We start from the raw sequence: 113,359 nt of genomic DNA on the forward strand, positions 1-113,359 counted from the left end.
GCGAATTGGCCCGCCATCCGCCCGACCTTCACCACCGGCAGCTTCGACGCGAAGGTGAGCACCACCGCCATCTGCAGGATGACGCGGAACGTGTCGCGGATGTTGTTGGCGTGGAACTCGGCGAAACTCTCGGCACAGTCGCCGCCTTGGAGCAGGAAGGCCTTGCCCTCCGCCACCTTGGCGAGATCGGCGGTGAGGTTGCGCGCCTCACCCGCGAAGACGAGCGGCGGGAAGGTGGCGAGCCGATGCGTCGCGGCGGCGAGCGCGCCGGTGTCGGGATAGTCAGGCAGCTGGCGCGCCTCGGCCTTGGTCCAGCTGTCGGGGGCCCATGACATGGCCATCGGTAATCTTCCTTCCGTTTCGCCGCGCGCCTTGAACGAAACGTGCGCGACTCGCAACGTTCATCGGTATCGATCCGGCCTCATAGGATACCAGGATAGGCGCCCCCGTCGATCAAGAGGCTCTGCCCCGTGATATAGCCCGCCTTGGCGGAGCAGAGGAAGGCGCAGGCGGCGCCGAACTCCGCGGGATCGCCGTAGCGGTGTGCGGGGATCCGCTCGGCCCCGCGGCGCGCCGCCTCGGCGACGTCGACGCCTTGCTTCTCCGCCGCCGCGGTGTGGACGCTCTCGAGGCGGCGCGTTGCGAACTGGCCGGGCAGGAGGAAGTTGATCGTGACATCGGCGTGCGCCACCTGCCGCGCGACGCCGGCGAGGAAGCCGGTCAGCCCGGCGCGTGCCCCGCTCGACAGGTCGAGCCCGGCGAGCGGCGCCTTCACCGAGGCGGAGGTGATGCAGACGATCCGCCCGAAGCCGCGTTCGACCATGCCGTCGACCACGCGCTGGGTGAGGCGGATCGGCGTGATCATGTTCGCCTCGACCCCGGCGCGCAGCGCGTCGCGGTCGATCACGCGGAAGTCGCGCAGCGGCGGGCCGCCATTGTTGTTGACGAGGATGTCGGGCGCGCCGCCCGCGGCGTCGACCAGCGCGGCCTGGACCTGCTCGTCGGCGACGTCACCGGCGACCGTCTCGACCGCGACGCCGTGCGCGGCACGGATCGCGGCGGCGGCGGCGGCGAGCGCGTCGGCGTCGCGCCCGTTGAGCACCAGCGCGCAGCCCGCGGCGGCGAGCGCCTCGGCGCAGGCGCGGCCGAGCCCCTGGCTTGACGCGCAGACGATGGCGCGACGTCCCTCGATCCCGAGCTTCATGAGCGATTCCTCCTAACGTGGCGGGTGAGGTGCCTTCGCCCCTCCTGCTGCGTCCCGGCGAAGGCCGGGGCCCAGTTGGGAAAGCCGTTGTGGGAGCTACCACCGTTCCCCAGCTGGGCACCGGCCTGCGCGGGGGGCACAGGAAACGGACAAAGACCTATATCGTGATCTTCCAGTCCCATCCCAGCGGATCCCCGTCCATCACCTCGACTCCCGCCGCGGCGAGTTCGTCGCGGATCGAGTCCGAGCGAGCGAAGTCCTTCCCGGCGCGCGCGGCGCGACGCTGCTCCAGGGCGGCGGCGATCTCGGTCTCGTCGATCGTCGCGCTCGCCGGGCGGACGCGCAGCGCCTCGCGCGTCAGTGTCGCCAGCCCGAGACCGAGCAGCCCGTCGACCTCGTCGAGCAGCGCCAGCCGGTCCACCGCCGAGACCCGCTTGTCAGCGAGCAGCGCGTCCACCACCGGTAGCGTGCGCGGCGTGTTGAGGTCGTCGCTCAGCGCGGCGTCGAGCTGGTCGCGATACGCCGTGGGCGCGCCCGTGGAGACGCCGGGCTCGCGCGCGCGCAGCGCCGCGACGGCGTGGACCAGCCGCTTGAGCCGGACCTGCGCCGCTGCCAAATTCTCCCAGGAGAAGTCGAGCTCGCTGCGATAATGCGCCTGGAGGCACATCAGCCGATAGGCGAGCGGGTGGAAGCCGCGCTCGACCAGCCGGTCGAGCGTCATGAACTCGCCGGACGACTTGCTCATCTTGCCGCCGCGGTCGACGACGAAATTGTTGTGCATCCAGATCTGCGCGCCGGTGTCGGCGCAGTCGCAATAGGCCTGGTTCTGCGCGATCTCGTTGGGATGGTGGATCTCGCGATGATCGATCCCGCCGGTGTGGATGTCGAAGGCGGCGCCAAGATAGCGCCGGCTCATCACCGAGCATTCGAGGTGCCAGCCCGGCGCGCCGCGGCCCCACGGCGAGTCCCATTCCATCTGGCGCGTCTCGCCCGCCGGGGTACGGCGCCAGATCGCGAAGTCCTGCGGGTGGCGCTTGCCCGCCACCGCCTCGATGCGCGCGTGCGCGGCATCGTCCTGCCCGCCGGCGAGCCGGCCGTAATCGGGCACCGTGCTGGTGTCGAAGTAGAGCCCGTCGTCGAGCAGGTAGCAGTGACGCTCCGCGATCGCCTCGCCCCAGGCGATCATCTCGGCGACGTGATCCGTCGCGCGCGGCAGATGGGTCGGCGGCACGATATTGAGCTCGGCAAGGTTGCGCTCGAACGCCTCGGTATAATGGCGCGCGATCGCCCAGATGTCGCGCCCGGAGGCACGCGCCGCGGCCTCCATCTTGTCGTCGCCAGCGTCCGCGTCGGAGGTGAGATGGCCGACGTCGGTAATGTTGATGACGTGGGTGAGCGGCCACCCCTTCCACCGGATGACGCGCGCGAGCGTGTCGGTGAAGACATAGGCGCGCAGGTTGCCGATGTGCGCGTAGTGATAGACCGTCGGCCCGCACGAGTAGACGCGCACGTTCGACGGGTCGATCGGGCGGAAGGTCTCCGGCTCGCGGGTCAGGCTGTTGTACAGGATCAGGGGCGCGCCGGTCATGGCGCGCCTCTTAGCTATCCTGCCTCAGCGCGCCAAGCCGATCACCGCGGTGGCGGCATAGCCGGCGGTCGGCGTGCCGGTGAAGGTCGGGGTCATCTGCGTGTTCTGCGCGGTGGTGTTGTCGCCGAAGACATTGTCGCTCGATAGCGCCACGCGCGCGAAGTTGCTCGCGCTCGACGGGTAGGTGGCGGTATCGGCGTAGACGGTCGCGCAGGTCGAGGACGGCAAGGCCAGCTGTGACGTGAGCGCCGCGTAGCGGCCGCCCAGCGCGTTGGCGAGGCTGGAGAAGACCTCGAAGTGGATGTGCGGCCAGCGCCCGTCGTAGCAGCCGGGAAAGATTGTGGTGAAGGTCACCTGACCGTTGCTGTCGGTCACCTGCACGCCGCGCAGATAGCTCTCCGCCGCGGCGGTGTAGAGCGAGTAATGCCCCTCGCGATCGCAATGCCACAGGTAGATGGCGTAGCCCGCGAGCGGCGCGCAGGACTGGTTGACGTCGACGAGCGTGAGCGTGAGCGTCACCTGCACCCCCGCGGCGACGGTGCTGGTGCTGAGGAAGCTGGCGCGGATGTCGCTGCGCACGATTCCAGTGGCGGTGAGCACGTTCGAGGTCGATCCGCTCGACGAGTTCGTGCCGTCGGCGGGGTAGGGACCAGCGGTCTCGCTCGCGTTGAGGACGCAGCCTGCGGTCGTGCTGCTGCTGCTCGCCGTCGGGCTGGGGGTCGGCGTGGGCGAGGGAGTCGGCGTCGCGGTGGCCGTGGTCGCGATGTCGGTCTCGGCCTCGCCCGAGCCGCTGCCGCAGCCGGCCACGAGCGCGAGTGTGCCCGCGCCCGCGACCCATTTGAGCGCACGGCGGCGCTGCACCAATCGCTCCATGACCTGGAGGTCGTGCGCGAGGCCGAGGTCGTGATCGTGATCGTCGTAATGCATCGGGGTCCCTTTCGCTGTCGAGCCCCTGGCTGACGCTCCCTCCTCATCGTCATCCCGGACCCGGTCCGGGATCCACCGAGCCGCATGATCCGCGGCCGCAAGGCGCGTCGGGGGCTAGACTCCGGAACAAGTCCGAGGTGACGGAAGGGAGAAAGCGACAAGGGGCGTGTTGCCTGCCCCTCGTGCCGTCCGCGCCGTACGCCATGATGTCGGCGCGCTTCCGCGACGTTGCCGATTGTGTCAGCGCGCCAGCGGCAGTGTCACGGTCGCGACCGCGCCCGCCGCTTCCTCCCGGTTGGCAAGTACGGCGGTGCCGCCATGCCGCGCGGCGATCGAGCGGACGATCGCCAGCCCCAGCCCGGTGCCGCCGGTCGAGCGGTTGCGCGAGGGGTCGCCGCGCACGAACGGCTCGAACAGCCTTTCCGCCTGCGCCGGATCGATGCCGGGGCCGCGGTCGGCGACCGTGACGGTGACGCGCCCGTCCTCGATCCGCCAGGCGAGCGCCGCGGAATCGCCGTAGCGCAGCGCGTTGCCGATCAGATTGGCGAACAGGCGGCGCAGTCCGCTCGGGTCGCCGCTCACCACCGCGCGCGGCCCCGCCGCGACCGTCACCGCGGCGCCGCCGACTGCCATGTCCTCAGCCAGGCTATCGAGTAGGCTCGACAGCTCGACCAGCGTCTCTTCGCGCCGGCCGACGTCGTGGCGCGCGAAGCGGAGCACCTCGGCGATCATCGCGCGCATCTCGTCGATGTCGGCGACGGCGCGGTCGCGCGCGCCGTCGGGCAGCTGCTCCACCCAGAACGCCAGGCGCGACAGCGGCGTGCCGAGGTCGTGCGCGATCGCGGCCAGCATGGCGGTGCGCGACTCGGCGTGGCTGGCGAGCCGCGCGTGCATGGTCGAGACCGCGTGCGCCAGTTCGCGCACCTCGCGCCCGCCCTCCGGCAGCGGCGGCAGCGGCGCGCCGGTGCCGGCGCGGTCGGCCGCGGCGGCGAGCCGGGCGAGCGGGCGCGAGATCGCGCGCGACAGCATCCACGCCGGGATCGACAGGGCCACGATCGCGACCAGCATGGCGATCAGCGTGTTGAGGTGCCAGCGCGTGAACAGCGGCAGCGCCGGGCTTCGTACCACACGCCAGCCCTGCGGCAGGTGCCAGGCGATGGTGAAGGAGCCGAACAACTCGCGCCCGCCGCCGCGTGGGCTCAGCTCGGTGAAAGCGAGCACGTCGCCCGGTGCGACGTGGAGCAGCACGGCGATGCGCGCCTGGGTCAACGCGTCGGGCTTCTCGCGCCAGCGTGGGGTCGGCGCGGCGGCAGCCGTGAGCGTCTCCAGCGGCTCGATCCGCCATGCACGAAAGCGACCGCCGGGCGGGCGGAAGCGGAGGAACTCGGGCGGCAGCGGCGGCGGCGGCAGGCCGCGCAGCGCCGCGGTGATCGCCTCGAGCGGGCGCGGCGGCACGCGCGGCGGCGGCCCGCTGAAGGTGACGAAGAACAGGATCGCGGTGGCGGCGACCACCGAGGCGATCACCAGCGCGAAGATCGGCTGGGCGATCGAATGGGCTCGCCGGACCGGGCGCGTCATCGCCGGCGCCTCAGCGCCGCTCGACGTCGCTGGTGAACATATAGCCCTCGTTGCGCACGGTGCGGATCAGCTCGTCGCCCCCTGGCGCGTCGTCGCGGGTGAGCTTGCGCCGCAGGCGGCTGACCTGGACGTCGATCGCGCGGTCGAAATGCTCGGCGTTGAGCCCGCGCGACAGGTCGAGCAGCTGGTCGCGGGTGAGCACGCGGCGCGGGTGCTCGGCAAAGGCGAGCAGCAGGCGGAACTCGCCGTCCGAGAGGTTGATGACGACCTGGTCGGGGTCGAACAGCTGGCGCCCGACCGGATCGAGCCGCCATCCCGCGAAGCGAAGATAGGGCCGCCCCGAGCTCGGCGCCGCGCTGGCCGCGGCCTGATTGCGCCGCAGGACCGAGCGGATCCGCGCCAGCAGCTCGCGCGGGTTGGCGGGCTTGGCGACATAATCGTCGGCGCCCATCTCGAGCCCGACGATACGATCCACCTCCTCGCTGATCACCGACATGATGATCACTGCCGGGCTGGTCGAGCGGTCGAGCGCGCGCAGGATCGAGAGACCGTCCTCACCGGGCATCATCACGTCGAGTACGATCAGCGCGTAGCTCTCCTGCTCGAGCCGCGCGCGCATCTCGACGCCGTCCGCTGCGACGTCGACGACATAGCCGTGGCCGGCGAGGAAGGCGGCGGTGAGCTCGCGGATGCCGGGATCGTCGTCGACGATGAGGATGCGGGTGGCGAGGTCCACGGCGGGGTCCGGGGCGAGAGCGAGCGAGGCGTCGGGCATGGCGACCCGACTGGTGACCACGCGTATCGCGCGGATGACGCCGCTGCAACAAAGCGCGTTCACCCGCTCCCTGTGTCGCGCGTGCAACACTTGCGCGGCGAACCGCGTTGCTCTTGGAGAGCGGGCGAGGAGTAAGGTTTGACCAGGATCGCGGTTGTCCAGACCACCAGCGGGATCGACCCCGCGCGCAACGCGGCGGCGCTGGCCGCGGCGATCGAGGAGGCGGGCGCGAAGGGCGCGGAGATGGTGTTCACGCCCGAGATGTCAGGCGTGCTCGACCGCGATCGCGCGCGTGCGGCGCAGTCGATCGTGCGCGAGGGTGAGGACCAGGTGCTGGTCGCGGTGCGCGAGGCAGCGACGCGCGCGGGGGTGTGGGTGCAACTCGGCTCACTCGCGCTGCGCCGCCACGACGCCCGCTACGCCAACCGCAGCTTCGTCATCGATTCGCAGGGCAACATCCGCGCCCGTTACGACAAGATGCACCTCTTCGACGTCGATCTGCCCAGCGGTGAGAGCTGGCGCGAATCAGCGACCTATGCGGCCGGCGACCGGCCGGTACTGGCGGCGACGCCGCTGGGACGGATGGGCCTGTCGATCTGCTACGACATGCGCTTCCCCGACCTGTACCGCGCCCTGTCGGACAATGGCGCCGCGATCTTGTCGGTGCCCGCCTCGTTCACGCGGCCGACCGGCGAAGCACACTGGCATGTGCTGCTGCGCGCGCGCGCGATCGAGGCGGCGTGCTATGTCGTCGCCGCGGCGCAGAGCGGGATTCACGAGGACGGGCGCGCCACCTTCGGCCACTCGCTGGTGGTCGATCCCTGGGGCGAGGTGCTGCTCGACATGGGCGAGGCCGCCGGGATCGGCTATGCCGAGATCGATCCCGAGATCCAGCGCGAGGTGCGCGCGCGCGTGCCCGCGCTGCAGCATCGCCGCGTCATCCCCGCGCCGATGGTGATTGGCTGAGTAGCGGCGCTTGCGGGCGCGCACCCATGCTGCTAGAGGCGGCGTGTTCGGCGCGGACCTCGTCCGCTGCCGCTTTAGCCGTTTGATCCGGAGTTTATCGGTTTTATGCAGATCATCGTTCGCGACAACAACGTCGACCAGGCCCTCCGCGCGCTCAAGAAGAAGCTGCAGCGCGAGGGTGTGTATCGCGAGATGAAGCTGCGTCGCCACTATGAGAAGCCGTCGGAGAAGCGCGCGCGCGAGCGCGCCGCGGCGGTTCGTCGTGCGCGCAAGCTGGAGCGCAAGCGCGCCGAGCGCGACGGCGCACGGTAAGCGGCAGCCCCCGCGTTCTCGGGCGCGGGGATCAGTGATGGGCGCTCGTCGTCCGCCCGATGCTGACGTATCTGCCTGCCGTACGTGATCGCCGCCGGTGGCGGCGCAACCGGGGTGTCCTGAACCGATGTCAACCGTCACCGCCGTCCCGCTTCAGCCGGTCAAGCGCGCCTATGTGCTGTGGCTGGTCGCCGGCCTGCTGATCGCGCTCGTCGCCGGCGTCGCGCTGGCGCGCGCGGGCGATACCGGGATCATTACGACCCCCTCGGGGCTGCGCTACAAGGTGCTCAAGGCTGGCGACGCCAAGGGGCCGAGCCCGACCAACGCCGACGTGACGCTGGTGAACTACGAGGGCCGGTTGCTCGACGGCACGGTCTTCGACAAGTCGCAGCAGCCGACGCCGCTGCCGGTCTCGGGCGTGGTGCCGGGCTTCTCCGAGGGGCTCAAGCTGATGCACAAGGGCGGCAAGTATCGCCTGTGGATCAAGCCGGAGCTGGGCTATGGCGAGCGCTCCACGGGACCGATCCCGCCAAACTCGACGCTGGTCTTCGACGTCGAACTGCAGGACTTCATTCCCGAGGCGACGCTGCGTCAGCTGCAGATGCAGCAGCAGATGATGGGCGGCATGCCTGGCGGCGGCATGCCCGGCATGCCGGGCGGGGCACCCGGCGGTCGCTGAGCGCGTCGACGGTCACGAGAAGAGACGGGTAGGGGGCGGCCGAGAGGTCGCCCTTTCTCGTTCGACCTCCGGAGTGGCGCTCGGTCGGTTATGTGGTGGGGCGCTCAGCCCTTTGCCCGGTACAAGCGCGAGATCACGGCCGGCAAGGCTGCGCATCCCGCTGCGCACCGATCATCTTAACCGCCCGCATCGGCGTGATCTCTAGGCGCGCCAGTATGTACCTGATCGCGGCCGAGTCATGGCAGGACGGCGGGGAAGCATGTGGAAAGCAGGCAAAAAAATAGCGGCCCAAAGGCCGCTATCTCTTACTCCCGAGGGAGCTGGGTCAGCTCAGTTGCTGTCCGCGCTGTCGTCCTCGTCAGCGACGACGACGATGCCCGCGACAACCGCAGCGGCCGCCAGGACCGCGACGATGATGCCGCCGCCAGCGACGTCGCTCTTCTTCGCCGAGGCCGAGCCGGCGCGCGCCGACTTGGCGACCGACAGGCTCGCTGCCGGGTTGGCCGGAGCGGCAACCGCCGGAGCAACCGCCATCGTGGCGGCGGCAGCGGCGAGCATGTACTTGGCAAGACGCATGTCAAACTCCCTTTGCATTCCGCCTGTCACTTACCGAGGCGAAGACGAAAAGCAAGGGGGGAGGTGCGCGTTTATGGCGATCCTATGGTATATCCGCCACGCTGGAGATCAGGTTTGCAGTGTCCACGTGTCTGTGCCGTCGAGCCCCAGCGCGCTGAGCTTCCCGCTGGCATAGGCGCCGGTGTCGATGCCGATGCGATTGGGGCGCCGGTCGATGTCGTCGGTGATGGTGTGGCCGTGGACGATCATCTTGGGATGCGGGCGGCGGTAGTCGAGGAAACTGCCGCGGATCCAGCGCAGGTCGGCGGGCACCTGCTCCTCGATCGGGACCTCGGGCCGGATCCCGGCGTGGACGAAGGCGTAATCGCCGGAGATCACGAGATCCTCGAAGGAGTCGAGGAAGTCGCGATGCGCCGCCGGCACCAGGTCGGGCAGCCGCTCCATCAATTCGTCATAGTCGAGCGCGTCGTAATCCTCCCGCGACAGGCCGTAGCTCATCAGCGTCTCGCGGCCGCCGACGCGGCAGAACAGTCGCAACGCCTCGCGATCACCGCCCAGCGCGAGCAGGAACACTTCCTCGTGGTTGCCCTTGAGGAAACGCGTGGCCGGGCGCTCCCGCGCGAGCTCGAGCAGCCGTGCTACCACCCCGGCGGAATCAGGTCCGCGGTCGACCAGATCGCCGAGGAAGATCAGCGACGTCTCGGCCGGACCCTGGGCGGCGTCATCGGCGTCGATCAGCGCCAGCAGCCGTTCCAGCTCGTCGCGGCAGCCGTGAACGTCGCCGATGGCATACAGCCGCTCTCCGGACGCAGCGGAGAAACTCGCGGCCGGGGCCGGGCGGGGGGAACGAAGAAATTTGGACAGCATGGTCGCGGGCAGCCGGCACGGGATGCGGAAGCGCGTCGCCATAAGCGCGGCGCCGGCACGGAGCAACCGCGCTTGAGCGTCCCATAGGGCCCGGATTTGGTGCAGCGCAACACGAATCGGCTCGCGGCGTCGTTACACGCGCGCTAACGGTTTGCCGCGAACCAAGGCGGCCGGTAAACAGCCGGCGCCATCAGGAGGACCGAATGACCATCAAGCCCGTGCGTAAGGCCATCTTCCCCGTCGCCGGACTGGGGACGCGCTTCCTCCCCGCGACCAAGGCGATGCCGAAGGAGATGCTGACGGTCGTCGACAAGCCGCTGATCCAATATGCCGTCGAGGAAGCGCTCGAGGCCGGCATCGAGCAGCTGATCTTCGTCACCGGGCGCGGCAAGGGCGCGCTGGAGGACCATTTCGACGTCTCGTTTGAGCTCGAGACGACGATGCGCGCCCGCGGCAAGAGCCTCGCGGTGATCGAGACGATCCGCCAGCAGCCGGGTTCGCCGGTTTATGTTCGCCAGCAGGAGCCGCTCGGGCTCGGCCACGCGGTGTGGTGCGCGCGCGAGATCGTCGGCGACGAGCCGTTCGCGGTGCTGCTCCCGGACGAGCTGATGGTGGGCTCGCCCAACTTCCTCAAGCAGATGGTCGACGCCTATCAGCAGGTCGGCGGCAACGTCATCGGCGCGCTCGAGGTCGCCCCGGAGGAGACCAACAAATACGGCATCATCTCGCCGGGCCAGCGCGACGGCGCGCTGACCGAGGTGAGCGCGCTGGTCGAGAAGCCGGCCGCGGGCTCGGCCCCGTCCAACCTGATGATCCCGGGCCGCTACATCCTCCAGCCCGAGGTCATGCAGATCCTCGACGCCAAGGAGACGGGCGCCGGCGGCGAGATTCAGCTGACCGACGCCATGGCCAAGCTGATCGGCCGCCAGCCGTTCCACGGCTTCACCTTCAACGGCGAGCGCTTCGACTGCGGCGACAAGACCGGCTTCATCATGGCGAACCTCGCGCTGGCGCTCGCCCGCGACGACATCGGCCCGGCGGTGCGCGCCTTCGCGCAGCAGCGTTTGGGGTAACTAATGCTTCGGCGGTGAAGCGCGGTACAGCGGCGGGCTCATGTTCGCTGCACCGCGCTTCACCGTCACGGACGTCGCTCGCTCAGCCGGCGCCCGCTCCACAGGAGGGGCAGCCCGGGTCCTTGGGCAGTGACAAGGTGCGGAAGCGCAGGGCGAGCAGGTCGATCAGCACCAGCTTGCCGGCGCTGTCGTCGCCGAACGGCGCCAGCTGGCGGATCACCTCGAGCGCGGCGAGGCTGCCCACGACCCCGGTCACCGGTCCCAGCACGCCTTCCTCGGCGCAGGTGAGACCGTCGCGCTGCGGCGCACCGCCGACGAAGCAGCGATAGCAGGGCCGGTCGGGCTCCCAGCCGCGGAACACGCCGATCTGTCCCTCGAACCGGCCGACCGCGGCGGAGATCAAGGGAACGCGCAGCGCCAGCGCCGCGTCGGCGACGGCGAGCCGCGTGTCGAAATTGTCGCTTCCGTCGATCACCGCGTCGGCACCGTCGAGCAGCGTCGCGGCGTTGGCGATGTCGATGCGCGACACCAGCGGCCGCACGGCCACGTGCGGGTTGAGCCGCGCCACCGCCGCCGCGGCCGCCTCGGCTTTGGCCTGGCCCAGATCGGCGGTGGTGTAGAGCGTCTGGCGCTGGAGGTTGCTGGCGTCGACGCGGTCGTCGTCGATCACGTCGAGTCCCCCCACGCCCGCGGCGCCGAGATAGTGGAGCACCGGCGAGCCGATCCCGCCGGCGCCGATGACGACCACGCGCGCGCGCCGCAGCCGCAGCTGCCCGGCGCCGCCGACCTCGGGCAACACGATATGGCGCGCGTAGCGCGCGAGTTCGTCGGCGCTGAGCATCACGGCCACTCGAAGGTGATCGAACTGCGGTACCAACCGGCGGCGGGCACCTCGGCGACGTTGCCGCGCATCGCGCGCAGCGTCAGCCCGGAGGCATATTGCTCCACCGTCGGGCAGTCGATCGCGCGCGGCACGATTCGGCGAACCTCGCCCTCGGCACCCAGGAAGACGACGAGATCGACCGTGATCCGCCTGGTGTCAGGCGTCGCGCAGCGCCCCGCGCGCACCTCGTCGCGGACAAAAGCGGTGACCTGCTCGCCCGGCTCCCAGCGGCGCAGCAGCGGCACCTGCTGGAGCGCGCTCCAGTCGGTCGGCGGCGCGAGCGGAGAGCCCTGGAGCAGCAGCGCGAGCGCGACGATCACCGGTCGGTCATTTCACAGTGCGGCGGAGCCACGATCGTGAGGCCGCTCGGCCGGACGAGGTCGCGAGCGCGGCGCTGGCACGAGTCGCCATCGATCATCGACAAGTCCGTCCGGTCTCCCTTCACTTGCTCGCGGGCGACCGCGTGGCGGCGCTACCGTAACCGGTCGAGCCGAATCCGCCAAGGCCACGGCCCGTCTCGGACGAGAAGGCTTCCACCACGCGCAGCGCTGGCCGGAGGATCGGCACGAAGACGAGCTGAGCGACCCGGTCGCCCGGCTCGATCACCAGCGGGGCGGAGCCCGGCGGGGTGCGCAGCCACGCGCTGATGTAGATCTGGTCGGCGTAATCGGCGTCGATCAACCCCACCGATTGGCCGAGGATCAGGCCCTTCTTATGGCCCAGACCGGATCGGGCGAGCAGCACCGCCGCCATATAGGGGTCGTTCATCAGCAGCGCGATGCCCGAGGGGATCAGCACCGCGGGCGCCTGCGGCTGGAGCGTCAGCGGCGTGTCGATGCAGGCGTGCAGGTCGATCCCCGCCGCCATCTCCGTCTGGTAGCGCGGCAGTCCCCATTCGTGCAGCCGCTCGTCGATGACGCGCAGCTCGACCGCGCGCGTCGCATCCCGTTCCGTCATCGGCCCTGTCATCCTTCGTCCGTCGCACCGGGCCTTAGCGCGTCGGCCGCGGTGCTGCCACCACGGCCGAGTCGTTGACGGGTCAGAAGCGGACGTGGCCGCCGACGATGAAGCGGCGCCCATAATCGAACACGTCGAGCAGCTGGTTGCTGAAGCGGCCGTGCGTGCTCTGCTGGTTGTTGTTCAGGTTCTCCGCCGCGGCGAAGACGCTGAAGGTCTTGCTGATGTCATAGCTGGTCGAGAGATCGAGCTGGAGGCTCGAGTTGACGAACGTCGGCTCGGCGCCGAACTGGCTGGTATTCTGGTTCTGCCCGAATTGCAGCAGATACTCGTCGCGCCAGTTGAGCGCGGCGCGGAACTGGAAGCCGTTCTTGTCATAGAAGCCGACGAAATTGGCGGAGTTCGCCAGGCCGGTCACCGCGAAGCCGGTCTGCGAGATGTCGGTCTGATCGTACGGCTTGTTGGTGTCGACCAGCGTGGCGTTGGCCTGGAAGCCGAAGCCGGTGTCGCCGAACACCTGCTGCCATGCCAGCTCGACGCCGCGCACGGTTGCGTCAGGGCCGTTGACCTGCTGCGAGACCGCGAAGTTGGCGGCGTTGCCGGTGGTCGGGTCGACCACGCCGTTGATCGCCTGGCGCGTCACGCCCTGCACGATGAAGTTGCTGACGTTCTTCAGGAAGAAGTCGACCGAAAGATAGGAGTTGCGCTTGTAATACCATTCCGCGGCGACGTCGAAATTGTCCGCGAGATAGGGTTGCAGCGCGGGGTTGCCGCCGCTGGCGGTGAGCGCGCCGACGCGCTGCCCGATGCCGACCGCGAGCACCGGGTTGAGCGTGGAGAGCCCCGGTCGGGTGAGCGTGCGCGACGCGTCGAAGCGCAGCTGGAGCTCGGGCGTGACCTCGAGCCGCATGTCGACGGTGGGGAGCAGGTACGAATAGTTGCTTTTCGCGCTGATCGGCGAGACCTCGCCGAACGCCACGCTCAGCAGCGTCGGATCGGCGGCGCTGGTCGAGATCGAGACGGGGAGGCGCCCCTGGCCAGTCGAGGTCAGGTGCGTGTTCTCGTTACGCACGCCGGCCGCGAAGTGGAACGGCATGCCGGCGATGTCCGCGGTGTAGGCGACGTTGAGGTAGAGCGACCAGGTCTTCTCATTGATGTTCTGGAGGCTGTTGGGATCGACCAGCTGATCGAAGCTGCCGGTGAAGCCGCTCAGTCCGGTGGTGCTAGCCGCTGCATAGTTGAAGCCGGGGATGTTCTGCATCTGCGGGTTGCCGAGGCCGCTGAGGAACTGCTGATAGGCGGCCGGGCTGAACACGATCAGCGACGGCGGGAGCGAGCCCTTGAAGCCCGGGATGAAGTTGCGCCCGAGCGAGACGCTGCCCTGGTAGAGCGAGGCCGGCAGCGGCGCGATCCCGCTGCCCTGGCCCGATGGCGTGCCGTACCCCGAATAGGCCTGCCAGAAATTGTTGGTGAAGGTGCTCTTGTTCGACAGGCGGAACTGATCGTCGACGTACTGACCGCCGGCGCGGATGGTCAGGTCGTCCTGCTTCCACGTCGCGGTGAAGCGCGCCTGCTTGAGCTCGTCGGTGTTCTGCTGGGTCTGGTTGACCGTGACATGCGAGCCGATCAGCGTCGGATCGGCGAACGCCGCGGCATTGCCGTTCGGCCCGACAACCGTGAGCGACGGGAAGCTGTTGGTGCTCTTGCCGTTGATCTGGAGTCCGGTGTTGTTGGCGAGATTGCCGCCGTAGCCGATGTCGCCGTTCTGGCTGCCGATCGTGTCGTCGTCGGGGTTGAGCCAGCTCTTTGCGTAGGAAAGGTCACCCTCCAGCGTGAAATTCTCGCTGACGTCCCATTTGACGTTGCCGCCGATCTGGTTGGTGCGCAGGACCTGCGTATTGAGCGCGGCGGTGAAGTCGGTCGGCGACCCCGCTTGGGTAAAGTCGATCGCGGTGCCGTTGTCGTCGAGCTCGACGTTGCGCAGCGCGCCCTGGTTGAACCAGACACCCAGCGCCGAGGAGCGCGTGACGATCTCCTGGCGCGAGAAATTGTCGTCGAGCGTGACCATCACGTCCTCGGACGGATGCCATTGCAGCGCCAGGCGGGCGTCGACGCGCTCGTCCTTGGTGTTCTGCTGGTCGATGACATATTGCTGCGGGAACCAGCCCACCACGGTCTGGCGCTGCGCCGCGTCGGCGCCCGCGTTGCTCGTCGGCGCGCAGCTCGCGGCGGTGCTGCCCTGCAGCTGGCACGGCGCGTAGAAGCCGCCGGCCCAACCCGAGACCGAGACGCGGTTGGTCTTGGTGTCGCGCCGCGTGTAGATCACGTCGGCCAGCACGCCCAGCGTGTCACCGGCGAAGGTGTTGCTGACGAGCACGCCCGCGGTCGGGACGATCTTGCCCGAACGGTCCTGGAGCGATCCCGCCGCGCTCGCCGCGACGCGCAGGCCGGGGTGGTCGAACGGCTTGGGAAACTGGATGTCGACGGTGGCGCCGATCGAGCTCGACGCCAGCGTGACGTCGGGCGTCTTCAGCACGCTGAGCTGGCCGATGAAGTCCGAGCCGACGGTCGAGAAGTCGATCTGGCGGTTGCCGGTGCCGGTCGAGATGCGGCGGCCGTCGTACAGCGTAGTGTTGAAGTCGCCGCCGAAGCCGCGGACGGTGATGCCGGTCGCCTCGCCGCGCGTGCCCGAGCGCTGGATCGACACGCCGGGCAGGCGCTGGAGCGACGCCGCGACGTTGGTGTCGGGAAATTTGCCGATGTCCTCGGCCGAGATCGCGTCGACCACGCCGGTGGCGGTGCGCTTGATGTCGAGGTTGCGCTGGAGCGAGCCGCGCAGGCCGGTGACGATGATGTCGCGGGTCGTGTCGCCGTCCAGCCCAGCCTGGTCGCCGGCGGTGTTGGCACCGTTGGTGTCGGGCGCGGTGGCCTCGTCCTGCGGGCGGCCTGCCTCGCTGGCGCTGGTGGTGTTGGCGGTGGAGGGGACCGCCGGCTGCACGCCCGCGGAGGGCTGCGCCTGGCTGTTCTGCACGCTGCCGGAGTCGGCCTGCTGCGCCATCGCGGGCGCCGGCGCGATCAGCGCGGCGGTGAGCGCGGCACCGCTGCACGCGGCGATCAGGGTGCGACGGGTGGTGGCGCGTCCGCCGCGACCGACAGGACGTACGCTCTCAGGCTCTCTCATGGCCCCTCTCCTCCTCTGTACCGGCGGCACCGGCGTGATCGATCATCGCGTGCGCCCGACTCGACTGGCCCGGCTGTCACTTCGATGTAGCGCTAACATATCCGCCCAATCTGATCTGGCAAGTGATCATATAGGATCAGTTTAGCGCTAACGACTTGACGCTGGTCGTGCGCCCGCTGATCCTTCGCGCGAGCCGAGGCGAGCGCCCGGCGAGGAGGAGGGGGCATGGCGGTGTGGGAGCTGTTGGCGAGCGAGCGACATGCCGCGCTCGCGATGCGCCGAGCCAGCGCCGCGGGACGTCATTTCGTCCAGGTCGTGCCGAGCGAGTTCGCCAAGGTGGCGACGCGCTGCCCGATCGTGCTCACCAAACATCCCGAGACCGGCCGTTTCTACGCCGGCGCGCTGCTCGGCCTGGTGCCGGGCGAGAACCTCGTCACGGACGCCGGCGGCGCGATGGACGGCATCATGCCGCTCGATCTCGAACGTGAGGGGTTCTTCACCGTCGAGCAGGACATCGCGATCGACCTCGACCATGCCCGCTTCGCCGCGGAGGAGGGAGAGCTGGCGCTGTTCGACGCGGAGAGGGCGCCCTCCGCGCATCTTCGCCGCGTCCAGCGCGCGCTCGGGCTGCTCCATACCGGGTTGGCCGAGAGCGAGGCGCTGATGGCGGCGTTGCTCGGCGCGCGCTTAATCGAGCCGATCGACGTCTCGCTCTCGTTCGATGATGGCGAGCGGCTGCACCTCGATGGTCTGTACACCGTCAGTCGCGACGCGCTGGCGGAGCTCGACGACGCGACGGTGCTGGTTCTGTTTCGCGCCGGCCATCTTCATCACGCTTGCACGCTCGTCAACTCGCTCGCGCAGATCGCGCTGCTCGCGCACCGGCGCAACGAGCGGCTGGTGGGCGCGTGAGCGCTACCGTCGCGAATTACAGGTCCGCCGAGGTCGGCGCGCCGGACCGCTTCGGTGAGCTTGTCGCGGCGTGCGAGCCGTTCGTGGTGCGCGGGCTGTGCGCCGACTGGCCGGTCAGACGGGCGGCGGGCCGGTCGCCCGCGGCGCTGCTCGACTATGTGGTCGCGCTGGACGCGGGAAAGTCGGCGGAGGCCTTCGTTGGCGCGCCTGCGATCGGCGGTCGCTATTACTACGAGGACGCACTCGACGGCTTCAACTTCGCGCGCGAGACGATCGGCGTGGGTGCGGCGCTGCGGCGCATGATCGACACCGCGGGCGTCGACGGCGCGGCGACGCTCTATCTCGGATCGCTCCCCACCGCCGCTTACCTGCCAGGGTTCGCGGAAGACAATGCCATGCCGCTGCTCCCGGCTGCCGCGCGCCCCCGCATCTGGCTCGGCCACGCCTCAACCGTGGCGTGCCACCACGACAATTCGGACAATCTCGCCTGCGTCGTCGCGGGGCGGCGCCGGTTCACGCTGTTCCCGCCCGACGCGATCGGTGACCTCTACGTCGGCCCGATCGATCACAATATGGCGGGGCAGCCGGTTGGGCTCGCCGTCGGCGCGGCGCCGGGCGACCCGCGCTACCCGCGCTTCGCCGCCACGCGGACGCGCGCGGCCACGGTCGAGCTCGAACCCGGCGACGCGCTCTACCTTCCCAAGCTGTGGTGGCACCAGGTCGAGGCGCTCAGCCCGGTCAACGTGCTGGTGAACTATTGGTGGGACGCGGTCGGGGCCGGCCCCGACGCGCCCTACACCGCGATGTTGCTCGCGGTCGCGGCTATCGCCGAGCGGCCCGAGCGCGAGCGCGCGGCATGGCGCGCCTTCTTCGACCATTATGTGTTCCGCCCCGACGGCCACCCGCTCGCGCATCTGCCCGAGGCGCAGCACGGGCTGCTCGCGCGCGGGCAGGGCGGGCGGATCCGCGCCATGGTGATGCGGCTGTTGCGCGGCTGAGCGGGGGAGGGCGATCATGACTCAGCGGGACGGGGTGACGCGGCGGGACGCGCTCGGCGCAGCAGCGGGAACGGCGGCGCTCGCGGCGCTGCCCGCGCGCGGCGAGGAAGGAGGGGCCGACCGGCAGCGACTCTGGTACCGGCAGCCCGCGACGGTGTGGACCGAGGCACTGCCAGTGGGCAACGGCCGGCTCGGGGCGATGGTGTTCGGCGGCACCGCGCGCGAGCGACTCCAGCTTAACGAGAGCAGCCTGTGGGGCGGGGGGCCGTATGATCCGGTGAATCCGGCGGCGGGTGCGGCGCTGCCCGAGGTGCGCCGGCTGATCGCCGCGGGGCGCTATGCCGAGGCGCAGGCGCTCGCCAACGCCAAGGTGATGGCGCAGCCGCTCAGCCAGATGTCGTATCAGCCGATCGGCGACCTGATCCTGGAGCTGCCGGGCCTCGGCGCGACGAGCGACTATCACCGCGAGCTCGATCTCGACGCGGCGCTGGCCACCACCACTTTCACCGCCGGCGGGGTGCGATACCGCCGACGCGTGCTGGCCTCACCGGTCGATCAGGTGATCGCGATCGAGCTCAGCGCCGATCGCGCCGGCGCGATCGACCTCGACGTCGCGCTCACCACGCCACAGCGCGGCGCGGTGACCGCCGCCGGTGACACGCTCGCGCTCGACGCGCGTGCGCCCGACGAGCATGGCGTGGCGGGCGCCACGCGGCTGGCGGCGCGCTTAGGGGTATCGGCGCATGGTGGCTCCGTGAGCGCGGGCGACGCGCGTCTGATGGTGCGCGGCGCCGCCGCGGTGATCATCCTGGTCGCGCTGGCGACGAGTTACCGCCGCTTCGACGATGTCGGCGGCGACGCCGGTGCGATCGCCGCGGCGCAGCTCGCGCGCGCGGCGACGAAACCGTTCGCGCGTATCGCTGACGACGCCGCGCGCGATCACCGCCTACTGTTTCGTCGCGTCACGCTCGACCTCGGCCGCACCGCCGCGGCCGACCGACCGACCGACGAGCGCGTGCGCGCCAGCCAGCAGGGCGACGACCCCGAACTGGCGCAGCTCTACTTCGACTATGGCCGCTATCTGCTGATCTGCTCGTCGCGCCCCGGCGGCCAGCCCGCCAATCTGCAGGGCTTGTGGAACGAGAGCGTCAAGCCGCCGTGGGGCTCGAAGTACACGATCAACATTAACACTGAGATGAACTATTGGCCGGCGGAGGCGACCGCGCTGGCCGAGTGCACCGCGCCGCTGGTGCAGATGGTGCGCGAGCTGGCGGTGACGGGCGAGCGTACCGCACGCGCGATGTACGGTGCGCGCGGCTGGGTGGCGCACCACAATACCGACGGCTGGCGCGCCACCGCCCCGATCGACGGCGCGCAATATGGCCTGTGGCCGACCGGCGGCGCGTGGCTCTGCACGCATCTGTGGGACCGCTACGACTACGGCCGCGACCTCGACTATCTGCGCTCGGTCTACCCGCTGATGCAGGGCGCGGCGCTGTTCTTCCTCGACACGCTCCAGGTCGACGCGGCGAGCGGGCGGCTGGTGACCAGCCCGTCGCTCTCGCCGGAGAACGTCCACCCGCGCGGCGCCGCGATCTGCGCCGGGCCGGCCATGGACCAGCAGATCCTGCGCGACCTGTTCGACCAGACCGCGCGCGCCGCGGCGCTGCTCGGCAAGGACGCCGCCTTCGCGGGCGAGCTCGCCACGGCGCGCACTCGGCTCGCGCCGGACAAGATCGGCGCGCAGGGCCAATTGCAGGAGTGGCAGGAAGACTGGGACGCCGCCGCGCCCGAGCCGCACCACCGTCACGTCTCGCACCTGTACGGCCTGTTCCCGAGTACCCAGATCGACGTCGAGCGCACCCCCTCGCTCGCCGCGGCGGCGCGGCGCTCGCTCGAAATGCGCGGCGACGAGTCGACCGGCTGGGCGACCGCGTGGCGCGCCAATTTGTGGGCGCGGCTGCGCGACGGCGAGCATGCGCACCGCATCCTCGCCTATCTGCTCGGCCCCGAGCGGACCTATCCCAACCTGTTCGACTCGCACCCGCCGTTCCAGATCGACGGCAATTTCGGCGGCGCGCGCGCGATCGCCGAGATGCTGATGCAGAGCCGCGGCGACGAGATCCTGCTGCTGCCAGCGCTGCCGCGCGCCTGGCCGAGCGGGACGGTGCGCGGGCTGCGCGCGCGCGGCGCACGGCAGGTCGATCTGACCTGGCGCGCGGGGGCGGTCGAGCGTGTCGCGGTCACCTCGGAGGCGGCGGGGTCGGTGACGGTGCGAGTCGGGGCGGGCCACGTCACCGCACGACTGGGCGCGGGCGAGGTGCTGCGGCTGCGCGGTCCGGAGTTGCGACGCGGATAGGGCGGTGCGGCGCGGCCAGGAGGCACCACTTTCCTTCGGGGGAGTGGCCGGGGAGCGCCTCTGCGAGCGGAGCGCCGCCGGTGCGGCCTCACTCCAAACCCTCCCTTTAAGGGGAGGAGCTCGATCGGCTCTCGTTCGACGTGTCGCCGCCGCGTACGCAATTAGCGCTTCCGCGGGAGCACTGCGCGACATGCCGTCACCAGCTCTCTCTCACGGCGCCTCGACGAACGGGCCGACCACGGTGCCGACGAAGCCGCCGGCACGCTGCGTGCTCAGGAAGGTCGTGTCGAGCCGCTCGGTCAGCGTTCGTCGCGCGCCGCCGGTCGCATAGTCGAACGCCATCGTCCCGCCGTCGGCGCGGATCGTCAGCGTCACCGCACCGGCGGCGTCGACCGGCGCGGAGGCGATCAAAGTGTCGCTGTCGGCCAAGTCACGCGTGTACAGCGCCACCACCGTCTTGCCGCCGAGGCGCGTAACCGCGAACTCGAGCAACGAGCGGTCGTTCTGCACCGCCGCCAGCCCCGCGCGCGCGCCGTCGCGCTCGGGGGTGAAGCGCAGCACCGTCGATACCGTGGCGACATGGTGCTGCTGGCGCCGGCCGAGGAAGGCGGGCGTCCCGCTCAGGTCGCCGAATCGGGCGGCGGCGCTCAGCTCGAGCGCACCCCCGGCGACCCGGTAGAAAGGCAGACGCGGCGTGCGGATGCCGATCCACTGCATGCCGAGTGTGCCGCCGTCGAACTCGTCGACATAGCCGAAGTCGCCGCTGGTCGGCAGCGCGGGAGCGGGGCCGGCGGGAAGCCGGGGCCGCGCCGCGGTGAAGGGGATCGCGCGGCCGCGCTCCAGGATGTGCGGCCAGCCGGCACGCCACGTCACCGGCAGCAGGAAGGTCTCGCGGCCGATGTTGTAATGACCGTCGGCGTAGGGGCGCGTCGCCAGGAAGGTCGCCCACCAGTCGCCGTTCTGCGTCTGCACCAGCTTGGCGTGTCCCGCCGAGGTGACCGGATGCGCGCGGTCGGCGGGCAGGTCGCGCTGGGTCAGGATCGGATTGCCGGCATAGGGTATGAACGGTCCGCGCAGCGCGTTCGAGCGGAACACCACCTGCGAGTGGTTGTCGCCGGTGCCGCCCTCCGCCGCGGTGATATAATAGAGGCCGTCCTTCTTCAGCAGGTGCGGCCCTTCGATCCACACCGGCTTGGTGGCGAGGTCGACCCCGCCGTTGACGAGCTGCGTGCTCTCCCCGACCATCTTGCCGGCGCGCCAGTCATACTCCTGCACCCACAGCGCGCGGTGGCCGTCGTAGCGTGGCGGCTCGTTCGGTGCGCGATTGTTGATGATGTAGGCGCGATCGCCCTCCCAGAAGATCGACGGGTCGATGCCCTCGAACGGCAGCCAGATCGGCTTGGACCAGGGGCCGGCGGGATCGCGCGCGGTGATGATGAAGTTGCCGCCGCAGGCAACGCAGGTGTTGGCGATGTAGAAGACGCCGGCATGGTAGGAGATGTCCGGCGCGAACACCGCCTCCGAGACGCGCCGACCGGTGAAGTCGAGCTGGTCCGGCCGGTCGATCGCGTTGCCGATCTGAGTCCAGTCCACCAGGTTCTTCGAGTGGAACACGGGCAATCCGGGAAAGTGCGCGAACGACGAGTTGACGAGGTAGTAATCGTCCCCGACGCGCGTGACCGACGGGTCTGGATAGTAGCCGCTGACGATGGGGTTACGGTACTGGCCGGCGGACAGCGGCGCGTGCTCCTGCGAGCGTCCCTGGTAGGTGAACCGCTCGAAGCGGGCGACCTGCGCCGAGGCGGTGACACCGGTGATCGCCAGCAGCGCGGCGGCAGCTGTGCCCAGCCGCCCAATGACTCGCCGCATCTCGCCTCTCCCTTTTTGTTCAAGTGCATCGTACGAGTTACCGCTACCATAACAAGGAGCGCGTCCTCCTCCGGCAGCGGATGAAGAAGCGGGGCGCCGTATGCGTCGCCGGCCAATCTCGCGACCGCTTGCACCCCTTCCGGAATGCTGTAGAACATATCAGATAGGATTCGTCGAGCCGTGTAGAGCATCGCGAACCGGGAGAGGAGAGGGGCGATGAGACTAGCTCGTGCCACCATGATCGCGTGCCTCATCGCCGCCGCGCCGGCGCGCGCGCAGACGACACCGCCAGCACCTTCCGCGGCGATCGCCGAGGATTTCAAACCGTCATCGCTCAACCAGCCCGGCCAGGCCTATCCGCAGGTCAACTCGCAAGGCTACGTCCGCTTCCGCGTCACCGCGCCCGACGCGAAGGCGGTGCGAGTCAGTCTCGGCCTCGGCGGGCGCGGCGGCACCGTCCTGACGAAGGCGGCGGACGGCAGCTGGACGGGCACATCGGAGGGGCCGCTCGACGAGGGCTTCCATTACTACCACCTCACCGTCGACGGCGGCACCTTCAACGATCCCGGCACGCTCAACTTCTATGGCTCGACCCGCTGGGAGAGCGGGATCGAGATCCCGGCGCGCGACGCCGACTTCTACGCGGTGAAGGACGTGCCGCACGGCCGCGTCGAGCAGATCCTGTTCGCCTCGCCGAGCACGCGCACGCATCGCCGCGCCTTCGTCTACACGCCGCCCGGCTATGACGCCGCGGATGGCAAGCGCTATCCGGTGCTGTATCTCCAGCACGGCTGGGGCGAGGACGAGACCGCCTGGTCCAACCAGGGCCACGCCAACCTCATCATGGACAATCTGATCGCCGCGGGCAAAGCGCGACCGTTCCTGATCGTCATGACCTATGGCATGACCAACGATGTCCGGCCGGGCAGCCCGGGCGGACTCGCCAGCTTCGACATCACGCCGTTCCGCAGCGTGCTGATCGACGAGCTGATCCCCTATGTCGACCGTCACTATCGCACGCAGGCCGATGCGCCGCATCGCGCGATGGCGGGACTGTCGATGGGCGGGTTCGAGACCAAGCTGATCGCGCCCAAGAACCTCGACACGTTCGGCGCGATCGGGTTGCTGAGCGGCGGGACCATCGCGCCCGAGGACGTCGCCGCGGCGCCGGGCTACAAGGACAAGGTGCGGCTCACCTTCGTCAGCTACGGCAGCCGCGAGCTCGAGGACGGGCGCACCCGCGGCGGGCCGGGACGGCCGAGCACCGACCCGCGCGCCAACGCCGAGGCGCTGAAGCGGGCAGGGCTCAACAGCGTCTTCTACGTGTCGCCCGATACCGGACACGAATTCCTGTCCTGGCGCCGCAGCCTGTACCAGATGGCGCCATTGCTGTTCCGCGATCGGTAGTGGCAGACCCGATCTTACCTGTTGATTCTTGAGCCCTAATCTGTTCGCGGCGAAGGGTCGCCGGCGCTGAGCAACCGAATAGCCGCTGACAGTTTTTATTCACGAGAGAGTGTTGACACGAAAGGAAGCATGATTACGCTTCGATGGTAACGTTACCGTCCAAGGCTAGTGGCCGACTCGATCCGCCGATCGAAGAGGTATGTTCGCCAACGACGGGAGAGCGTGTGAGAGGAGGAGGGTGACGCACCATCGCCGCAGCGATGTGAGAAGTTTCTGGTACGAAGCGCGGGCGAGCGCCGGACCGGGGTCATCGATGATCGCTGGAACGATGACTTGTCACAAGCGCCGACTTTCATCACGGCGAAGCGAAGGAGTGCGGCTCATGGCGGAGCCGGCTGCCGCACATTGCTGCCGATCACAGATCAACGATACAAACTCTTGGAGGAGGGGACGATGATGAGAGCCACCATTAGCGCACGCCGCGCCGGTATGCGGGGCGGCGTGGCCTTCGCCGCGCTGGTCACCGCGATCGCGCTGCCGGCGGCCGCCTGGGCGCAGTCGGCACCCGCCGGGCAGGAAGCGGGCGCCGCGATGACGCCGCCCGAGGTGCCCCCGCAGCTCGACACCACCGCCGGCTCCACCGCGCGATCCGAGCAGGACGGCGCGGGCGCGCGCGATGCCGCCGCGCAGGACATCATCGTCACCGGATCGCGCATCACCACGGGCGGCTTCACCGCGCCGACGCCGACGACGGTGATCGATTCCGGTGCGATCGCGGCCAACGCGCAGCCCAACGTCTTCACCACCATCGCGCAGCTGCCGTCGCTACAGGGCTCGAGCGGCACCAGCGTCAACACCTTCAGCACCTCGAGCGGCGCGCAGGGGCTGAGCTCCTTCTCGCTGCGCGGCGTGGGCGCGATCCGCACGCTGACGCTGATCGACGGCCAGCGCGTCGTCGGCGCCAACGTCACCGGCGTGCCCGACGTCAGCCAGTTCCCACAGCTCCTGATCAAGCGAGTCGACGTGGTCAACGGCGGCGCCTCCGCGTCCTACGGTTCGGACGCGGTCGGCGGCGTGGTCAACTTCATCACCGACACACGCTTCAAGGGCGTGAAGGGCAACGTCCAAGGCGGCATCACCGACTATGGCGACAACGAGCAGGTGCTCGTCCAACTCGCCGCGGGCACCAGCCTGCTCGATGATCGGCTCCACATCGTCGGCAGCACCGAATATGCGCGCGACGAGGGTGTCGGCGGCGGCGAGTTCGGCATCGGGCTGGCCGGCGGGCGCGACTGGTTCAAGCAGACGACGCTGGTCAACCGCAACGTCACCAACGATGGCTCGCCGCAGTACGTGTTGCGCGACTATGCCCAGTCGATCACCTTCGCCAAATACGGCCTGATCACCGCTGGGCCGCTGCAGGGCATCGCCTTCGACCAGTCGGGCAGCCCGTTCCAGTTCCAGTACGGCTCGAACGGCGTGCCGTCGCGGACATCGTCGGGAGCAGTAATCGGCTGTTTCGCCGGTTTCTGCCAGGGCGGTGATCTGTCGGGCAACGTCGACGCGGGGCGCTCGCTGCTGTCGGGGCTGGAGCGCATCAACAGCTACGGTCGGATCGGCTTCGACTTCGCGCCCGACAACGAGATCTACGTCACCTCGAACATCGCGCAGGTGAAGACCAACAACCAGCCGGTGGGCGGACAGAACCGCCCGGCGCTGACGATCCAGTGCGCCAATCCCTATGTTCCCGCGCAGGTCAAGGCGGCCTGCGCCACCGCGGGGATCACGAGCTTCCAGTTCGGCACCAGCAACGCCGCGCTCGGCAACACCCAGGTCCATACCGATCGGCGCCAGTACCGCTTCGTGGTCGGCGCCAAGGGGCGCCAGCCGGTGTTCGGATCGGACTGGAGCTACGACATCTACGTCGAGCACGGCACCAACCGTACCAAGATCGACGTCGACAACATCCTGCTCACCAACCGCTACAACAACGCGATCAACGCCACGACGCTCGACGGCGCGATCGTCTGCGCCAACCCGGTTGCGCGCGCCGCGGGCTGTCAGCCGCTCAACGTCTTCGGCGGCAACCCGTCGCAGCAGGCGCTCGACTACGTCATGCCCGCCAACGGCCCGCGCCAGCGCACGCGCCAGACGCAGGATGTCGCCAGCCTCAACTTCTCGGGGTCGCCGTTCAGTTCCTGGGCGGGGCCGGTGTCGGTCGCGTTCGGCGGCGAGTTCCGCCACGAGTTCTACAAGGTGACCGCGGATCCTTATGGCGCGGGTATCGAGAACCAGCCGTACGACTCGATCTACCCGTTCGATCCGGTCCAATTGCCCGCGGGCAACAACTGGTATGCCGGCAATTACAAGAACGGCACCGGCGCCTATAGCGTGAAGGAGGCGTTCGTCGAGGTCGACGTACCGCTGCTCAACGGCGACTCGGTAGGTCGCGCCAGCGTCAACGGCGCGGCGCGAGTCACCGACTACAGCACCTCGGGCACGGTCTGGGCGTGGAAGGTCGGCGGTACCTGGGACCTGCCGATCGACGGCTTCCGCTTGCGCGGCGTGACCTCGCGCGACGTGCGCGCCCCGAATCTGTCGGAGCTGTTTGCCGCGCCGGTGACGACGACGCAGCCGAACTTCTTCGACCCGTTCCGCAACGTCAACGTGCTCGCGATCCAGAACACGATTGGCAACCCTGCCCTGACGCCGGAGATCGCGCGCAACACCACCGCGGGCATCTCCTTCTCCGGGTCGAGCTGGGCGCCGGGCCTGAGCCTGTCGTTCGACTGGTACAAGCTCAAGATCACCGACGTCATCTCGAGCCTGGGGGCGGGCGACATCGTCGATCTGTGCTATCGCAACATCCTCCCCGAGACGTGCAGCGCCTTCAATCTCAACAACCAGGCGGGGCCGAACTTCATCAACGTTCAGGCCTTCAACCTGGCGTCGATCGACACCTCGGGCTTCGACATCGAGGCGAGCTACCGCTGGCAGCGGCCGTTGGGCCTGCCCGGGCGGCTCACCGTGCGCGCGCTGGCGACGCACATCAGCAAGTTCGTCACCGACACCGGGCTTGCCGGCCAGATCCCCAACGACACCGCGGGCGTGAACAACGGCAACACGCCCGATTGGAAGTGGCTGGCGGTGCAGACCTACGAGGGTGACGACTTCTCGCTGCTGGTGCAGGAGCGCTGGTTTAGCGACGGCACGCTCGGCAACCAATATGTCGTCTGCGCGCCCGGCACTTGCCCGGAGTCGACCAGGCAACATCCCACCATCGACCAGAACTTCATGCCCGGCGCCTTCTACATGGACGTCGGCGGGACGTACAACATCACCGAGGCAGTCACCGCCTATGCCAAGGTGGACAACCTCTTCAACCGCGATCCCGCCAAGTCGCCGTCTTTCGTCAATCCGGCGCTGTACGACGTCCTCGGGCGGACCTACCGGCTGGGCGTCCGCTTCAGCTTCTGACCTGACCGGCGGCCCGCGTGCCTCAGGCGCGCGGGTCGCCGTCCGCCGCTACTTACCTTCATCGTATAAAACCTATAGGATTGAGGCCGTTTCCCTCTCGGACCGGCGTACCTCACTTGCGGCAGATCGACACGAAGAGCTCCGTTCCCATCCCATCCCGCGCCGCGCGGCCTGCGCCCGGGCCGACGATGGTGGAACGCGCGTATGACCATCTGCTCGACATGCTGATGAGCCTCAGGATTGCGCCGGGCGAGCGGATCGCGATCGACACCGTCGCGCGTCAGCTCGGCATCTCGCAGACGCCGGTGCGCGAGGCGATGAGCCAGCTCGAGGCGGAGAAGTTGGTCTACAAGATGCCGAACGTCGGCTACCGCGCCAGCCCGCAAATGACGCGGCAAGAGGTGCGCGATCTCTACACGCTGCGCCAGCTGATCGAGCCCTACGCCGCCGCCCGTGCCGCCGAGGCGATGACCGACGCAGCGATCGCGACCTTGCGCGCGATCGATCGCGACATGTCGGGCGTGGCGGACGGGGACGCGCGCGCCTATTCGCGCTTCGCCGAGGCCGATGCCGCGCTCCATCGGCTGATCGCGACCGCCAGCGGCAACCGCCTGATCGCGGACACGATCGAGCGGCTGCACGCGCACCTCCACATCTTCCGCGCGCTCTACGCCACCAACGCGCCGCACGAGGCCGCGCGCGAGCATCGCGCCATCATCGACGCGTTGGTGGCGCACGATCCCGCCGCGGCCGAGCAGGCGGTGCGCCACCATCTCCTATGCTCGCAGCAGCGGATGGATGACGTGCTCGCGGAGGGTACGCCAAACACCTGACAACATTCGACTGGCGGTACGTCCCGACGCTTGACAGTCCCCCAGCCCCTACCTAGTCAGATCATATAGGATATGACATGGAGGGGAGTGCGATGCGGCGGTTTCGCCCAGGTCGCGCGCGGGCGATGATCCGCGTCGGTGCCGCGTTGGCGGCGCTGTGTCTCGGCGGCGGGGCCGCAGCGGAGACGGTGGTACTCGACCATGTCACGCTGTTCGACGGCACCGGCAGCGCGGCGCGCCCTGACCAGGCCCTGGTGATGACCGACGGCCGCATCACCTGGGTCGGCGCCTCCGCCGCACGGCCCAGGCTGAGCGATGCTACGGTCGAGGACCTGCGCGGCAAGTTCCTGATGCCGGGCCTGATCGACAGCCACGTCCATCTCGGCCTGGTCGACGGCGTCGATCAGAGCTTCCCCAAATATTACGACCGCGCCAACGTCGAGGCGCAGCTCAAACTGTACGCGGCCTACGGCGTCACCTCGGTCTACACGCTCGGCACCGACGGCGACCTGATCCACCAGGTTATCGCCGACCAGCGCCGCGCCGGCCGGATCGACCGGGCGCGCGCCTACACGGCGGGTCGCGGTGTGGTCTACAAGGGCAGCTACGGCGGTGTGCCGGGGCTCGAGCAGTCGGTCGCCACCCCGGCCGAGGCGACCGCGATGGTCCAGCGCGAGACCGCCAAGGGCGACGATTTCGTCAAATTGTGGATGGACGACGAGTTCGGCACCGTCGCCAAGCGCATGCCGTACGAGGTGAGCAAAGCGGTGATCGACGCCGCCCACGCCGCGGACAAGAAGGCGGCGGCGCACATCTTCTACTACGACAACGCCGCGGAGCTGACGCGCGAGGGCGTCGACGTCTTCATGCACCAGGTGCGCGACCGAGTGGCCGACCCGGCGCTGACGGCCGCGATGAAGCGGCGCGGCACGTGGCAGCTCGCCTCGACGCTCAGCCGCGAGGCGAGCTTCACCTACACGCTGCTCCCCTTCGTCGACGAGCCCTTCTTCTCGCGCGGGGTCGCGCCATCGACGATCGCCACGCTGAAGAGCCAGGAGCGCCAGCGGAAGCTCGCCGCCTCGCCGCTGTTCCCGAAATATCCGCCCGTGCTGCGCAACGCGATGGCGAGCCTCGCCGCCGAAGTGAAAGCCGGAGTGCGCTACGGCATGGGGACCGACAGCGGGCCGACCGCTCGCTTCCCCGGCTATTTCGCGCATTGGGAGCTGGAGCTGATGGTCAAGGCGGGGCTCACCCCGCTCCAGGCGCTCACCGCCGCGACCGGCACCAACGCCAGCTTCCTGCGCGAGAACGAGAGCGGCCTGTTGGAGCCGGGCAAATGGGCCGACCTGCTCGTGCTCGATCGCGACCCGACGCGCGACATCCGTAACACGCGCTCGATCAACGCGGTCTATGTCGCCGGGCGCAAGGTGCCGACGATCTGGCAGACCTGCGTTGGCCGCGCCGCCGACGCCTGCGGCACGGCCAAGCCGTGACCCCCGCGAGCGCGCTGGCGGAGCCCGTACCGGCAGTGGGCGAGGGCACGCTGCGCCCGACGCGGGTGCGCCACGCGGTGTTGTGGCTCACCGTGCTGGCCTATCTGATCACCTACATGGACCGCGTGGTGATCGCGACCGCGGCGCCGTCGATCCAGAAGGAATATGGCTTCTCGCTCGTCACGATGGGCTGGATCTTCGCCGCCTTCCAGTTCGCCTACGCGCTGTTCCAGATCCCCGGCGGCTGGCTTGGCGACCGCTTCGGGCCGCGACGCGCGCTTACCGGGGTGGTGGTGTGGTGGTCGACCTTCACCGCCGCGACCGCGCTGACCTGGTCGGCGGGCTCGATGATGGTATGCCGCTTTCTGTTCGGCCTCGGCGAGGCGGGGGCCTTCCCGATTGCAACGCGCTCGCTGTCGCGCTGGATGCTGCCCGCCGAGCGCGGCTGGGCGCAGGGGCTCACTCACGCCGGTGCGCGGCTGGGCGGCGCGGTGACCCCGGTGTTCGTGGCGCTGCTGATCGTCGATTTCGGCTGGCGCATGCCGTTCCTGCTGTTCGCCGGCGTCGGGCTGATCTGGGCGTTCTGCTGGTTCGTCTATTACCGCGACACGCCGCGCGAGCATCGCCGCGTCAACGCGACCGAGCGCGCGTTGATCGAGGGCGCGCTCGGCACTGGCCCGGCGCGCGCCAAGGTGCCGTGGCGTCGGCTGCTGCGCCAACCACAGCTGTGGACGCTGTCGGCGATGTATTTCTGCTATGCCTACTGCATCAACATCTTCCTGACCTGGTTCCCGAAATACCTGCACGACGCGCGCGGCTACGATCTCGCGGTAATGGGGCTCTTCGCGAGCCTGCCGCTGATGGCGGGTGTGGTGGGCGATCTCGCCGGCGGCTGGACCTCGGACCTGCTGGTCAAGCGCGGTGCCGGGCTCAAGATGGCGCGGCGCGTCGTCGCGGTGATTGGCTTCGTCACCGCCGCGGTCATGATGCCGCTCGCCGCCGCGATCGATGCGCCGATCGCGAGCATCATTTGCTTCTGCGTCGCCGTATTCGGGCTCGAGCTGACCGTCGGCGTGTCCTGGGCGGTGACGCTCGACATCGGCGGCGAGTTCGCCGGCTCGGTCTCCGCGGTAATGAACACGCTCGGCAACCTCGGCGCGGCGATCGCCGCCGCGGTGACCGGCTATATCGTCACCGTCAGCGGCTGGTTCCCCGCCTTCATGGTGCTCGCGGTGCTGTGCGCGATCGCGGCTCTTCTCTTCCTGCGGATCGACGCGTCGCGGCGGCTCGCCACCGCCGACGAGGTCGCCGCGGCATGACTTCTGGAGACACTTCGATGACGTCCGACCCGACCGCGCCCGCCCTGTTCGGTGCGGCGCGCCTGCCGCGCTCCATCCTGTTCGGGCGCGGGCAGCGTGCCGCGCTCGGCTCGGCGACCGCGCGGCTCGGCACCCGCGCGTTGCTCTGCACCGACGAGCGCCAGGCCGCACAGCCTGAGTTCGCCGCGATGCTCGCCGACCTCGCCGCGCACGGGGTGGAGACGCGCGTGTTTGACGGCACCGTGCCCGACTTGCCGCTGCGCTCGATCGACGCGTGCGTCTCCGTCGCCAGCGGCTTCGACCCCGACGTCGTAATCGGCGTCGGCGGCGGCAGCTCGCTCGACCTCGCCAAGGTGGCGGCGGTGCTGCTCACCCATGGCGGCAGCGTGCGCGATTACTACGGCGAGTTCGCGGTGCCCGGCCCGGTGATGCCGCTGGTGGCGGTGCCGACCACCTCCGGCACCGGCTCGGAGGCGACCCCGGTAGCGGTGGTCGCGGACGAGGAGCGCGGCGCCAAGGTCGGCATCGCCAGCCCGCACCTGATCGCGCAGGTGGCGATCTGCGACCCCGAGCTGACCGTTACCTGTCCGCCCGCGCTCACCGCTTTCTCGGGAGCGGACGCGCTGACCCACGCGGTGGAGGCCTATACCACGCTGGCGCGCCCGATCGACGCAATGCTGACCGAGCAGCACGTCTTCGTCGGCAAGAACGTGCTTTCCGACCATTTCGCCAAGCTCGCGGTGACCAACGTGTTCCGCTACCTCGAGCGCGCCGTCGTCGATGGCAGCGACATCGAGGCGCGCGAGGGCGTCATGCTCGCCGCGCTTGCGGCGGGCTGCGCCTTCGGCACCGCGGGGACCGCCGCGGCGCACGCGCTGCAATATCCGGTCGGCAACCTCACGCACACCGCGCACGGGCAGGGCGTGGCGACGCTGCTGCCCTATGTCATGCAGTTCAACCGTCCCGCCTGCGCCGACGGCTTCGCCGAGCTCGCCGAACTCGTCGGGATCGCGGGTGCGACGCCGGGGGAGCGCGCGCAGGCGTTCATCGACGCGGTGGACGCGCTGTTCCAGCGGATCGCCATCCCGCGCTCGCTCGCCGATCTGGGATTGCGCGCCGACCAGCAGGACCATGTCGCGGAATATTCGCTCAACGCGGCGCGGCTGATCAAGAACAACCCGCGGCCCCTCGATCTTGCCGCGATGCAGACCATCACGCGTGCCGCCTTCGCCGGCGACCGCGCCACGCTCCTCCACGCCTGATGCACGGGACGCCTCCGATGACCAGCTACACTCCGCCGGGCGACGGCCCGTTCGCTATCCCCACCGGCCTGCTGATCGGCGAGCGCTGGACCGCTGCCGCGAGCGGCGCGACCATTGCGGTCGACGATCCCGCCACCGGCGCGACCCTCACCGAGGTGGCCGACGCCGCGGTGGAGGAGGGGATCGCCGCGGTGGACGCCGCCGCTGCCGCTGCGGCGGACTGGGCCGCGACAGCGCCGCGCAAGCGCGCCGACGTGCTGCTCGCCTGTTTCCACGCGATGATGGCGCAGCAGGAGTGGCTGGCGCAGCTGATCTCGCGCGAGAACGGCAAGGCACTGACTGACGCGCGCGGCGAGGTGGCCTATGCCGCCGAATTCTTCCGCTGGTACGCCGAGGAGGCGGTGCGGATCCCCGGTGAGCTGGGGACCTCGCCCGCGGGCGGGAACCGCATCATGGTGCAGTACCAGCCGATCGGCATCGCGCTGCTGATCACGCCGTGGAATTTTCCCGCGGCGATGGCGACGCGCAAGATCGCGCCCGCGCTGGCGGCGGGCTGTACCTGCATCCTCAAGCCGGCCGCCGAGACGCCGCTGACCGCGTTCGCGGTGGCCGAGATCATGCGCCGCGCGGGCGTCCCCGCGGGCGTGGTCAACGTCGTCACCACCAGCCAGCCCGGCCCGGTATGCAGCGCCATCCTGCACGACCCGCGCGTGCGCAAGCTCTCCTTCACCGGCTCCACCCAGGTCGGCCGCGTGCTGCTGCGCGAGGCGGCGGACCAGGTGATCAGCTCGTCGATGGAGCTCGGCGGCAACGCGCCCTTCGTGGTGTTCGACGACGCCGACCTCGACGCCGCGATCGAGGGCGCAATGGTCGCCAAGATGCGCAACGCCGGCGAGGCCTGCACCGCGGCGAACCGCTTTTACGTCCAGCGCGGCATCCACGACGCCTTCGTGGCCAAACTGGTCGAGCGCATGGGCGCGCTGAAGGTCGGCGCCGGGACCGATCCCGCCACGCAGTGCGGCGCGATGATCAACCGCAAGGCGGTCGACAAGATCGAGCGGCTCGTCTCCGACGCGGTCGCCAAGGGCGCACGCGTCGAGTTGGGCGGTGAGACCCCCGCCGGCGACGGCTATTTCTACCCGCCCTCGGTAATCGCGGACATCAAGCCAGGCTCCGAGATCCTGCGTGAGGAGGTGTTCGGCCCCGTCGCAGCGGTGACCGCGTTCGACACCGCCGACGAGGCGGTCGCGCTCGCCAACGATACCGAATACGGGCTCGCCGCCTATGTATACTCGGCCGATCTCAAGCGCGCGCTCGCGGTGGCCGAGCGGATCGAGTGCGGCATGGTCGCGGTCAACCGCGGGCTGGTGTCGGACGCCGCGGCGCCGTTCGGCGGCATGAAGCAGAGCGGGCTCGGGCGCGAAGGCTCGCACCACGGCCTGCTCGAATATTGCGAGGCGAAATATATCGCGGTGACGTGGTGAGCATTCCCGGTCTCACCCGCCGCCACCTGCTGGCGGGCACCGCCGCCTCGGCGCTGATCCTGGCGATCGACCCGGCGGCGCTAGCGGCGCCGATGCAGGACGCGGACGCGCCGCCGCCCGACACCGAGTGGCGCAGCTACGCCGCGGACAAGGCGAACACGCGTTACTCGCCGCTCGACCAGATCAACGCCGAGAATTTCAATGACCTCGAGATCGCCTGGAGCGTCAAGACCGACGTCTTCGGCGCGCGCAAGGAGTATCAGTTCGAGCCGACCCCGCTGCTGGTGAAGGGCCGGCTGTTCCTTCCCGCCGGCTCGCGCCGCGACTGCGTCGCGCTCGACGCCGCGACCGGCGAGCTGCTGTGGATGCACCGCCTTGACGAGGGCCAGCGCGCGCTCAACTCGCCGCGCCAGCTCTCCGGCCACGGCGTATCCTACTGGACCGACGGGAAGATCGAGCGGATTCTCTACGTTACGATCGGCTACCAGCTGGTCTCGCTCGACGCGAACACGGGCATCCCCGATCCGAACTTCGGCACCAACGGCATTGTCGACTTGAAGAAGGATTTCGACCAGGAGCTCGACGTCGACACCGCCGACGTCGGCCTCCACGCCACGCCCATGGTGGCGCGCGACACGGTGGTGGTCGGCGCGGCGCATACCGCGGGCGACGTGCCGGCGGTGCGCAAGAACGTGAAGGGCTATATCCGCGGCTTCGACGTGCGCACCGGCAAGCGCAAGTGGATCTTCCACACGATTCCGAAGAAGGGCGAGTTCGGCTACGACACCTGGCTCAACGGCGACGCCGACGAGGCGGGTAACGGCGGTGCCTGGGCCGAGATGTCCGCCGACGAGGAGCTCGGGCTGATCTATGTCCCGGTCGAGCTGCCGACCGGTGACGAGATGGGCATGTTCCGCCGCGGCAACGCGCTGTTCGGTGAGTCGCTGGTGGCGCTCGACCTCGAGACCGGACAGCGCCATTGGCACTATCAGTTCGTCCACCACGGCCTGTGGGACCGCGACGTGCCCTGCGCGCCGATCCTGTGCGACATCCCGGTGGGGGGACGTACCGTCAAGGCGCTCGCGCAGCCGACCAAGCAGGCGTTCCTTTATGTGCTCGACCGCGAGACGGGCAAGCCGATCTGGCCGATCGTCGAGCGCAAGGTGGAGCGCGGCGACGTGCCCGGCGAATGGTACAGCCCGACCCAGCCGGTCCCGACCAAGCCGCCCGCCTATGACGTGCAGGGCGTGAGCGAGAACGACCTGATCGACTTCACCCCGGCGCTCCGCGCCAAGGCCGTCGAGTTCGTGAAGTCTTACAAGATCGGCCCGCTCTTCACGCCGCCGACGGTGAGCAAGCCGGGGCGCTGGGGCACGATCTCGGCGCCCGGCGTCCAGGGCGGGACCAACTGGCCGGGCGGCTGCTACGACCCGGAGACGCACATGGTCTACGTCTATTCCAAGACGCAGCCCTCGCTGATGGGGATCGTGCCCAATGCCGATCCCAAGGTGTCCGAGTTCCCGCAGGTCCACGGCGTCGCCGGGCGCGAGGCGCGCGCGATGCCGGCGATGGGCGCCGGCGGCCCGAGGATGCGCAACCTGGAGGCGCCCCCGGCGGGCGCCCCGGCGGGCGGCAAGCCCGCGGGCACGTCCAAGGGCCCGCCGCCCGGCTTCCTCGCCGTCGACGGCCTGCCGCTGCTCAAGCCGCCCTACGGCCGGATCACCGCGATCGACCTCAGCAAGGGCGACCTCGCCTGGCAGGTCGCGCACGGCGAGACGCCCGACAACGTGCGCAACCATCCAGCGCTAAAGGGGCTCAAGATCCCGCGCACGGGCCGGGCCGGCAATCTCGGGCCGCTCGTCACCAAGACGCTGGTGATCTGCGGCGAGGCGGGCTTCTACACCAACGAATATGGCCTGCGCGGCGCGATGCTGCGGGCCTATGACAAGGCCACCGGCGAGGAGAAGGGTGCGGTGTACATGACCGCGCCGCAGAGCGGCTCGCCGATGACCTATCGTCTCAAGGGACGCCAGTATATCGTCGTCGCCACGGGCGGCGGCAATGCCAGCGCGGAGCTGGTCGCCTACCGACTGCCGGGAGTAGCGTGATGATGGAGCGGACAACGCGATATGGCCTCTGGGCGCTCGGCGCGGCGGCGCTGGCGTTCGGCAGCGCGGTTGTGGTGCGCGCGCAGGGCGGCCAGCGCGACGTGTGGAACGGCGTCTACACCGCCGAGCAGGCCGCGCGCGGGAAGGTGGCCTATGCCGAGAATTGCGCCGCCTGCCACGGCGATACGCTTGCCGGCATCGACGTCGCGCCCGCGTTGGTGGGGGGCGGCTTCCTCAACAATTGGAACGGCACGTCGGCGGGTGACCTGTTCTCGCGCATCAAGACGACGATGCCGCTGAGCGCGCCCGGCAGTCTGCCCGGGAAGACCGTCGCCGACATTCAGGCCTATATCTTCGAGGTCAACGGCTTCCCCGCGGGCAAGCTGCCGCTCCCGCCGAGCCAGCCGATGGCCGCCGGAATCGTGATCGCGCCCAAGCCGGTGGGGTAGGGGCGAAATCCTCCCCGGCACGGGGAGGGGGACCGCGCCCGGAGGGCGTGGTGGAGGGGGCTTCCACAGACGAGCCGGTGCGTGCGCGGAGAGCCCCGTCTACCAGCCTGCGGCTGGTCCCCCCCGGCGAGCGGGGAGGATTTCGGACCGCCCCTCACTCCCCTGTCCACGCCGGTACACGCTTGGTCTTCGCCAGAAAGTCCGCTACGCCGCGCCGGAAATCGGCGCTGCCGTACACCTGCTCGATCAGCGGTTCGATCGTGGGCAGGCCGTCGAACGTCATCCGCCGCAGCGTTTCCTTCGTCACGCGAGTCGTCAGCGGCGCGTTCTCCGCGGCGCGCGCGCACAAGGTCGCCACCTCGGCGTCGAGCGCGTCGCGCTCCACCACCTTGAGCAGGAAGCCGCTCGCGCGGAGCTCCTCCGCCCCGACGATCTCGCCGAGCAGCACCATCCGCCGCGCCACCGCCACGCCCACCGCCCCGCCGATCCGCGCCAGGCTCGCGGCGGAAAGGCAGTTGCCGATCGTCCGCCCGATCGGCGAGCCGAAGCGCGCGTCGGGGGTCGCCACGCGGAAGTCGCACGCCGAGCTGATGTTGAGCCCGCCGCCGACCGCCCAGCCTTCCACCACCGCGATGGTGGTGCACGGCAAGGCGTCGATCGCGCCCATGCACTCGTCGATCTCGCGCTCATACGCGACACCCTGCGCGCCCTCGGCATAGTCCGCGAACTTGGTGATGTCGGTGCCCGAGATGAATGCCTTCCCGCCGGTGCCGCGAAAGGTGACCACCCGCACGCTGGGATCGGCGGCGACCGCGCGCGCGGCGTCGCGCAGCGCGAGCCACATCGCGCCGGTCAGCGCGTTGTGCGCGGCCGGGTTGTCGAAGCGGACATGGACCGCGTCACCGTCACGCGTGACGACGATCCCGCTCACGCCATCGCCTCGGTCGTCGCGGGCAGCAGCCCGCGCTCGGCCAGCTCGCGGCGGATCTCGTCGTCATGCTCGTTGAGCAGCGGTGGGGGCAGGCGCACCTCCTGCGGTGTGCCGCGCATCTTCACCGGGAAGCCGAGCGCGCGGAACTCGCCCTCGACCGGGTGCGGCACCTGCATCACCATGTCGCGCGCGACCGCCTGCTCGCTCGCCACCGCCTCGCCATAGTCGAGGATCGGCGCGGCGGGCACGCCGGCGGTGAGCAGCGCGTCGATCCACTCCTGGCTGGTGCGCGTCACGAAGGTCGGCGCCAGCTCCTCGATCAGCGCCTCGCGGTTCGCCACACGCGCGGCGTTGGTGGCGTAGCGCTCGTCCTCCTGCAGCTCGGGACGGCCGATCACCTGGAGCAGCTTGAGCCACAGGCCCTGGTTCGCCGCGCCGATCACGAACCAATCGTCCGACGCGCGCACCGCCTGATAGGGAGCGGACATCCGGTTGGCCGAGCCGATCGGCGTGGGCGCGCGGCCGGTGCCCCAATATTCGGTCGTCTCCCAGATCGAGAGCCCCATCGCGGCCTCGAGCAGCGACGCGTCGATATACTGCCCCTGGCCCGACGCCTGCCGTCCGATCACCGCGCTGAGGATGCCGTAGACCGAGAAGAGCCCCGCGCCGAGGTCGGCCACCGCGATCGAGTTCTTGGCCGGCTCCATGCCCGGGAAGCCGTTGGAGCTGAGCACGCCCGACATCGCCTGCGCGATCAGGTCGAAGCCGGGGCGCTGCGCCCAGGGGCCGGTCTGCCCAAAGCCGGAGATGCTGGCGTAGATCAGCCGCGGGTTGAGCGCGGCGAGCGTGTCATAGTCGATGCCGAGCCGCTGCGCGACGCCGGGGCGTGCGTTCTCGACCACGATGTCGGCGGTCTGCACCAAGGCGTAGAGCACTGCCCGGTCGGCCTCGTCCTTGAGGTCGAGCGTGATGCTGCGCTTGTTGCGGTTGAGCGCGAGGAAGCCGGGGCTGTCCTCGCCCTTGAGCCGGAAGCCCATCGAGTGGCGGGTCGAATCGCCGGTGCGCGGCGGTTCGATCTTGATCACGTCGGCACCCATGTCGCCGAGCAGCATGCAGCAGAACGGCCCCGCCATTACCTGCGAGATATCGAGCACTCTCAGGCCCTTCAGCGGCAAGTCCGGCATGTCTCTCTCCTTACGCGTGACGCGGCCTCGGTCCGCGCCGATCCGCTACAGATCATATTGTATAGGATCGCGCGGCTTGCTAGCACCCCTGAAATGACAGGACAACGTTGTGGCCGCTCGGCGCGGAACGCAATGTTGCCGATTGGGAGAGCGGAGCGTGGCGAGCAGGATCAAGCGCCCTGAGAAGCGCGTCGTGCGGGCGGGGACGATGCTGACGGCGGCGGCACTAGTGTCGGGCGCAAGCGCTCCGGTGTTCGCGCAGGCCAAGGGCGACTGGCAGGGCTATGGGCGTGACGAGAGCCATGCGCGTCACTCGCCGCTGGCCGAGATCACGCCGGCGAACGTTGCCAAGATGCGGCAGGTGTGGACCTACCACATGCGTCCTGCCGGTACGACCGGCGAGGCGATCCCGATGCCCGATAGCGTCCCCGCCAAGTTCCGCACCGGCTTCTCTGCGTCGGAAGCGACGCCGCTGGTGGTGAAGGGTGTTATGTACCTCGCCACCCCGTACAAGCGCGTGGTCGCGCTCGACGCCGCCACCGGTGCCGAGCGCTGGGTGTTCCAGCTGCCCGGCAACGACCAGGCCTCGACCCGCGGGGTCGCTTATTGGCCTGGAGGGAAGGCGACGGGCGCGCGGATCGTCTTCGGCACGCGCAGCGGCAAGCTGATCGCGCTCGACGCCGCCACGGGTCAGCCCGCCGCCGGCTTCGGCACCGCGGGGATCGTCGACATGAAGACGCCCGAGGTGATGAACGGCACGCGGGCGCCGCTCGGCATGAGCAGCCCGCCCGCGATCTACCGCGACGTCATCATCACGGGCTCGCGCGTGCAGGAGATGCCGGTCAAGGGGGCGGCCGGCGATGTGCGCGGATGGGACGCGCGCACCGGCAAATTGCTCTGGACCTTCCACACCATCCCGCAGCCGGGCGAGCCGAACTTCGGCACCTGGGAGGGCGACAGCTGGCAGAAGCGCTCGGGAGTGAACGTCTGGACCTTCGTGCTCGTCGACGACAAGCGCGGCATCGCCTACCTGCCCGTCGGCGCGCCGACCTTCGATCGCTGGGGCGGGGACCGCAAGGGGCAGAACCTGTACGGCAACTCGATCGTCGCGGTGGAGGCGGGCACGGGCAAGTACCTCTGGCATTTTCAGACCGTCCACCACGACATCTGGGACGTCGACCTGCCCACCGCGACGCTGATCGAGGTGCGCCGCGGCGGCCGCACGATCCCCGCGATCGCGGTGATGAACAAGACCGCAACGATGTTCATCCTCGACCGCGTCACCGGCAAGCCGCTGTACGACGTGCGCGAGGTGCCGGTCCCGACCGACACCGACGTCCCCGGCGAGCAACCCTGGCCGACCCAGCCGATGCCGGTCACCCCGCCCCCCCTGGCACGCACCAGCTACGCCGCTTCCGACCTGATCGACGGTCCGCCCGCGCACCGCGTCGCGTGCGAGAAGCTGGTCGCCGAGCTGACGATCGCGCCGAGCCGACCGTTCCAGCCCCTGCGCGCCGACAGCGCGGTCAACTTCTTCCCCGGCAGCCTCGGTGGGGTCGATTGGGGCGGGGGCGCGTTCGATCCGAAGAGCGGGCTGTACGTGATCAACGTCAACAATCTCGCCAGCCCGCAGCAGCTCGCGCAGCAGCCCGACGGCAGTTGGGGAATGAAGGCGGGCTACGCCTACTTTCAGGACAAGGAGACCGGCAATCCCTGCCAGAAGGGGCCGTGGGGCGAGCTGGTCGCGGTGAACGTCGACACCGGCGCGGTGGCGTGGCGCAAGGTGCTCGGCAAGAACGACGATCCCGCCTTTGCCGCGAACGGCGTGATCAGCGCGGGCGGGCCGATCACCACCGCGAGCGGGCTGACCTTCATCGGCGCGACGCGCGATGCCACGATCCGCGCCTTCGAGACCAAGAGCGGCGCGCTACTCTGGTCGGCACCGTTGCCCGCCTCCAACTACGGCACGCCGATGACCTATCGCGCCGCCGACGGTCGTCAGATGGTCGCCGCGGTGGCGACCGGCGGCTTCGCCTTCCAACCCGCGACCAGCGACCAAGTGGTCGCCTTCGCGGTCCGCTGAGGATGCCTGCCATGACGCGTATCGACCCGATCGTCCGCCTCGCCGCCGGCTGCGCCGCCTTCGCCGGTACCGCGCTGCTCGGCGCGGTGGCGCTGGCGGCGCAGCAGCCCGCCACGCCGGCCGCTGCGCCCGCGCCGGGCCCGGGGCTCGACCTGATCAACGAGCGCTGCGGCTTCTGCCACACCACCAACCAGGTCTTCGCCGCGCACAAGACCGCGGCCGAGTGGCCAGCGCTGGTTCAGTCGATGATCGATCGCGGTGCGGAGCTCTCGCCCGAGGAGCAGAAGGTGATGAGCGACTATCTCGTTGCCAACCTGGCGACCGACAAAAAGGCCGGCGCGACGGGACATTGAAAGACGACGACGTCTCAGCCGTGGAGGCATCCCTGCGGGGATACTTGCTTAGCCAACGCCGGCGTCATCCTGAGCTTATCTCAGGATCCACTGTTGCGCGAGCGCCTTGGTGCTTGAGTGTGCGGACGGGTGGATCCTGAATCCAGTTCAGGATGACGCTAACGTGGGGCGACGGTTTGAGACAGGCAGTAGGGGGGCCGCCGCTCGCTACCGAGCGAAGCGCGGCAGCACCCCCGCCACGGTCGTGCGGAGCCGGTACACGCTCGTCGAGGCCGTGATGTACAGCGTGTGCCCGTCACCCGCGAAAGCGAGGTTGGCGGCGACCTCGGGCAGTACGATACGGCCGAGCACCTTCCCCCCGGGCGAGATCACGCGGATGCCGCCCGGCCCGGTCGCCCAGACGTTGCCGCGGCGATCGACCTTGAGCCCGTCGGCGCCGCCGGCTCCGCCCGCGGGGAAGCTGATCAGCACCCGTCGCCGCGAGAGCCTTCCGCCGCGCCCGACATCGTAGGCGTAGATCATGCCTGGGGGGCCGTAATCGGTGACGTACAAGGTGCGGCCGTCCGGCGAGAAGCCGATACCGTTGGGGAGCTTGAGGTCGGTGATCACCGGCGTCAGGGTGCCGCCGGCGTAGCGGAACACCGCGTTGTACGGCAGCTGCTTGGCCGGATCACTGTCCATCCCGTTGTACAGCCCGAACGGCGGGTCGGTGAACCACAGCGCGCCATCGGCGGCGAAGACGAGATCGTTAGGGCTGTTGAGCCGTTTGCCGAGATAGTCGGCGATTAACGGTGTGACGCGGCGGTCGGCGCCGACGCGCACGATGCGGCGCGCGCCCATCTGCGCCATCAGCACGCTGCCGTCGCGGTCGGGCACCATCCCGTTGGGGCCGATGCTCTTGCCCGCGGGTGGGTCGGGCAGGCCGCCGGCGTTGGCGATCAACTCCTCGACATGGCCGGCCGGGTCGACGGCGCGCAGCGTGTCGCCGCTGACGTCGGAGAACCATAGGCGGCCGTCGTGCCACAGCGGACCCTCAGTGAAACCGAAGCCGGTCGCGACTCGCTCGACCTTCGTGCCCGGCGTGATCACCGCGTCGAGCGAAGGGTCGAGCCGTTCGACTCGCGGACCCGCCTCTTGGGCGGCGGCGATGGGGGCGTGGAGCGCGAGCGGTGCGAGCAGCGCGGCCGCGAGCAGGGGGGCGGTCCGCATGCTCATACCGCATCGGTCAGCAGGACGAGATAGTCGCGGTTGAGCACGGTGCGCTCGATCAGCGGCCAGTTGCGCTGGTGCACGTCCGAGCGGATCCACACCTGGCGCTGCTCCTCACTCTCATAGGTGAGCTGGAAGCGATAATTCACCCCGGCGGGCGGCGCGGGCTGGCCCTGGATCACCGTTCGAAGCTTGAGCATCTTCAGGTCGATGAACCCGCGCCCGCGGAAGCTCTGCGCCGCGGGGAGGAAATGCTGGTGGAAGGCGTCGAGCATCTCCTTCTCGCGCGCCGGATCGACCGCGAGGTCGCAGTAGAGCACGATCGGCTTCCGCGTCGGCGCGGCGGCGCGTGCGGCGCCGGGCAAGGCCGAGCCGGCGCCGAGCGCGGCGATCAGGTGCAGGAGCGAGCGGCGTTGCATCGGCAGGTCCTTTCCGGGAGTCAGCGGGGGGGAAGCGAAGCGGCGTAGGCGGCCTTGGCGGCGAGATCGCGCGCGACGCCGACCACCATCAGTTCGAGCGGCGCGGCACCGGTGGCGCGCAGCGTACGCGCGGCGCCGACCTCGACCGGCAGCGCGTCGCCGGCGCGCAGCGGCGCTCGCTCACCGGCGACCTGCGCCTCGCCCGCGCCGGCCATGACATAGACCATCTCGCTGATGCCGGGCGCGGCGGCGCCGTCGAGCGCGGCGCCGGGGGGCACCAGCACATGGTCGACGAACGCCCAGGGCGTCGTGAAGACCTCGGGCCCGAGCAGCCGGCGCATGCGCACCGCGCCCTGCAGCTTGAGCCTGTCGCGATCGAACCTGACGGCGGCGAACTGCGCGACGCGGTCGAGCGCGGCGCCCTCGCGCGAGTCGCCGAGGTCGAGATTGTCGTAGCGCTTGGTCTGGCCGACGTTGATGTTGAGCCACTGCACTGGGCGGTCGGACGCGTTGTACAGCGCGTGCGCGTGGCCCATGCGATCAGGCACCGCCGCCGGTCCCGCGATCGTGGTGGTGCGGCCGTCGACGGTGAACTGTGCCTCCCCGTCGAGGATGACGAACATCTCCTCGCACTGGTGGTGGAAATGCTGCCCGATCCCGCTGTGCGGCGCGATCACGCCGCGGTGCACGAAGATGAGGTTGGTCGAGAGCGCGTCGGCACCGAGCAGCGGCGCGAAGGCCATGGTGCCCGCACCGTCGTGCACCTTTGAGAGCTGCCGGTAGCGCGCCGGGTCGGTGTGGCCGATGCGCTCCGCCAGAGGGCGCGGGGCGGTCGCCTGCTGCGCACCCGCGGGGCCCGCCAGCACCAACGTGAGCAGCGCCGCACCGCGCGCGAGCGATCCGATCCCCTTCACCCCTTCTCTCCCTTCTGACGCCGAACTTCGCCGGGCTTTACGCACGCTTACAACGGCTCTACACAGAATCATATAGGATATAATGCGGCGTCGACGTCGTGCGTCCGGGAGAGCGGTGATGACGGGAGCGGGGCGCAGCAACGTCCGGGTGAGACTGGTGGCGATGCTGTTCGTCATCAGCGCGATCGCCTTTCTCGATCGTACCAACATCTCCGTCGCCGGCGTGCAGATGCGGCAGGAGTATGCGATCGACCAGATCCGGCTCGGCTGGATCTTCAGCGCCTTCCTGATCGGCTATGCCGCGTTCCAGGTGCCCGCGGGGTGGCTCGCGGCGCGGATCGGGCCGCGCCGGCTGCTGACGCTCGCCTTGCTGTGGTGGGGTGTGTTCAGCGTCGCCACCGCCTGGGTACCGCCCGGCAGCGCGCACGCGATCACGCTGCTGATGCTGGTCCGCTTCGGACTCGGCATCGGCGAGGCGGCGGTCTACCCATCCGGCAACCAGTTCGTCTCGCGCTGGGTGCCGGCGCAGGAGCGCGGCAAGGCCAACGGCCTGATCTTCGCGGGCGTCGGCGCGGGCTCGGGGCTGACCCCACCGCTGATCAGCGCGGTCGTGGCTTATGGCGGCTGGCGCGCCTCCTTCTACGTCTGCGCACTGATCGGCCTCGTCGCGGCGATCGTGTGGTTCACGGTCGCGCGCGACCGGCCGCAGGACCATCCCGCGGTGAACGCGGCCGAGCTGGCGCACATCGAGTCGGGCCTGCCCGGCGAGCCCGAGGACGCCGCGGGTCCGATCCCGTGGCGCGCGATTCTGGCGAGCCGCGCGGTGTGGGGGCTGTTCCTCAGCTATTTCGCGTTCGGTTACGTGATCTGGATCTTCTTCAGCTGGTTCTTCATCTATCTCGCCGAAGCGCGTGGGCTGGATCTGAAATCGAGCGCTGTCTTCGGCATGGCGCCGTTCCTGGCGATGACGGTCGGCTGCCTCGCCGGCGGCGTGATCAACGACGCGGTGTCGCGGCGGCACGGCCTCTACTTGGGGCGATCGGGTCTGGCGATGCTGTCCTTCGCGCTGACCGCCTTGTTCCTGCTGATCGGCTCGCAGGTCGACAGCGCCCCGCTCGCGGTGCTGACGCTCGCGCTGGGCGGCGGCGCGATCTACCTGTCGCAGAGCTCCTTCTGGTCGGTCACCGCGGACATCGCGGGGCGTCACACCGGCGTCGTGTCGGGGCTGATGAACGTCGGCTGCCAGGTCGGCGGTGCGCTGACCGCCTCGCTGACGCCGTGGATCGCCGCACGCTACGGCTGGGCCGCGGCGTTCGGCACCGGCGCGGGTGTGGTGGTGCTCGGCATCGCGGCCTGGGCGATCGTCGACCCACGTCGGCTGATCGGCGCCGAGCGCACGCCGAGCCAAGATACCGCGGTCGCCGCGGCATAGTGACACGACAGAGGAGGGGAGCGACCATGATCCATCTGACCCGACGCCGCGCGCGCGTCGCCGCTGCAGCCGCCGCGGCGCTGCTCCTCACTGCGCAGGCGCCGCGCCCGGCGCCGCCCGCGCCGGTCGAGATGTGGGTGCCCAAGAAGACGCCCTTCGCCGCCTATGACTCGCCCAACCGGCCGTGGTGGAAGCTCGCCGACGTGCTCGCGCTTCACCGCGGCGCGAGCGACTGGTCGCAGCCGATCGTGCGCAACCGCGATCTCGTCGCCGACTGGCACCAGCAGGGCGCCGGCAAGCGAACGACCGAGGTCGCCTATTCCGACAATCGCACCGCGATCATCGTGTGGGGCGGGCGGCTGCGCGTTGCGATCGCGGGACAGCCGAGCTTCGTCGCGGGCAAGGGCTTTGAGGTCGACGTGCCGCTGCGCGTGCCGTTCACGTTAGAGACCGTCGGCGATCAGCCCGCTCTGTGGTTCGAGATCCATGCAGCGACGGACATGCCGCTCTATCCGGTGGCGAGCACGACCGAGCGGCCGCGCGACGTGGGTGGCTTCCACTACGAGCGGCGGCTGGCGGCGGGCGGGGCGGGCACGCCCGACGAGGCCAATCCCTTGTACCTCGATTACTATAAGGACGTGGTCCAGGGCGGCGCGCGCGCCACCGCCTTCGTCGCGACGCAGCACCTGTTCGTGAACAACATCCGTGGTCGTGCCACGCCGACGCCGCCCTCCTCCAACCTCGGCCACTTTCACGTCGGCTACGACGAATTCTGGTTCGTGATGGAGGGCAACGTCGACCTTCAGATCGAGGGTGAACCGCTGATCAAGGCGGCCGCCCCCGGCGACGTGCTGATCGCCAAACAGGGCCGCTGGCACCGCGCCAGCTTCGGCGGCCCGGAAGGGCAGATGGGGACGCGCGTGGCGGTCAATCCCTATCCGATGGGGTTGCATGGCTATAGCGTCGAGTCGCGCGGCCGGCAGTGACGCTGGGGAGCGTGTCACGCGTTTCGACGCACCCGTGCTCCTGCGACGGTAGGAGCCCAGCGCCGCGAGCGACGCGCTTGCGACCCTGGGCTCCGGCGTCCGCCGGAGCACGTTGAGCGCTCAGTGCAGAGGCGGCGCAGTGGATTCGCGTTCGACCAAGACATGGTCGAGCACGCGCGCGACGCAGCGCGGCCCCTTGCCCTGCGCCGCGCGCATCTCGTCGATCAGCAGCCGCAGCGCCTCGCCCGCGAGCTCCTGCACCGGCTGGCGAATCGTCGTCAGCGGCGGCCACAAAGTGGTGGCGGCGATGCTGTCGTCCATGCCCGCGACGGTGAGGTCGCGCGGCACGTCGAGGTGACGGCGATGCGCGACCGAGACGACCGCAGCGGCCATGTCGTCGTTGCTGGCGAAGATCGCGCTGGGCGGCGCGGCGGAGTCGAGCAGGCGCTCGCCCGCGACCAGCCCCGAGGCGTAGCTGAAGTCGCCCTGCGCGACGCAGGTTTCAACCCCGGCCTCGCGCGCCGCCTCGTTGAAGCCGGCCAGCCGCTCGGCGCTGGCGGTCTGGTCGGGGTTGCCGACGATGAAGCCGAGCCGGCGGTGGCCGAGCGCGATCAGGTGGCGCGTCATGTCGTGCGCGGCGCGGCGATCGTCGATGCCGACCGAGATGGCATCGGCCACGCGCCCTGCCACGACCGCCAGCGGTAGCCCCGCGTCGCGCAGGATCTGTCGCACCGCGTCCGACTCGCCCAGCGGCGGCGTCAGGATCACGCCGCCGATCCCGGAGGCGATGAGCTGCTCGATCTCTTCATGGGTCGGCACGCCGCCGTGCTTGCCCTTGAGCAGGATCAGCTGCGCCGCGCGTGCCGAGGCTTCCTCGAACACGCCGGCGAGAAAGCCGCTCATGAAGGCGGCGCTGGGGTTGGCATAGATCACGCCGATGCGCAGCTCGCGCGAGGTGACGAGGCTGCGCGCGGACAGGTTGGGCGTGTAGTTGAGCTCGCGGATGGTGGCGTTGACCAGCACGCGCGTCTCCTCGCGCACGCCCGGATCGCCGTTGATCACGCGCGAGACCGTCATCGGCGACACGCCGGCCTGTTTGGCCACATGGATGATCGTCACCCCGCGGCGACGTCCTCTCGGCTGGGGCACGTCGATCCTCGCCTCCGCGCTGTCGACCGCCGACCGCGCCTCCAGCGGACCGACCTGCCTCGCGGCGGGAGGGTGCGTCAATGGTATCGGTCGCGCCGCGATCTGCTAGCGAGCGCTTGTCAGCGGCGGGTCCGTCCGCGTACGACACTGCTGGTAACGTTACCGAGGAGGGCGGGTGGCGCGATTCCCCTATGTGCGTTGGACGATCATCGCGCTGTTCGTCGGCGCGATGGTGATCAACTATCTCGCGCGCAGCGTGCTGGGCGTCGCCGCGCCCGCGATCATGGCCGAGCAGTCGATCTCCTCGGCGCAATATTCCTGGATCACCGGCGCGTTCCAGCTCGGCATCATGTTTCAGCCGGTGGCGGGGTACCTGCTCGACGTGATCGGGCTGAAGATCGGCTTCACCCTGTTCGTGGCGCTATGGTCGCTGATCACCGTCGGGCACGGTCTGGCGACCGGCTGGCTCGGCTTCGCCGGTCTGCGCGGCGCGCTCGGGCTGGTCGAGGGCTCGGCCCAGCCCGCCGGCATGAAGGTCGTCGCCGAGTGGTTCCCCGCGCGCGAGCGCGGCGTCGCCGGGGGCATCTACCAGATTGGCGCGTCGTTCGGCGCGGTGTTCGCGCCGCCGCTGGTCGCCTGGGCGGTCTTTCATCACAGCTGGCGCGCCGCTTTCTTCGTGGCCGGTGGGCTGGGGCTGCTGTGGGTGGTCGCCTGGCTGCTGTGGTACGCGCCGCCCGCGCGCCACCGCCTGATCTCGGCGGGCGAGCGACAGCTGATCGCAGACGGGCAGGAAGCGGCGCTGGCGCAGCACCGCCGCCGACCGCCGCTGGGCGAGCTGCTGCGTCGGCGCAACCTGTGGGCGATCGCCGGGGCGCGCTTTCTCGCCGATCCGGTGTGGGGCATGCTGTCGCTGTGGATGCCCTTGTACCTCGTCCAGGCGCGCCACTTCGACCTCAAGCAGATCGCATTGTTCGCCTGGCTGCCCTTCCTCGCCGCCGACCTCGGCTGCCTGTTCGGCCCGGTGGTGGTCGCCTGGCTGCAGCGCCGCGGGGTGAGCCTGATCGACGCGCGGCGCGGCGCCTTCACGCTCGGTGCGGTGCTGATGACGGGCATGATCTTCGTCGGCACCGTGACCAGCCCAGTGGCGGCGGTGGCGCTGCTCTGTCTCGGCGGCTTCGCGCACCAGACGCTGTCGGTCACCGTGATCACGATGGTCTCCGACCTATTTCCACAAGACCAGGTGGCGACCGCGACCGGCATCTCGGGAACGGCGGCCAACCTTGGCGTGCTGATCTTCACCCTGGTGCTGGGCGCATTGGTCGATCAGGTCGGCTACCAGCCCTTCTTCATCCTGCTCGGCCTGCTCGACCTCGTCGGCGCCGCGCTGCTCTGGACGAACATCCGAAAGCCGTCATGACCATCCGCAATCCCATCCTGCGCGGGTTCAACCCCGACCCGTCGATCGTCCGCGTCGGCGCGGATTATTACCTCGCCACCTCGACCTTCGAGTGGTTCCCGGGCGTGCAGATCCACCATTCGCGCGACCTCGCCGACTGGCAGCTGGTGGCGCGCCCGTTGAACCGGGCAACACAGATCGACCTGCGCGGCGACCCCGATTCCTGCGGTGTCTGGGCCGCGGACCTCAGCCATGCCGACGGCCGCTTCCACCTCGTCTACACCGACGTGAAGCGCTATGGCCGCACCACGGTCGGCGGCGCCACGGGCGTGTCGCTGCGCGACTTCCACAATTTCTGGGTGTGGAGCGATCGGGTCGACGGCGACTGGTCCGATCCCGTCCATCTCAACAGCAGCGGCTTTGACCCCGCCTTGTTCCACGACGACGACGGGCGCAGCTGGCTGCTCAACATGCTGTGGGACCATCGTCCCGGCCGCGGCCGCTTCGGCGGGATCGTGGTGCAGGAGCTGGATCGCGCCGCCGGCCGCCTCATCGGCGGGCGCCGCCTCATCTTCCACGGCACCGCGCTGGGCTTCACCGAGGGGCCCCACCTCTACAAGCGCGACGGCTGGTATTATCTCCTCGTCGCCGAGGGCGGCACCGAGCGTAACCACGCGGTGGTGATGGCGCGCTCGCGCACGTTGTTCGGCCCGTACGAGCCGCATCCCGACGGCCCGGTGCTCACCGCCAAGGATCGGCCCGATGCGCCCTTGCAGCGGACCGGCCACGGCGACCTGGTCGACGCGCCCGACGGCACCACCTGGCTGACTTACCTCTGCGGGCGCCCGCTGCCCGCGAGCGATCGCTGCGTGCTGGGGCGCGAGACCGCGATCCAGCCGATGCGCTGGGGCGAGGACGGCTGGCTGCGGACGCTGAACGGCGACGCGCTGCCGGTCGACACGGTCGGCACGGCCGAGGGCGAGCGGGCGCCGGCGTGCGAGCGCGACGATTTCACCGACGCGGCGTTGCCGCCTGCGTTCCAATGGCTGCGGACGCCCTATCCCGAGCAGATCTTCAGCCTCACCGCGCGGCCGGGCTGGCTGCGGCTGCACGGGCGCGAGACGATCGGCAGCCACTTCACCCAGGCGCTGGTCGCACGCCGCCCGCTCGCCTTCCGCTACGCCGCGGAGACCCTGCTCGACTATGCCCCCGCCAATTTCCAGCAGGCCGCGGGCCTGGTCTGCTATTACAACGCGACCAAGTTCCACTTCCTCCATCTCACCGTTGACGACTCGGGGAAGCGGCTGGCGCAGGTGCTCTCGGTGCTGCCGCTCGACGAGGGCGTCAGTACGGTGAGCGCGTCGGTCGCGATCGGCTCGGGGCTGGTGGCGCTGCGCGCGGAGGTGGATCACGAGCGGCTGCGCTTCGCGGTGCGTGCCGAGGGTGACGCAGAGTGGACGTGGCTACCCGAGACCTTCGCCGCAGACCTGCTCTCCGACGAGGCCACCTTGCCCGGTCTGCCCAATTTCACGGGAACGTTCATCGGTATGGCCTGCCAGGATATGTCGGGTACCGGGCAGCCGGCCGACTTCCGCTACTTCCACTATCTCGAGGAGTGACGCGGACGGCAGAGAGAAGGTAACACGGTGATTCCCAGTTCGCTGAGGGCGAGATGCCGCGCTCAGCCCGCCAGCGCGGCGGCGATCCGCTCCGCCAGCCGCGCCGCGACCGCCGCCTTGGGCAAGCGCTCCCAGGTCTCGACCCCCTGCGCGGTGACGAGCTGCACCGCGTTGGCATCCCCGCCCATCACGTCGCCGGAGACGTCGTTGGCGACGATCCAGTCGGCACCCTTGCGCGCGCGCTTCGCGGTGGCGTGCGCGACGACCTGCTCGGTCTCGGCGGCGAACCCCACCAGCAGGCGCGGTCGGCGTGGATCGGTCGCGAGCCCGGCGAGGATGTCGGGATTGGCGATCAGCGCGAGTGGCGCCGGCGCGGCGCCGTCCTTCTTCAGCTTCTGCGCCGCCGCCCGCTCGACCCGCCAGTCGGCCACCGCCGCCACCATCACCGCGACGTCGGCGGGCAGCGCGGCGTCGACCGCCGCCGCCATCTCGGCCGCGGTCTCCACGTCGACCCGATTGACCCCGGCGGGGGTCGCGAGCGCCACCGGACCCGCCACCAGCGTGACGCGCGCGCCGAGCTCGGCGAGCGCCGCGGCGAGCGCGAACCCCTGCTTCCCCGACGAGCGATTGGCGATGTAGCGCACCGGGTCGATCGGCTCGTGCGTCGGTCCCGCCGTGACCAGCACGTGCCGCCCCGCCAACACCCCCGCGGCGCGCGGCGCGAGTTCGTGCTCGATCCGATCAGCGATCGCCAGCGCCTCGGGCAGCCTGCCGGGACCGAACTCGCCGCACGCCATCGCGCCCTCGTCCGGCTCCATCACCGTGATGCCGTCGCCACGCAGCTGTGAAACGTTGCGCTGGGTCGCGGCGTGCAGCCACATGCGGACGTTCATCGCGGGCGCGGCCAGCACCGGCTTGTCGGTGGCGAGCAGCAGCGTGGTGGCGAGATCGTTCGCCAGTCCCGCCGCCATGCGCGCGAGCAGGTCGGCGGTGGCGGGCGCGACGACAACGAGATCGGCCTCGCGGCTCAGCTGGATGTGGCCCATCTCGGCCTCGTCCTTGAGGTCCCACAGGTCGGTGTAGACCTTGTCCTCGCTCAGCGCGGCGAGCGTCATCGCGGTGACGAAATGCGCGCCGCCCTCGGTCAGCACGCAGCGCACCCGGTGGCCGCGGCGACGCAGCTCGCGCACCAGCTCGCACGACTTGTAGGCGGCGATCCCACCGCCGACGATCAGCAGGATGCGGCTCATCGTGTCACCCTCGTCACCGTGATGCGACGACGTCCCGGCGCGCCCCGCAGCAGATCGGCGATCGCGTCGGGCGCGAGCGCGAGCCCGGGGGCGACCAGCGCGGCGGCGAGCGTGGCGCTGTGCAGACCGGCGACGCGCCCGTCGGCGGCAAGTCCTGCCAGCACGAGCGCGACCACGCGCGGACCGAGCGCGCGCGGCAGCGCCGCCCAGCCGAGCAGCGCGAGCAGCAGCAGTGCCGCCGCTAGCCCGGGGGCGACACCCGGCAGCGCGGCGCCGAGCAGTCGCGGCAGCGCGCCGGGCGGGGCGAGAAGCGTCGGCAGCGTCTCCGCCGCCGGCGGCACGACGGCAGCGATCGCCCACAGGTGGCAGCCCAGCACCGCGCCGCCGACCGCGAGCGCGACGAGCCAGCCGAGCGTCTCGCGCGCGCTGCCGTCGTGAAGCGCGAAAATCGCCATCACCGCAGGCACGAGCAGCGCGGCGGGATCGATCACCGCGGCGGCGCAGCCGAGCGCGGCGGCAGTGCCCCAGCGCTCGGCGCGGCGCAGCAGCACGGCATACGCGGCAAGCAAGGCAGCCCACCCGGCGTGCGGCGTCTGTTCCCACAGCAACGCTACCGCGGCAGTACCGGCGACGAGCAGCAGCGCCGCGAGCACCTGGCCCGCGGCGCCGGCGAACAGCGCGGCGAGCCGTTGCACGCCGACCGCGACCAGCCCGGCGAGCGCGGCGCCGACCAGCAGCAGCATCGCCGCGTTCGGCACGGCGGCACTGACGACGGCGAGCGTCGGCGGCAGCGAGCGCGCGTCCTCGCCGTCGGGCGCCGTGCGGGCCAAGTCGCGGAAGGTGTCGTAATAATGGCCACCGTGGCGGATCGCCGCGACGATCGAGTCGTGGAGCAGTTCGGCGGCGGGTCGCGCGCTCGTCTCGGATAGGCCGAGCGCCGCGATCAGGCTGAGCAACAGCGCCGCGCACCACCACCGCGCCGCGCCGCGCTCGACCCGGCCGAGGCGGGTCGGCGCGACGAGCAGCAGCGGCGCGGGCGTCACCACGGCGCCGCCAGCAGCATCGCGCCCGCACCCGCGGCCAGGCCGAGCGCACCGACCAGCGCATAGCGCCAGCGCCCGCCGACGCGCACCACCTGGATCTCCTTGAGCGGTGGCCGCGGCGGCGCCCCGCCGGGTGCGGGGAAGCGCGCCTCGATCCGCCGCACCAGCTCGGGCAGCCGCGCCAGCGTGCGCACGTCGGCGACCAGCCGGTCGGCGATCGCCGCCTCGGGGCCGAGCTCGGTGCGGATCCAGTCCTCGACCAGCGGCGCGGCGGTGACCCAGAGGTTGATGTCGGGGTCGAGCGCCGTGGCGACGCCCTCCACCATCACCATCGTCTTCTGGAGCAGTAGCAGGTGCGGCTGGGTGACCATGTCGAAGTCGCGCGTGATGCCGAACAGCCCGTCCAGCATCATGCCGATCGACATGTCTTTGACCGGCAGCCCGCGCATCGGCTCGCCGACCGCGCGCAGCGCGGTGGCGAACTCCTCAACGCTGTGGTGCGCCGGGACATATTGCGCCTCGAAGTGGATCTCGGCGACGCGACGGTAATTGCCGGTGATCAGGCCGTAGAGGATCTCGGCGAGCCACACGCGCGCGCGCCGGTCGATGCGCCCCATGATGCCGAAGTCGATCGCCGCGACCTGGTCGCCCGGCAGCGCGAACAGATTGCCCTGGTGCAGGTCGGCGTGGAAAAAACCGTCGGCGATCGCCTGGCGCAGGAAGGCGTGGACGAGCACGCGCGCCAGCTCGCGCAGGTCGTAGCCGGCCTCGATCAGCGCCATCCGATCGGACAATTTGATGCCGTCGATCCACTCGATCGTCAGCACCTTGCCCGTGGTACGCGCCCAGTCGACCGCGGGGACGAAGAACTTGGGCTCGGCCGTCATCGTCTCGGCCAGCTCGGACGCCGAGGCCGCTTCGCGCGTGAAGTTGAGCTCGCGCGCGGTCCAGCGTTTGAACGTCTCGATCACCAGTCGCGGCTGGAGCCGCGCTATCTCGCCGCCCATCGGCTCGATCTGCGCCGCGGCCCACTCATAGGTGTCGATCGCGCGCGCGAAATCCTCCTCGACGCCGGGACGCAGCACCTTGACCGCGACGCGCCGGCCGTCGGTGGTCACGGCGCGGTGCACCTGCGCGATCGAGGCCGAGCCGACCGGCACCTCCTCGATCTCGCGGAACAAGGTGTCGAGCGGCCGACCGAAGCTGGTCCGCATCACCTGCGAGATCGCTGCGTAGGGCACCGGCGGGATCGAGTCCTGCAGCCGAAGGAGATCGTGGGCGGCCTCCTCACCGACCAGGTCGGGGCGGGTGGCGAGCGTCTGGCCGAACTTGATCGCCGCTGGCCCCAGCGCCTCGAAGGCGTCGGCGTAGCGCGGCGTCGCGGGCACGCGCGCGCCGAGCCGCGCGAGCCGCAACAGCCGGCGCAGCCGCGGCGGCGTGTTGGGATCGCGCTCGAGCCCACGCAGCGCGCCGTGGCGCGCCAGCGTGCGCCCCCAGCTCAGCAGCCGCCAGGTGTGGACAATGGGCGAGGTCACATCTTCCAGCCGCTATGGATCGCCACCAGCCCGCCCAGCACCGCCTCGACGCGGGTCTGCACGAAACCGGCCTCGCCGATCATCCGCTCGAACGCGGGCATGTCGGGGAAGCGGCGGATCGACTCGATCAGATAACGGTAGCTGTCTGAGTCGCCGGCGAGTAGCTGGCCGAGCTTCGGTACCATGCGGTGCGAGTAGGCGTCGTACACCTCCGCGAAGCCGGGCCATTGCGTGGTCGAGAATTCGAGGCAGTAGAAACGGCCGCCGCGGCGCAGCACGCGATGCGCCTCACGCAGCGCCGCGGGGATGTCGGTGACGTTGCGGATGCCGAAGGCGATCGTATAGGCGTCGAAGAAGCGGTCGGGAAAGGTTAGCGTCTCGGCATTGGCCTCGGTCCACACCAGGCCGTCGATGCCGCGCTGCTGCGCGCGGCGCATGCCGACCTCGAGCATCTCCGGGTTGATGTCGGCGACCGTCACCGCGGCGCCGTGCTGCGCCAGCCGGAACGCGATGTCGCCGGTGCCGCCCGCCATGTCGAGGATCTGCTCGCCCGCGCGCGGCTTCACGCGGCGCACGAAGCGGTCCTTCCACAGTCGGTGCATGCCCCCCGACATGGCGTCGTTCATCAGATCGTAGCGGCTCGCCACGTTGGAGAAGACGCCGCGGACGCGCGCGGTCTTCTCGACCGGGGTGACGTCCTCGTAACCGAAGGAGACCACGCGCTCGCTGGCGGCGCTGCCGGGGGTATCGCTCATGCCCGTCGCTCTAGGGCGTGCGTTGGGGGGAGGGAAGGGGGCGAGCATGCTGATCTCGCCATCGATCGCGCGATCTAGTCGCGCCGATGCGCGATGCCTAAATCGCCAATATGCCCGAACTTCCCGAAGTCGAGACCACCGTGCGCGGGCTCACCCCGGTGCTGCTCGACGCCACGCTGGCGCGGGTCGAGCCGCGCCGCGGCGACCTGCGCCGGCCGTTTCCGCCCGAGCTGCGCCAGCGGCTCACCGGCGCGCGGGTCACCGCTCTGTCGCGCCGCGCCAAATACGGGCTGATCGACACCGATCGCGGTGACACGCTGATTTTCCATCTTGGCATGTCGGGGCGCTGGCGAGTCGATCCGGCCGAGCTGCTCGCGCACGATCACTTGCTGATCGACACCGGGGCAGGGCGGCGGCTCGCGCTCAACGATCCGCGTCGCTTCGGCTCGGTCGACCTGTGGCCCACCGACGAGCTGGCGCGCTTCCCCGCGTTTGGCCCGCTCGGCCCCGAGCCGCTCGGTCCCGCCTTCACCGCCGACTATCTGCGCGACGCACTGGCGGGGAAGACGACCTCGATCAAGCTCGCGCTGCTCGACCAGCGCGTCGTCGCGGGCCTCGGCAACATCTACGTGTGCGAGGCACTGTACCACGCGCGGATCAACCCGCGCCGCGCGGCGGGACGGATCGCGCGGTCGCGGCTGGAGCGATTGGTCGAGGCGGTCGGCGCGGTGCTCGAGTCCGCGATCGCGGCGGGTGGATCGAGCCTGCGTGACTATGCCCGGCCCGACGGCGAGCTCGGCTATTTTTCCAAGCAGTTCGCGGTCTATGGCCGAGAGGGCGAGCCGTGCGGCTGCGGCGGGACGGTGCATCGTTATGCCGAGGGCGGGCGCTCGACCTTCTGGTGCCCGGCCTGCCAGCGCAGTTGACGCTGCACGGCACCCGCGCTATGGGCCGCGCCTTCGAGGGTGACGGTGTTGCCGGCCGCCCTGCTTTTCATCGATTCGAAACAGTCAGAGGACGTTCATGGCGAACACGCCGCAAGCCAAGAAGCGCATCCGCCGCAACGAGCGCCGGGCCGAAGTCAACGGTAACCGCGTCGGCCGGATCCGCACCTTCGTGAAGAAGGTCGAGGCAGCGCTCGCGGCCGGCGACAAGGCCGGGGCGGCGACTGCGCTGCAGGCGGCGCAGCCGGAGATCGCGCGCGGCGTGGCCAAGGGCGTACTCCACAAGAACACGGCGGCGCGGAAGTTCTCGCGCCTGACCAAGCGCGTGGCCGGGCTCGCCTGATCTAACGCGTTCTCAGCGCTACGAAAACGCCCGCCGGGACGCTCCCGGCGGGCGTTTTCGTATGCGTTTTCGGTGTTCCCCAGACCAGGTCGACGCTTCTTTCCAAAAGCCTCGGGAATCCTGCGATTCGCACCCGATACGATCGGCAGATCGCCATAAAAAAGTAGCGATTACAGTGTCTTGTGCGAAATCTGACGCATTTGCGCGGCTGCCGACGAGTCAACCTTCTTTATTTCGATTTTGTGTCCGCGACCGGTCTTGATCGACTCAGCCGGCTGTTCCTAATCCTGTCGAACCGCACCGGCGATCGTCCGGCGCGGCACAGAGACACCGTCTGATAGCCGACGCGCGAGGGGCCGCGGGCAGGGGGACGTTTGACTTTGCGGATGAAGGATCCGCGAACGCTCGCGTTCGCGGCAACGGGAGAGCTGTGCGTGGCGCAAGTGGCGGAACGAGTGGACGGGATGAGCGACGTGGCGCGGGCCTGGACCCGGGTGCGCGCCAACCTGCGCCAGTCCGCCGGGGCGCGGCTCTTCGACCAGTGGCTCGCGCCGATCGCGCTGGCCGACGCGACCGACCCGCTCGACGTCCGCTTGACGCTGCCATCGCCGTTCATGACCAACTGGGTGCGCAGCCACTATGCCGAGCGGCTGGTACACGAGTTTCGCGCGGTGTTGCCGGGCGTGCGCAGCGTCGAGGTCGAGACCGCGTCGCGCGCGCCGGTCGCCGCCGTGCTGACCGCGCCCGCCGCGGTCGCGGCACCGGCCGAGCCGGTCGCCGAGGGATCAGGCGAGGCCGGCGAGCGCCCGCAGCTTGATCCGCGGCTCACCTTCGATCGTTTTGTGGTGGACGAGTCGAACCTGGTCGCGGTCAACGCCGCGCGCGCGCTGGCCGAGCCCGGTCCGGTGCGCTTCAGCCCCCTGTTCCTTCACGGCGCGACCGGACAGGGCAAGACCCATCTGATGAACGCGGTGGCGCACGCCTTCCTGACGGCGCACCCGGGCGCGCGCGTGATGCTCATGTCGGCGGAGCGCTTCATGTTCGAGTTCGTCGCCGCGGTGCGTGCGCGCGACACATTCGCGTTCAAGATGAAGCTGCGCGGGCTCGACCTGCTGCTGATCGACGACCTCCAGTTCATCGCCGGCAAGGACTCGACGCAGGAGGAGTTCTTCCACACCGTCAACGAGATCATGGCGGCGGGTAAGCGGCTGGTGATCGCCGCCGATCGCGCGCCCCAGGCGCTCGAGGGGATCGAGCCGCGCATCCTCGGTCGTCTCGGCGGCGGCCTGGTGGCGGACATCCGCCCCTCGTCGCTGGCGCTGCGCCGCGAGGTGCTCGCGCGCCGCGTGGCGGACATGCCCGACGTGCGCGTGCCCGCCGCGGTGCTCGACCTGCTGGCGGCCCGGATCACCGCGAGCATCCGCGAGCTGGAGGGGGCGCTTACCCGGGTCACCGCTTACGCGATGCTAACCGGGGCGACGATAGACCTCGACTTCGCGACGCAGACACTCGGCGACATGCTGCGGGGCCATCAGCGCCGCGTGACGATCGACCAGATCCAGAAACTGGTCTCGGACCATTTCGAACTCAAGCCGCTCGACCTGATCTCGGCGCGCCGCGCGCGGACGGTGGCGCGGCCGCGGCAGATCGCGATGTATCTCGCCAAGCGACTCACCACGCGCTCGCTGCCCGAGATCGGCCGCAAGTTCGGTGGGCGCGATCACTCCACCGTGATACACGCGGTGAAGCGGATCGAGGCGCTGCGCGACAGTGACCGCGAGGTCGACGGCGCGGTGCGCCTGCTGCTCGGCCAGCTCGGCGGCTGAGCGCCGCTCACGCCGCGCGGCGCAGCGGCTCCTCCTGGCTCGGCGCGATCGCACTGGGGAGTGGCGTGATCTCGGCAGTGGCGGTCGCGCGCCGGCGATCGGGGAAGAGTAGCCGGCTGGCCAGCACGATCACGCCGAGCGCGGCATAGGTCGCCAGCACCGCTTCCAGGCTGAACAGCAGAGCGCCCGCGAAGACGGCGCGCAGCCACAGCGGATTGAAGCCCAGGTCCGCACCGACCGCGGCGCACACGCCGAAGAGATTGTCGCGCGGGGCGGGCAGGGTGGTGGTGTCGGTCATGCGCTCTCTCGCTCTCTCGGGGCCGCGGTCGCCGCGGCTCGCGAGATGCTCAGCAAGAGTGATGCCAACTTTATCGAGCTTGGCCTGCACGTCCTTCCCTGCAAGGGGGGGGGACCGGCCGACGGCTGGTGGCGGGGTGTCACCGGTGGTGAGTCCAGCGCTCACTCACCGATCGGGTCATTCCTCCGTCACGCCTGCGGCCTGCTACCTTCCCATAAAGGGGAGGATGAGAGACCGCTCCGGGCATCTAGGTGCGCCATCATTTGGCGGAATGCGCCATCGCTCCCGCGCAGCTTACGCCAACAACCCCATTGCTCGTTGCGCCGCCTTCAGCGTCGGTGTCGCGAGCGCGCGCGCCTTCTCCGCGCCGCGCTCCAGGATCGAGTCGATCGCGGCGCGGTCGTCGAGCAGCCGCACCATCTCGTCGCGGATCGGCGCGAGGGTGGCCACCGCCAGGTCCGCCAGCGCCGGCTTGAACGCGCCGAAGCCCTTGCCGGCGAACTCGCCGAGCACGTCCTGCGGCGTGCGGTCGGCGAGCGCGGCGAAGATCGTCAGCAGGTTGCGCGCCTCGGGCCGGCCGTCCAGCTCCTCCATCGTCGCGGGGAGCAGGTCGGGGTCGGTCTTCGCCTTGCGAAATTTGTCCGCGATCATCTCGTCGCTGTCGATCAGCTTCACCAGCGACTGTTCCGACGGGTTGGACTTGCTCATCTTCGCCGCGGCGTCACGCAGCGACATGATGCGCGGCGCCGCGGCGCTGATCAGCGGCTCGGGCAAGGTGAACAGCGCGCTGTCATAATCGGTGTTGAACTTGGTCGCGATGTCGCGTGCCAGCTCGAGATGCTGCTTCTGGTCCTCGCCGACGGGCACGTGCGTGCCGTTGTAGAGCAGCACGTCGGCGGCCATCAGTACGGGATAGTCGTACAGCCCGACGCTGGCGCCCTCGCGGTTCTTCCCCGCCTTGTCCTTGAACTGGGTCATGCGGTTGAGCCAGCCGACGCGCGCGACATTGTTGAGCAGCCAGGCGAGTTCGCTGTGCGCGGGCACGCGCGCCTGGTTGAACAGGATCGAGCGCTCGGGGTCGATTCCGGCGGCGACCAGCGTGGCGGTCATCTCGATCGTGTTGGCGGTCAGCTCGGCGGGCGCGATGAACTCGGTCAGGCCGTGCAGGTCGGCGATGAAGTACATCGTCTCGCCCCCCTGCGCCTGGATCTGGTCCTGCATCGCCACCCACTGCTTCACCGCCCCCAGATAGTTGCCGAGGTGGAGGTTGCCGGTGGGCTTGATACCGGAGACGACGCGCATCTTGGTCATCGGGACGAGGCTCTGCGACGGAGGAGGGAACGGAGGTCGGCGACACGGAACGCGCCGGTGGCGAAACAGGCGAGCGCGTAGATCGCCACGCCTGCGCCGACCAGCACCGCCAGTGCGACGCCGCGCACGACGAGGCTGCCGGTGAGATAAGGGTCGACCAGCGGCGTCACCAGCAGCAGCGCCCCGCCCATCAGCAATGCGGCGAGGGCGAGCCGCGGCACCTTGCGCTTGAGCTGCGGGTCGAGCGCGAAATGGCCGCGTCGCGCCAGCACGACGTACAGTGAGGCGACGTTCACCGTCGACGCCAGCGCGGTGGCGAGCGGCGGGCCGATCTGGCCGATGTTCCAATGCGCCAGCGTCGGGATCAGCACAAGGTTGCCGACGAGGTTGAGCGCCACCGAATAGAGCGCCAGCCGCACCGGCGTCCGCGTGTCGGCGCGCGCGTAGAAGCCGGGGGTGAGCACCTTGACCAGTACGTAGCTGGGCAGTCCGAGCGAGAAGGCGGCGAGCGCCTGCGCCGAGCGCGCGCTGTCCGCGCCGGTGAAGGCGCCGTGCTGGAACAGTCCGCGCACGATCGGCTCGGCGGCGAAGACGAAGGCGGCGGTGGCGGGCAAGGTGAGGAATAGCGCGAGTTCCAGCCCGCGGTTCTGCGTCTCCATCGCCTCGGCCTCGCGCCCCTCGCTCAGCAGCCGCGACACGACCGGCAGCAGGATTGTGCCGAGCCCGATGCCGATCATGCCGAGCGGCAGCTGGTTGAGCCGGTCGGCGTAATAGATCGCGGAGATCGATCCTGCGGGCAGCAGCCAGCCCGCGAGCGCGGTTGAGATGGCGAGATTGACCTGCGCCGCGCCCGCACCTGCCGCGGCGGGGACGATCAGCGTGAGCAGCCGCTTCACGTCGTCGTCGACGCGCGGTCGGCGCAGCCTGAGCGAGACTCCGGCGCGACCGCACGCCCACCAGAGCCAGGCGAGCTGGAACGCGCCGCCCACGGTCACCGAGATCGCCTGCACCCGCGCGGTCGCGTAGGAGTCCGCACCGTGAAAGAAGATAAGCGCGCCGACCATCGCCACGTTGAGCAGGATCGGCGCCGCGGCATTCACCCAGAAGCGATTGAGCGAGTTGAGGATGCCGCCCAGGAGCGAGACGAGCGAGATCAGCATGAGATAGGGGATGGTGAAGCGCGACAGCATCACCGCGAAGGCGAACTGCTCGGGCGTCGGCTGCTGACGGTCGAACCCGCCCGAAAGCGCCAAGGTGATCGGCCACGCCGCGATCAGCATCGCGGCAGTGAAGACGAGCAGCACCGGGAACAGCACCGCCAGCGCGCGCTCGGCGAAGTCGACGCCCGCGGGCGTACCGCCACCCTCGGCCACCTTGCGGTTGAACAAGGGGATGAAGGCGGCGGAGAAGGCGCCCTCCGCGAACAAGGCGCGGAACATGTTGGGCAGGCGGAAGGCGACGAAGAAGGCGTCGGAGGCAAAGCCGGCGCCGACATAGCTCGCCTGCAGCGTGTCGCGCACCAGCGCGAGCACGCGGCTGGCGAGCGTTAGCCCGCCGACCGATCCGAGCGCTTTGGCGAGGTTCATAGCGTCAATGGCCGCCGGTGTTCCCGCGCACGCGGGAACCCAGAGCCACGGGAGCAGCGCCCGCCGCCCTGGGCTCCTGCCTGCGCAGGAGCACCGCGCATCGGCCTCAGGCCTGGCCGATCTCGCCGCCGAACGACACGCCCTGCGCCTGCGCCTGCTGCAGGAACAACGCGTTGAAGTCGATCGGCTCGAGCAGCAGCGGCGGGAAGCCGCCGTCGCGGATCGCGTCGGCGACGACGCGGCGCGCGAACGGGAACAGCAGCCGCGGGCCTTCGCCGAGCAGGAAGGGCTGGACATGCTCGGCCGGCACGTTGCGCAGCCCGAACAGGCCCGCATAGGAGAGCTCGGCGATGAAGGCGGTCTTGCCGCCGGTAGTGGCGCGCACCTCGATCTTGAGCGTCACCTCATGGACTTCCTCGCCCACCTGCGCCGCGCCAATGTCGAATTGGACGTTAATCTCGGGCGGGTTGGGCTCCTGATAGACCGCCGGCGCGTTCGGGTTCTCGAACGACAGGTCCTTGACGTACTGCGAGATCAGCCCCGCCGCCGGGCCCGTGTCCGCGCCGTTGGCGAGCGGCTCGTTGCCGAGATTGTCCTGGCTGTCCATCGTCCGTCCCTTCACCGATCCTGTGTCGCGCGCGCCGGTGGCCCGGGCGCGGCAGTGAGCGGCGGTTAGCAGCGCGGTCGGCGGGATACAATCGCCGCCCCGGCGATTTGACCCAGGGCAGTTTGATGTTCGGCGCCGTCATGCCTATGTACGACGTTGAGTTTTCGCAGACCAGCCGTCTGGAGTTGCCGTGTTCTACGTAGTCCTGCTCGCCATGGTTGCCGGCTTTCTCGCCCTGCGCCTCTACTCGGTCCTCGGCAAGCGCTCGGGCCACGAGCAGCCGCTGCCCAAGCCGGCGGAGGAACGAGTCGGCGCGACGGCGCTGCCGCGCACCGTGGACGTCACGCCCGAGGTGCGCGAGCCGGTCATGCGGCCGTTCGACAGCGGCACCGAGCCGGGCTTGCGCGCGCTCGTCGCCGCCGAGCCGCAGTTCGATGTCAACCGCTTCATCGAGGGCGCGAAGTCGGCCTATCGCATGATCCTGGAAGCCTATTGGCGCGGTGACGTCGAAGCGCTGCGTGGGCTCGTCGCGCCCGACGTGCTCGCCGCGTTCCAGGAGGCGGTCGAGGCGCGCCAGGCGGCCGGTCACGTGCTCGACAACCGCCTGATCTCGATCGAGCGCGCCAGCATCGCGTCGGCGTCGGTCGGCGCCGGCGAGGCACGCGTGACGGTACGCTTCGACGCCGATATCGCCGCCGTGACCCGCGACGGCGAGGGCCAGGTGGTCGCGGGCTCGACCAGCGATGCGGTCGAGACTCACGACGTGTGGACTTTCGTGCGCCAGGTGAAGAACGCCGACCCGAACTGGATCCTCGCGGACACCGACGAGGCGTGAGGACGCCGCGAACAACGGCGTGACAGGGAAAGGGGCGGAATGCGGATGAGGGGGGCGCTCGCGGTAGCGAGTGCGATGGTGGTCGCGGCGTGCGTCGGGCCCGGCGAGCGGCCGACACCGCCACGTAGCACCGCGAGCCGCCCGGTCGCGGCCCCCCCCGCCTCACGCCCGGCGCGCGCGCCCGCGCCGACCTCCTATCCGCTCGACCGGCCGGCGCGGCAGCCCGTCGCGTCTACTCCGCTCGCACCGATGCCGGGCATCGCCGTGCCGGGCGCCGTCAGTGCCTCTGCCAACGGCATCGTGCGCGGCCCCGCGATCAGCACGCTCCCACTTGAGCGCGACCAGGCCAGCGCCGCGCTCGCCGCTTTCCGGCTGAGCTGCCCCAGTCTCGTCCGCCGCACCGACTCGAGCGGGCTGACGCTCGGCGCCGACTGGCAGGCGGCCTGCACCGCGGCGTCGACCGCCGCCGACCGCGACGCCGCTTCCTTCTTCCAGCGCTGGTTCGAGGCGGTTCAGGTCGGCGACGGCCGCGCCTTCGCCACCGGCTATTACATCCCTGAGATCGCGGGCTCGCGGGAGCCGCGGCCCGGCTACGCGCCGATCTACGCGCGCCCGACCGACCTGATCGACGTCGACCTCGGCAGCTTCGTCGACACGCTCGTGGGCAAGAAGATCCGCGGGCGTGTCGAGGGCAGCCGGCTGGTGCCATATTACGATCGCACCGCGATCGAGCAGGGCGCGCTGGAGGGCCGCGCGCGCGTGCTCGGCTATGCCGTGGACCCGGTCGAGCTGTTCTTCCTTCAGGTGCAGGGTTCGGGGCTGGTGCGGATGCGCGGCGGTGAGGTGCTGCGCATCGGCTATGAGACGCAGAACGGCCGCGAATATACCGGGATCGGCGCGCTGATGAAGAGCCGCGGGCTGCTCGAACCGGGGCAGTCGTCGATGCAGGGGATCGTCGCCTGGCTCCACGCGCATCCCGAAGAAGGCCGCGCGATCATGCGCGAGAACAAGAGCTACGTCTTCTTCCGCGAACTCGACGGGCCGCCGCTCGGTGCGCTCGGCTTGCCGGTCACCGGCGGCGTCACCGTCGCCGCCGACCCGCGTTTCGTGCCGCTCGGCGCGCCGATCTTCCTCTCGATGGATCGCACCGACGCTAACGGCGTGTGGATCGCGCAGGACACCGGCGGTGCGATCAAGGGCGCCAACCGCGTCGACACCTTCTGGGGTGCGGGTGAGGCGGCGCGCGCCACCGCGGGCGGGATGAGCGCGCGCGGCACCGCCTTCCTGCTGTTGCCGGTCGGCGGCTACGACCGCTGGGTAGCGCGCCGCGCCGCGGGAGGCGTGGGTGGCGGGTCGACGCCTCGGCGCTGACGAGGAAGCGCTGTGGGCGCGCGTGCGCGCCACGGTGCGCGCGCTGCCGGGACGGCGGGCCGAGCCCGTCGCCGCCGCGCCACCGATGCCCGAGCCCATCGCGCCGGCACGGGCGACCGCGGCGACTCCGGTCAGTGCGCCGGTGCGGCCCGCGCCGCGCGGCCCCGGCGAGACGCTCGACCGCGGCTGGGATCGGCGGCTCGCGACCGGTCATGTCGCGCCCGAGCGGACGATCGACCTGCACGGCCACACGCTCGCCTCGGCGCATAGCGCGCTCGACCTCGGCCTGGGCGCGGCCATCGCGCGCGGGGAGCGCGTGGTGCTGCTCGTCACGGGCAAGCCGCCGCGGCCGGAGAGCCAGCGCCCGCACGCGCGCGGCGCGATCCGTGCCTCGGTACTCGATTGGCTCCAGCTCTCGCGTCACGCCGGTGCGATCGCAGCGGTTCGCAACGCCCACCCGCGGCACGGTGGCGCGGGCGCGCTGTACGTGATCCTGCGACGGAAACGGTGAGGCGGACGGTCTAGAAGGCGACCGTCGCTCCTATCATCGGCCTTCGTCATCCTGGCCTTGAGCCGGAATGACGGCAGTCTCAGATCTCGGGCACGAGGCGACCTTGGCCTCACCCCGAGAACGCGCGCTCGATCACTCGCTCGTAGATGTCGCTCAGCCGCGCCAGATCGTCGAGCGCCACCGCCTCGTCCGCCTTGTGCATCGTCGCGTTGAGGAGGCCGAACTCCACCACCGGGCATAGCGCGCGCAGGAAGCGCGCGTCGGAGGTGCCGCCGGTAGTGGACAGCTCGGGCGTTCGCCCCGTCACCTCGAGGATCGCCGCCGAGACCAGCGCCGACAGCGCCCCCGGCGCGGTGAGGAACGCCTCGCCCGAGATCCGTGCCACCACCTGCGCGGCGGGCGCGTGCGTGTGCACGAGCGCCTCAACCCGCGCCGCAAGGTCGGCGCCGCGATGCAGGTCGTTGAAGCGGATGCTCAGTCGCGCGCCGGCGTGCGCGGGAATGACGTTGGTCGCGGGATTGCCGACCGTGACGTCGGTGATCTCGAGGTTGGAGGGCTGGAACCACTCGCTGCCCGTGTCGAGCACCAGCGCGTCGAGCTCGGTCAACGCGGCGATCAGCGGCGGGATCGGGTTGTCGGCGAGGTGCGGGTAGGCGACGTGACCCTGCCGGCCCGGCACGTCGATCCAGATATTGACCGAGCCGCGCCGCCCGATCTTGACCATGTCGCCGAGCGCCGCGACCGAGGTGGGCTCGCCGACCAGACACATGTCGGGCAGCAGGCCGCGCGCGCGCATCCGCTCGATCAGCGCGACCGTGCCGTAAGTAGCGGGCCCCTCCTCGTCGCCGGTGATGATCAGCGTCAACTGGCCGGCGTCGGCGTCGACGCGCGCCGCAGCGGCGACGAACGCAGCCACCGCCCCCTTCATGTCGACCGCGCCGCGCCCGCGGAGCGCGCCGTCGGCAATCACCGGCTCGAAAGCGCCCGTGCTCCAGCCCGGTCCCGGGGGCACGACGTCGACGTGACCGGCGAAAGCCAGGTGACGCCCGCTGCCGCGAGTCGCGAGCAGGTTCTCGACCGGCCCGTCGGGCGCCTCTCCCGCGACCAAGCGCTCGACCGCGAAGCCGAGCGGCAGCAGCGCGGCCTCGATCACGTCGAACACCGCGCCGCGCGCCGGGGTCACGCTCTCCGCAGCGATCAGCGCGCCCGCGAGTTGAACCACGTCGATCACGCGAGGAGTCCTTTATGCCCAAGGTCGATATCGAGCGCCTGCCGTCGCATGAGGGGAGCGACTATCCCGAGCCGTTTGCGGCGGCGGCGTCCGATCGCACCGTGCGCGTGCTGTCCGAGGCGGTGGCGCTGAGCGACTTCGTCGCCACGCATGTCACGGTGCCGCCGGGCGGTTGGTCGTCGCAGCGCCACTGGCACGAGGGCGAGGATGAGGTGGTGGTCGTGCTCAGCGGCGAGGCGGTGCTGGTCGACGACACCGGTCGTCACCCGATGCGCCCCGGCGACATCGCCACCTTTCGAAAGGGCGAGGCGAACGCGCACCACCTCCGCAACGAGAGCGACTCGCCCTGCGTGCTGTTCGCGGTGAGCCTGCCCGAGGCGTCGACGGTCCATTATCCCGATATCGCGATGCGCTGGCACCCGCTGCACGGCTACGAGGCCGAGCCGACTCCCGACGACAACGGGACGCATTAGGCGACCGGCTGCTCGAACTTCTCGATCACCCACTCTTCCTCCTGCGCGCCGGCGATCCAGTCCTGCAGAAAGGGATGGCGCAGCACTGCGCCGATATAGGCGGCGGCGAAGCGGGGGGCGGGGAGCGAGTAGGTGACGATTCGCGTGCACACCGGTGCGAACATGATATCGGCCGCGCCGAACGCGCCAAACAGGAAGTCGCCCTCGCCGGCACCCCCGAATCGCGCGCGCGCCTGCGCCCAGAGCTCGAAGATGCGCGTCAGGTCGGCCACCACGTCGTCGTCGATCGCGGCGGGCGGGTAGATCTGGCGCACGTTCATGCCGTGCTTGCGGCGCAGCGCCGCGAAGCTGGAGTGCATCTCCGCCGCCATCGATCTGGCCATCGCGCGCGCCGCCTCGTCCTCGGGCCAGAAGCGGGCACGCCCGACCTTGTCGGCGAGATAGTCGACGATGGCGAGGCTGTCCCACACCACTGCCTCGCCGTCCCACAGGATCGGCACCTTGCCCGAGGAGGGGGCGAACTCGTCGCCCTCGCGGCGCTTGTCCCACGCCTCGTCGTAAAGCGGCACCACCACTTCCTCGAAGGTGAGCCCCGACTGGCGGCAGGCGAGCCATCCGCGCAGCGACCAGGAGGAATACGCCTTGTTGCCGATGATCAGCTTCATTCCCGCTGGTTAGGCGCGCGCGGCAAGGAGGGCAATCGCGCGTGTCGCCGCCGCGGGCGTGTGCGTGCGGTTAACCGCCCTCGTAGAGCCTGCGGCAGTGACGTCCGGTGTAGCGTCGCGGTCGGCCATTTCCGGCCGGAGGGTAATGTCGATGACCTTGGACCCGCTCGCCACGCCGCCGTGCACCGCCGACCTCTCGGCGCGCGCACCCGCTTTCGTCCAGGCGCCGCGGCTGGTGTTCGACTTGCCCGTCGCCGCGCCGAGCCGTTCCGAACTGCTGCGCCGCCAGATCGCCGCGGCGCGGGAACGCGCGCGGGCGCATTGAGACGGTTGAGCAAAGGCGGCGCGTGCGCGGATGCCGCGTAGATGCCAACGACAGCGGCAGCGGCGGTAACCTGAAGGCGGACGTCCGAGTGCGGGCGAGCGCCGGCCGTCCCGCTTTCCTTCCGTCATCCCCGCGGAGGCGGGGATCCAGACGCGCGGACGTCCCAGCTCCATCGCGAACGTCAGCGTGTCTGGGTTCCTGCCTTCGCAGGAATGACGAGAGGAGGATGGGCGATCGCGTAGACTATGCCCGCGCGCCTCAACTCTGCCCCAGCCTAGCCGATCGACTCGATCACCGCCGCGCGCAGCTCGGCGATCCCCATACCGGTCTCGCTCGACGTCTGCAGGATCTGCGGGTGCGCCGCCGGGCGTTTGCGCGCTTCCTCCTCGGTGCGCGCCAGCACCTCGGCGAGGTCGGTGGCCTTCACCTTGTCCGCCTTGGTCAGCACCAGGCGGTAGCTCACCGCGGCCTTGTCGAGCATCGCGAGTACTTCGCGGTCGACCTCCTTGATGCCGTGCCGGCTGTCGATCAGCACCAGCGCGCGCTTGAGCGCCTGCCGCCCGCGCAGATAGTCGTTCACCAGGAAGCGCCACTTCTTGACGACGTCCTTGGGCGCCTTGGCGAAGCCATAGCCGGGCATGTCGACCAGCCGGAACACCGCCGGCTCCCCGACGTCGAAGAAGTTCAGCTCCTGCGTCCGACCCGGCGTCACCGAAGTGCGGGCCAGCGCCTTGCGACCGACCAAAGCATTGAGCAGCGACGATTTGCCGACGTTCGATCGCCCGGCGAACGCTACCTCGGGCATCTCCGCCGGCGGGAGGTACTCGAGCGCGGGCGCCGACTTCAGAAATTCCACCGGGCCGGCGAAGCGCTTGCGCGCCGCCTCGATCAGCTCCTCGTCGAAGGTGGCGCCGTCCTCGCTCACTTGGCCGGCGCCTGCTTGAGCTGTGGATGGCGGCTGTAGAGCCACTTCTGCTGCGCGATCGAAATACAGTTGGTGGTGATCCAATAGATCTGCAGCCCGACCGCGAACGGCGCCATCACGAACATCAGCACCCAGGGCAGGATCGCGAACACCTGCTTCTGTGCATCGTCCATCGGCGCCGGGTTGAGCCGGAACTGGAAGAACATCGAGATGCCCAGCAGCACCGGCACCACGCCGATGGCGAGGAAGTGCGGCAGCGTGATCGGGATATAGCCGAACAGGTTGAGGATCGTCGCCGGGTCGGGCGCGGACAGGTCCTTGATCCACAGCGCAAACGGCTGGTGGCGCATCTCGATCGTCAGCAGCAGCGCCTTGTACAGCGCGTAGAAGATCGGGATCTGGATGAACGTCGGCAGGCAGCCCGCCAGCGGGTTGACCTTCTCCGCCTTGTATAGCGCCATGATCTCCTGCTGCTGGCGCTGCTTGTCGTCCTTGTAGCGCTCCTGGATCGCCTTCATCTTGGGCTGAAGCGCGCGCACCGCCGCCATGCTGGCGAACTGGCGCTGCGCGATCGGGAAGACGAGCAGCCGGATCGTCAGCGTCAGGATGATGATCGCGACGCCGAAGTTGCCGATCAGCCGGAACAGCAGATCGAGGTAATAGAAAATCGGCTTTTCGACGAGGCGGAACCAGCCCCAGTCGATCGCATAGTCCAGCTTCGTCACCGCGCCGGTGTCGGTGTAGCGGTCGAGCAGCTTCACTTCCTTGGCGCCGGCGAACAGCTTGGCGGTCTGGCTCAGCTGGCGGCCCGGCGGCAGCAGCTGCGGCGCGGTGGTGAAATCGGCCTGGTAGCTCTGGTTCGGCCCGGCGCGGAACTGGCCGTCGAACGCGCGACCCTGGTCGGGCACCATCGCGGCAAGCCAGTATTTGTCGGTAAAGCCGAGCCAGCCGCCGCTGCTGGTGAAGCGCGCCGGACCCGAGGCGAGGTCCTTGAAATTGGGGTTATAGTGTGCGGCGCCGTTGTTGACCGACATCGGCCCGGTGTGGATCGTCCAGCTGTCCGGATCCTTCGACACGCCGATGCGGTTGACGAGGCCGTAGGCGGCGACCGGCACCACGCCGCTGCCGGCGTTGGCGACGGTCTGCTTGACCGTGAAGAGATAGTCGTTGTCGACCGCCAGCTCGAGCGCGAAGCGCTGGCCCTGCGCGTTGCTGGCGGTCAGCGTCACCGGCTTGCCCGGGGTGAGCAGCGGCGCTGAGGCGGTCCACACCGCATCGGCGGCGGGGGGGCGCAGCCCCTCGTCGCGCCAGCCGAAGGCGGCGAAATAGGCGTCCTGCGTCCCCGCCGGCGAGAACAGGCGGATGGGTGGCGAGTCCTTGGCGACCGTCTCGTTGTAGCGGGTCAGCACGAGATCATCGATCCGCGCGCCCTTGAGGTTGATCGAGCCCTTGAGCGCGGGCGTCTCGATGCGGACGCGCGGGCTCTCCGCGAGCACCTGCTGGCGATCGCGTAGGGCGGCGGGCGAGTCGGCCGTCGGGTCGGCGTTCGGCTGCGGCAGCACGCGCGACTTGCCCTGCTCGACCTTTGTGGCGGGCGGGTTCGCGGTCGGGAAGAAGCGGCTCTGCACCAGCGGCCATCCGAACAGGATGAGCGCGGCGATGACCGCGAACAGCACGAAGTTCTTGCTCTCGTCCTTCACAGGCGTCCCAAGCTTTCCTTATGGCACCGGATCATGGCCGTGCCCGCCCCAGGGGTGACAGCGCGCGATCCGCCGCACCGCCAGCCACCCGCCCTTGACCGCGCCATAGCGGCCAAGCGCCTCGATTGCATAGGCGGAACATGATGGTTGGAACCGGCACGAGGGCGGCAGCACCAGCGACGGCCCCAGCTGCCAGGCGCGCGCCACCAGGATAAGCGCGCGCGCGATCACTTGCGTGTCTTCGCCAGCGCGCGGGTGAGGTCGGCGCCGAGCTGCGCCCAGTCGCGGTCCTTCGCGGCCAGCCGGCCGATCAGCACGTGGTCGGCGCCCGCCGTCCCGTGGCTCGGCAGGACCTCACGCGCCAGCGCGCGAAAGCGCCGCTTGATGCGGTTGCGCACCACGGCATTGCCCACCTTCTTGGTGACGGTAATGCCGAGCCGCATGCTGGAGTCGCCGTCGTCGCGCGCCTTCACCAGCAACACGAAGCCGGGCATCGGTGCGCGACGCCCGGCATTGGCGGCCAGATAATCCGACCGCTTCGTCATCCGGCCCACAGCCATTGTTGGCTCCGGGCCGGCCGAGCGCTCGATTACGCCGACAGCTTCTTGCGGCCGCGCGAGCGGCGCGCCCGGATCACCGACCGGCCGCCGACCGTGGCCATCCGCGCGCGGAAGCCGTGACGGCGGGCGCGCACCAGATTGCTCGGCTGAAAGGTCCGCTTCATGAGTCATTTCCCGAATTCGAATGGCAAAGGGCCGCCACGCGGACGGCCCGAACGATCCGGGCCGCTAAGCGAACGGCGCGCGAAAGTCAACGCGCGCGGGGTAGGGCGCGCGATCGGCCACGCCGGGTCAGCAGGTGAGGGTGCGTCACGTTGACAAGCCGGAGCCGGGCGCGGTCTGCGTCGGCTTCATGGTCGCGATCGTCTCCACGCTGGCGTATCTGGGGCTCGAGGCGCGCGCCGTCGAGGTGCAGGTGCAGCTCATCCCAGGGCTCCCCGCCTTCAACCTCGTCGGTCTCGCCGACAAAGCGGTTGGCGAGAGCCGCGAGCGCGTGCGCGGCGCGATCGCCGCGATGGGCCTGTCGCTCCCGCCCAAGCGCATTGCGGTCAATCTCTCGCCGGCCGACCTGCCCAAGGAGGGCTCGCACTTCGACCTGCCGGTCGCGCTGGCGCTGCTCGCCGCGATGGGGCTGGTCGATGCCGCGGCGCTGGAACGCTACGTCGTGGTGGGCGAGCTCGGGCTCGACGGGCGGCTGGCGCCGTCGCCGGGAGTGCTGCTCGCCGCGCTTCACGCCGGCGCCGCGGGCAGGGGCCTGATCTGCCCCGCGGCCCAGGGCAGCGAGGCCGCCTGGGCGGGCCACCTCGAGGTGATCGCCGCGCCCGACCTCATCGCACTGCTCAACCATCTCAAGGGCCGCCAACTGCTCGCGGCGCCGCGCCCCGGCGACGTGATCGAGCGGCGCGACGGCCCCGACCTGCGCCAGGTGCGCGGGCAGGAGAGCGCCAAGCGCGCGCTCGAGGTCGCCGCGGCGGGCGCACACAACCTGCTGATTATTGGGAAGCCAGTCTGGGAACGAATGTAGAACAGACGCAGTAAGGGTGGATAACTGCCCGTCCGCTATCGGGCGGTCGACAGGGAAAACCGGCCGTTCGTTCAGGAGGGAGGGCAGGGGGCTTGAGCGCCTGCCGGGGGTGGAAAGCTGCCTGTCCGCTATCGAGCAGCCGGATGAGAAAACCGGACGTTCGTTCAGCAGGCAGGGGAGAGGGTTCGAACGCCGGCCGAACGTGGATAACAGCCCGTCCGCCTGCCATCGAGCGAGCGAACGGGTGAAAACTAGCCTGATCTCGCGTCAGAGGCGATTACGTTGACAACGTCGGTCAGGCGCATCACCCCACCGTTCGCCGAGGCGCCCGGACTTGCCTCCGCTCGCGCCCGAAGCGCTCGCCACCTGGATCGCAGCTGTATATGTGTACCGTCGTACGAATAGCCCGCTCGCCGCAAGCACAGGGATCTGATCCATGGAGAAGAGCGAGCGAACCTTTCTCAAGGCACGGCTGGACGCCGCCAATCGCGAGCACCAAGCCAGAGCTCACGATAGCCGCGTTGAGCATGGAATTATCCGGAGCGACACGGAGGGTCGGCACGAAGCTGCGGATGTCCAGCACGAGGATGCGGTAAACCAACCTGATCCCGAGAACCTCGACGGCGCTGGAGCGGCGCGAGCCTGGACTTCTGATGGTTAGCCGCCAGGGAGGGCAGAAGCACTTCTACGTGTTCGGCGGCCCACAACGCGGCACGCTTGCGAGCGTTAAGGCTGGGGCGAAAACGCCCAGCGTGCCCGACCCGACGCACGTTCAAGGCGTTCGCTACAGCTACGTTCTCGTGGATGGGCCTGGCGGGAGGCAGGTGTTTGTGCCCGAGAGCGACCAGTGTCTGCGGCAGGCGTTCCTGAGCTGCTCGGGCGAGCCCGGGAGCCCTGAGGCCGAAACACTCGCCACTGAGATACAGCGGCGTGATTTGGCGTTTTGAGAGAAAGCGCTTCTAATCGAACCAACTTACATTAGCGTCGGCATCTAAGTGGGTGTGACCGCATTTAGCTCGCATGCCAAATTTCCATTTCACGATTAGCGATGACTCTGGGGAGTTGGGCAACAAGGTTGTCGACCTTCCAGACCTATCTGCTGCCAGGGCTCAAGCCGTAGAGGAAGCCAGTCGCGCATTGGCGATTGTCGATGGGGCATTCTGGAGCGAAGGCTATCTGCAGATTGATGTGACGGACGATAGTGGCCTCACACTCGCTGCCTTATCGATCAACGGGTACAACTCGCCAGCAAGTGGCAAGCGCTTCGACGGCTAGGTCGGCGTAAGGCTGGACGGGGAAGCCAATTCCAGGCCGTTCGTGAGCCCGTAAGGTGATCCGGAGACGTAACATGGCCGACGTAGAGACGAGTGACGGCAAGGTCCTCGTGGACGTGGAGAAACCTGCTTCATGCTGCATGACCCTGGAGGCCGGCGAGGCGATCGACCTGGCTCAGCAGCTCATCGCAGCGGCCGTTGAGGTGACACCAAGTGCCGGGGAGCGTCAGCAGCCTCCGGGCGCTTGAGAGAAGCACTGGAGAGGGGCTGCGCCGGCATCTTCGTGAGGTCCGCCGGCGCAGCCTGTCGGGAGTTCAACGCCGACGAGCCCTTCTACGGCTGATTGCTGAAGAATTTGTTCGCAGTTGGACCCGGCCAGCCTCAAAGGCCAGCCGGGTCGCGGGACGGCCTCGCTTTAGGGGCCGAGGCCTACGGAAAGGATAGCGCAAGACGAGGCGCACCTCACCCGCGCGGATGAGGAGGCACCGTACCTCTCTCGAGATTCGACCGGAGTAGGGGCTGTATGGCCCTAGTTTTCAATCAGCATCACAGCCGCAGTTAATGGATGCGGTCGGCTAAGTGTGCGAGCTTCCACGCATGCCTATGCTGCCCTGCCTTCCTCGCTCAGCGGCCGAGTACCGGGACGATGCTGCTCAATGCCGGGAGCTGGCGAAGGGCGTCAGCGAGCCGGACGCCGAATTGATGCTCGCGCTGGCCCGCATCAACGACGAGCGCGCGCGGCAAGCCGCTGCGTCTGCGCGCTGGCGAACGGGTCTCATTTAAACATAGATGGTTCAAAAAACCTTTGACGGTAAGAGCTAGAACCGGTCTTGATGTTCATCCACGTGCTGAGGAGAGATGTTCGTGCCCGAAGCGGCTAAGTTTATCCTCTTGGTTGAGGATGACCCTGACATAAGTGCCATAGCGGTCATGGCGTTGCATCTTGATCCGAATTTTACAGTCACACCCATGCGTACTGGCGTAGACGCGTTGCGCCATCTGGAAAGCGCCCCGCGACCGGATTTTATACTGATCGACAACAATCTTCCCGACATGGAAGGTGTGGCCTTAATGAAGGCCATTCAGGCCCTCATCGATATTGCACCCCCAATTGCTTTTCTTACGGCCTCCGTCCGCTCTTTAGACATCGATCGCTTCACCGCCGCCGGCGCTGTGAGTACGATTGCTAAGCCGTTCGATCCGCTCAGTTTAGCAGCGCAGGTTCAGGCGCTGCTACGTTAGACCTTTCGCTAACGCGAACGGTCTGATGATCAAACGTCTGATTGACGTACGTTAATTGATGCGGTCTACAAGCGCGGGATGGCCGAACGGAAAAGGCGATCTGCGATGAGCGAGCAGCTAGGTGCCCTCGAAGCGTTCAGCGCAGCATTAATGCAGACGTTTGGCACGCGCGCTCGGGACGTGGCTGAAGGGCAGCGTCTACAGGCTCATGGCTCTGTGCGTGAGCAATGGCGGCGAGTCTTGCAACTGGTTGAGCAATCGGAAGTCAGCCCGATACGCCAGGCTGAAGAAGCAGCGCCTCCGGAAGCTATCGTGGCGCGAGTGCCACCAGCTTAAGGATCCGCAGCATGCCTTCTGGCCGGCTCGTCGGTTCGTGAGCGGGGATTTCACGGCCAACCACCAGAACGCTCCGGCGTTCCGATAGGCTCTGTCAAACCAACGGCGCCAGCTCCGCGAACGATTGAGGGATCGTTCATAGCAAATCGGTTTGGCTACTATTATATGTCGTTGCCTCCTAAATGCATGACGGAGCCAAGCGGGTTGCGTAATGTACTCGTGCGGGCGAGCGGTAGCCTAGCGCCTTGTCGTGCTTCAAAGATGAACGCTGCATCCAATCAGCTTTCCATCCCGCCTTATGCTAACCAGCCCGTCAGCAATAGCTGCGTAGTTCTACAGAAAGCTAACCATAGCATCGCTTCAAGCTTGGTTAGCATCAGTTAGCCGAACGAAAAAGCCTCAGCGACTTGTTAGACATCGGTCGATCCTTCCGGGTGACAGATTATAGGTCGAACCGAGGCCAAATCGCCAGCCGTTCACGACAAGCGCGCACTGACGCTATGCCGCTCATATCGCTCCAGAGTGGCGAACGTCGTCCATGAAGAGCTCAGAACGTCTCAAGGTGACTGCTTGCACCCGCTGCGACCTGATAGGTGACCTTGCCCTTAACGGCCAGCGGCTGTGACCACGTCTGACCGGCGTAGAGTCGACGCGATGGGAGCGGCCGGCAGCTCGTCGGCGCGGCATCGGCGCAGACTTTGCCATCAAAAAGCTCAGCGTTGGTGTTGCCGTCGTTGCGCAGCGTGAGAGAGCTGGCGTCGCGCGTGGGAACGATGCGTGCGACGGGGGAGGCGGGTCGCTGAATGACGAGGACGTCATAGCCAACCAGTAGTTTGAGCGCGGTCACCGGTGCAGAGACCGGGCCTGCCACAGGCTTGATCGTGACCCGGAAGATGCGATCGACGCCACCTTGCGGTCGGATCGCGGCAACTCGGATCGTCTTGCGCTCTCCCGGTTGTAAAATGAGCCGCTGTGGGGTGACCAGCAGCCCTCCGGTCTCAGGGTCGACGACGGCCTCGCGACGTTCTCCGGGCAGTCCCGGCGCCACGATCTCGAACGGCGCGACGGCGACATAGGCGACTTCCTTGTCGTCGTTCGCTATCTCGATGTCCTGCGCGAGGTCGGCGCCGGATGCAAGATCGACCACGACCCGGCTCAGCACGATGTTGGCTCTTCCGGGAGCGGAGGCGACAGCTGTGGCGAGTAGCGCAACGGCGAGGCGTGTCAGTGCTGGCATAGGACGTCTCCGAGGCGAATGTAGCTGGTAGCAGATCGGGCACCCGGCAGTCGCGCCGTGCAGGTCTGACCGGCTCCACTGCGGACCGTCAAACGCGCGTAGGCAGGAGCCTGGATCTGGAAAAAGCCATTCGTGTCAGTCGCCGCGACGGCGTCGTCAGCGGTGATGTCGGCGTCTGCGATCGGTCTGCCGGAGGCGTCTACCAGCCGGCCGAACATCGCGTGCACCGCCTTGGCGGTCCAGTCGAGCGCGGCGACGCTGCCGGGGAACACATCGACAGTGCGGGTCTGCGTATCGAACGCGATCAGCTCGGCCGCGACCGCGCGGAGCCGCACGCGGTAGCGCCGGTAGGGCTGAACCGCGAGCGTGAGCTTCTGGCCGCCTCGCACGGTACCCCGCACCGCGTCGTCGACCAGCAGCTCGAACGTGACCGACGGAGCACCCGCGACCGCGACGACGATCAGGCTGTCGTTCTGCCCCTGAGCGCCGACACCTATGCCCCGGCCGGTGACGCCAAAGGAGGTCTGGGCGGTCAGCCCGTACTGCATTCCGCTGCCGGCCGCTCCAGTGCGGCCGGTGAGAGATGCCGCCGCCACTCCCAACGAGCTGCGCCTCTCGCCGGTCAGCTGAAGCACCGTGGCACGTGCGCCCCGTTGCATCAGCGCACCGGCATCGACGGCTCCGCCGAGGACGTCGTCGCGATGAAGCGACGCCGCCGCTTCTATCACCGGCGAGACGCCATCGTCGGCGTTAGCACCGCTGCGCTGGACGCCGATCGCGGTGGTGAGCGCGGCACGCGGCCCGAGCAGCTGGAGTTGAAGACCGAAAGACACGGCTTCGCCTCGTTGCGTGCGCGCGTACTGCCCCGCCAGCGAGAGCTGCAACCGGTCGCGCTGAAACACCGACCACCGCCCGCTCGGACCGAACGAGTAGGTCGTGCCGCGCGCGGGCGTGCCGAACAGGAATGCCGAAAGGCCGATCTGCCCGCGCGGAAGCGAATAGGACAGGCTGCCGAGCAGCTGCGTGTAGCTGGATTGCATTGCGTCCGCGCGGGGGCGCATCAGCTGCGCCGCGACAGCGTCGTTCGTTTCGCTGGCGGTGACGAGCGCTGACCCGGTCACGCTGCTAACGTGACGAAGATCGAGACTGTAGCTGAGCGAACTTGCTCCGCTGGAGGTAAGCTGTGCGACCACGCCCCTGTCACCTCGGCTCGATGCCAGGATCGCTACCCGGGCCTGTGCAGCTGCAGTCAACAAGGACAAGCCGCCTTCTCCGACCGAGTTGGTCCGAGTGGCCATCAAGGTCGCATCCCAGGCGACGTGTGACCCGATCCGTCCGCGCGCACCGCCGGTTGCAATAGCGATGCGCTCGCCAGCGGGCGCGCCGCGCTCCCGGGTCAGGAAGCCGAGTTGCGCATCGAACACGATGCGGCCGGCCGGCGCGAGCGCCGCGCTCTTGGTGAAGAAGCGTTGCTCGACCCGGTTCGCCCCGCCGGCCTCCTGGATCCGCAGCTCGATGGGATAGGAGCCGTCGGCGAGGGCGCTCGTGTCGAGCGACTGGTTGCCGCCATCGTACGTCTGCGAGCTGACCAGTCGACCCTGCACGTAAAGGTCTACGCGCGATCGCTGCGCCAGAAAGACGATGAGAGGTGTGCCGCTGAGAGCGACGCGGTCGGCGCGCGTGTCGAACTGCGTGGCGACGCCGACCCCGACGATGCGCCGACGTCCGACCAGATCTACGCCGGGTGCATAGAACATGCCGCCACGTAACCGGATGTCGCGACGGTCAACCTCTGCAGTCAGCGTGTCGACACGTCCACCATCCCACGACGACAGCGACGCGTCCGACAGCAGGTGCACCGGGCCCGTCCCAGCGACCAGGCGGTTGCGGAAGGCGTAGGCCGTCCCAAGCCCGCCGCCGCCCGCGACCGCAACGCCGAGCGTGTCCACCGCGGAGAGGGGATCCGCTTCGTCCTCGAGATAGCGCGCGCTCTCGCCTCGCACGACGAGCAGGCGAGGGTCCAGCGCAAGCGTCAAACGGAACGCAGCGGCGTCGTAGCGAGCCACGATGCGCGGCTCGTCCTTCGCCACGCAACCTGACCTATCGACGCAGCGAGCAGGGGCGCCGATCGACAATGGCTGATCCAACATGGCAGTGACTGCGGCTCGATCGATCAGGTCGGGGATTGCGGCGGCGACTGCTTGCGGGGTCAGCAGACGTACGTTGGCGGCTGCGACCTCAGCGGCGAATTGGCCGATCCGCCGATCCGCGACGTAGACGTCCACCACGGCCTGATCCGTGGCGGCAAGTGCGGCGAAGTCCGCGGGCATCGCCGCGGTGACCTGGGGCGCGGATGCGCCGAGAGCTCCTGCGGATTGGGCGTCGACGACGCTCCATAGGAGCGTGCCTCCACCCAGCAGCGCGCGCCGAAACGAACGGGCGTGACGATCAGCTAACCTCGGCACGTCAGTTTGCCGAGAGGATCACGGTCAGCGTACCGCTGTAGCTTCCCGCCGTCGCTGCGCTGAGCGCGGTGGACCGCAGAATGACGATCAGGCTCGCATTGGTGGTCTGCAGAACCGGACAGCTCAGCAGCATGGTCTGACCGGCGAGCGGGACGTTGGCGGCGAGGTTTGTCCCCGACGTCTGGCCGGCGGAAGTGCTCCACTGTACCTCGTACGGCAGCCGCGCGGCGCCGTTGGCCAGCGTGAACGCGCCGCCGGTGCCGGACCCCGACGCGGTTACGGTGTAGCGCCCCCCGAGCAGACCGCTGAAGGCGCAGATCGACTGGCTGCGCGTCAGGTCGGCGCCAAACCCGGAAATCGAGCCGAACGACACGTCGCTGAGACCGTTGACCTGGACGTTCTGCGCGACGCTCGGGGACGCTACGGCGACGAGCGAGAGCGCCGCTGCCTGCCCAATGCTCCGGATCGTCGCCACTGACCGCCTCGAGGCGCCCGGCTACTGCGGCGTCACGAGCAGCGTGAGCGATCCGGTGTAGCTCGTCGCCGACGTCATACCCTGCAGATTGGCCGCCGAGATGGCGATGATCAGGCTCGACGTGGTCGCCGCGCCGGTGCTGCAGGTCGGGTTGGCGGCCGTGCTGGTCATGCCTGCCAATGCGGTGCCAGCGGTGAGCGCGGTGCCGCTGGACTGGCCGCTGCTGGCGCTCCACTGCACCGTGTACGGCACACTCAGGCTGCCGTTGGCGAGCGTGAATGCGCCGCTGGTGCCGCTCCCGGTGGCGGTGATGCTGTAGCCCTTGGTGGCGGTGTTGCTCCACACACAGTTGTTCTGTGAAGCGGTCGCCGCGCTACCGGGATCGACGTTGGTGAAGGCGACGTCCGTAAGACCTGTGATCTGCGCCCTGTTGGCGACGCTGGCGGTGATCGTCACCGATCCCGTCGAGGTCGCGCCCAGGCTGCCCTGCGTCGACGCGTTCGCGGGTACGGCCGCCAAGGCGCCGCTCAGAAGGAGAACATGGCCGATAAGGGCTCGCACGCCTAGGCTGCCCTGCAGCTGTTTGACATGGGTCATCTGTATGTCCCTCGAAGATGCGCAATGCCGCGCGAACTCTGCTCGAGGACGGAGTTAGAAGATCACCCTTAACAAGCTGAAACCGCCAGCCCATCATTAGACCATCGTCTAAGGGATGAGCGTTCGTGACAAAGAACAGTGCTGCGGGTGCCCTCCGAACGGTTCTGCTACACTTAATGTTGGTGAGCCCGTGTCGTTTTAAATGGCGCAAGAAGCCTGCGTGAGGTGCGGCGTAAGCGCGATCGGGAGTCAACGCCATGACGGTGATCAACTCGAACACATCGGCCCTTCGTGCTACCGCCGCGTCCAACACCGTCATCAAAGCGCTATCGGTGTCCTGGGAGCGGCTGTCGACGGGTAAGCGCATCAACGCGGCGAAGGATGACGCCGCAGGTCTTGCGATCACCACGTCGATGGCGGCGCAGATCCGTGGCTTCCTTCAGGGCGTCCGCAACGCCGGCGATGGCCTCTCGATAGCTCAGACCGCGGAGGGCGCGCTAGGAGAGGTCTCGAACATGCTGCAGCGCATGCGCGAGTTGTCGGTGCAGGCTGGCAGTGACACCTATGCCGCGAGCGACCTCTCATCGATCCGGGCGGAGCAAGCCGCGCTCATGCATCAGATCAGCTCCATCGTCACCGATACGTTGTTCAACGGCAAGAAGCTGTTCGATGTCACAGCGGCCGCTGGGTTCTCGATCCAGAGTGGCGCGAATGGTGGGGACGTCATCACGGTTAGGTCGGCCGACTTTTCCGCTGGCAGCAGCTCCAAGCTAGCCGTCATCACCGCCCTGACCTTCACCGACGACGCGACGAGCGGTTCGCTTTCCAACTATGACAATGCCATTGCTGAAGTCTCGAGCGCGCGCGCATCGCTGGGTTCGTCGCAGAACCGCCTGCAGTCGGCGATCGACAACACGCTCACGCACGTCACCAATCTCACAGCGGCGCGCAGTCGCGTCGAGGACGCTGATTTTTCGACTGAGACCACAGCACTCGCCAAGTTGCAGATTCTCACCCGAACATCGATCGCCATGCTCGCCCAGGCAAACCAATCTAGGCAAGGTGTGATGAAGCTGCTCAGCTGACAGCTTGCCAACTTCCGCTAGCGGATAGCTTCATCCAATCGGATGCTCCCCGCCGGCAGGGAGCCTCCCGAGCTCTACCCTCGACGGCAGTCTGCAGCAACATCTCCGACTTCGGTCTTACATTCCAGGTCGGTTAACCAATCAATAGCTGCGGCTTGTCATGGCTCCTGTCAGGAGGTTGCCTTGACCCATTGCCATCGACAGATAATCGCTTTCAAGCACGGCTTCGTGTTAGCCGCGTGTCTCGCGATCGCGGCGTGCGGCGGCGGAGGCGGGGGGGCGTCAACAGGTGCGACCGCGTCGCCGGAGGCATCGTTGCCTTCGCCACCCACCGCGACTCCTACACCAGCTCCGGTTCCAAAGGCGCTCAGCTTCACAACGGTTGAGGTCGGTGTCGACACCGATGCGTCGGGCGTGCTTCAGATGTCGATCCCCGCGGAAAGCTCCTCCCCGGTCATCGTGTCCGATCCGAATTCGCCGACAGCTACACGCTTCGAAGACTTTCGCCTCGATGGCAATGAAACGATCAGAGCCAGCGGCTTTGGCTCGCACAGCGGCATCAGCATTTCAGCATCGCCGGCGACCTATCAGGCGTCCTCCGTTCTGCGGTTCACGCAGTTGGGAACGCTACCGCGACAGATGCCAGTGTTGATGTGGGCGTCGCCGAGTGACTCCGAGCCGCTCGCTATGCCGCTCGCGGAAACCGTCGAGAAGCTCCCGGGCACCAGCAGTACAACCGGCATGCTGCCCAAGCACGCACGCCTGCTGGAGGTTGGGAGCCCCAACTTCCGCGGCATACGCGTCTTCGGTTCGAACACGCTGACGAGCTCTGTCCCGGAGAAGGGAAGCTCGCGTTACGTTGGTGAGCTATTCGGGACGGTCTACCCGACCGGCGAGGCGCCGAGCCGGCTGGTGGGTGACTGCGTCCTCAACGTCTACTTCGACGGTGAGCAGCCATACGTGACGGGGCTGATCAAGTTCTCGCAATATGAGCGCACCGACAATCGTGGGACTGTGCTGACGATCGACTTCGTTGCAGACATCGTCCGCGGCAAGTTGGTGACACGCTCGATCCAGGTGACTGGCACCGGGAACATGGTTCAGTACGGGGCGGTCGCGGGCGGCTTTTATGGCGACGATGCGAGCGAGCTCGGCTTCACGATATCGGCTCGCGGTCCAAGCGGTATCCTGATCGGAGGCGCGATCCTTGGCATTGGGCACTAGAATACCTGATTGCGTCGCCTCGGAACTGCGTGCGGCCACGCGCAGCGGCGCCATCGAAGCGACGTCATCCGCATGGTACGCCTTTGGATCACGGACCCTTTCGATATCGTCTACCCAGTCGGTCAACCGCCCCGCTCCTCAAAAGGCTGACGGAGATAACAGCTCAAGCGCGCGCTAAAAGCTGGTAACCGTTAGGCCATAATCGGCGCTGATCGCGCGACAGCTTATTGTGTCGGAGCGCCGCGTCTGCCTCCTCAAGTAGGGAGTTCATCTCGCAGGCGCGGCTCGACGATCGGCTTGAACCGATGCTGGCGCCGACACTGACGACCTTTCCGTTGATCCGGTAAGGCGCGCTCAGCCAACGAACGATGTCGTCGGCCCGTTCGGCGATCACCGTCGACGATGAGGCATCGACTTGCATGACGACGAACTCGTCTCCACCGAGACGCGCGACAGCGTCACCGCGTTGTGCAGAGGCGGTCAGACGTTCCCCAACGGCACAGAGGAGCGCGTCGCCCGCAGCATGGCCGAGCCGATCGTTGATCTGCTTGAAGCCGTCGAGATCGAGGTAGTGCAGCGCATAGCTGCCCACGGACGGACCGGCGGGGTCGAAGCTCGCAATCGCCTCTGCGAGCGCGAAGCGATTCATCAAACCGGTCAGGTGGTCGCGCCGCGCGAGCACTGCAAAGGCAGAACTTGTGGCTGACTGCCGCTCCTGTGCAAGGTGGCGCTTCGTGAGGCTCCGAAGCCCGCCAGTCAGCAGCGCGATGAGGCACAGCGCCGCGACCGCATGGTCGGGCTCCGCCGAGAAGGCCAAGACAACGACGGGTGGCAGGACGCCCAAAAGGACGCTTCCACCGGCGATCAGCGGTCGTAATGCCGTGGTGGCTACAGCACCTGCGGCATAGCCTACGACGAGGATCGCGACTGGCAGGTGAAGCGATGGGATGGGCAGCATCAGCGCGCGCGCCGCGAAGCAGCCGAACAGCACGGCGAAGGCGAGGTAGGACGCGCCAAACCGTCGCTCAAGCTCGCGCGCGTCAGCCCTCGACAGGGCCGCTGCGGCGCAGCGCGCTCGGCCGCGATAGAGGAGCCATAGCCGCCAGCCACTGGCTGCCACGCCGAGGGCAAGGAGCAACGACGCGGCGCCATCACGCGAGCGCACCGACACGAGTGTGGCGACTAGCAAAAAGAGCGCGCTCATGATGGTCGCAGGCATTCTCGTCGCGAACAGGCTAGCCACCCGCTCGGCGTAGGCGTCCTCGTGTTGAGGCGCATGGACTGGGAGCGGCGAAGGCATCTCGCGATCGACATTGCCGGCGACAGATTAAGATCGTGAGAAGCTGGGCTACCTCGCGAATGGTGCGCGAACACCCCGTTCGGCAGCCTGGGCGCGGCAATGCGCGGCGTTCTCCTACAAAGGTCGTATCGCCGGCACTCGTACTCGCAGGCGATAAGTCGCGTTAACGCCTTCCGGCCAATCCGATGATCATGTTGGTCACCAGGCGGATAAGTACATGAAGGCTGTCCACGCGGCTGAGCACCGCCAGATGCTCGATCTCGCTGCCGAGATCCTCGCTGAGGCGTCGGCGCGGCAGCCATGCCGACGTGACAGTCTCGCCCGACTGAGACTGAGCTTCTCTCGCCTGGTCAATACGCACTGCGAGGAGGAAGGCAGAACCATTCGCGCGGCCGTCGACGCCGGATCTCTATGCCCGCGCATTGCAGCCGCCTTCCATCGCGAGCTGCAGCAATGGCGTACTGCGCTGGTATGTCTCAACAGCGCCTGGCCGAGCGCCCGCATCGAGCACGATCAAAGAGGCTTTGCCTCCGCGTTCCGCCCGCTTGTCGACGACCTCCGCAGCTACATCGCGCGCGAGGAGAGCCAGATCCTTGACAAGCTTCAGTCGGCCGCCTTATCGCGTGATGCATCGCGATACAAGGGAATGGCCGCGACGGACACCTGCCGAGCCACTCACCCTTTAAAGTTGGCAGTCGAGTCTCGACTGCCAAAGTGAACGAGTGGCGAAAGTTGGAGAGCGATCCCAACGCATTCAGTGACTGTTTTTGGGTCACCGCGCTTTCCGCTTCAGCCTTAATCCAAGATCACCTTCGATCACGTCGCGACTAAGTCACCAGGCGTCAAGGATGCCGGGGCTCATGCTCATCAAGCGAGGCATTGAGGAAGCCCTCGTCGCTCATCCAGTCGGCGAGTCGATCCGGCCAGTGCTGAATAGATAACCTCTCGTCGTGCACGCCGACATTGAAGCCATGCCCCACGCCTGAGAAGACATGGAGCTCGGCTGGCCGTCCCGCTTGCTGAAGTTGCTGGAAGAGGGCGAGGGCAGGGCCGGCGCAGCACGTGTCGAGCGCGCCCGCCGCGATGAAGGCGGGCGGTGCGTGGGCCGGGTCCGTCGCAGGGATGCCGAGCGGGCCGGGGTAGACGAGCACTTGGAAGTCCGGTCGAGCGCTCACCCGCACGAGGCGATCGTCCGGCACCCGGTGCGCGGGTTCGGGATTATCCGCGACCAGCGAAACCAGCTCGCCGCCCGCTGAGAAGCCCATCAGTCCGATCCGGCGAGGGCTCACGCCGTAATCTGCGGCATGCGCTCGCACCCAGCGTACCGCCCGCCGAGCGTCGGCGGCGGCGTCACGCTCGATCGTGTAAGTCGAGCCTGGCTCACGCGCGAGACGGTAGCGCAGCACGAACACCGTGATGCCATAGCGGGTGAGAATCCGCGCCGGCACCATGCCCTCGTTCTGGAAGACCAGCATGCGGTGCCCCCCGCCGGGTACGATGATGATCGCGGTACCGTTCGCGTGCTCGCTGCGCGGCCGGAGGATCGTCAGCGAGGGTCGGTGTACGTTGTGGACGTATGCGCCGCCCTCAAGTTGCTCCTGCTCCCCCGCGCGCCGTTCTGAGCCTGGCGCAGCGCGACCCCAGATGGCGACGACGTCGGATGACGGGGGCGCGGATGCCGCGGGCATGGCCGCGACGAGCGCGAGAGCGGGCAGAAACAAGCGACGCATGGCCGGAACTCCGCAAGCCAGCGCGACGCCGCCCGGCCGCGGCGGTCTGACATAAGCGCGGGCATCGTGTCGAGCACCGCCAGCAAAGGAATGTTACGCGATTGGTTATATTGACATTATAACCAAGCCCGCTGATTAGATAACCAAATTACAAAATTTTCGTTCGCAGGGTGGGTTCATTCCAAACGGGGGAATTGGGCTTTGAAGACCACATTGCTGCTGCTCGCGTCAGCCTCGGCGCTGCTCACGCCGGGGGCAGCGTTCGCGCAGGCCGAGAGCGTCGCGGTTCCTACGCTTTCCACAGAGCCACCGGGCGCCGCGGCCGATGCCGCACCGGCCCAGGACGATGCTACCACCGCCGACATCACGGTGACGGGCTCGCGTCTCGCCTCGCGCGGCTACTCGCAGCCCACGCCGACGACCACGGTGAACCGCGACGACATCGAGAAGCTGTCCCAGCCCAACCTCTTCCAGGCGATCCGCCTGTTGCCCGCGTTGCAAGGCAGCTCGGGCCGTCAGACGCGCGGCAACAGCACCAGCAGCGGTCAGCAGGGGCTGAGTTCCTTCGCGTTGCGGGGCCTCGGCGAGCTCCGCACGCTCACGCTGCTGGACGGCCAACGGGTAACCCCTGCCAACTTCATCGGCGTGCCCGATATCAGCCAATTCCCGCAGCTTCTGGTGGAGCGGGTCGATGTGGTGACCGGCGGAGCCTCGGCGTCCTACGGATCGGACGCGGTCGGCGGCGTGGTCAACTTCGTCACCAACAAGCGGTTCACCGGCGTCCGGGCGAACCTGCAGACCGGCATCACCACCTACGGCGACGATCCGAACCTGACCGCGCAGGTCGCCTGGGGCGGCTCCTCCAAGGACGGGCGGCTGCACGTTCAGGTGAGCGGCGAATATAGCTACGAGGGCGGCACGCCGGCGGGTGACTTCGGCGTCTCCGGCGGCGTCAACCGGCGCGACTGGTACAACGCGCCCGCCTTCCTCGGCCGCTCGAACGCAGCGACGGTGGACGGCCTGCCGCGCTACACGCTGATCAACCGCGCGCAGCCGCTCCAATACGCCAAATTCGGCCTGATCACGTCCGGTCCGCTGCAGGGGACCGCCTTCGGACCCGGCGGCGTGCCCTATCAGTTCGCCTATGGCTCGGGCGGTCGCCCACTCGGCAACGGTCAGGTGACCGGGTGCTTCAACCCCTTCTGCGTCGGCGGGGACCTCAGCGCGCAGATTGGCGAGTCGCCCAGCCTCGCCAGCAGGCTCGAGCGAGGGGTCGGCTACGGCCGCGTCGGCTTCGACGTCAGCGATGGCATGGAGGTGTTCGCCACCGCCACGCTGGCGCGCGTGCTGTCGCGCAACTTTCCCAATCGCGGCGCCGAGCGTATCGGGCTGACCGTCCAGTGCGACAACGCCTTCCTCCCCGCGGCCGTGCGTGACGGCTGCGCCGCCAACGGGATCACCAGCTTCCAGTTCGGCACGGTCACCGGTCAGTTCGCGGATCCGATCACCGTTCGCACACGCCGCGACCAGCAGCGCTACGTGCTCGGCGTCGACGGCAAGGTGGCGATCGCCGGCACCGAGTGGCGCGTCAACGCCTATGGCGCGCACGGCGTGAGCACGATCGCGGTCGACGTCAGCAACATCTCGCTGCAACCGCACTTCAACGCCGCGATCGACGCGGTGACCGCGTCCGACGGCAGCATCGTGTGCCGGAGCGCGGTCGCGCGCGCGGCGGGATGCGTGCCGTTCAACGCCTTTGGCGACGTCACCAACTCCGCCGCGGCTTACGCCTTTGTGATGCCCGAGAACGGCCCGCGGCAGCGCTCGCGCCAGGAGCAGAACGTTGCCAGCTTCAACCTGACCGGCGAGCCTTTCTCGACCTGGGCGGGACCGGTGGCGATCGCGTTCGGCGTCGAGGGCCGAGAGGAGATCTACCGCACCGTTGCCGACCCATATGGCAACGGCGCGAGCGCGGCGACGCCGAACTCCGCGCTGTATCCTGCCGACCCGCTGCTCAACACCACTATCGGCAACAACTGGTACGCGGGCAACTACAAGGCCGGGCGGGGCCGCTACGGCGTCAAGGAAGCCTATGCCGAGATCAACGTCCCGATCCTCGACTCGGACGTCCTCGGCGAGGCCAATGTCAACGGCGCGATCCGCGTCACCGACTATACCACCTCGGGCACGGTCGAGGCGTGGAAGATCGGCGGCGTGTGGAAGACCCCGCTCGACGGCTTCCGCCTGCGCGCGGTGACCTCGCGCGACGTGCGCGCGCCCAACCTGAGCGAGCTGTTCGCGGCGCAGATCGTCACCAACTCGACCGTGCTGTATCGCGGCAACGTCATCAACATCCAGAACCGCGTCGCCGGCAACACCGGCCTGCGGCCCGAGATCGGCCGCAGCACCGAGATCGGGTTCGTCTATGCCGAGCCGAGTTGGCTGCCCGGCTTCGCGGTATCGGTCGACTATTACGATATCAAAATCAGCGACGCGATCATCTCGCTCGGCGCACAACAGATCGTCGACCTGTGCGAGCAGGGCGCGCAGGACCAATGCGCCGCCACGTTGCTCGAAAGCCCGACGCCAGGCGCGAACTACGTTCAGGTCACCGCGTTCAACGCCGCCAGCATCCGCACCAAGGGCTTCGACATCGAGGCGTCCTATCGTTTTCCGCTGTCGGGGATCGGCCTGCCCGGGCGCGTCACGTTGCGCGGCCTGGCCACGCACGTCATCGAGCTGGTGACGACGTCCAACGTCGTCGGTTCGATCCCGATCGACACCGCCGGGGTCAACAGCGGCACCACGCCCGACTGGAAGGGCCTGCTGACGCAGAGCTGGGATACCGACCGCTTCAGCCTGTCCTTGACCGAGCGCTTCATCAGCGACGGAGTCTACTCGAACGAGTGGATCGAGTGCCGCACCAGCTGCCCGGTCTCGACCAACAACAACCCGACCGTCGACGATAACAGCATGCCGGGCGCCTTCTACGTCGATCTCGGTGGCAGCTACAATCTCACCAGCGAGGTCAGCGCCTTCTTCCGCGTCGACAATCTCCTCGACAAGGACCCCGTCGCGGCGCCGTCCACCGGGGTGAGCCCCGGCGTCAACTCGCTGCTGTACGACGTGCTCGGCCGCACCTTCCGACTGGGCGTGCGCGCCAACTTCTGACCGGGGCCCTCGGGCATCCCGACCGATCTCGCGAGGGCCGCCGTCAGAGCGGCCGCGCGACGCGAGGCGACCATAGCGCCCGCATCCCACCGCAGGACGAACGAAAGGACCATCGCGCTCAACGAAGGGGACAGACGCATGACCATCCGACGCCACACCGGGCTGCTGCTCGCCACCGCGGTCGTCGCCGCGCTCACCGGCGCGCCTGCCCGGGCTCAGGTCGTCGATCAGGCGGAGGGCGACCCGCAGGCGGCCTCGCGCGAGCGATTCGACGGCACCGCCGACGCCGCGGCGGCGGATATCGTCGTCACCGGGCGCGGCAGCTCGGCCAACGGCGTGACCAACACGACGCCGGGCGGCGGCCTGATGTCGGTGCAGACCGGCACGAAGCTGCGCAGCACAATCACGCGCGACTATATCGATCGGCAGGCGGCGACCACGAACGTCTTCACGCTGATCCGCAATCTGCCCGGCGTCGTGCTGGGCAGCGGCGACCCCTTCGGCAGCGCGCCCAACCTGACCATCCGCGGGCTCAGCCAGACATCGCTCGGCTTCAACTTCGAGGGCATGCCGATCGGTGACCAGCTGTCGTACAGCGCCTTCCCCAGCGAGTGGGCGGACAGCGAGAACATCGGTCTGATCAATCTGACCCGCGGCTCGACCGATATCACCGCGCCGGTCTACAATTCGGTCGGCGCGCTACTGCAGGAGGAACTGATCGCGCCGTCGCGCTCGGCGGGCGCCTTCGCGTCGGCGAGTCTCGGCAACTACGACCTCAATCGACAGTTCCTCCGGCTGGAGACCGGTGAGATCGGCGCGTCCGGCGTGCGCGCCTTCGTGTCGGGCTCGCGCACGTACAACCGCAGCTGGCGCGGCCCGGGGCGGACCGAGCGCCACCATATCGACAGCAAGATCGTCAAGGAGTTCGCCTCGGGCGACACGATCTCGCTGGTGGCGACCTACAATGAGGAGAAGACGGACCGATCCCGCAACCCGACGCTGGCGCAATATCGGCAGTCGGGTCGCGACTTCAACTTCGACGCGGGCTACAGCGTCGACCCTGCGACCGGCGTCGGCAATCCCAATTACTACCGGCTGCGCGTCGCCGATCGCCAGAGCCTCTATGTCAGTGCGCCGTCCAGCTTCAAGCTGACCGATCGGCTCGACATCGTCGCCACGCCCTATTTCCTCTACACGCACGGCATCATCAACGGCGCGAGCAACCTCAACCTGCGCACGGCCTTCTATGGCACGCAGCCGGCCGGGCCGTTGCAGGCGCCCGGGGCCGCGGCCGGCCAGGCGATCGTCACGGTGATGAACGTCGATCGCTACGATCAGAAGACCTACGGCCAGAACAGCTACCTGCGCTGGAATGTGGGGCTGGCGCAGCTGCGGCTGGGCTATTGGTACTCGCACTTCGTCCACGACGAGAAGGCCGCTTTCCAGGTCGCCGACGCGGAGGGGGGCGTCCAGGATCCTTATGGCGACCGCGGCTCGGTGCTGACCGCCAGCGGCGACACGTTCCGCAACTTCGCCGCGCGGATCGAGCAGAACGTCCACGGCGTGTACGCCGACATGACGGTGAAGCTCGACGACGATCGGCTGCTCGTGAACACCGGTTTCAAATACGTCTGGGTCGACCGCGTCTCGCGCAGCCCGCTGCCCGGCAGCGCGATGCGCACCGAGAGCCTGAGTCAGCGCCCGCTGCCGCAGGGCTCGATCCGCTACAGCCTGGACGACAAGAACCAGCTCTTCGCGGACATCACCACCGCGTTCCGCGCGCCCTCGGCGGTGTCGTCTTACGTCAACATCTACAATGCGGCGACCGGCGTGCCGTCCAGCACGCCGTCGGGCAATTATACGCCGGAATATTCACTCGGTCAGGAGATCGGCTTCCGCCACCACGGCGACCTCGTCCACTTCACCATAGCGGCGTTCAACTATGACCTGACCGACCGACTGGTGCAGGGTAGCCAGATCGTCAACGGCACCAGCGTCGGCTTCGCGGTCAACGTCGGTGACCAGTCGGCGCGCGGCGTCGAGGCGGAGATCGGGCTGGTGCCGTGGCACGGCTTCAGCCCCTACGTCTCGGGCCAGTATCTCGATGCGACGACCAAGGACGATTACCCCGTGCGCGGCGTCTTCCTCCCGACCGCGGGCAAGCGCGCGGTGCTCAGTCCCGAATGGGTCACCTCGGCCGGACTGAACTACGACGACGGGTCGTTCTTCGCCTCGTTCGAGGGCACCTATATCAGCGAGCAATTCTCGACCTTCATGAACGACGAGGTGCTGCCCGGTTTCGCGACCGCCAACGCGAGCATCGGCTACCGCTTCGGGTCGATCGGCTTCGTCAAGAAGCCGCAGCTGCAGCTCAATCTCACCAACATCGCCGACAGAAAGTATCTGTCCGGCATCCAGGGCGTTACCTCGAACGCCCAGGCGACCGCGAGCCGACAGGGCAACGTGATCGCCGGATCGGCACCCACCTACCTGATCGGCGGCGGCTTCGGCATCACCGGCTCGATCAGCGCTGCCTTCTAACCCCGCCTGCCTCTCTGTACGCGACCGAGGAGACCTCACCATGCGACGTCGAACCTTCCTGGCTTCCACCACCGCGGGCGCGCTCGCAGCTAGCGGCGTAGCGCGGGCGCAGATCGTGCCGCGCTACCGCCGGGTGCCGCGCATCGCGATCGGCGGCATCGCGTCCGAATGCAGCACGTACAGCCGCATCCGCGCGCGGATGGAGAATTTTACCGTGTTGCGCGGTGACGCGATCCTGGAGAATGAGCGCTTCACCTTCCTGCGGCGCTACGACGTGCCCTTCCTCCCAACGCTGGTCGCCAATGCCGGCTCGGGCGGCCCCATCGCGCGCGACGCCTATGACGCGCTCAAGGCGGAGTATCTTCAGCGGCTGCGCGCTTTGCTGCCGTTGGACGGCGTCTATCTGGCGATGCACGGCGCGATGTTCGTCGAGGGCATGCAGGACGCCGAGGGCGACTGGTACGAGGCCACGCGCCAGGTCGTGGGACCGGACTGCCTGCTGTCGGCCAGCTACGACCTGCACGGCAACGTCAGCCAGCGGATCGTCGACAATCTCGACGCGATCACCGCCTATCGCACCGCGCCGCATGTCGACCGGGTCGAGAACACGATGCGCGCGACCGACATGCTGACTCACTGTCTGCGCTATGACCTCCGACCGGGGATCGTCTGGGCGACGATCCCGGTCGGGCTGGCGGGTGAGCAGAGCAGCACGGAATGGGATCCTGGCCGTCGCCTCTGGGCCGATCTGAGCGAGTACAATCGCCAGGCCGAGGTGCTCGATGTCTCGCAGCTGGTCGGCTATGTCTGGGCCGACGAGCCGCGCTCGGCGGCGTCAGTGTGCGTGACCGGCACCGATCCAGCGATGCAGGCGAAGATCGCGGCCGAGCTCGCCTCGCGCTACTGGGATGCGCGCCGCGAGTTCAAATTCGGCAGCCCGACGGGCACGATCGAGGAGACGATCGCGACCGCGATGGCGGCGACCACCAGGCCGGTGGTGATTTCCGATTCCGGCGACAATCCGGGTGGGGGCGGCAACGCCGATCAGTCGCTGTTCCTCCAGGCCCTGCTCAAGGCCGGCGCGCGCGAGGTGCTGCTGGGCGGGATGACCGACCAGCCCGCGACCGACGCCTGCTATGCCGCGGGCGTCGGCAAGACGATCCCGCTCCGTGTCGGCGGCTCGCTCGACCCTGTGGCGAGTAGCCCAGTCCCGGTGACGGCCACGGTCAAGTATCTGGCGGCGGTCAGTGACCCGGCCGAGCGCGAGGCGGTGATCGCGTTTGACGGCATAACCATGACGCTCTCCTCCAAGCGGCGCGCCTATCACGCCGCCGAGGCATTCCGCGCGCTCGGGCTGGAGCCGTCGGCATTCAAGATCGTGGTACTCAAATGCGGTTATCTGAACCCGACGATGAAGCCGCTTGCTAACCCGCATCTGATGGCTCTGTCGCCGGGGGCGATCGATCAGGACATCCCGCACATCGCTAACGAGCACCGGGTGCCCACCTTCCCCTGGGTGGCGGACCTTCGATATGCTCCGCGGCCGTACCGCTCGGCACGGATCAATCGGTCGTGACTAGAACCAGCGAGGAGAAGAGAGCAGTGCGACGCGGCGACAGGATGATGCGCCAGGTACGACGCGCGATGCTGATCGGCGTGATGCTCTGCGCCCCGACCGCGCGCGCGCAGATCGCGACGCCGGCGACGCAGGCCGCGGACGCCGCGGTCGTGCAGGCGCTGCGCGAGCGCGGCGACTATCGCGCCGCCGTACGGGCCTTGGAGCAAGAGCATGATCGATGGGTCGAGACGATCATGCAGCTCACCGAGATACCGGCGCCGCCGTTCAAGGAGGCGGCACGCGCGCGCGCCTATGCCGCCCTGTTCAAGGAGGCGGGGCTTAGCGACGTCCGGATCGACGAGGTGGGCAACGTCCTGGGGCTGCGCCGCGGTACCGGCGCGCCCGGCGGCAGGATGGTGATCATGGCGGCGCACCTGGACACGGTCTTCCCCGCCGGGACGCCGGTCACGGTGCGTCGAGACGGCACGCGGCTGCACGCGCCTGGCGTGGGTGACGACTCGACCGGACTGGCCACCCAGCTCAGCCTGATCCGCGCGATGGCGGCGGCGAAGATCGCGACGTCGCTCGACATCCTTTTCGTCGGCAATGTCGGCGAGGAGGGGCTGGGTGACCTGCGCGGGGTTCGCCACCTCTTCACGCAACCGGCGTATCGCGACCGCACCGCCGCCTTCTTCTCGATCGACGGCGCTGCCGAGGACGGCTTCACCGTCGGCGGCGTGGGCTCCAAGCGCTATCGCCTCGTCTACAAGGGACCTGGCGGGCACAGCTACGGTGCGTTCGGGCTGGTCAATCCGATGGCGGCCATGGCGGCCACCGTCACGGGCTTGTACGCGCTGCCGACGCCGAGCGACCCGAAGACGACGTACAGCGCGAGCGTCGTGGGCGGGGGCACCTCGGTGAACGCGATCCCGCGCGAGGTCACGCTGGAGGTTGACATGCGCTCGGAGAGTGCCGCCGAGCTCGCCAAGCTCGAGCGGGACTTCCTCGCGGTGGTCGATCGCTCGGTGGCCGCGGAAAACGCGGCGCGCTCGGTGAAGCAGGGCGCGGTGACGGTCGAGAAGGTGCCGGTCGGCGATCGGCCTGCCGGCGCCACGCCGGTGACCGACCCGCTCGTCCGGCTCGGCATCGCCGCCTACCGCGCGGAGAAGATCGCGCCGCGGCTGACCAGCAGCTCGACCGACGCCAACGTACCGATGAGCCTGGGCATCCCCGCCGTGACGCTGTCACGCGCCGCGAGCGGCGATCGCGGCCACTCGCCCGACGAATGGATCGAGACGGCAAAGGTCCGGTCTCAACGGGTCAAGCGCCTCGACCTGCTGCTGCTGCTTGCCGCTGCGGGACTGCGGTGAGGACAAACTGGTCTCGAGCAAGTGCAAGTAACCGCGCCTGATTGTGCGTGCTCGAGTATGCGCGTGCCCCTAACGTTTGGCTTAGTGCATCGCCAAATCCGCCTTGAAGCAGCGAAGGGACCAGACGCTCTCTATCGCAAGACGGTGGCGACAGATCGGTAAGGGCAGGTTTTTACGACATGACGGCGTAACGCGGCCGGTCCGCTAACCTGCCGGACTAAGCCAGCCGGACAGCTGCGCGGAACGCCCAAGGCGGCTTGCACGGCGAGATGAACATGGGGTAATCGCGGGAGCGAGCTACCTCGATCAGCGATGACGTGGAGGCAGGTGGCTGTTCCCCGGTAGATGAAGGTGCGGGCTCACGACTGGCAGCCGGGCCCATACATCGGAACGGAGAACAGCCATGGGTGAGTATATCGGGCTCGACGTATCGTTGAAAGAGACAGCGGTCTCGATCCGGCGTGAAGGCAAGCGAGTGTGGCGCGGCAAATGCGCCTCGGATCCGCAGCTGCTCGCCGCGCTGATCCGCAAGCACGCCCCAGAGGTGGTGCGCGTGGTGTTCGAGACAGGACCGCTGTCGGTCTGGTTCTTTCATGCGCTGAGCGCGGAGGGGCTGCCGGCGATCTGCATCGACGCGCGCCATGCCAAGGCGGCGCTCGACATGGCGGCGAACAAGACGGATGCGAACGACGCCGACGGCCTGGCTCACCTGGCAGAGGTCGGGTTCTACAAGGAGGTGCGGGTTAAGAGCTTCGACAGCATGCTCGCGCGCACGCTGGTTGCGGCGCGGACTCGCCTGGTGCGGATCGGCACCGAGCTGTCGAACCAGATCCGGGGCTTGATGAAGACGTTCGGGCTGGTCGTCCCGCCGGCGTCGGGCAGCAAGTTCGAGCGCCAGGTTGAGGCTCTGCTCGCCGGTAACGCCGACCTCGGCCGGATCATCCGGCCGCTACTCGAGGCCTGGCACGCCGTTCGCCTTCGCGCCGCGGAGCTGGGACGCAAACTGCTGGCGGACGCCCGGCGCAGCGATGCCTGCCAGCTGCTCATGTCCATTCATGGTGTCGGCGTCGTGACCGCCACTTCGTTCATCACCGCCATCGAGAATCCGACCAACTTCAAGCGATCGCGATCTGTCGGCGCCTGGGTCGGGTTGACCACCCGGCGCTATCAGTCGGGCGAGATCGACTATGACGGCCATATTTCGAGGCGAGGCGACAGCCATCTGCGCGGGCTGCTCTACGAAGCTGCGACCGTACTGCTGGTGCGGAGCCGATCCGAGTGCGACCTGCGCAAATGGGGGTTGCAGCTCCGCGAGCGGCTCGGCTTCAAGCGCGCCGCGGTCGCCGTCGCGCGCAAGCTGGCCGTCATCATGCACGCGATGCTGGTCACCGGCGAACCCTTCCAGGAGACACGCACCTCAGCCTGACACCCGAGCTCGTCCGCGTCGCAAGGCGCTGCGAGACGTCCTGCCGGGACGTAGGCCGACCCACTCCGCGACGCTTGTTGCATCCGTTGCCTCAACCGCAGCAGAATGCGTGATGAACCTCGGAGGGGTCGCCCCGCGAAGCCCCATCATGCGGCGGCACATGCCGACCGCGAAGACGACCATGCTCCCGGCAGCGGCATCTCAGAAGACCCTTGCGCCCGACGCGATTAGACGACAAGCGTCCGGTGTTGGGAGGGCGCCGGGTGGTCCTGAACGACCGCTCTTGGGTCGGACGGCTTGTCGTCACCGACATGCGCCGTCCTCCTGTTTTTGGGAGCATCGAACAGTACGGATCTGCGATGAGTAGCCCTCACGAGGTAGCCGCCTTCCGGCTTTTCCAGTCCTGGTCTCGGCACCTACACCGGCAGATAGCCTGAGCTCACGAGTGAAGCCGGCTTTATCGTGACGCGTGCGAGTGTTCAAATTTGGGTCACTCACGGGCCAGATGAGGGAGGCGAGACGATTAAGGCTCAGGGCAGAGGCCTTGTTCGGCGCCTATCGAGCGGGCATCGGCACGATAGGGGCGTCTGACATCAGGCGCTCGCGTCGCGATAGGGCCTGGATGAGAACCGACGACCTGCGCGGTGGCACGAACCGGACCGGTGTACCCCTCAGCGCTTTCGCGATGCCGGATGGCTTAGCGATGCGCTACGATCTGCCTCATATAAGCCTACGTGAAACCGTCAGTGGGTACGCCACCTATGCCGCGCGTGATCGCGCGGAGATGATCAACTGGTTTTTGCCGGCACCGCCCATGATCTGCGTGCTCGTCGACGCTGGACCGGTGTCCATCACGCTTCGACAGCACCGCTTCAACGTGGGTAAGGTCAGTCTCTACGGTCCAACCAGCCGCGCCTTCAAGGCAACAACAAACGGGGGTATCCAGGTCGGCGTCGGCCTGACCGCTCTAGGTTGGATCAGGCTCGTCCCGCTTTCCTCCTCCGCGTTCCACAATCGGGTGTCACCGCTTGGCGCGATCAAGAGCGAAGCACTTTCCGATCGGTTGCTCAACTCACTCGTTGCGCTTGCCGATGAGAGGGAGCTCGCCGCCACGTTGGACGCGATCTTGACCCCCTTATTTGCTGATGAGCATCCTTATGACGACATCGTCAGGCGCTTCACAGAGCTCATGCTGGTCGACGGAGTAATCGAGATCGCCGACGCTGCGGATCGCCTCGCGCTTCCGTCGGCTACGCTGCGCCGTGTCGCTACATACGCCTTTGGAATGCCGCCAAAGTTGCTGCTTCGACGCGCGCGTTTCCTCCGCTCGTTCATCGGGCTTCTCAGTTCGGGCGAACTGCAAACATATGACCGCATCGACAGCAGCTACCATGATGCCTCGCATTTTCTCCGGGATGCGAACGACTTCCTTGGTACCACGCCCCGCCGGTTCATGGCGCAAGGGACGACCTTCATGACAGCCAGCCTTGTCGCTCGTGCGGCCGCACTCGGAGCACCCGCGCACGCGCTCCATGCGCGAACACCATAGTCGCGCGTCAAAACGAAGGCCCGTGATGTGAGCGAGAGGAGCGCGTCACTCTCCGGAGATTTATTTCGGAACGTGTCCGGCACCGTAAAATATGATCTGCGTTAGGGGCCGTGGGTCTGGCATGGGGTCAGCTCTGAGAAGGATTGCCTCTATGGATCAGACTGCCTTCATGATCGGGTTTGCGGTTATGTCACTCGCCTCGCTGGCGATCTACGCGAAGGGCAGCAAAGCCCCTCCATCCCGACATCACACGCTCCTGCACGCAACCGTCCCCTTCATCGCTGCGACGGCCTACCTCGCGATGGCGTTTGGCATCGGGACGTTGCTCAAAGCGGACGGCTCTGCGACTTATCTCGCCCGCTATGTCGACTGGTCGGTGACGACCCCCATTCTGCTGTCCGGCCTGGTCCTCACGGCGTTCCACGATCGCGGCAAGACCGGTGAGGTCGGCGGCTACCTGACCTCCATCATCGTCCTCGACGTGCTGATGATCGTCACCGGCCTGATCTCCTCGCTGGCAGAGGCCCCGGTGGCCAAGTGGGCCTGGTATCTCTGGTCGTGCGCGGCATTTGCCGGCGTCCTTTACCTCCTGTGGGTTCCCCTGCGCGCGATGGCGCTCGAGCGTGGCCACGCCATCGGCTCTGCTTACGCCAAGAACATCACCTTCCTGACGGTGATCTGGTTCCTGTACCCAGTCGTCTTCCTGATCGGGCCCGAGGGCCTCAAGATCATCAATGACCCCGCATCAGTCTGGGCCATCCTCGTGATGGATATCGTAGCCAAGGTTATCTACGCCTTCTACGCGGCGGGCAATTTCGACAAGGCGCTACATGATCACGAACGCCGCGCGTGAACCGCGGCATCGCATGGCTGGTTGCGGGAGCGGTTGCAGCTGCCCTCGCGCCGGAACCGGTACAGCTAGCTTTTGCGATCCTGGGGATCGGCGTCGTCGGCATGGTCCACGGCGCCGGTGACCTGGCAATCGTCGAGCCGGTGCGACGTCGCACCTTCCTCGCCGCCTATGGGCTCGTGTCGCTAGCGACGTTGTTGTGGTGGACCGCAGACCCGGCGGTCGCATTGCCGGCGTTCCTCGTCGCCTCAGCGGTTCACTTCGGCATGGAGGACGCGCCGAAAGGGTCCTTTGCCGAGCGAATAGCGCGCGGGACAGCGCTGGTAGCCGCTCCTGCCACGATACATCTGTCCAGTTATACAGCGCTACTGCGAACCGCCGGTGGGCCGTCGTCCAACATGCCGACCTACGCTCCGCTTCTCGCATTAGCGGGGGGAGTGGCGGCCGCTGGACTACTGGCACTGGCATGGCTCAGACGTGACCTGCGTCTGAGGGCCGGGGTGGGGGCGGCGCTGCTGTTGCCGCCGTTGGTCGGCTTCACTTTTAGCTTTCTGATTCTGCACGCGCTGCCGCAAACTGCTGAGCGCCGCGATCGTCTCGGCTTCTCGAGCACCTCGAAATATCTTCGGAAAGTAGCTCCAATCTTCGTTGGTGCGCTCGCGCTTGCCATAGCGGTAGCAGCGCTTCTGCTACGTTTCGATCCTAGTGGAGTGCGCGGCCTCTTCGCCGGTATCGCTGCACTTGCCGTTCCACACCTGCTCGTGACGCCATGGTTCGAGCGACAAGGCTTCCTCGCCAGAGAAGCCGCCCATGGCAAGTTCGAGCAGGATGATAACCGTTACAGCAAGCGCATGAAAATGGCACTCTATGATCAAGGCGCGCCGTCAACGACGCCGGCGGATCGAGCCCACCGGTGACCACGCTCACGTGAGCGTTTGAGCTTGGAGGCTGCCGATTGATCGCCCTGCCGGCGTCGCCAAGCTCAAGTGCCGTCATGAACGAATGGCCGATTTGGGGAGCGAGGCGAGATCCCCTGAGACCGGTTTTGGTCGCCATGAGTGTGCTATCTCAAGCAGCCACTTCGCCGAACATGCGCCTCTGTGACCGCTGACGGATCCCTTACCGCAGCCTGCTCACCGCTCGCCGTAGGTAGGGCATGACATCGACGGAGCTATAGCCGGGCGTGGTGGCGGCGAAATGCCGTAGCCAGTAGCCATGGCCAGCGCCATAAACGACCAGGATCCGGTCGCCGGGGCGCGCGACGTTGACGAGCTTAGCGAAAATCTTGGCATTTCGTAGGTACCACATCGCGTTAAGATCCGCGCCGGGCTGATCGTTGCCGTCGCCGAAGCGCAGCAGCGAATAGTAGAGGTCTTGCCCACCCATTGGCGTAGCGGGGTCGTTGTAACGGAGCAGCATGTGAGGAATGCTTGAAGAGGGCTGCTCCGCTTCGAACTGTCTCGCGGAGGCTTGGACCGCCGCGAAGGCAGCGTCTAGCAGCGGCTGTTCGCCGTGTACCTTCGCGTAGGCCTCCACGCGATCGATCGGAAAGTAGTCGGGCTCGCCTGTGCCGGGTTGCTCATCGATGCCCTGCACCGTCGGAAGGCCGACGCGTGCCGCGATACGGTAACCGATCTGCGAGGTCTCGTCTCGATCAGCGCGGAGAACTGCTGGTGAGAAGGTAGAGTAATCTGTTACGTCGTAGTTCGGTCCGGGGCGCTGCACCTCGACCATCACCCGGGTGGGTCGAAACGTCGCGACGGACTCTGCCAACGCCTCCAGCTCGTGCTGGCGCTTCGCCGTGGTGACATCGTCAACGTGGACGTTCACCTTGTCGCGACCCGGGTTGCCGAAATGATAGGTCCCCAAAATCATGACCTGGATCGGCGCCGGGGGCGTCATCAACGCCACCGCCGCTGCGCTCAACCCGGCTATAATCGGCAGCATCGTAATCCCCTGATAAGTGTGTTGTTCAAACAATACACCATAGAGGACCTTTGTCCAATCTTGGCTGAGGCGCGCGGCCACGTCTCAGCGTGAACGAATGGCTCGAGCTCGGAAGCGATCAGAACCCGCTGAGTGTGGCTACTTTTAGGTCGTCGGTTAGTCAGAGCCTACGCATCTGAAGGGGGCTGACCGGCCAGCACGTACGCCGCTACAAAATCCATCAGCGCACGAACGGGAGCTGAGTGTCGGCGTCGCTCATGTGTGATGATCCACAGTTCAAACACGGGAAGCGGTAGCACGATCGGCGCGTGGACCAGGTCCGCTTCACGGTCGACGACGAAGCGCGGCAATATGCCTAGGCCAAGGCCGCCTCGCACGGCCGCCACAACCGCTGTCATCGTGTTTGGCCGCAGGACAACGGCCTCATCCGGGAGGCACGCGATAAGCTGCTCGAGCAGGGCAGTGGGAGCACCAGGAGGATCGAACCGAATGAGCGGATGGTCTCTCAGGTCAGCGAGTGATTGCGGCAGACCTGCAGCATCCGCATAGGCTCTGCTCGCCGCTACGACGGAGCGGTCATAGGTTAGGCGTCGTCCAAATAGTGAAGGATCTGTTGGAGCCAAGCCGCCCCGCAACGCCACGTCCGCTTCGCCACTTGCGAGGTCGACCCTGCGATCAGTAGCGACAAGCTCAAGCTTGACCGCCGGATAGAGCGCGCGAAAGCGACCGATCACAGGCGGCAGGACATGCGCGAGGACAATCTCGGGCGCAGACAGCCGTACTGTGCCTGCGACGCTGCGCTGACGTTCCGCCGCGACGCGCGTCAGGCGCTCAACGTTCGCGGCGATCTCCGCCGCTATGGGGAGCAGGGCCGCACCGTCCTCGGTGAGAGTGTAGCCGCTCGATCGCCGCTCGAATAACGGCAGCCCAAGCGCGGTCTCCAGCGCAGTGATCCGGCGGAATATGGTGCTCTGACTGACCCGGGACGCTCGTGCCGCGGCCAACGTGCTGCCATGTTCCGCCACCGCGAGGAACCAGCGGATATCATCCCAATCGTCCACGCCTATTCACTGCCGCATAGCGGGCGGTCAGGAAAGGTGTTTGAGCCGTTTCCGAGACGCCCGTATCCCTGCCGCAGGAAGGGGGCGCCATCATGAAGCTCTACTACGATCCAATTTCGACGACATCGCGGCCGGTCACGTTCTTCGCGGCTGAGGCAGGTTTCGCGTTGCAGCTCGAACTGGTTGACCTTCTGGCGGGCGAGACGCGCGGTCCGGCGTTCCTGGCGGTCAATCCGATGGGACACGTTCCAGTGCTGGTCGATGGTGACTTCGTGCTGACTGAGGCAACCGCCATTCTCCGCTATCTCGCGAGAAGGCTGGCACCGGACTTCTTGGGTCGTGACGATCAAGAGCAGGCTCGCGTCGACGAGGCGATGAGTTGGGCGAGCACGGATGTGAGGATCTGGCTCGATGTGTTCTCGGTTTACCCGATGGCTCTTGGCGTGCCGGCAGGCCTGTCGGCCGCGAGTATAGCCGAGATGCAGCAGGTTGCGGCGCCGGCCGTTCGGCGGATCATGACGGTCCTCGACGACCGCCTGCGCAACGGCTTCATCGCCGGCGGGTCGATCACGATCGCCGACTTCCTCGCCTTCTCGTACATCACCTTGGCAGAACTGATCATATTCGACTTCGCCGACTGGCCGAACATCGTCGCGTGGCTGCGGCGTATGAAGGCCATGCCTGGCTATGGCTCAACCTACGCTGCATTCCTTGGGCTCGTGAGCGCCAAAGTTTCTCAAGGAAGCTAAGGCAGCTGCATCAATCGCGCTGCGGCCCGGCAGCGGATCAACCGAAAAAAGAAGACGCTCGTCCGGGTGTGATGACGCGCGTCTGGCAAACAGAGGGAGTGCATCATGCTTCGGATTACCCCATTGCTCACCGCCAGCGTCCTGGCTTCGGCCGCGACGCCCGCCAGCGCGGCCACCATCTTCTCACAGGACTTCTCTCGCGGTCTCGGCTCAAAGGAGAGCGTCGTCTCCAATGTCGCCGGTAGCTGGGGCGTTCACAACGGCTACCTCGGGCATAGCGCGGAGTACTCGCCCAACGAGCGGAGCCTTTACATCGCTGATCTCGGGCTCAACGCATACGAGAACATCGACTTCACCTTCGACCTTACCGAATATACCGAGCGTTCCTACGACTATGTGACCTGGTTTACCGGTCATTATAATGCGGCGGGCACGCTGGTCTTCAACACCTTCGGGCAGATCACGCAGGGCTATGGCACCGGTAGCGGATCCTACAAATTTAGCCTTGCAGCCTTGGAACGCGACCAGCTGTTCGGCTTCCGCTTCACCTCGGATCACGCGATCCAGTATGCCGGCGTTCAGATCGACAACCTGCAGATCAACGGCACGCGATCTGGGCCGCCCATCGATTTGCCAAGCACTCCAGCCGTGCCGGAGCCTGCCACCTGGGCGATGATGATCGTCGGGTTCGCGCTGGTCGGCGGCATGGTGCGCCGACGCAGCGGCTCGGCCGACTGTGTGACAGCCTGATGGGCCCGCGGCGCTGGAGCCGGTTACCCTCCGCGATGATGGCCGCGGCGCTTCTCGCCGCAGCCAGCGCCATCACCGCAGCCCCGCTTACCCTGGCATCCAGCGGGCACCCCGTCGCGCCGGTCTCAATCAACGGACAGAAGGCTACAGCCTTCATCGTCGACACTGGCGCGGAGGGGACCGCAGTCTATCGTGGCTTTGCGCAGAAGAACGCGCTGCCCGATGCAGGGGAGGAGCGGCTCGTGGGCCAGACGGGCGCCGCCACACTGCCGCTCCGCACCGTCCGCACATTGGCGGTCGATGCTGTTCGGCATGGCCCGCTGACCGTCGTCGAGCTCGCGGACCAGCCGGATCGACCGGATGTGGCGGGCATCGTCGGTCTGGACGTGATGCGAGGCTATCTCGTCGAGTTCGACTTCCTTCGCGGACGTGTGCTGTTCCATGATCGCGCAGCGGCAGGTCGGCTCAGGCGATCCCTAGGCAGGCCCGTGCGAGCGGCAAAGGTCACGGGAGGGCTGCTTGCCATCCCCGTCGTCCTCGACGGTGTCGCGGGCCAAGCCATCATCGACACTGGGGCCCGCGAGAGCCGCGCCAACGAGGCTTTCGCGAAACAGGCCAGGCTGACGGCGATCGCTGCTCCGCTGCGATCGATCAGAGGTGCGAACGATAAGGCGGCAACGCTTCGTACCGCTAGCGTCGCCTCGATGCGGTTGCTCGGTCATGATCTGGGCGCGACGACGATCAAGGTTGCGGATCTCAGCGTCTTCCAGACGTTCGGCTGGAGTGATCGGCCGGCCATGCTGCTCGGCTTTGATCACATCCGGCGCTATCGCTTGATCGTCGACGCTCAGGCAGGTGATGTCTGGTTCATCGAGCCTTCGCATGCGTGATCAAGGGCGCGATCAGACAGACCGATCAGCACCGATCGCCCTCGATCTGGCTGCGGACAGGCATGGCCACCCGCTCCACCCGTCATTGATCCAGCGGCTTGCCGTCGCGCGTTCGAAGATCATCCAGCAGCACGCGGATGGCCCAGCCGGTCACACGCGCGATCTGCTCACCGTCCAGGTCCCAGTGATCCCGCATCTCGAGCCACGGCGTCGTATGCAACACCTGCAACATCGCGGTCGCGAGCGTGCGGTCGGCTTCGGGAAGCTTCTTTACGGCATCAGCCGTAGCGGCACGGTAACTCTGCTGTCGCTCCGCTTTCTGCGACAGGCGCATGGCGCGACCCTGCGGCGTCGAGCGCACGAGCGTGGCGATGGGAGCGATGCGGTCCAGGCCCAGGTAGATGGAGCGCGTGTCGCGCAGATCCTCCTCCTTGTCAGGAAAGATCACGCGACTGCCGGCGAGCTCGCGGACGCGCGTGCTGGCCGCGGCGAGCAGCTCCTCGCGGTCGGCGTAATAACGGTAAACCGTACGGCGACTGATCCCCGTCACTTCGGCGACAACATCGTGGTTCAGGTCCGTCCGTCCGTCCGCCATCAGCTGGATGACCGCGTCGGCGATGCGATTGCGAGCTTCTTCCTTCTTCCGGCTGCGCGGCGACGGCGTGGCGGGGGAGGGCACTTCGGCGGGGTGGTCAGGCATGTGGGCGACCTAATTGTCGGCACATCCTGTGTCAAATTCCTTTTGACACAATCTGTGCCACAAAGCTAATCCGCTCAGGACAAAGAGGGGGATCTCACCATGCTGTTCCATGTTTCCATCGCTGCGTACGATCCGCGTCACGTTGCCGAGGTGCTCGCCGAGCTGTGGGTAGGCGACGCGCTGTTCTTCCCACCGATCTCGGACAATGGCTGGATCGTTCTCGCCAGGGATGAGCACCGCAGCGCACTCGAGGTCTATCCGATCGACACGGTTCTGCGTGAAGCCGACGGTGACGCCGACGCAGTAGGGGAAGCGACCGGACGTGAGCCGTTCACGGCAACGCATGCGGCGATCGGCACGTCGCTCACCCGAGAGGACGTGATGTCGATTGCGGCGCGGGAGGGCTGGCCGGCGAAATATCGCAAGCGTGGCGGCATGTTCGGCGTCGTCGAGATCTGGATCGAGGGGCGCCAGATGATCGAGGTGCTCACGCCAGAGATGCAGGACGAGTACAAAGCGACCATGTCGGCTGACAACTGGCGTGCCATGTTGCACTCCTGCGGTGCGGCGGCATCGCTCGCCTGAGAGGCGTCACGCGGCGCCGGCGGAAAGCTCGAGGCCGGCCTAAGGAAATCTGTCATGATTGAAATGATGCAGGGTCTGTCGCAGCACGCGCTGCGACGGGCGTCCAATCAGCCACGTTCCGGTCCTACGCGGATGCGGCATGTAGCGCCGACGTCTGGCAGGTCCTTGCGTGAGGGGGCGGCAGCCTTTCTCGTCACCGTCACGATCCTGGCGCTGGCGCAGCAACCGCCGGTGCTTGGGTCCTGGATCGACGCCGCCGCGCGGAGCGTGCTGGCGTGATGCGCGGCCCTCTGTCGCAGGTAGGGCCGCCGGTGGACCGCCCGGCTATCCGCGATGAACGGCCGACATCTTGTTGCCGCTCGGGTCGCGCACATAGGCGGCGTAGACGCCCGGCCCATAGCGCGCGCGCTCGCCGGGCGCGCCCGCACAAGTGCCGCCGGCCTTGAGCGCCGCCGCGTGAAACGCATCGACCTGCCCGCGTGAGGGACTGATAAAGCCGATCATCTGGCCATTCCCGGCGCTCGGCTCCGCGCCGTCGAAGGGCGCGCCGACGAACAGCACGATGCCGTCCCCGCTACCGCCCTGCGAGTAGCAGGACCAACCGGCGACGTCGGCGTGGCGCGCCCAGCCGATCGCCCCCAATGCTGCGTCGTAGAAGGTGACCGACGCGGCCTGATCGCGCGCGCCCACGGTCATGTAGTGGTCCATCGTCATCTCAATGAGCCGTCAGTTTAAGGGCTTCCGCGACCTCGTCCATGTAAAGCGGCCCGACCTGCACCGAGCTGTCGTCAGCGAGCCGCAGCCGGAGCATGCCACGACCCGGCCGCTCGACGGCCGTCACCGTGGCGAGCCGTACCATGTACGAACGATGCACCCGCAGCAGCACTTTGGGATCGAGGCGCTGCTCGAGGTCGCTCATCTTGGCACGAAGAATATGCGCTTTGAGGTCGGTGTGGAGCAGCACATAGTCCTTCGCGGCCTCGATCAGGTTGATCGTCTCGACCGGCAGCAGCACGCTGCCCTGCTTCACCGGAACCCAGAGCGCATTGTCGTAGCTGCCGACCGGATTGAGGGATGACGCGGCCTGAACGGAAGCACCGTCGTCCGCCACCCTGGCTTGGCGCCTTCGCAGCGCACGTGCCACGCCCATGCGCAGTCGCTCAGCGCCGACGGGCTTGAGCAGGTAGTCGGCCGCTTCGATGTCGAAGGCCTGAGCCGCATATTGATCGAATGCGGTGACGAACACGATCTCTGGTGAAGTGGCCTGCTCCATCAGCTGCTCGGCCAGCGCGATGCCGCTCATGCCAGGCATCTCGATGTCGAGGAAGACGAGGTCTGGACGCAGCTGCTCGATCAGCGACAATCCCTCCGCCGCTCCGGTCGCCGTGGCTACCACCATGACCTCGGGGATCGCCGCCAGTCCGGTCGCGAGGCGCTCGATCGCCAATGCCTCGTCGTCGATCAGGATTGCCCGCATCACATTCACCTCGGTGCAGCTGCATACCAGCGCCGCCGTCAACTTAGCACCCTTGGCCACGCGCACGAGCGGCCCCGTCGCACCCTCGTCCACTTTGGTCGCAGGCTGAGCCCAGGACGGGATTGCTGCCATGGAAGGCACCGGGCAAAATCGCGTCTATGGGGACGCTGCGCCGAGACATTTGGATCACGCCGGAGGGGCGGCAGGTCGTCTGGATGACGCTGGCGAGTTGGCTCCTCGTGCTCGGCGTCTACCAGCTCACGGAAACCCTCAGCGGTCGCTTCGGCTGGCTATACGACATACCGATGGACGTGCCGGCGGTCGTATTGGTCGCTCTGCTGGTTCTTCCTGCCTACCCGCTCGTGCTGGCACTCCACGAAGCGACGCCGTGGCAGAAATGGCTCATTTTCTTCGTCGTCGCGCTCGTCATCGCGTCCCTGCAAAGCATGGTCAACCTGGTCGAGAACCGCCTGCTCGGCGTCATTCCGCGCTTCGACGCCGCTCATGCCGACATCATTCGCGAGCGCTTCGCGCGCGTGATGCAGGGTCACTTCTACAAGACCTTCGCCAACATCACGCTCATCGCCTTTACGGTGCAGGTGCGTGACCGCGCTGCCGACCGCATGGCATTGCTCGAGGTCAGCGCCCGTGCGGACCGGGCGCGCTTGGCGGCGCTCAGACTGCAGCTCAATCCTCATTTTCTCTTCAATACGCTCAATGCGATCTCATCGCTCGTCGGTGCGGGACGCACACGCGAGGCGGACGAGATGATCGAACGCCTGTCGGATTTCCTGCGCCAGACGCTGGAGGAGGACGTCGATGCCATCGTGCCGCTCAGCCAGGAACTCGCCGCGCTCGACAGCTATGTCGCAATCGAGCGGATCCGGTTTGGCGAGCGACTCAACATCGAGCTCAACGTCGATCGTGCGCTTCGTGCGCGTATCCTGATGCCGAGCCTGATCCTGCAGCCGCTCGTCGAGAACGCGATCAAATACGCCGTCGCCCCGGCGCGGCGGCCGGTCACGATCGCCTTGTCGGCGTGGGAGGAGGGCGGTCGAGCGGTGATCGAGGTTCGGGACGACGGCGCCGGTGTTGCCGTTGATCGCAGCAGCATCACGAGCACCGGACTGGGCCTCGCCAATGTGCGGCAGCGTCTCGAAACGCTATACGGTGAAGCTGCGGCGTTGGCAGCGGGGCCGGACGCGACTGGTGGCTGGCGCGTGCGCCTGCGCTTCCCACCGACTATTACCAGCCATTTGTAGCGGATCCGCCTTGGTCGCAGCGAGATCGATTTCTGTCGCGCCGCCACTGCGGCCGTGCAACGTCGAGCGCATTGCGCCCCGCACGGGAGCCGGTCCGAGTTTCGGTCCAGCCTCCTGACATGGCGCGCTCCTCGATCTGGGCTCGCCCAGCTCGAGAAGGAACACCGCCATGAAGAAGATATCGCCGCTCGTCGGCGCAACGATCGTCGCCGCGCTGGCGCTCGGTCAACCGTCGGTCTCATGGGCCTCGTCCCAGACGGCACACCGCGAGCAGGCGCCTGCCTCGCGTGCCGATCCGCACGCCGGCGAGCAGCCGCTTACCTGCGAGATGATTTCTGCCGAACTCGGCACTCTTCAGGAAGGGGCGACAGCGCGCGCGGTCAAGGCGCAGCGAGCGGCGAAAACGAAGCGAGGCCTGTTCGGCTTTGCCAAGACGATGGCATCGGTCATGGTTCCTGGCGTGGCGATGGCGGCGGGTGGCGGCTCGGCACTCGGCTCGCTCGCCGCGCAGGGAGCGGGGCAATCGGCTGCCGAGGCGCTGGCGCGGTCGAATGCGCCCGCGGGTGTACCGACGGCGCCTCAATACAGCGTGGCAGAGCAAGAGCGACTTGGGCGCTTGGCGACGCTCGCGGCCGAGCGGCAGTGCGCGGCATGAGGCTCGCGATCGCGATCGTCGGCTTCTGCGCCGGGTTGAGTGGGAGCCTCGCTTTAGGCGCCGTCAGCGCTGCAAGCCCGTCGGACGCGCCGACCCCCGGCACTTATCGCGTCACGGCCACGGTCAAGGGCGCACCGTCAAAGGTCAGTGACGAGTGCATGAGCGCCGATGAGATCGCGGAATTGTTCGCGCTCCGGCCGATGCCGGGAGACTGTGTCATGGCCCGCGATCAGATCGGCGGAGGGCGGATCGATCTCGCGCGCTCATGCCGCAGTGGCGCGCAGGTCCGCTCGGCATCGATCAGCGGGAGCTACTCGCCCACCGCGTTCGATGCGACAACGTCCTCGCGCCTGCCCGAGTTACCGGAACCGCTGGAGATCCGGCTGAGAGGGCAGCGTACTGGCGACTGTGAGGCGGACTGAGCTGGGTGACCGGCCGCGCGCGGAGCCGTGGACCATCGGTGACGGCTTCGTCGCCGCGACGTCCTGTTTCGTCGCGACACAGATGAGCGCCGCACCGGCGCGGTATAGTAAACGAGGCGGCGGGACAGTCGAAAAGCTCAGCCGCCGACATTTCGATGACGACATAAGAAGCTCGTGGCTGTCTGCCGCCGCGATCGCTGCTGCTATGAGAAAGGGAGATATAATGAGCAAGATGATCATGCCTCTGTTGACGGCTGCGTTCGCGGTGATGACCTCCATGCCGGCCGAAGCGGCGGTGCAGATGCTGGATTTTACGCAGGGCAACTACTGCAACGGTGAGGAACTCTGCACCAACAACGCCGCCATCGACCAGGGGCACGGGAGCACCGCGGAGGTGTCGGTGAACTTCGGCAGCACCTACGATGGTTTTCCAAGCGGCCCGCTCTACTATTACGAGCGCGGCTTCGGCGATCTCGTGGGGGTGGCATACAGCAACAAGGGATCAACCGACTTCCGCACTCGCGGCCGCCTCACGCTTAGCGCCGCTGCTGGTTATGAGATAACGCTCAAGTCGTTCGATCTCGGCTGCTTCGTCAACCTGTCGAACTGCCAGACGGCGACCTACAACGTGAACCCGGGCGCAGGCGGGTACCAGACCGGCTCGATCGGCACCGGTTATCCCACCCACCAGTCTGTCACCTTCAACGCCGGATATGGCAACGTCGTTGATCTCTGGTTCGGGGCCGGCGAGAATGTCGGCATCGACAACATCAAGTGGGATGTGCGCGCGATCGGCGCTGGCGCTGTGCCCGAGCCTGCGACCTGGGCGATGATGATCCTGGGCTTCGGGCTCGTCGGTACGTCGCTCCGTCGACGTGCGCCCACGCTGCGGCGCCAGCTGGTCTGATCAAGGGCGAGCCCTCCGCGAGGGGCTCGCCCGTTCCACAAGGTTGGATCATGATGATGAGCGAGGGAGGCTCCGTATCGTGGCGCTGTGTTCTGCTCGGCGCGCCTGTGCTGTGGTGCGGTGGCCCGCCTGCTGCCACTCCGCGGCGCTACCACATCGGCGCCACAATGGTGCGACGACGGAAGGGGTATGGCGATCGCGATCAGCTGTGCGATCGACTGCGGCTTGCGTTCGAGCTCGCCATTGCCGACCACGAACCCTCGCTTCCGACCGCGATGTTGCGGATCGTCATCGATGAGGCGGCCACCAGTTCCCCCACGCCAGCACGAGCCTCACGGCTGCCTCTGATCGGCTCGCTGTTCCAGACGACCAAGCGGATTCGCGCTGAGGTTGAACTCGTCGATCCATTCTCGGGCACTACGCTCGACAACTTCATGATCGATGCCGTTGACCCGACACGCTTGTCCACCATCGGCGACGATTCTGCCTCCTCGTTGTCACGAGGGAGCCCAGCGGCTGCTTCAAGGTCGTGCACGCGGCATCTGTCACACCTCACACAAGAGTGGCTGATCAGACGTTTCGTCACGCTCACCTTCAGCAGGCTCTACGACGTCATGGATCGAGGTCACGATGATCCTCGCCTACTTAGCAACGAACCGAGGCCGTCTAGCGAGCCATTAAGACTCGCCCTCGTGGCGGCCGGTCGGATCGAAAGTTCGATGTGATGAACAGGGCAGTTATGATCTTCGCCCTGGCGCTGGCATTGCTGTTCCCCGGAATGCCAGCGACGCCACCGGCTTCGTAGGCTGTCCGTGATGGCGGCGAAACCGGCATCGCTCGCCCTCAAGCCCGTCGCGACATTTTCATCGCGCCGAAGTCCGCCTTGGTCGCGAACATCGTGCAGGGCTGGGCATCTGCGTTAAGTGTGTTGCACAGGTAAGTCACCCGTGCCACTTATCCACGTCGTTCGGGACTGAGCGCCGGATGCGGAGCCGCTGGGCCTAGGCTCACAACGCAGGGATGGTCGGGAACTGCTGACTAGCAAAGAGGGGAGGAGTCTCAATGAAACTCACGCGTAAGATCCTGTTGCACCTGCTGCTCGCCACCGTGGCGGCCGAAGGTATGGCGCAGCGACCGGCGGGTCCGGTGACGCTCGTCCATGCCGGCCGCTTCTGGGATGCAGAGAGCGGGAAAATGCTTTCGGGCCGCGACATCCTGATCCGTGGCGACCGGATCACGGAGGTCGCGCCTAGCATCGCGCTTCCGACAGGCGCGACTGAGATCGACGCGCGCGGCTGCAGTGTGCTGCCAGGTCTCATCGACGCGCACACCCACATCCTGGCAGAGCAGAAGTTCGGCGAGCCGCTGAGTCAATCCATCGACCGTGACAACACGCATGGTGGCGCTATCGGGCGAACCTTTACCGGCATACCCCGGGCACAGCAGTACCTCGGTGCCGGCGTAACGACGATCCGTGACCTTGGTAACTCCGGTCAATTCCTCGATCTCGTGTTAGGACAGGCGATCACCAACGGCACGGTGAGCGGCCCGCGCATCATCGGTTCGGGTCCCGGGCTCGCTCCGGCAGGCGGACAATTTGAGCGTTTGCCGATGGACCCACACGCGCTTGTCTCGGGCGAGTACCGGGTCATCAATGGCGCCGACGACGCGCGCGCTGCCGTTCGCGACGCGATCGCCCGCGGCGCTGATGTCATCAAGATGTACCCTGAAGCGTCACCTCAGCGTACCCGGCTCACCGTTGCTGAGATGCAGGCGATCGTCAGCGAGGCTCAGCGACACAACATTCCGGTTGCGGCACATGCAACCTTCGATGCTGCGATCCGCGAGGCAGTGGAAGCAGGCGTGTCGTCGATCGAACATGGCTACGAGATATCCGATGTGACATTGAAGCTGATGGCCGCCAAAGGCGTGTGGCTCGTTCCGACCGATCCCTCGATCGAGATGGTGAAAGAGTTCTCCATGTCGTGGAAGCGACAGCCGCCGCCCGGTGAGATCGAGCAGCAGTTGAAGATGTTCCATGAACGGCTGATGCGGGCCCACAAGGCGGGCGTACGGATCGCGCTCGGCTCCGATCTCTACTTCCCGTATGCGCCTGGTCGAGGAGCCGGCACGCGCGGAACGCTCGAAGGCTATGTCGATGCCGGGCTGACTCCGGCGCAGGCACTACGCACGGCGACATGGGAGGCAGGCCGGCTGCTGCGCGACGATGGACTCGGCGTTCTGCGCCCCGGCGCGCACGCCGATCTGCTCGTTGTCGCTGGCGATCCGTCGCAGGACATTAGGGCGTTGCGAGGCATTCGGTTTGTGATGAAGGACGGAGCTGCCGTTGTGCCGTTCGCAGGATGTCGCTGACATCACGCTTGAGACATACAGTCGCTTAATCCCACCTAGTCGACCATGGCGGCCGATTGCAGCGCCAGCTGCGGCCTCACAACAGAGCGCAGTGAGTGAAAGGGGCTTGGTGATCGATCGCTCAGAGAGGCCGCCTCTCAGTGGCTTCGTCTCGTCACCTCATCGGCAGCTTGAAGGTGAATGAATGTCCGAAGATGGGTTGCGACGAGTAGCTCTTGAGTGACCGCTTTTGGGTCTACCTACATTGTATCGACTGACGCTCTTTGTCCGTCGGACAGCTCAGCGTGGTTCCGGCATGCGAACGCTCTGCCGAGATCATCGATCGCGCAAGAAGGGGTCGCCGCCAATGAAGGCCATGTCAGGGTCGGGGCGCGGTGGCGTGCCCTGCGCCGCCCAGACGAAGGATTTACGGACCTGCCTGCCATCCGCATAGGTCAGCTCGAGCATCGTTCCGCTTAGTTTCCATCTCCCCGACCTTTGGGCCGCCCGGCTGGATACTGCCACCGTCGGCGCGACCCCCCCGCCCTCGGCGCCCTGCGTGAACGTGCCGTCGGCCGCGAAGGTGAGGCGGCTGACGCCGAGCGTCGAGACTGGGCCGTCGGCCATGTAGACGGTGCTGCCGCTCGTCAGCTTGTACGTCCCCGACAACGGCGAGCGATCGGCGGTGAATGCGGGAAAGAAGCTGCCTAATCCCAGGCGATAGTCGCTTGTTCGCCCCTTGCTGCTGGTCAGCAGAAAGGTTTCCCCCTGCTTGCGCCACGTGCCCCATCGCGCTGGGGAGCGTGCGCGATCCGCGGCGGCGTCGAGGTCGACGAGCGGCGTCTCGTCCAACTCGACGTAATCACCGTTGGTGAAGAACACTAGAGGCTCGTAGCTGACCCCCGCGCCGCCCGCGATCGCGCGGAAGTAGAGCCCCGACACGGGCGGCGTGCGGCCGCTTCCAGGCGCCGGCCCAGTATCCTGCTCCGTCGCAGCGGCAACGGGCTTGAAGCCAGAGGCGGTCATTTCGACCTGGCGCAGGTCGGTCTTGAGCAACTCGGACGCCTCCGCATGGATGGCGTCGCTCATCGCGCGCACCTTCGCGTCGCCCCCTGCCTTTGCGGCGCGCATGCGCGCGTCGGCGAACAGCATCTGGAGCAGCATCGTGTCCGCGATCTCCTGCTTCTCCGCATCGCCGCGCCCGCGCAGCTTGGGCCCGAGCACCCCGGCGAGCTGCGCCCGCACGCCGCGCGCGATCGCAGGGTCGGTCTCCACACCGACCTGCCCGTGCGCGGCTTCCCAGGCGGTGATCCAATATGCCGCGGTCATGTCGGCCGCATCATCGGGAGAGAACCCGAAGCGCTGGAATGCGGGACGCACTGCTTCCACCACGTCCTGTCGAAAGGCAGTCTCGAGTGCGGCAGCCGTGGCCGGATCCTTCGCCTTGATCGCGGCGACGAGCTGCGCCTGCTGCACCCGCATGAGTGCCGGATCTCGGCGGAAGCGAGTATCGGCGGGTGTTTGCGCCATCACGGCGGCAGGCAGCAGTAGGCCGAAGGTAAGGGCGGCTGCGCGCAGCATCGGGAAGTCTCCTAAGACGACGTGTTCCCGACGCTATCAGCTGAGCCCGTCGCGTAATCGCACTCGGATCTCGGCTCAGCGCACCGCAGCGCCCGCCTGTCGCGCCGGGGCTTCGTACTCGCCAACCTACCCCGTCCATACATTGGATGGACGGGAAAACAGGAGGCGAGCTGGAGCCTCTGAAGGGGCGATGTCGGGTCCTCGGCACGAGAGGGGAGGGGGCGGCAACCGCCCACTAGCGGACATCCGCTTGGCAAACTCGCAGCGTTAGGGCAGCGCGTGCGCAGCTGTAAGGCACAGCCTTAGCTGTCTCAGGAGGAGATCACCTCACGCAGCGGGCAGTGCCGCAGCTCAAGCTGAGCGACCACTTCCTCTGCGCGCGCGTTTTAATTACAATGACATTGAACAGGGAGGCGCGGCCGTTGTGACGCAGCACGGGCCTCGTGCGACAGCAGGTTACCGATCAGATTACAGCGGCCATCCGCGCGCACAGCCTAGCTCGGGCTTAGCTATGGGACGGTATCAAAGAGGCCGTCGATCGCAGGCTTGCGGCCTAAGCCGGTAGTGCGGCGTACGCCGTGACGGCGTCGATTACCTGCTGCCAGCGCTCTCGAACGATGCGAACAGCCTGGTCGCGCTGGCTCTCCGCCACCTCAACTGCCCGGCCGCGAAACGCCTGGCGGAAGGCAGCGCTGAACGCGTTCTCTAGGTCCCGCTGGTCGGTCATGTCGGAGCCTTTCGTCGTGACAGCGGCAGCTGCTAGCACTTGATGCTGAACGAAGCCCCTACGGGTCCGGCTCAATATCGATGCAGCGCCCTAGACCGAAGTCGAACGGAGAAGCGCTTGAACCTGAGCGGCCAAACCGATCGGATCGAACGGCTTAGCTATGGTCCCGACGGCCCCTGCGGCTGAGTAGCGCTCGATGTCAGCTGAGCGCACCGACGCCGTGAAGAACGCGATCGGCGGCGCGTCCTTCATGGCCCGCCTGATCGCCTTGGCGAGAGCGACACCATCCATATCGGGGAGGTTGTTGTCGGTGAGTATCAAGTCCGGTTTGGGTGAATGCTGGAGATGGTGGAGCGCGTCAGCGCCAGTTCGCATCGACGTAACTGTAAGGTTAGGATCAAGGTGCAAGGCCATCACCGCTATCGCGCTTATGTCAGGATCATCTTCAACCAACAGGATGAAGGCAGCTTCCCGGGCCAATGCTACTTCTCCTAGTAAGCTTGATCGACATCAAGAATGAAAACTGCAGGGCTCGTCAAAGGAAATTTCATCCACTTACGTTGGTGGTTGACCGAAGGTTCGATCATCGATGGCCTCGACCTGAGCGGCGCGACAGTCGTTGTCGCGGGCGAGCGAAAGCATCATAGCCGCGTCACGTTCTCCCACGCCTTTTGCCAAGCGACGGCATCGCTCGGCGTCACTGCGGTACTCGGCCGCAGACTTGGGCAGGCGTGGCAGCATGGACATCGTGCGAAGCTGGCACGCACCGCCGGCGCGCGCCATCAACCAGACCAGCAACCTTGATCTAAATCTAGGTCCGGTGTGGCTCAGCGCCTCCAAGAACGAGAGCTTCAAAGCTCTGCGCTTCAAGGACGGCGTCAATCTTGCCGATCCGCCCCGGTGCTATCGCCCGATTGCCCGACCTTCATTCTCAGGCTTATCATCTGACCCTCGTCGGCGAGGGTAGTCCTGGCACCTTGGTTCCCTGGATGCGGCTGATCTGGCCGTAGCACAAGATCGATCCTAGGGTCTGTTTAGCTGCTTCGACGGCGACTAAGCCGCGAGCCCGCTAACCTGCCCGCCAAGGCAAGGTCGATCACCCTGCAGCACCCTACGAAGACCCGGGCCTCAACATGAACGAGTGGCCGGGGTCGGAAGGCGGCCAAGGCCTCTGGATTGACCGGAAATGGGTCTCCTGGGGACGAGAGGTGAGGGAGTCGGAATCGGGCGAAAGCGGTCAGGTCGCTACTCACCAGATCTACTTGCCTCCGATTGGCCCGATCCAGTCTGGTGAACCACCTTTGACCGGGCTGGCGGCCGCATCGATCTGCTGCCATTCAGCCTTTGTGTGGCAGACACGGCGTTGCATGCGCGAGCCGCTGCGTCCCTCGCTTCGGCAGATCGGCCGTTCCTTGATCGAAGGATCTGCGGCTTTCTCCTGCGCGCCGCCTTGATCGGCTTGCAGAGCAAGCGCCAAAGCGGAGAGGAGCAGCGTACCTATGGTCATCTAATTTTCCTTTGCCTTTTCGGTGACA

At 68.0% G+C, this 113,359-nt stretch carries 105 protein-coding genes and 1 pseudogene (1 of these 106 cut by a window edge); 57 read left to right on the forward strand and 49 right to left on the reverse strand.

What is annotated here, in order from left to right; translation table 11 throughout:
• The 6 genes from FHY03_RS05455 to FHY03_RS05480 all read right to left on the reverse strand — a co-directional run.
• Positions 1-341, reverse strand: the 5' end (the start) of a protein-coding gene (locus FHY03_RS05455) for a class II 3-deoxy-7-phosphoheptulonate synthase (RefSeq protein WP_183929352.1). It extends 1,030 nt beyond the left edge of the window; 341 of the gene's 1,371 nt are visible here — the first part of the coding sequence; the start codon lies at positions 339-341; the stop codon falls past the left edge of the window.
• An 80-nt stretch (positions 342-421) separates the two neighbouring features.
• Positions 422-1,204 carry an SDR family oxidoreductase gene (locus FHY03_RS05460; protein ID WP_183929354.1) on the reverse strand — a complete coding sequence of 261 codons (783 nt, stop codon included), beginning with the start codon at positions 1,202-1,204 and terminating at the stop codon, positions 422-424.
• Positions 1,205-1,361: 157 nt separating this feature from the next.
• Positions 1,362-2,792, reverse strand: a complete 1,431-nt coding sequence (gene cysS / locus FHY03_RS05465; RefSeq protein WP_183929356.1) for a cysteine--tRNA ligase — start codon at positions 2,790-2,792, stop codon at positions 1,362-1,364.
• Positions 2,793-2,816: 24 nt separating this feature from the next.
• Positions 2,817-3,719, reverse strand: a complete 903-nt coding sequence (locus tag FHY03_RS05470) for an intradiol ring-cleavage dioxygenase (RefSeq protein WP_183929358.1) — start codon at positions 3,717-3,719, stop codon at positions 2,817-2,819.
• A 240-nt stretch (positions 3,720-3,959) separates the two neighbouring features.
• Entirely contained in the window at positions 3,960-5,297 is a 1,338-nt protein-coding gene (locus FHY03_RS05475) for a cell wall metabolism sensor histidine kinase WalK (RefSeq protein ID WP_183920930.1), read from the reverse strand.
• Between the two features lie 10 nt (positions 5,298-5,307).
• Positions 5,308-6,072, reverse strand: a complete 765-nt coding sequence (locus FHY03_RS05480) for a response regulator (protein ID WP_183930308.1) — start codon at positions 6,070-6,072, stop codon at positions 5,308-5,310.
• A 138-nt stretch (positions 6,073-6,210) separates the two neighbouring features.
• Here FHY03_RS05480 and FHY03_RS05485 point away from each other — a divergent pair, with 138 nt between their 5' ends.
• From FHY03_RS05485 to FHY03_RS05495, 3 genes are all read left to right on the forward strand, one after another.
• Positions 6,211-7,038 (forward strand): carbon-nitrogen hydrolase family protein, encoded by an 828-nt coding sequence (locus tag FHY03_RS05485; protein ID WP_183920929.1) that lies wholly within the window; start codon positions 6,211-6,213, stop codon positions 7,036-7,038.
• Positions 7,039-7,143: 105 nt separating this feature from the next.
• On the forward strand, positions 7,144-7,350 hold the full coding sequence (gene rpsU, locus FHY03_RS05490; RefSeq protein ID WP_007404630.1) for a 30S ribosomal protein S21: 207 nt from the start codon (positions 7,144-7,146) through the stop codon (positions 7,348-7,350).
• Between the two features lie 127 nt (positions 7,351-7,477).
• Positions 7,478-8,029 (forward strand): FKBP-type peptidyl-prolyl cis-trans isomerase, encoded by a 552-nt coding sequence (locus tag FHY03_RS05495; RefSeq protein WP_183920928.1) that lies wholly within the window; start codon positions 7,478-7,480, stop codon positions 8,027-8,029.
• 330 nt (positions 8,030-8,359) lie between these two features.
• Here FHY03_RS05495 and FHY03_RS05500 read toward each other — a convergent pair whose 3' ends face one another.
• Together FHY03_RS05500 and FHY03_RS05505 are read right to left on the reverse strand one after the other, a co-directional pair.
• Positions 8,360-8,605 carry a hypothetical protein gene (locus tag FHY03_RS05500; protein WP_183920927.1) on the reverse strand — a complete coding sequence of 82 codons (246 nt, stop codon included), beginning with the start codon at positions 8,603-8,605 and terminating at the stop codon, positions 8,360-8,362.
• 108 nt (positions 8,606-8,713) lie between these two features.
• Positions 8,714-9,514, reverse strand: a complete 801-nt coding sequence (locus tag FHY03_RS05505; RefSeq protein WP_260158728.1) for a metallophosphoesterase family protein — start codon at positions 9,512-9,514, stop codon at positions 8,714-8,716.
• A 161-nt stretch (positions 9,515-9,675) separates the two neighbouring features.
• Here FHY03_RS05505 and galU point away from each other — a divergent pair, with 161 nt between their 5' ends.
• The gene (galU, locus tag FHY03_RS05510) at positions 9,676-10,545 is read left to right on the forward strand and encodes a UTP--glucose-1-phosphate uridylyltransferase GalU (protein ID WP_183920926.1); all 870 of its coding nucleotides are present in this window, start codon (positions 9,676-9,678) and stop codon (positions 10,543-10,545) included.
• A gap of 82 nt (positions 10,546-10,627) precedes the next feature.
• Here galU and FHY03_RS05515 read toward each other — a convergent pair whose 3' ends face one another.
• The 4 genes from FHY03_RS05515 to FHY03_RS05530 all read right to left on the reverse strand — a co-directional run bounded on the left by FHY03_RS05515 (position 10,628) and on the right by FHY03_RS05530 (position 15,566).
• Positions 10,628-11,389 carry a molybdopterin-synthase adenylyltransferase MoeB gene (locus FHY03_RS05515; RefSeq protein WP_183921473.1) on the reverse strand — a complete coding sequence of 254 codons (762 nt, stop codon included), beginning with the start codon at positions 11,387-11,389 and terminating at the stop codon, positions 10,628-10,630.
• A complete protein-coding gene (locus FHY03_RS05520; RefSeq protein ID WP_311721315.1) occupies positions 11,386-11,748 on the reverse strand; it encodes a hypothetical protein in 363 nt (120 codons plus the stop codon). Before FHY03_RS05520 ends, FHY03_RS05515 begins: the two co-directional genes overlap by 4 nt.
• A gap of 121 nt (positions 11,749-11,869) precedes the next feature.
• Complete coding sequence (dut, locus tag FHY03_RS05525; protein WP_183920925.1) at positions 11,870-12,385, reverse strand: dUTP diphosphatase; 516 nt, start codon at positions 12,383-12,385, stop codon at positions 11,870-11,872.
• 82 nt (positions 12,386-12,467) lie between these two features.
• On the reverse strand, positions 12,468-15,566 hold the full coding sequence (locus FHY03_RS05530) for a TonB-dependent receptor (RefSeq protein ID WP_183929360.1): 3,099 nt from the start codon (positions 15,564-15,566) through the stop codon (positions 12,468-12,470).
• 225 nt (positions 15,567-15,791) lie between these two features.
• Between FHY03_RS05530 and FHY03_RS05535 the strand changes: the two genes are divergently transcribed.
• From FHY03_RS05535 to FHY03_RS05545, 3 genes are read left to right on the forward strand one after another with little or no spacing between them, the layout of a single operon-like run.
• Entirely contained in the window at positions 15,792-16,478 is a 687-nt protein-coding gene (locus FHY03_RS05535) for a SapC family protein (RefSeq protein ID WP_183929362.1), read from the forward strand.
• Entirely contained in the window at positions 16,475-17,476 is a 1,002-nt protein-coding gene (locus tag FHY03_RS05540) for a cupin-like domain-containing protein (RefSeq protein WP_183929364.1), read from the forward strand. Before FHY03_RS05535 ends, FHY03_RS05540 begins: the two co-directional genes overlap by 4 nt.
• A gap of 16 nt (positions 17,477-17,492) precedes the next feature.
• Positions 17,493-19,835, forward strand: a complete 2,343-nt coding sequence (locus tag FHY03_RS05545) for a glycosyl hydrolase family 95 catalytic domain-containing protein (protein ID WP_183929366.1) — start codon at positions 17,493-17,495, stop codon at positions 19,833-19,835.
• A 210-nt stretch (positions 19,836-20,045) separates the two neighbouring features.
• On the opposite strand, the gene FHY03_RS05550 is transcribed toward FHY03_RS05545, so the two are convergent.
• Positions 20,046-21,704, reverse strand: a complete 1,659-nt coding sequence (locus FHY03_RS05550; protein ID WP_183929368.1) for a glycoside hydrolase family 43 protein — start codon at positions 21,702-21,704, stop codon at positions 20,046-20,048.
• 216 nt (positions 21,705-21,920) lie between these two features.
• Between FHY03_RS05550 and FHY03_RS05555 the strand changes: the two genes are divergently transcribed.
• The 9 genes from FHY03_RS05555 (at position 21,921) to FHY03_RS05595 (ending at position 35,536) form a co-directional block, all read left to right on the forward strand.
• Positions 21,921-23,111 carry an alpha/beta hydrolase-fold protein gene (locus FHY03_RS05555; RefSeq protein WP_183920919.1) on the forward strand — a complete coding sequence of 397 codons (1,191 nt, stop codon included), beginning with the start codon at positions 21,921-21,923 and terminating at the stop codon, positions 23,109-23,111.
• Positions 23,112-23,567: 456 nt separating this feature from the next.
• A complete protein-coding gene (locus FHY03_RS05560; RefSeq protein ID WP_183929370.1) occupies positions 23,568-26,588 on the forward strand; it encodes a TonB-dependent siderophore receptor in 3,021 nt (1,006 codons plus the stop codon).
• A gap of 188 nt (positions 26,589-26,776) precedes the next feature.
• Positions 26,777-27,421: a GntR family transcriptional regulator gene (locus FHY03_RS05565; protein WP_183920917.1), complete on the forward strand. Its 645-nt coding sequence runs from the start codon at positions 26,777-26,779 to the stop codon at positions 27,419-27,421.
• 92 nt (positions 27,422-27,513) lie between these two features.
• Positions 27,514-28,914 carry an amidohydrolase family protein gene (locus FHY03_RS05570; protein ID WP_260158729.1) on the forward strand — a complete coding sequence of 467 codons (1,401 nt, stop codon included), beginning with the start codon at positions 27,514-27,516 and terminating at the stop codon, positions 28,912-28,914.
• A complete protein-coding gene (locus FHY03_RS05575) occupies positions 28,911-30,233 on the forward strand; it encodes an MFS transporter (protein ID WP_183920916.1) in 1,323 nt (440 codons plus the stop codon). Before FHY03_RS05570 ends, FHY03_RS05575 begins: the two co-directional genes overlap by 4 nt.
• A gap of 17 nt (positions 30,234-30,250) precedes the next feature.
• Positions 30,251-31,495, forward strand: coding sequence for an iron-containing alcohol dehydrogenase (locus FHY03_RS05580; protein ID WP_183920915.1), 1,245 nt, complete (start codon positions 30,251-30,253; stop codon positions 31,493-31,495).
• A gap of 17 nt (positions 31,496-31,512) precedes the next feature.
• Positions 31,513-32,979: an NAD-dependent succinate-semialdehyde dehydrogenase gene (locus FHY03_RS05585; RefSeq protein WP_260158730.1), complete on the forward strand. Its 1,467-nt coding sequence runs from the start codon at positions 31,513-31,515 to the stop codon at positions 32,977-32,979.
• Positions 32,973-35,087, forward strand: a complete 2,115-nt coding sequence (locus tag FHY03_RS05590; RefSeq protein WP_311721316.1) for a PQQ-binding-like beta-propeller repeat protein — start codon at positions 32,973-32,975, stop codon at positions 35,085-35,087. The genes FHY03_RS05585 and FHY03_RS05590 overlap by 7 nt, the downstream gene beginning before the upstream one ends.
• Positions 35,087-35,536 carry a c-type cytochrome gene (locus FHY03_RS05595; RefSeq protein WP_260158731.1) on the forward strand — a complete coding sequence of 150 codons (450 nt, stop codon included), beginning with the start codon at positions 35,087-35,089 and terminating at the stop codon, positions 35,534-35,536. The genes FHY03_RS05590 and FHY03_RS05595 overlap by 1 nt, the downstream gene beginning before the upstream one ends.
• A 154-nt stretch (positions 35,537-35,690) precedes the next feature.
• On the opposite strand, the gene FHY03_RS05600 is transcribed toward FHY03_RS05595, so the two are convergent.
• Positions 35,691-36,467: an enoyl-CoA hydratase gene (locus tag FHY03_RS05600; protein WP_183920913.1), complete on the reverse strand. Its 777-nt coding sequence runs from the start codon at positions 36,465-36,467 to the stop codon at positions 35,691-35,693.
• On the reverse strand, positions 36,464-37,651 hold the full coding sequence (locus tag FHY03_RS05605) for a CaiB/BaiF CoA-transferase family protein (RefSeq protein ID WP_183929374.1): 1,188 nt from the start codon (positions 37,649-37,651) through the stop codon (positions 36,464-36,466). Before FHY03_RS05605 ends, FHY03_RS05600 begins: the two co-directional genes overlap by 4 nt.
• A 157-nt stretch (positions 37,652-37,808) precedes the next feature.
• Between FHY03_RS05605 and FHY03_RS05610 the strand changes: the two genes are divergently transcribed.
• A complete protein-coding gene (locus tag FHY03_RS05610) occupies positions 37,809-39,734 on the forward strand; it encodes a PQQ-binding-like beta-propeller repeat protein (RefSeq protein WP_311721317.1) in 1,926 nt (641 codons plus the stop codon).
• A gap of 11 nt (positions 39,735-39,745) precedes the next feature.
• On the forward strand, positions 39,746-40,087 hold the full coding sequence (locus FHY03_RS05615; protein ID WP_260158732.1) for a hypothetical protein: 342 nt from the start codon (positions 39,746-39,748) through the stop codon (positions 40,085-40,087).
• A gap of 207 nt (positions 40,088-40,294) precedes the next feature.
• Here FHY03_RS05615 and FHY03_RS05620 read toward each other — a convergent pair whose 3' ends face one another.
• Genes FHY03_RS05620 through FHY03_RS05630 form a run of 3 tightly spaced genes read right to left on the reverse strand, consistent with a single transcriptional unit; the run spans position 40,295 to position 42,629 of the window.
• The gene (locus FHY03_RS05620; RefSeq protein ID WP_260158733.1) at positions 40,295-41,296 is read right to left on the reverse strand and encodes an SMP-30/gluconolactonase/LRE family protein; all 1,002 of its coding nucleotides are present in this window, start codon (positions 41,294-41,296) and stop codon (positions 40,295-40,297) included.
• A 2-nt stretch (positions 41,297-41,298) separates the two neighbouring features.
• A complete protein-coding gene (locus FHY03_RS05625; protein ID WP_183929376.1) occupies positions 41,299-41,715 on the reverse strand; it encodes a hypothetical protein in 417 nt (138 codons plus the stop codon).
• A gap of 20 nt (positions 41,716-41,735) precedes the next feature.
• Entirely contained in the window at positions 41,736-42,629 is an 894-nt protein-coding gene (locus FHY03_RS05630; protein WP_311721318.1) for a cupin domain-containing protein, read from the reverse strand.
• Between the two features lie 118 nt (positions 42,630-42,747).
• Between FHY03_RS05630 and FHY03_RS05635 the strand changes: the two genes are divergently transcribed.
• On the forward strand, positions 42,748-44,061 hold the full coding sequence (locus FHY03_RS05635; RefSeq protein WP_183929380.1) for an MFS transporter: 1,314 nt from the start codon (positions 42,748-42,750) through the stop codon (positions 44,059-44,061).
• 26 nt (positions 44,062-44,087) lie between these two features.
• Positions 44,088-45,047 carry a cupin domain-containing protein gene (locus tag FHY03_RS05640; protein WP_183920907.1) on the forward strand — a complete coding sequence of 320 codons (960 nt, stop codon included), beginning with the start codon at positions 44,088-44,090 and terminating at the stop codon, positions 45,045-45,047.
• A 120-nt stretch (positions 45,048-45,167) separates the two neighbouring features.
• Here FHY03_RS05640 and FHY03_RS05645 read toward each other — a convergent pair whose 3' ends face one another.
• Positions 45,168-46,166: a LacI family DNA-binding transcriptional regulator gene (locus tag FHY03_RS05645; RefSeq protein WP_311721319.1), complete on the reverse strand. Its 999-nt coding sequence runs from the start codon at positions 46,164-46,166 to the stop codon at positions 45,168-45,170.
• 205 nt (positions 46,167-46,371) lie between these two features.
• On the opposite strand from FHY03_RS05645, the gene FHY03_RS05650 reads away from it, so the two are divergent.
• Both FHY03_RS05650 and FHY03_RS05655 read left to right on the forward strand, forming a co-directional pair.
• Positions 46,372-47,613, forward strand: a complete 1,242-nt coding sequence (locus tag FHY03_RS05650; protein ID WP_311721320.1) for an MFS transporter — start codon at positions 46,372-46,374, stop codon at positions 47,611-47,613.
• On the forward strand, positions 47,610-49,211 hold the full coding sequence (locus FHY03_RS05655) for a glycoside hydrolase family 43 protein (protein WP_183929382.1): 1,602 nt from the start codon (positions 47,610-47,612) through the stop codon (positions 49,209-49,211). Before FHY03_RS05650 ends, FHY03_RS05655 begins: the two co-directional genes overlap by 4 nt.
• Before the next feature lie 62 nt (positions 49,212-49,273).
• On the opposite strand, the gene coaBC is transcribed toward FHY03_RS05655, so the two are convergent.
• From coaBC to FHY03_RS05675, 4 genes are read right to left on the reverse strand one after another with little or no spacing between them, the layout of a single operon-like run.
• Positions 49,274-50,461: a bifunctional phosphopantothenoylcysteine decarboxylase/phosphopantothenate--cysteine ligase CoaBC gene (gene coaBC / locus FHY03_RS05660; protein ID WP_183929384.1), complete on the reverse strand. Its 1,188-nt coding sequence runs from the start codon at positions 50,459-50,461 to the stop codon at positions 49,274-49,276.
• Entirely contained in the window at positions 50,458-51,504 is a 1,047-nt protein-coding gene (locus FHY03_RS05665; protein WP_183929386.1) for a hypothetical protein, read from the reverse strand. Before FHY03_RS05665 ends, coaBC begins: the two co-directional genes overlap by 4 nt.
• Positions 51,501-53,039: a 2-polyprenylphenol 6-hydroxylase gene (gene ubiB / locus FHY03_RS05670; RefSeq protein WP_183929388.1), complete on the reverse strand. Its 1,539-nt coding sequence runs from the start codon at positions 53,037-53,039 to the stop codon at positions 51,501-51,503. The genes FHY03_RS05665 and ubiB overlap by 4 nt, the downstream gene beginning before the upstream one ends.
• Positions 53,036-53,794 (reverse strand): class I SAM-dependent methyltransferase, encoded by a 759-nt coding sequence (locus FHY03_RS05675; protein ID WP_183929390.1) that lies wholly within the window; start codon positions 53,792-53,794, stop codon positions 53,036-53,038. Before FHY03_RS05675 ends, ubiB begins: the two co-directional genes overlap by 4 nt.
• 110 nt (positions 53,795-53,904) lie before the next feature.
• Between FHY03_RS05675 and mutM the strand changes: the two genes are divergently transcribed.
• The 3 genes from mutM to dnaA all read left to right on the forward strand — a co-directional run bounded on the left by mutM (position 53,905) and on the right by dnaA (position 56,907).
• The gene (gene mutM, locus FHY03_RS05680) at positions 53,905-54,720 is read left to right on the forward strand and encodes a bifunctional DNA-formamidopyrimidine glycosylase/DNA-(apurinic or apyrimidinic site) lyase (protein ID WP_183920900.1); all 816 of its coding nucleotides are present in this window, start codon (positions 53,905-53,907) and stop codon (positions 54,718-54,720) included.
• A gap of 97 nt (positions 54,721-54,817) precedes the next feature.
• On the forward strand, positions 54,818-55,081 hold the full coding sequence (rpsT, locus tag FHY03_RS05685; protein WP_132909366.1) for a 30S ribosomal protein S20: 264 nt from the start codon (positions 54,818-54,820) through the stop codon (positions 55,079-55,081).
• A gap of 464 nt (positions 55,082-55,545) precedes the next feature.
• The gene (gene dnaA / locus FHY03_RS05690) at positions 55,546-56,907 is read left to right on the forward strand and encodes a chromosomal replication initiator protein DnaA (protein ID WP_183929392.1); all 1,362 of its coding nucleotides are present in this window, start codon (positions 55,546-55,548) and stop codon (positions 56,905-56,907) included.
• 7 nt (positions 56,908-56,914) lie between these two features.
• On the opposite strand, the gene FHY03_RS05695 is transcribed toward dnaA, so the two are convergent.
• The 4 genes from FHY03_RS05695 to secB all read right to left on the reverse strand — a co-directional run bounded on the left by FHY03_RS05695 (position 56,915) and on the right by secB (position 60,709).
• A complete protein-coding gene (locus FHY03_RS05695; protein WP_183920899.1) occupies positions 56,915-57,205 on the reverse strand; it encodes a PspC domain-containing protein in 291 nt (96 codons plus the stop codon).
• Between the two features lie 294 nt (positions 57,206-57,499).
• A complete protein-coding gene (gene trpS / locus FHY03_RS05700; RefSeq protein ID WP_183930319.1) occupies positions 57,500-58,507 on the reverse strand; it encodes a tryptophan--tRNA ligase in 1,008 nt (335 codons plus the stop codon).
• A gap of 5 nt (positions 58,508-58,512) precedes the next feature.
• A complete protein-coding gene (murJ, locus tag FHY03_RS05705; RefSeq protein ID WP_183920898.1) occupies positions 58,513-60,102 on the reverse strand; it encodes a murein biosynthesis integral membrane protein MurJ in 1,590 nt (529 codons plus the stop codon).
• A gap of 106 nt (positions 60,103-60,208) precedes the next feature.
• Positions 60,209-60,709 carry a protein-export chaperone SecB gene (gene secB / locus FHY03_RS05710; protein WP_183920897.1) on the reverse strand — a complete coding sequence of 167 codons (501 nt, stop codon included), beginning with the start codon at positions 60,707-60,709 and terminating at the stop codon, positions 60,209-60,211.
• Between the two features lie 190 nt (positions 60,710-60,899).
• Here secB and FHY03_RS05715 point away from each other — a divergent pair, with 190 nt between their 5' ends.
• From FHY03_RS05715 to FHY03_RS05725, 3 genes are read left to right on the forward strand one after another with little or no spacing between them, the layout of a single operon-like run.
• The gene (locus FHY03_RS05715) at positions 60,900-61,544 is read left to right on the forward strand and encodes a Tim44/TimA family putative adaptor protein (RefSeq protein WP_183920896.1); all 645 of its coding nucleotides are present in this window, start codon (positions 60,900-60,902) and stop codon (positions 61,542-61,544) included.
• A 39-nt stretch (positions 61,545-61,583) separates the two neighbouring features.
• Positions 61,584-62,915: a murein transglycosylase A gene (locus FHY03_RS05720; RefSeq protein WP_183929394.1), complete on the forward strand. Its 1,332-nt coding sequence runs from the start codon at positions 61,584-61,586 to the stop codon at positions 62,913-62,915.
• Positions 62,890-63,426, forward strand: a complete 537-nt coding sequence (locus tag FHY03_RS05725; RefSeq protein ID WP_311721321.1) for a Smr/MutS family protein — start codon at positions 62,890-62,892, stop codon at positions 63,424-63,426. The genes FHY03_RS05720 and FHY03_RS05725 overlap by 26 nt, the downstream gene beginning before the upstream one ends.
• 109 nt (positions 63,427-63,535) lie before the next feature.
• Here the strand turns inward: FHY03_RS05725 and dapE are convergent, their stop codons facing one another.
• Positions 63,536-64,657, reverse strand: a complete 1,122-nt coding sequence (gene dapE / locus FHY03_RS05730) for a succinyl-diaminopimelate desuccinylase (RefSeq protein WP_183929396.1) — start codon at positions 64,655-64,657, stop codon at positions 63,536-63,538.
• 14 nt (positions 64,658-64,671) lie between these two features.
• Between dapE and FHY03_RS05735 the strand changes: the two genes are divergently transcribed.
• Complete coding sequence (locus FHY03_RS05735) at positions 64,672-65,130, forward strand: cupin domain-containing protein (protein WP_183929398.1); 459 nt, start codon at positions 64,672-64,674, stop codon at positions 65,128-65,130.
• On the opposite strand, the gene FHY03_RS05740 is transcribed toward FHY03_RS05735, so the two are convergent.
• Positions 65,127-65,795, reverse strand: coding sequence for a glutathione S-transferase family protein (locus tag FHY03_RS05740; RefSeq protein WP_183920892.1), 669 nt, complete (start codon positions 65,793-65,795; stop codon positions 65,127-65,129). The two genes, FHY03_RS05735 and FHY03_RS05740, sit on opposite strands and share 4 nt — an antisense overlap.
• A 151-nt stretch (positions 65,796-65,946) precedes the next feature.
• Here FHY03_RS05740 and FHY03_RS05745 point away from each other — a divergent pair, with 151 nt between their 5' ends.
• On the forward strand, positions 65,947-66,120 hold the full coding sequence (locus FHY03_RS05745) for a hypothetical protein (RefSeq protein ID WP_183920891.1): 174 nt from the start codon (positions 65,947-65,949) through the stop codon (positions 66,118-66,120).
• Positions 66,121-66,394: 274 nt separating this feature from the next.
• On the opposite strand, the gene yihA is transcribed toward FHY03_RS05745, so the two are convergent.
• Genes yihA through rpmH form a run of 5 tightly spaced genes read right to left on the reverse strand, consistent with a single transcriptional unit; the run spans position 66,395 to position 69,469 of the window.
• Positions 66,395-67,045, reverse strand: coding sequence for a ribosome biogenesis GTP-binding protein YihA/YsxC (gene yihA, locus FHY03_RS05750; protein WP_183929400.1), 651 nt, complete (start codon positions 67,043-67,045; stop codon positions 66,395-66,397).
• On the reverse strand, positions 67,042-68,745 hold the full coding sequence (gene yidC / locus FHY03_RS05755) for a membrane protein insertase YidC (RefSeq protein ID WP_183929402.1): 1,704 nt from the start codon (positions 68,743-68,745) through the stop codon (positions 67,042-67,044). The genes yihA and yidC overlap by 4 nt, the downstream gene beginning before the upstream one ends.
• A gap of 18 nt (positions 68,746-68,763) precedes the next feature.
• Positions 68,764-68,976 carry a membrane protein insertion efficiency factor YidD gene (yidD, locus tag FHY03_RS05760; protein WP_183920888.1) on the reverse strand — a complete coding sequence of 71 codons (213 nt, stop codon included), beginning with the start codon at positions 68,974-68,976 and terminating at the stop codon, positions 68,764-68,766.
• Positions 68,973-69,290, reverse strand: coding sequence for a ribonuclease P protein component (gene rnpA / locus FHY03_RS05765; protein ID WP_183920887.1), 318 nt, complete (start codon positions 69,288-69,290; stop codon positions 68,973-68,975). Before rnpA ends, yidD begins: the two co-directional genes overlap by 4 nt.
• 44 nt (positions 69,291-69,334) lie before the next feature.
• On the reverse strand, positions 69,335-69,469 hold the full coding sequence (gene rpmH / locus FHY03_RS05770) for a 50S ribosomal protein L34 (RefSeq protein ID WP_183929404.1): 135 nt from the start codon (positions 69,467-69,469) through the stop codon (positions 69,335-69,337).
• A gap of 188 nt (positions 69,470-69,657) precedes the next feature.
• Between rpmH and FHY03_RS05775 the strand changes: the two are divergent.
• The 5 genes and pseudogenes from FHY03_RS05775 to FHY03_RS05795 all read left to right on the forward strand — a co-directional run.
• Positions 69,658-70,311, forward strand: a pseudogene (locus FHY03_RS05775) (magnesium chelatase domain-containing protein); the annotation flags it as partial.
• A gap of 1,038 nt (positions 70,312-71,349) precedes the next feature.
• The gene (locus FHY03_RS05780; protein ID WP_183929406.1) at positions 71,350-71,604 is read left to right on the forward strand and encodes a DUF6894 family protein; all 255 of its coding nucleotides are present in this window, start codon (positions 71,350-71,352) and stop codon (positions 71,602-71,604) included.
• A gap of 73 nt (positions 71,605-71,677) precedes the next feature.
• The gene (locus tag FHY03_RS05785; RefSeq protein WP_183929408.1) at positions 71,678-71,851 is read left to right on the forward strand and encodes a hypothetical protein; all 174 of its coding nucleotides are present in this window, start codon (positions 71,678-71,680) and stop codon (positions 71,849-71,851) included.
• Between the two features lie 349 nt (positions 71,852-72,200).
• A complete protein-coding gene (locus FHY03_RS05790) occupies positions 72,201-72,386 on the forward strand; it encodes a hypothetical protein (RefSeq protein WP_183929410.1) in 186 nt (61 codons plus the stop codon).
• Between the two features lie 75 nt (positions 72,387-72,461).
• Positions 72,462-72,845 carry a response regulator transcription factor gene (locus tag FHY03_RS05795; RefSeq protein ID WP_183929412.1) on the forward strand — a complete coding sequence of 128 codons (384 nt, stop codon included), beginning with the start codon at positions 72,462-72,464 and terminating at the stop codon, positions 72,843-72,845.
• Between the two features lie 883 nt (positions 72,846-73,728).
• Here FHY03_RS05795 and FHY03_RS05800 read toward each other — a convergent pair.
• The 4 genes from FHY03_RS05800 to FHY03_RS05815 form a co-directional block, all read right to left on the reverse strand.
• Positions 73,729-74,343 carry a hypothetical protein gene (locus tag FHY03_RS05800; protein WP_183929414.1) on the reverse strand — a complete coding sequence of 205 codons (615 nt, stop codon included), beginning with the start codon at positions 74,341-74,343 and terminating at the stop codon, positions 73,729-73,731.
• A 62-nt stretch (positions 74,344-74,405) separates the two neighbouring features.
• Positions 74,406-76,748: a TcfC E-set like domain-containing protein gene (locus FHY03_RS05805; protein ID WP_183929415.1), complete on the reverse strand. Its 2,343-nt coding sequence runs from the start codon at positions 76,746-76,748 to the stop codon at positions 74,406-74,408.
• A gap of 136 nt (positions 76,749-76,884) precedes the next feature.
• A complete protein-coding gene (locus FHY03_RS05810; RefSeq protein WP_183929417.1) occupies positions 76,885-77,358 on the reverse strand; it encodes a spore coat protein U domain-containing protein in 474 nt (157 codons plus the stop codon).
• A gap of 21 nt (positions 77,359-77,379) precedes the next feature.
• Entirely contained in the window at positions 77,380-77,955 is a 576-nt protein-coding gene (locus tag FHY03_RS05815; RefSeq protein ID WP_183929419.1) for a hypothetical protein, read from the reverse strand.
• Positions 77,956-78,212: 257 nt separating this feature from the next.
• Here FHY03_RS05815 and FHY03_RS05820 point away from each other — a divergent pair, with 257 nt between their 5' ends.
• Together FHY03_RS05820 and FHY03_RS05825 are read left to right on the forward strand one after the other, a co-directional pair.
• Positions 78,213-79,040, forward strand: coding sequence for a flagellin (locus tag FHY03_RS05820; protein WP_183929421.1), 828 nt, complete (start codon positions 78,213-78,215; stop codon positions 79,038-79,040).
• 183 nt (positions 79,041-79,223) lie between these two features.
• Positions 79,224-80,264: a hypothetical protein gene (locus FHY03_RS05825; protein ID WP_183929423.1), complete on the forward strand. Its 1,041-nt coding sequence runs from the start codon at positions 79,224-79,226 to the stop codon at positions 80,262-80,264.
• 163 nt (positions 80,265-80,427) lie between these two features.
• Here FHY03_RS05825 and FHY03_RS05830 read toward each other — a convergent pair whose 3' ends face one another.
• Positions 80,428-81,507 (reverse strand): GGDEF domain-containing protein, encoded by a 1,080-nt coding sequence (locus tag FHY03_RS05830; RefSeq protein ID WP_183929425.1) that lies wholly within the window; start codon positions 81,505-81,507, stop codon positions 80,428-80,430.
• Between the two features lie 274 nt (positions 81,508-81,781).
• Between FHY03_RS05830 and FHY03_RS05835 the strand changes: the two genes are divergently transcribed.
• The gene (locus tag FHY03_RS05835) at positions 81,782-82,282 is read left to right on the forward strand and encodes a hypothetical protein (RefSeq protein WP_183929427.1); all 501 of its coding nucleotides are present in this window, start codon (positions 81,782-81,784) and stop codon (positions 82,280-82,282) included.
• 124 nt (positions 82,283-82,406) lie between these two features.
• Here FHY03_RS05835 and FHY03_RS05840 read toward each other — a convergent pair whose 3' ends face one another.
• On the reverse strand, positions 82,407-83,294 hold the full coding sequence (locus FHY03_RS05840) for an alpha/beta hydrolase (protein ID WP_183929429.1): 888 nt from the start codon (positions 83,292-83,294) through the stop codon (positions 82,407-82,409).
• 201 nt (positions 83,295-83,495) lie between these two features.
• On the opposite strand from FHY03_RS05840, the gene FHY03_RS05845 reads away from it, so the two are divergent.
• From FHY03_RS05845 to FHY03_RS05880, 8 genes are all read left to right on the forward strand, one after another.
• Complete coding sequence (locus tag FHY03_RS05845; protein WP_221190036.1) at positions 83,496-86,465, forward strand: TonB-dependent receptor domain-containing protein; 2,970 nt, start codon at positions 83,496-83,498, stop codon at positions 86,463-86,465.
• Positions 86,466-86,603: 138 nt separating this feature from the next.
• Complete coding sequence (locus FHY03_RS05850) at positions 86,604-89,006, forward strand: TonB-dependent receptor (protein WP_183929431.1); 2,403 nt, start codon at positions 86,604-86,606, stop codon at positions 89,004-89,006.
• 40 nt (positions 89,007-89,046) lie between these two features.
• Complete coding sequence (locus tag FHY03_RS05855; protein ID WP_183929433.1) at positions 89,047-90,582, forward strand: M81 family metallopeptidase; 1,536 nt, start codon at positions 89,047-89,049, stop codon at positions 90,580-90,582.
• Entirely contained in the window at positions 90,579-91,934 is a 1,356-nt protein-coding gene (locus FHY03_RS05860) for a M20/M25/M40 family metallo-hydrolase (RefSeq protein WP_311721322.1), read from the forward strand. The genes FHY03_RS05855 and FHY03_RS05860 overlap by 4 nt, the downstream gene beginning before the upstream one ends.
• Positions 91,935-92,337: 403 nt before the next feature.
• Complete coding sequence (locus FHY03_RS05865; RefSeq protein ID WP_183929435.1) at positions 92,338-93,360, forward strand: IS110 family transposase; 1,023 nt, start codon at positions 92,338-92,340, stop codon at positions 93,358-93,360.
• 622 nt (positions 93,361-93,982) lie between these two features.
• Positions 93,983-94,909 (forward strand): hypothetical protein, encoded by a 927-nt coding sequence (locus tag FHY03_RS05870; protein ID WP_183929437.1) that lies wholly within the window; start codon positions 93,983-93,985, stop codon positions 94,907-94,909.
• A 151-nt stretch (positions 94,910-95,060) separates the two neighbouring features.
• A complete protein-coding gene (locus FHY03_RS05875) occupies positions 95,061-95,762 on the forward strand; it encodes a bacteriorhodopsin (protein WP_183929439.1) in 702 nt (233 codons plus the stop codon).
• Positions 95,759-96,676, forward strand: a complete 918-nt coding sequence (locus FHY03_RS05880; protein ID WP_311721323.1) for a Brp/Blh family beta-carotene 15,15'-dioxygenase — start codon at positions 95,759-95,761, stop codon at positions 96,674-96,676. The genes FHY03_RS05875 and FHY03_RS05880 overlap by 4 nt, the downstream gene beginning before the upstream one ends.
• Positions 96,677-96,878: 202 nt before the next feature.
• Here the strand turns inward: FHY03_RS05880 and FHY03_RS05885 are convergent, their stop codons facing one another.
• Together FHY03_RS05885 and FHY03_RS05890 are read right to left on the reverse strand one after the other, a co-directional pair.
• Entirely contained in the window at positions 96,879-97,787 is a 909-nt protein-coding gene (locus tag FHY03_RS05885) for a DUF5694 domain-containing protein (RefSeq protein ID WP_183929441.1), read from the reverse strand.
• A gap of 86 nt (positions 97,788-97,873) precedes the next feature.
• Positions 97,874-98,767, reverse strand: coding sequence for a LysR family transcriptional regulator (locus FHY03_RS05890; RefSeq protein ID WP_183929443.1), 894 nt, complete (start codon positions 98,765-98,767; stop codon positions 97,874-97,876).
• 92 nt (positions 98,768-98,859) lie between these two features.
• Between FHY03_RS05890 and FHY03_RS05895 the strand changes: the two genes are divergently transcribed.
• The 3 genes from FHY03_RS05895 (at position 98,860) to FHY03_RS05905 (ending at position 101,156) form a co-directional block, all read left to right on the forward strand.
• A complete protein-coding gene (locus tag FHY03_RS05895) occupies positions 98,860-99,516 on the forward strand; it encodes a glutathione S-transferase family protein (protein WP_183929444.1) in 657 nt (218 codons plus the stop codon).
• A 105-nt stretch (positions 99,517-99,621) separates the two neighbouring features.
• A complete protein-coding gene (locus tag FHY03_RS20965; protein WP_260158736.1) occupies positions 99,622-100,266 on the forward strand; it encodes a PEPxxWA-CTERM sorting domain-containing protein in 645 nt (214 codons plus the stop codon).
• Between the two features lie 38 nt (positions 100,267-100,304).
• Complete coding sequence (locus tag FHY03_RS05905; RefSeq protein ID WP_183929446.1) at positions 100,305-101,156, forward strand: aspartyl protease family protein; 852 nt, start codon at positions 100,305-100,307, stop codon at positions 101,154-101,156.
• A gap of 82 nt (positions 101,157-101,238) precedes the next feature.
• Here the strand turns inward: FHY03_RS05905 and FHY03_RS05910 are convergent, their stop codons facing one another.
• Positions 101,239-101,856, reverse strand: coding sequence for a TetR/AcrR family transcriptional regulator (locus FHY03_RS05910; RefSeq protein WP_183929448.1), 618 nt, complete (start codon positions 101,854-101,856; stop codon positions 101,239-101,241).
• 99 nt (positions 101,857-101,955) lie between these two features.
• On the opposite strand from FHY03_RS05910, the gene FHY03_RS05915 reads away from it, so the two are divergent.
• Positions 101,956-102,441, forward strand: a complete 486-nt coding sequence (locus FHY03_RS05915) for a hypothetical protein (protein WP_183929450.1) — start codon at positions 101,956-101,958, stop codon at positions 102,439-102,441.
• Between the two features lie 324 nt (positions 102,442-102,765).
• Here the strand turns inward: FHY03_RS05915 and FHY03_RS05920 are convergent, their stop codons facing one another.
• Together FHY03_RS05920 and FHY03_RS05925 are read right to left on the reverse strand one after the other, a co-directional pair.
• Positions 102,766-103,137, reverse strand: coding sequence for a VOC family protein (locus FHY03_RS05920; RefSeq protein ID WP_260158737.1), 372 nt, complete (start codon positions 103,135-103,137; stop codon positions 102,766-102,768).
• A gap of 19 nt (positions 103,138-103,156) precedes the next feature.
• Positions 103,157-104,050, reverse strand: a complete 894-nt coding sequence (locus FHY03_RS05925) for a LytTR family DNA-binding domain-containing protein (RefSeq protein ID WP_183929452.1) — start codon at positions 104,048-104,050, stop codon at positions 103,157-103,159.
• A gap of 26 nt (positions 104,051-104,076) precedes the next feature.
• On the opposite strand from FHY03_RS05925, the gene FHY03_RS05930 reads away from it, so the two are divergent.
• The 6 genes from FHY03_RS05930 (at position 104,077) to FHY03_RS05955 (ending at position 109,537) form a co-directional block, all read left to right on the forward strand.
• Positions 104,077-105,180 (forward strand): sensor histidine kinase, encoded by a 1,104-nt coding sequence (locus tag FHY03_RS05930; protein WP_183929453.1) that lies wholly within the window; start codon positions 104,077-104,079, stop codon positions 105,178-105,180.
• 169 nt (positions 105,181-105,349) lie between these two features.
• Positions 105,350-105,835, forward strand: a complete 486-nt coding sequence (locus FHY03_RS05935; RefSeq protein ID WP_183929456.1) for a hypothetical protein — start codon at positions 105,350-105,352, stop codon at positions 105,833-105,835.
• Positions 105,832-106,257, forward strand: a complete 426-nt coding sequence (locus tag FHY03_RS05940) for a DUF3617 family protein (RefSeq protein ID WP_183929458.1) — start codon at positions 105,832-105,834, stop codon at positions 106,255-106,257. Before FHY03_RS05935 ends, FHY03_RS05940 begins: the two co-directional genes overlap by 4 nt.
• A gap of 223 nt (positions 106,258-106,480) precedes the next feature.
• A complete protein-coding gene (locus tag FHY03_RS20970; protein ID WP_260158738.1) occupies positions 106,481-107,164 on the forward strand; it encodes a PEPxxWA-CTERM sorting domain-containing protein in 684 nt (227 codons plus the stop codon).
• Positions 107,165-107,214: 50 nt separating this feature from the next.
• On the forward strand, positions 107,215-107,889 hold the full coding sequence (locus FHY03_RS05950; RefSeq protein WP_183929460.1) for a hypothetical protein: 675 nt from the start codon (positions 107,215-107,217) through the stop codon (positions 107,887-107,889).
• Between the two features lie 337 nt (positions 107,890-108,226).
• Entirely contained in the window at positions 108,227-109,537 is a 1,311-nt protein-coding gene (locus tag FHY03_RS05955) for an amidohydrolase family protein (RefSeq protein ID WP_183929462.1), read from the forward strand.
• Positions 109,538-109,852: 315 nt separating this feature from the next.
• On the opposite strand, the gene FHY03_RS05960 is transcribed toward FHY03_RS05955, so the two are convergent.
• The 3 genes from FHY03_RS05960 to FHY03_RS05970 all read right to left on the reverse strand — a co-directional run bounded on the left by FHY03_RS05960 (position 109,853) and on the right by FHY03_RS05970 (position 112,304).
• Positions 109,853-111,097, reverse strand: coding sequence for a hypothetical protein (locus FHY03_RS05960; RefSeq protein ID WP_183929464.1), 1,245 nt, complete (start codon positions 111,095-111,097; stop codon positions 109,853-109,855).
• A 553-nt stretch (positions 111,098-111,650) separates the two neighbouring features.
• On the reverse strand, positions 111,651-111,824 hold the full coding sequence (locus tag FHY03_RS05965) for a hypothetical protein (RefSeq protein ID WP_183929466.1): 174 nt from the start codon (positions 111,822-111,824) through the stop codon (positions 111,651-111,653).
• A 90-nt stretch (positions 111,825-111,914) separates the two neighbouring features.
• The gene (locus FHY03_RS05970) at positions 111,915-112,304 is read right to left on the reverse strand and encodes a response regulator (protein WP_183929468.1); all 390 of its coding nucleotides are present in this window, start codon (positions 112,302-112,304) and stop codon (positions 111,915-111,917) included.
• A 36-nt stretch (positions 112,305-112,340) separates the two neighbouring features.
• Between FHY03_RS05970 and FHY03_RS05975 the strand changes: the two genes are divergently transcribed.
• Complete coding sequence (locus tag FHY03_RS05975; RefSeq protein WP_183929470.1) at positions 112,341-112,628, forward strand: hypothetical protein; 288 nt, start codon at positions 112,341-112,343, stop codon at positions 112,626-112,628.
• Between the two features lie 454 nt (positions 112,629-113,082).
• On the opposite strand, the gene FHY03_RS05980 is transcribed toward FHY03_RS05975, so the two are convergent.
• Positions 113,083-113,331: a hypothetical protein gene (locus FHY03_RS05980; RefSeq protein ID WP_183929472.1), complete on the reverse strand. Its 249-nt coding sequence runs from the start codon at positions 113,329-113,331 to the stop codon at positions 113,083-113,085.
• Between the last annotated feature and the right edge of the window lie 28 nt (positions 113,332-113,359).

The organism is Sphingomonas sp. BK345 (assembly GCF_014193845.1).
Classification (GTDB): domain Bacteria; phylum Pseudomonadota; class Alphaproteobacteria; order Sphingomonadales; family Sphingomonadaceae; genus Sphingomonas.

What these genes read in the sequence shown, in the direction of transcription:
- FHY03_RS05475 (WP_183920930.1), bottom strand. Translation starts at nt 5,297, where the DNA reads ATGACGCGCCCGGTCCGGCGAGCCCATTCGATCGCCCAGCCGATCTTC.
- FHY03_RS05500 (WP_183920927.1), bottom strand. Translation starts at nt 8,605, where the DNA reads ATGCGTCTTGCCAAGTACATGCTCGCCGCTGCCGCCGCCACGATGGCG.
- cysS (WP_183929356.1), bottom strand. Translation starts at nt 2,792, where the DNA reads ATGACCGGCGCGCCCCTGATCCTGTACAACAGCCTGACCCGCGAGCCG.
- secB (WP_183920897.1), bottom strand. Translation starts at nt 60,709, where the DNA reads ATGGACAGCCAGGACAATCTCGGCAACGAGCCGCTCGCCAACGGCGCG.
- FHY03_RS05565 (WP_183920917.1), top strand. Translation starts at nt 26,777, where the DNA reads ATGGTGGAACGCGCGTATGACCATCTGCTCGACATGCTGATGAGCCTC.
- FHY03_RS05795 (WP_183929412.1), top strand. Translation starts at nt 72,462, where the DNA reads ATGTTCGTGCCCGAAGCGGCTAAGTTTATCCTCTTGGTTGAGGATGAC.
- FHY03_RS05920 (WP_260158737.1), bottom strand. Translation starts at nt 103,137, where the DNA reads ATGACCGTGGGCGCGCGCGATCAGGCCGCGTCGGTCACCTTCTACGAC.
- FHY03_RS05905 (WP_183929446.1), top strand. Translation starts at nt 100,305, where the DNA reads ATGGCCGCGGCGCTTCTCGCCGCAGCCAGCGCCATCACCGCAGCCCCG.
- FHY03_RS05480 (WP_183930308.1), bottom strand. Translation starts at nt 6,072, where the DNA reads ATGCCCGACGCCTCGCTCGCTCTCGCCCCGGACCCCGCCGTGGACCTC.
- FHY03_RS05595 (WP_260158731.1), top strand. Translation starts at nt 35,087, where the DNA reads ATGATGGAGCGGACAACGCGATATGGCCTCTGGGCGCTCGGCGCGGCG.
- FHY03_RS05535 (WP_183929362.1), top strand. Translation starts at nt 15,792, where the DNA reads ATGGCGGTGTGGGAGCTGTTGGCGAGCGAGCGACATGCCGCGCTCGCG.
- FHY03_RS05530 (WP_183929360.1), bottom strand. Translation starts at nt 15,566, where the DNA reads ATGAGAGAGCCTGAGAGCGTACGTCCTGTCGGTCGCGGCGGACGCGCC.
- FHY03_RS05615 (WP_260158732.1), top strand. Translation starts at nt 39,746, where the DNA reads ATGACGCGTATCGACCCGATCGTCCGCCTCGCCGCCGGCTGCGCCGCC.
- FHY03_RS05505 (WP_260158728.1), bottom strand. Translation starts at nt 9,514, where the DNA reads ATGGCGACGCGCTTCCGCATCCCGTGCCGGCTGCCCGCGACCATGCTG.
- FHY03_RS05910 (WP_183929448.1), bottom strand. Translation starts at nt 101,856, where the DNA reads ATGCCTGACCACCCCGCCGAAGTGCCCTCCCCCGCCACGCCGTCGCCG.
- FHY03_RS05740 (WP_183920892.1), bottom strand. Translation starts at nt 65,795, where the DNA reads ATGAAGCTGATCATCGGCAACAAGGCGTATTCCTCCTGGTCGCTGCGC.
- FHY03_RS05580 (WP_183920915.1), top strand. Translation starts at nt 30,251, where the DNA reads ATGACGTCCGACCCGACCGCGCCCGCCCTGTTCGGTGCGGCGCGCCTG.
- FHY03_RS05940 (WP_183929458.1), top strand. Translation starts at nt 105,832, where the DNA reads ATGAGGCTCGCGATCGCGATCGTCGGCTTCTGCGCCGGGTTGAGTGGG.
- FHY03_RS05815 (WP_183929419.1), bottom strand. Translation starts at nt 77,955, where the DNA reads ATGACCCATGTCAAACAGCTGCAGGGCAGCCTAGGCGTGCGAGCCCTT.
- FHY03_RS05960 (WP_183929464.1), bottom strand. Translation starts at nt 111,097, where the DNA reads ATGCTGCGCGCAGCCGCCCTTACCTTCGGCCTACTGCTGCCTGCCGCC.
- FHY03_RS05895 (WP_183929444.1), top strand. Translation starts at nt 98,860, where the DNA reads ATGAAGCTCTACTACGATCCAATTTCGACGACATCGCGGCCGGTCACG.
- FHY03_RS05585 (WP_260158730.1), top strand. Translation starts at nt 31,513, where the DNA reads ATGACCAGCTACACTCCGCCGGGCGACGGCCCGTTCGCTATCCCCACC.
- murJ (WP_183920898.1), bottom strand. Translation starts at nt 60,102, where the DNA reads ATGAACCTCGCCAAAGCGCTCGGATCGGTCGGCGGGCTAACGCTCGCC.
- dnaA (WP_183929392.1), top strand. Translation starts at nt 55,546, where the DNA reads ATGAGCGACGTGGCGCGGGCCTGGACCCGGGTGCGCGCCAACCTGCGC.
- FHY03_RS05915 (WP_183929450.1), top strand. Translation starts at nt 101,956, where the DNA reads ATGCTGTTCCATGTTTCCATCGCTGCGTACGATCCGCGTCACGTTGCC.
- FHY03_RS05545 (WP_183929366.1), top strand. Translation starts at nt 17,493, where the DNA reads ATGACTCAGCGGGACGGGGTGACGCGGCGGGACGCGCTCGGCGCAGCA.
- FHY03_RS20965 (WP_260158736.1), top strand. Translation starts at nt 99,622, where the DNA reads ATGCTTCGGATTACCCCATTGCTCACCGCCAGCGTCCTGGCTTCGGCC.
- FHY03_RS05655 (WP_183929382.1), top strand. Translation starts at nt 47,610, where the DNA reads ATGACCATCCGCAATCCCATCCTGCGCGGGTTCAACCCCGACCCGTCG.
- FHY03_RS05930 (WP_183929453.1), top strand. Translation starts at nt 104,077, where the DNA reads ATGGGGACGCTGCGCCGAGACATTTGGATCACGCCGGAGGGGCGGCAG.
- FHY03_RS05620 (WP_260158733.1), bottom strand. Translation starts at nt 41,296, where the DNA reads ATGCGGACCGCCCCCCTGCTCGCGGCCGCGCTGCTCGCACCGCTCGCG.
- FHY03_RS05550 (WP_183929368.1), bottom strand. Translation starts at nt 21,704, where the DNA reads ATGCGGCGAGTCATTGGGCGGCTGGGCACAGCTGCCGCCGCGCTGCTG.
- FHY03_RS05720 (WP_183929394.1), top strand. Translation starts at nt 61,584, where the DNA reads ATGCGGATGAGGGGGGCGCTCGCGGTAGCGAGTGCGATGGTGGTCGCG.
- FHY03_RS05570 (WP_260158729.1), top strand. Translation starts at nt 27,514, where the DNA reads ATGCGGCGGTTTCGCCCAGGTCGCGCGCGGGCGATGATCCGCGTCGGT.
- rpsT (WP_132909366.1), top strand. Translation starts at nt 54,818, where the DNA reads ATGGCGAACACGCCGCAAGCCAAGAAGCGCATCCGCCGCAACGAGCGC.
- galU (WP_183920926.1), top strand. Translation starts at nt 9,676, where the DNA reads ATGACCATCAAGCCCGTGCGTAAGGCCATCTTCCCCGTCGCCGGACTG.
- dut (WP_183920925.1), bottom strand. Translation starts at nt 12,385, where the DNA reads ATGACGGAACGGGATGCGACGCGCGCGGTCGAGCTGCGCGTCATCGAC.
- rpmH (WP_183929404.1), bottom strand. Translation starts at nt 69,469, where the DNA reads ATGAAGCGGACCTTTCAGCCGAGCAATCTGGTGCGCGCCCGCCGTCAC.
- FHY03_RS05835 (WP_183929427.1), top strand. Translation starts at nt 81,782, where the DNA reads ATGAAGGCTGTCCACGCGGCTGAGCACCGCCAGATGCTCGATCTCGCT.
- trpS (WP_183930319.1), bottom strand. Translation starts at nt 58,507, where the DNA reads ATGCGCGTCGTCTCCGGTATCAAGCCCACCGGCAACCTCCACCTCGGC.
- FHY03_RS05855 (WP_183929433.1), top strand. Translation starts at nt 89,047, where the DNA reads ATGCGACGTCGAACCTTCCTGGCTTCCACCACCGCGGGCGCGCTCGCA.
- FHY03_RS20970 (WP_260158738.1), top strand. Translation starts at nt 106,481, where the DNA reads ATGAGCAAGATGATCATGCCTCTGTTGACGGCTGCGTTCGCGGTGATG.
- FHY03_RS05695 (WP_183920899.1), bottom strand. Translation starts at nt 57,205, where the DNA reads ATGACCGACACCACCACCCTGCCCGCCCCGCGCGACAATCTCTTCGGC.
- FHY03_RS05820 (WP_183929421.1), top strand. Translation starts at nt 78,213, where the DNA reads ATGACGGTGATCAACTCGAACACATCGGCCCTTCGTGCTACCGCCGCG.
- FHY03_RS05955 (WP_183929462.1), top strand. Translation starts at nt 108,227, where the DNA reads ATGAAACTCACGCGTAAGATCCTGTTGCACCTGCTGCTCGCCACCGTG.
- FHY03_RS05870 (WP_183929437.1), top strand. Translation starts at nt 93,983, where the DNA reads ATGAGAACCGACGACCTGCGCGGTGGCACGAACCGGACCGGTGTACCC.
- FHY03_RS05850 (WP_183929431.1), top strand. Translation starts at nt 86,604, where the DNA reads ATGACCATCCGACGCCACACCGGGCTGCTGCTCGCCACCGCGGTCGTC.
- rnpA (WP_183920887.1), bottom strand. Translation starts at nt 69,290, where the DNA reads ATGACGAAGCGGTCGGATTATCTGGCCGCCAATGCCGGGCGTCGCGCA.
- FHY03_RS05975 (WP_183929470.1), top strand. Translation starts at nt 112,341, where the DNA reads ATGAAAACTGCAGGGCTCGTCAAAGGAAATTTCATCCACTTACGTTGG.
- FHY03_RS05790 (WP_183929410.1), top strand. Translation starts at nt 72,201, where the DNA reads ATGCCTATGCTGCCCTGCCTTCCTCGCTCAGCGGCCGAGTACCGGGAC.
- FHY03_RS05865 (WP_183929435.1), top strand. Translation starts at nt 92,338, where the DNA reads ATGGGTGAGTATATCGGGCTCGACGTATCGTTGAAAGAGACAGCGGTC.
- FHY03_RS05625 (WP_183929376.1), bottom strand. Translation starts at nt 41,715, where the DNA reads ATGCAACGCCGCTCGCTCCTGCACCTGATCGCCGCGCTCGGCGCCGGC.
- FHY03_RS05980 (WP_183929472.1), bottom strand. Translation starts at nt 113,331, where the DNA reads ATGACCATAGGTACGCTGCTCCTCTCCGCTTTGGCGCTTGCTCTGCAA.
- FHY03_RS05635 (WP_183929380.1), top strand. Translation starts at nt 42,748, where the DNA reads ATGACGGGAGCGGGGCGCAGCAACGTCCGGGTGAGACTGGTGGCGATG.
- FHY03_RS05840 (WP_183929429.1), bottom strand. Translation starts at nt 83,294, where the DNA reads ATGCGTCGCTTGTTTCTGCCCGCTCTCGCGCTCGTCGCGGCCATGCCC.
- coaBC (WP_183929384.1), bottom strand. Translation starts at nt 50,461, where the DNA reads ATGAGCCGCATCCTGCTGATCGTCGGCGGTGGGATCGCCGCCTACAAG.
- FHY03_RS05745 (WP_183920891.1), top strand. Translation starts at nt 65,947, where the DNA reads ATGACCTTGGACCCGCTCGCCACGCCGCCGTGCACCGCCGACCTCTCG.
- FHY03_RS05675 (WP_183929390.1), bottom strand. Translation starts at nt 53,794, where the DNA reads ATGAGCGATACCCCCGGCAGCGCCGCCAGCGAGCGCGTGGTCTCCTTC.
- FHY03_RS05805 (WP_183929415.1), bottom strand. Translation starts at nt 76,748, where the DNA reads ATGCCCGCGGACTTCGCCGCACTTGCCGCCACGGATCAGGCCGTGGTG.
- FHY03_RS05965 (WP_183929466.1), bottom strand. Translation starts at nt 111,824, where the DNA reads ATGACCGACCAGCGGGACCTAGAGAACGCGTTCAGCGCTGCCTTCCGC.
- mutM (WP_183920900.1), top strand. Translation starts at nt 53,905, where the DNA reads ATGCCCGAACTTCCCGAAGTCGAGACCACCGTGCGCGGGCTCACCCCG.
- FHY03_RS05735 (WP_183929398.1), top strand. Translation starts at nt 64,672, where the DNA reads ATGCCCAAGGTCGATATCGAGCGCCTGCCGTCGCATGAGGGGAGCGAC.
- FHY03_RS05555 (WP_183920919.1), top strand. Translation starts at nt 21,921, where the DNA reads ATGAGACTAGCTCGTGCCACCATGATCGCGTGCCTCATCGCCGCCGCG.
- FHY03_RS05935 (WP_183929456.1), top strand. Translation starts at nt 105,350, where the DNA reads ATGAAGAAGATATCGCCGCTCGTCGGCGCAACGATCGTCGCCGCGCTG.
- FHY03_RS05950 (WP_183929460.1), top strand. Translation starts at nt 107,215, where the DNA reads ATGATGATGAGCGAGGGAGGCTCCGTATCGTGGCGCTGTGTTCTGCTC.
- FHY03_RS05780 (WP_183929406.1), top strand. Translation starts at nt 71,350, where the DNA reads ATGCCAAATTTCCATTTCACGATTAGCGATGACTCTGGGGAGTTGGGC.
- FHY03_RS05470 (WP_183929358.1), bottom strand. Translation starts at nt 3,719, where the DNA reads ATGCATTACGACGATCACGATCACGACCTCGGCCTCGCGCACGACCTC.
- FHY03_RS05640 (WP_183920907.1), top strand. Translation starts at nt 44,088, where the DNA reads ATGATCCATCTGACCCGACGCCGCGCGCGCGTCGCCGCTGCAGCCGCC.
- rpsU (WP_007404630.1), top strand. Translation starts at nt 7,144, where the DNA reads ATGCAGATCATCGTTCGCGACAACAACGTCGACCAGGCCCTCCGCGCG.
- FHY03_RS05925 (WP_183929452.1), bottom strand. Translation starts at nt 104,050, where the DNA reads ATGGCAGCAATCCCGTCCTGGGCTCAGCCTGCGACCAAAGTGGACGAG.
- FHY03_RS05560 (WP_183929370.1), top strand. Translation starts at nt 23,568, where the DNA reads ATGAGAGCCACCATTAGCGCACGCCGCGCCGGTATGCGGGGCGGCGTG.
- FHY03_RS05605 (WP_183929374.1), bottom strand. Translation starts at nt 37,651, where the DNA reads ATGCCGGACTTGCCGCTGAAGGGCCTGAGAGTGCTCGATATCTCGCAG.
- FHY03_RS05460 (WP_183929354.1), bottom strand. Translation starts at nt 1,204, where the DNA reads ATGAAGCTCGGGATCGAGGGACGTCGCGCCATCGTCTGCGCGTCAAGC.
- FHY03_RS05875 (WP_183929439.1), top strand. Translation starts at nt 95,061, where the DNA reads ATGGATCAGACTGCCTTCATGATCGGGTTTGCGGTTATGTCACTCGCC.
- FHY03_RS05495 (WP_183920928.1), top strand. Translation starts at nt 7,478, where the DNA reads ATGTCAACCGTCACCGCCGTCCCGCTTCAGCCGGTCAAGCGCGCCTAT.
- FHY03_RS05785 (WP_183929408.1), top strand. Translation starts at nt 71,678, where the DNA reads ATGGCCGACGTAGAGACGAGTGACGGCAAGGTCCTCGTGGACGTGGAG.